The organism is Pseudonocardia sp. 2-7 (assembly GCF_056341085.1).
This window is the reverse complement of the sequence record NZ_CP094508.1, coordinates 114,625-211,804: the sequence shown is the minus strand read 5'-3', so window position 1 is coordinate 211,804 and position 97,180 is coordinate 114,625. Positions and strand designations below refer to the sequence as shown.

Below are 97,180 nucleotides of genomic sequence, written 5' to 3'. Positions count from 1 at the left end.
CCGTGCCGAAGGACTGCCGTTCTCCGTGTCGTCTGTGGAACCTGGACGGATCAGATCGACTGACGACACCATCAGCGATCCACGCCTTGCCCAACGCCGGGCGCAAGCACCTCGTCGAGCTCCGCGAGTAGATGTGCGCCTCGAGGGCGGTCACCGATCGTGGTTGGTCCAGTACTGCTCCAGCTCCGGTCCGAGTTGCTCTGCCTGCTGCACGGGCAGTGAATGGGTGGTCTGTGGCCAGGTGGTGACCGCTTCAGTCCCTAGAGAACGGGCCCGGGCGGCGGCCGCGGTGCCGCCCGCCAGGGACTTGTCGCTGGCGAGATCCACACGTACCGGAACCGACAGTGATCGCCATTCCTGGTCGGTGAAGATCCGCGGAGCCAGGGTGGCCGCAGCGTAGTGTTTGGATCCCTCGTCGACCATCCCTGAGAGTGGCGTACGTTGTTGCACCTCCTCGACCGAGACACCGCCGATCTCGGCCAGCGCTCGATCCTTCCACTGCTGCGGCACGGGCAGGATCAGCAGCGCCGACCACAGGTACATCGATGTCGGTAGCTGGTGCAGCACCATCACCGGTTCGAGCAGGGTCACCGACGCGACCCGGCCGGGATGGGCACGTGTGTAGGTGGCCGCGATGGCCCCGCCGAAGGAGTGGCCGACCAGGTGGACGCGGTCGAGGTCGAGACCGGTGAGCGTCTGCTCCACCCAGGTGGCCTGGTCGTCGAACGAGGTGACGGGCACCGACTGGGTCGATAGACCGGCGTCCCCGATCGCGTCCATCGCGTAGAGGGTGCGGCGGCCGATCCAGTGGATGAGGTTGTTGGCCCACATCGGCGTCCCGGAGCGGATCCCGGGCAGTAGTACGACCGGCAGGGCGACTCCAGGCGCGTCACGGGTGGCCATCCACTCGTACACGCGCACAGAGCCGTACCCCGTGGCGACGTCGTGGATGTGGGTCGGCACCGGCAGGGTCGCCATCACCTCGTCGTAGGCGGCCCGGTAGGACTCGAATCCTTCCCGGCTGCGCCAATGCCCCACTCCCCGGCCCGGCGCCACGACCGCGACAGCCCTGTCGACCAACAGGCATGCCACCACCAGGGCCAGCAGGGCCTTCAGCGCACCGCAACGGCTGGTGCCGCGAGTCGAAGCGTCGCTCGTGATCACTCCTGTGGTTCCCGTCCGTCCATGGCGGTCACTGTGCCGCGTCGAGTCGAGCGTTCACACCATCGCCACGAGCTGATCGCGGCCTGCGACGCCGAGCGCCCCGCCGAGCGCCGCGGCGAGGCAGTCGAACGGATCGTCGGCATCGAGCGTGCCGAGGGCGGCGGCGAGCTCCGGCACCGTCCACGGTCCGTCCCGGTCGACCCCCGGTGCCGGTGACCACCGCGACGCGACCCGCAATGTCCTGCATCTCTGCTCCTCACTGCCCGTTGGTGGAGTCGCCGCTCGCTCAACTTCATCAGATGCTGTTGTACACTTACTGTACATACAGGTCGAGTGCAATACTTCACGCCATGACCGATGAGATGGGCCGGCGGGAACGCAAGAAGCTCGCCACGCGGCAGGCACTGATCGACGCGGCGGTGGAGCTGTTCACCGAGCAGGGCTTCGAGAAAACCACCGTCGCGCAGATCGCCGAGCGCGCGGACGTCAGTACCCGCACGTACTTCTTGCACTTCGAGACCAAGGAGGACGTGCTATCCGGTGAGGGCGACGCCCGGGTGGAGCTCGGCCTGAAGGTCATCGCCGAACGAGTCCCCGACGAAGGCCCCGACGAGGCGTTCGCGCGGGCGATGCGGGCAATGATCGACCAAGGCGAGCCAGGGGAGACCGAGCTCGGGCGCCTGCGGTACCGGATGGCGCTGGAGGCACCGAGCGTCCGGGCGAACCTGCTGCACCGCCGCCACGAGGCGGAGCGCCAGTTCGCGGTAGCACTGCTCGAGCGGTTCCCCGACGAGCTCGACGAGATCGGCGCGAACGCCACCGTCGCCGCCGTCATGGCCGCCACCTATGCCGCGGCGATCACCTCTCTCCTCCGTGGCCGGCCAATGGAGGGCATCCAAGATGCGATGCGCCGGGCGGTCGAGATCGGCATGTGGGGTCGCCGCCGGAACGGCTAGCTAAATGCACTTGCTGTAGAATTGCACTCATTATACCTTGGTCTGGTGCCGCGATGGCGACCGGCTACGGCTGAGGAGCGAGATCGCGGCCGGCCAGACCCAGCTCACAGACGCATCCCGAGGAGGAACAGGTGGCACTGACGCACTGGGCGTTCATCTACACCGCAGCGGGCAGCCCACCCGAGGGGCGGTTCACCACGGAGGACACCGGCGCCTGCCGGACCGTGCTCGTCGGCATCCCGAGCCCCGACCACGTCCTCGAGGTCGTCAGACAGCTGGTGGGTGACGGCGTGCAGCTCATCGAGCTGTGTGGCGGGTTCGGCCCGGTCTGGACGGGCAAGGTGATCGAAGCGATCGACGGCGCCGTACCGGTGGGCATGGTCGGATACGGCCAAGAGGCTGTCGACCAGGTCCACGCCATCTTCGCCTGACCCGCGCCTCGGCTGCCCGTTCAGATCGACGCGCTGCGGCGGCAGGCCACGACGCGGTGGCCCCTATGCCCAGAGTCCCGCCGGAGAGATCCGCAAGATGCGCCGGGCGCCCGGCCCAGCAAGGATCTCTGGCGGCAGCTCCGAGGCCCCTGTTTCCCACCACAAGCGGCAGCCCTGTCAGTCGCTGCCGGAACAACGAGAACGGTGACCACACATGTCGATCGAGGCGAACAAGGCCGTCGTCCGCCGTTGGCTCAACCGGGAGACCCGGATGGAGGTCGTCGACCCTGGCCACTACCGGGTCGTCGACACCCCGGGCATCCCCGACACCGACGACTTCGACACCATCATGCGATACGACGAGCAGGATGACTCCCGGAAGTATCTCCAGGACGTCACTGTCGATATCGGGGACATGATCGCCGAGGGCGACAAGGTGGTCCTGCGGATGAGCGCGACCGGCACCACGACGGCGCCGTTCACACACATCACCACGGGCGTCACGATCCCGGCAGGCAAAACGATCACGCGCCGGATCATCACCATTCTCACGGTGGATGACGGCAAGGTCGTCGAGGAACGGACCCACGAGGACCGGCTGGGCGTGCTCGAGCAACTCGGCCTGCCCCCGTCCATCCAGTAGCGCAGGACCTCCCGGACGACACGCGCAGGTCTGAGATCTGAGGAATGCGAGCGGACAGCTGACAGACTCCGCCGCGGGTGTGGGGACGCGACTTCGCGGGCGCTCGCGGAGAGATCAAGCGTCGGCACCTCGAACCTGGACGGGACCGCGTTGGTGCAAGGAGAAGCGGGCGTACTCAACCGACGCTCCGTCCCAGCTCGGTGGTGAGATCGCTCCAGGTCGGCCAGGCGACCCCTGTCTCCTGTTGCAGCAGCGCGCCGGGCAGCGTGAACGGCGGCGCCTTCTCAGGCCGTCGCTTCGCCTGCCCGACAATGGCGTCGTACAGCGCGGTCGTGACATCGAGGCGCGGGAACTGCTGACCCGTCAGCTCGGCGAACGATTCAGGCAGCGCAGCCGGTCCGCCACCCAGATCGGCTCCGGCCCCCACGCTGACCAAAGCGATCTCCGGTCGCTTGCGGGCCGCGAGGTCCGGGCTGGTGTGCAGCGCGATCGCATCCCACACGACCTCCACACGATCCTCGCTCAGGCCCTGCTCGCGGAGATGGTTCGCGGCGAGGTCGGCGCCGTCGAGCTCGAACCGCTGCTCGCCGTCCCCGCGATCGGTAAGCCCGATGTCATGCAGGACCGCGCCGAGGTAGAACAGCTCGTCGTCGTAATCGCCATCCATCCCGACCTGCTGGCCGAGGAACCGGCCGTAGAGATAGGTCCGGACGCTGTGGTGGAAGATCGCCGGACTCGCGAGCTCACGAACGAACGCAGTCGCGGCGTCGGCCAATGGGGTCCGGGGCAGGCGCAGGCTGGAAGTCAACGGTTCACCGCCAGGTCGGCCGCAGCCAGGATCGGCAGTACGCCGGGGACGGCAACGGCTGTGTAGGCGCGCCACAGGTACGGTGCACCCGGGATATCCGAGATGGCGCTTGCGGTGTTCAGCTCAATGACAGTGCGTGTCGTAGACATCTCGCTCCTCTGATGTGCCATCGAACCCTGGCCTGCGACCTCCGACCGTCGCCACAGTTCGACGTCTCCTCCTGGTGTGTTGCCCGATCGACATCAGCCAGTCTCAAATCCTGTGGTCGCGGCGACGTGCGACGGCAGCGGACCGGCGAAGTCGCCGGTCGACAACGTCGCCGCGGGCTCGACCAGCATCAGCACCGCACCAGCGGCCGAGCTGGGGCGATGCTCAACTCCTCGTGGCACGACATGCACGTCGCGGGGTCCGAGGCGGACGAGCTGCACCTCGTGCGACGCGTTCCGCCAGTGGATGTCGAGGTGCCCGGACAGGACGATGAACACCTCGTCGGTCTCGGGGTGGGCGTGCCAGACGTGCTCGCCCACCACTTTCGCGAGCTTGACCGCCCAGTCGTTGACCGTCGCCAGTACCCGCGGCGCCCACAGCTCGTCGAACGAGGCGAGCACGCGGTCGATGTTGATGACGTCGCTACTCATGAGACCCATCCTGTGTCGTGTGTTTCCGGTGCGGCGGCCGCCGGGGACGGCTACAGCAGGTGTCGTAGGTGGTCCAGCTTGGTGGAATTGCTGGTGATGGCGATCTCACGAATGCGTGGCTCGCCGACGGTGTCTTGGCCGACGATGATGACGATGGCGTGCCGTAGTTCGCCGTCGACGGACACCAGGAGGCCTGGTCGACAGTTCAGGGACACCGGGTGCAGAGCGACGCGGCCTGTGAATCTCTGCGCGGTGCCGACGAGGAACCGGCCGACGAGTTCTCGACCGATGATGGGTTTGCGCGCTGTGGTGACCTTTCCCCCGCCGTCGGCCACGATCCGGACGTCATCGGCGAGCAGATCGATCAACGGTTGGACGTTCCCTGTTTCGGCTGCGACACGAAAGGCGTGGACCAGACGCTTCTCGGTGCTCGTCGGGACGGGCGCGGTCGATGGTTCGTCGCTCTGGAGTACGGCCCCCGCCGCGCGGAGGCGACGGCGTGCGCGGCTGGTGAGCTGTCGTGTGGCGGGCGATGTCCGGTCGAGCATGCGTGCGATGTCGTCGTGGGGGACGGCGAAGACGTCATGCAAGAGGAAGGCCGCTCGCTCCAGCGGTGAGAGCTCCCTGCAGGGCGGTCAGGAAGACGTACTCGATCTGGGCTGCGCGCTGGACGCTGTCTGCGGGGCTGGTAGTGGAGGCGCCCGTCAGTACTGGTTCGATGAGTCGGGGGCCGGGGTAGATCTCCCGCTCACGGCGCCGGAGGACGTCGATTCCCAGCGTCGTGGCCGTGCGCGCCAGGTAGCTTCTGGGATCGCGGACGGTGGCACGGTCGACGCGTTGCCATTTCAGGTAGGCCTCCTGGGCCACGTCCTCGGCGTCGTGCACCGAGCCCGTGAGCTGGTAGGCGAGTTGGCGCACGAGCGGGGCATGGGCCAGGAACACCTCGTCGTCCTCCGGGCACGGAGCGTCGTGGCCGCTCATGCGAACTCCAGGGTGCGAGGCGCCCGATACTGGTGGGCGAACCGGAAGGGCACCACTCCCACGAGCCGGTTGACGATCTCGTTGCCCACGGCGCCGGATCGCCCGGACCAGTAGACACCGCGGGGCGAGTCATCGGCGTGCACGAACTGGACGAGGCCGTGCCCCCGACCGAGCGAGAGACACTGCGCCGCGAACCCGAAGCGGAACGGTAGGGGGTCCCGGCCTGTCAGGGACCGGAGGACCTGGGCGACGGTGTGCGCGGCCATCGGGACCGACAGGGCGCAGCTTCGCCGCAGTCCCGGCCTGGTCTCGAACGCCGCGCAGTCGCCGGCCGCCCACAGGCCAAGAGCGTCCCGGACGGCGGTGGTGGCATCGACGACGACCCGTCCGTCCTCGGTCACCGGTAGCCCCGAGTCGCGAGCGAGCGGCTGCGCGACCAGGCCCGTCGTATCGATCACTAGATCGGCCCGGAGTGAGGCCAGACCCGCGAGATCGACCCGCCCGTCCAGCACGCGCACCCCGAGCGAAGCGAGCCGGGCCCGCACCGCCTCGCCGGCGTGCGGGTCGAGCCGGGAGGTGACGTCCTCGGCCGCGTGCAGGGCGATGTCCAGGTCCGGCCGAGCGGACCCGATCTCCGTCACGGTCTCCAATCCGGTGTGTCCGCCACCGACCACGGCCACCCGGCTCCTCGGGCGTAGAGCTTCGATCTCCCGGCGGGCGACCCGTGCGGACTCGGCCGTATCGATGCGCACCGTGCCGGGCCGGGGAGTAGCCCCGCCCGAGCCGGTCGCCAGCACGATGGCATCTCCGCAGAGCTCGGCGCCGTCGCCGAGCTCGACCCGGCCGGGTTCGACTCGGCGGGCCGACCCGTCGACGACCTCGATCCGCCGGTCGACGATGTCCCGTAGCGCGCGGTCGGCATGCCGACGCGTGCCCGCAGCCACCTCGTGCAGGCGTATGCGATGTACGAACACTCCGCCGGGGCTCACCAGGGTGATCCGGTGCCCCGATCGCCGCAGCCAGGTCGCGGCCAGGAGCCCCGCGTAACCGCTACCAAGGACGATGACGTGCTTCATACGCCTACGACGCAGAACGACAGCAGGATGTGACACGAAGGGTCGTGAGTAACACCCGCCACCCACTTGTTGCGGCCCGGATCCGCGAGTGGCGTCGTCAGCGATTGGTGGTCGCTCAGCGATCCCGGCCCACAGCACGCGGATCCGGCGTCGCTGCAGAGAACATCGACCCAGCGGCAGCGGCTCGGAGGCGTCCAGCGCCGTAGCGGTCACCGCGCCTCGGCGGCGCGCCGGAGCCCGTCGGCCTCAAGTTCCACATAGCGCCGGGAAAGACGCCCGAGGAAGGGCTGCACCAGCGGCGCGAGCGCGCCTCGCTGCTCGAGTCCGAGCCGCAGGCAGGTGGTCCCGCCCTGCCCGGGCCGCAGCGAATGAGTGCCGGTCGTGAACACGCCGGTCGCCGAGGCAGTCCAGGTGAGCTCGCGCTCCGGGACGAGTTCGGTCACCGTCCAGATCATCGGGGGGAGCCTCGGCTGGACGATCCGCACCCGACTCCCGGGTGTCAGGCCGCCGTCGAGTAGCCGGACCTCGCGCATCGACTCGGTCCATCGCGGCCAGTCCGGGGGGTCGGTGAGCACCGCCCACAGCCGGTCGATCCCGGCGTGCACGTCGCGTTCGACGGACAGCTCCATCGCTCCTCCTCGACTATTTGTGCCAGATGGTACAGATCGCGTACCGTCTGGTACATGTCCGACCCGGCCAGATCGCCCAAGAACGAGCTGCTGCAGGCGGCCGTCGAGCACTTCGCCGAGCACGGAGTGGCGGATCGCAGCCTCCGGGCGATCGCGGCGGCGCTCGGGACCAGCCACCGCATGCTGATCTATCACTTCGGCTCCCGGGAGGGCCTGCTCGCCGAGGTCGTGGCCGCGGTGGAGGCGGGCCAGCGGAAGACCCTCGCCGGTCTTGCCGCGGAACCGGGGACCGCCCCGTCGGAGATCGTCACCCGGTTCTGGGCGACGGTCGCAGCGGCCGCACAGCGCTACGGCCCGCTGTTCTTCGAGCTCTCGGCGCACGCCATGCAGGGGCAACCGCACGCCGACCGGCTGCGGGAGACTCTGGTCGACCCGTGGCTCGACCCGATCGCCGACATCTTCGAGCGCGCCGGCGTGGGCCGCACGGAGGCTCTGACCAGCGCCCGGCTCAGCCTCGGCGTCGCCCGCGGACTGCTGCACGACGCCCTGGTCACCGGCGACACGGCCGGCGCCCACGCGGCGATGGCGGCCTTCGCCGAGATGGCGCTCCCCACAGAAAATGCACTCGCTACATAGCTATAGCTACTATATAACTACACTCACTGGCGCGTGAACCGGCGCGCCCCTGCATCTCGGGAGTCCTCGTGTCCCCTACCCACACCCGCCGCCCGGCGGTGGAACCGGTCGGAACGTCGCGATGAGCGGGGTCGTCGTGGTCGGGGCCGGCCCGACCGCGCTGCTGCTCGCCGGTGACCTCGCCATCGCCGGCGTCGATGTCACCGTGTTGGAGCGGCGGCGCGAGGAGTCGCCGCTGACCCGGGCGTTCGCCGTGCACGCCCGCACCCTGGAACAGCTCGACGCCCGTGGGCTCGCCGACGACCTGGTCGCCACCGGCACCACCGTCGACGAGTTCCGCCTGTTCGGCTCGGTCTCGGTGGAGCTCACCGAGCTGCCCAGCCGGTATCCGTTCCTCCTGGTCACGCCGCAATATCAGGTGGAACGAGCGCTGCGGGCCCGGGCGGGGGCCGCCGGGGTGTCGACCCGCCGAGGGGTGCGGGTCGACACCGTCCGGGACCGCGGCGACGCCGTCATCGTGGGCTGGACCGCCGACGACGGCAGCACCGGCGAGACCGACGCCGCCTACGTCGTCGGCGCCGACGGCCACCACAGCACCGTCCGCACGCAGCTCGGCCTCGACTTCCCCGGCGAGTCGGTGGTGCGCTCGCTCATGCTGGCCGACGTCCGGATGACCGATCCGCCACCGGACGTGCTCACCGTCGACGGCAACGAGTACGGCTTCTGCTTCGTCGTGCCCTACGGCGACGGCTGGTACCGGGTCATCGCCCGCCGGTCCGGTTCCGAGCTCGCCGACGACGCCCCGGTCGCGCTCGCCGAGATCGCCGAGGTCGCCCGCCGGGTGTTCGGCACCGACTTCGGGATGCACGAGTGCCGCTGGATCTCGCGGTTCCACAGCGACGAACGCCAGGTCACCGCCTACCGGACGGGGCGGGTGCTGCTCGCCGGCGACGCCGCGCACGTGCACTCCCCCGCCGGCGGGCAGGGCATGAACACCGGCCTGCAGGACGCCGCCAACCTGGGCTGGAAGCTGGCTGCCGTCCTCGACGGGCGCGCTCCCGACGGGCTGCTGGACACCTACGACGCCGAACGCCGCCCGGTCGGCGCCGCGGTCCTGCGATTGTCCGGCGGGTTGATCCGGGCCGCGCTGCTGCGCGCCGCACCGGCCCGCGCCGTGCGCAACCGCCTCGCCCGCACAGTCCTCGGCCTTCCACCGGCCGGGCGCCGGGTACGCGGGATGCTCACCGGCATCGGGTTCTCCTATGCCCGCGCGCCCGGCGACCACCGCCTGGTCGGCACCCGGATGCCGGACGTCACCGGCCCCGGCGGTGTCCGGCTCTACGAGGCGCTGCGCGGTGGCCGGTTCGTCCTCATCGGTCCCGGTGGACCGCAGCGGCCGAGCAGCGCGGCGGCGTTCCTCGAGACCACGGCAGGGCCGTACCGCCTGGTCCGCCCGGACGGCTACGTCGGCTGGGCCGGCGACGACCCGGCCGGGCTCGGGACCGCACTGGCCCGCTGGGGTGCCGGCCCCGCGCCGCTGTCGCCGGAGGTGCGCTCGTGAGCATCGACCGCATCCAGCTGCCCAGCGGTGAGACGGTGACCGTGCTGCGCAACGGCGCGAACACCGGCGGCGCCGCGTTCGAGATCGAGGCGCTGCTGCCGCCGGGGCTTTCCGGCCCGCCCGCGCACCGGCACCGCCGGGGAACCGAGGCGTTCACCGTGCTCGACGGCGAGCTGCGGGTCCGCCTCGGCCGGGACCGTCGTGTGCTCGGCCCGGGAGAGACGGTGACCGTGCCACCGGGCACGGTGCACGCCTTCTCCAACCCCACCGACCGGCCGACCCGGATCCGCATGGTCGAGACCCCGGCCGGTCCGCTCGAACCGCAGTTCCGCGCGCTCGCCGCCGCGGGCCGGTTCCCGCCGCTGCGCCGGCTGGCCCGGATCAACATCGAGTACGACTACGACTACGTCCAACACGGACTCCCGGAGGTCCTGCAGCGGCCACTGTGGCGCCTGCTTGCGGGAAGGACGCCCCGATGACCAGCGCGTTCGTCTCCGACACAGCCCGGGACCGCTTCCACCGCGCCTACCACGCCGCGCTGAGCCACCTGCCCGAGCCGGACGCGGAGCACGACGTCGCGACCCGCTACGGAACGGTCCGGGTCTACCGGTTCGGCGACGGAGCCGAGCCTCCGCTGGTCCTGCTCCCCGGCAACGGCGCGACGACGGCGCTGTGGCTGCCCAACATCCCGGTGTGGTCGCAGCACCGCACCGTGCTCGCCGTCGAGCCCCTCGGCGACGCCGGGCCGAGCGTCCAGGACCGTCCGATCCGGACCGCCGAGGACCAGGCCGCCTGGCTCGCCGACACCCTCGACGGCCTCGAGGCCGGGCCCGCGCACCTGGTCGGGGTCTCCTACGGGGCGTGGCTGGCCGCGAACCTCGCCGTGCACTCACCGGACCGGCTCGCGTCGCTGACTCTCATCGAACCCGCCCAGGTGGTGTCCCGGTTCCCGGTGACGTTCCTGCCGGTCGCGCTCGGCGCCTCGCGCGCCGCACCGGAGTGGCTGCGCCGCCGGGCGCTGCGCTGGATCATCGGCGGCGGTTCGCTGGACACCCCGACCGGGCACGTCAGCACCGCCGTCGCCGCCGGGCACCGCACCGCGCTCCCGCCGCCCGGGCTGCTGTCCGACGAGCAGCTGCGCGGGCTCACCATGCCGACGCTGCTGCTGCTCGGTGCCGAGAGCCGTACCCACGACGCGCGCCGCACTGCCGAGCGGGCCCGGGCTCTGCTGCCCGACGTCCGGGTCGAGGTCGTCCCCGGTGCCGGGCACTCCCTGTCCGGACAGCGCGCCGATCTCGTCAACGCCCGCGTCCTCGACTTCACCGTGTCCTGCCAGGAGTAGCCCATGCCCACCCTGACCCACGACGGACCCGACGGCGCCGTCGCCGTGCTCGATCTCGGCGACACCGAGAACCGATTCCATCCCGACCTGCTCGCGTCGGTGAACGACCTGCTCGACCAGGTGAGCGCCTGCGACGGCCCACGGGCGCTGGTCACCACCGCGACCGGGAAGTTCTTCTCCAACGGCCTCGACCTCGACTGGATGTCGGCCGCCGGACAGCGCGCCGCGGACAATCTCGCCGACGTACACGCCCTGCTTGCCCGGCTGCTGGCCCTGCCGATGGTCACCGTCGCCGCGATCGGCGGACACGCCTTCGCCGCCGGCGCCATGCTGACCCTCGCCCACGACCTGCGGGTCATGCGCGCCGATCGCGGCTTCTGGTGCCTGCCCGAAGCCGACCTCGGGCTCCCGTTCAGCCCCGGAATGTCCGCACTGATCACCGCCCGGCTCGGGCCGGCCCGGGCACACGAGGCGATGGTGACCGCGTACCGTTACGGCGGACGGGACGCCCGCACCGCCGGCATCGTCGACGACACTGCTGACGCCCATCAGGCCGTGCGCGACCGCGCCGTCGCTCTCGCCGCCCGGCACGCCGCGAAGGCCGGACCGGCCCTGGGCACGATCAAGACCACCCTGCACGCAGCGGTGCTGGCCGCACTGCGCGACGTCGAGGCGGTGCCGGCGTGACCCCCTCGTTCCGCGACACCGCGGCCGACGTGATCGTCGCCGGTGTCGGACCCACTGGGCTCGCGCTCGCCTGCGGGCTCGCCGCGGACGGGGTCCGGGTGCAGGTGCTCGACCGCGCCGACGCCCCGGCCACCACGTCGCGGGCGAACATCCTGCACGCCCGCGGCGCCGAGGTCCTCGCCCGCCTCGACGCCCTCGGCGACCTCCCCCAGCGGGCCGTCGCCCCGATCGGGATCCGCATGCACGTCCGCGGACGCCACCTCACCACGATGACCTTTGCCCCCGACGAGCGCGAGACCGTCCAGGCGCTGTTCGTCTCCCAAGCCGCGGTCGAGCAGCAACTCCGCGACCGGCTCACCGAGCTGGGGGTCGAGATCAAGTGGGGCCACGGTGTCGAGAGCCTCGCCCAGGACGCCGACGGCGTCACCGTCCGCACCACCGGCGGCGCGCAGGTACGGGCGTCCTGGCTGGTCGGCTGTGACGGCGCGCACAGCCGGGTGCGGGAGCTGGCCGGGATCGGCTTCCCCGGCGTCCCCGTCGTGGAGCGCTTCCTGCTCGCCGACGTGCACGCCGACGGTCTCGCCGGCCGGGAGCACTCCGCGGGCTGGTACCACCGCGACGGGATCCTGATGGCGATGCCGATGCCGGACCCGTCCGGGAACCTGTGGCGGCTCATGGCCAACGTCGACGACGACGGCCGGCACCTGTCCGGCGACGAGGTCGTCCGGGCGTTCACCGAGCTGCTCCCGGTCCGGGCGGAGATCACCGGGGTGCGCATCCACGACGCCGTGTGGACCTCGGTGTTCCGCATCCACCGCCGGCTGGCCGACGACTACCGCCGCGGCCGTGTCCTGCTGGCCGGCGACGCCGCGCACATCCACTCCCCGTTCGGCGGGCAGGGGATGAACACCGGTATCGGCGATGCCGAGAACCTCGCCTGGAAGCTCGCGCTCGTCGTGCGCGGCGAGGCCGGGGTGGAGCTGCTCGACACCTACACCGCCGAACGGCGCCCGGTCGCCACCGAGGTGCTGCAGCGCACCACGACGAACACCCGAGCGCTGGTGGCCGAGGGCCGGCTGGCCCGGTTGCTGCGCGACCACGTCCTGGTCCGGATCCTCAACCTCCCCGCGGTGCAGCGCCAGGCCACCCGGGCCGCCTCCCAGCTGGGGGTGAGCTACCGGCGAGGACCGCTGGGCGGCCGTGGCCGAGCGCCGCGCCCTGGCGACCGGGTCCCCGACCGGGCGGTACGGCTCTCCGACGGCACGCCCAGTACCCTGACCCGCGAACTCGGTCCGGACTGGGTGCTGCTGACCGGCCGCACCGACGCACGGCTCACCGCCGCGGTCCGCGACGCGCTGCCCGGGCAGGTCCGTACAGTGACCGACCCGCAGCACACCGGCGGTGACGCGCTGCTCGTCCGCCCGGACGGCCACCTGCTGTGGCGCGGCACCGACCCGGACCGGCTCACTCGCCGGCTCGCCGACCTGTGGCCGAACCGGAGCAAAACACGCCGGTCCGGTGCTTCCTCGGCACCCGGCGGTGGACACCGATGACCGCCCGGAAAGCGATCGACACCGCGGCCGCACGGAAGCGCCGTTGGGTCAACAGGTTCCACCGCTACGTCGCGAATCCGACGATGCGACGGACGGCCGGCTTCATTCCCGGCCACGCAGTCCTGGAGACGACCGGCCGCAGCTCGGGCCTGGCGCGGCGCACGCCGGTCGGCGGACGGCTGATCGATGGCAGTTTCTGGCTCGTCAGCAACCACGGCCGGCACTCCCACTACGTGCGCAACATCGACAGCGACCCTCGGGTGCGCATCCAGCTCAACGGCCGCTGGCATACCGGTACCGCACACCTGCTCGACGCCGACGACGCCGAAGCCCGACTGCGGAAACTCCCAGCCCACAACAGCGCCCTCGTCCGCGCACTGGGAACAGATCTGCTGACGGTCCGCATCGATGTGGACGGGATCGCAGCGGGCCGGGACCGGACAGCCACGTGAGCCACTATCTGTTCGCCCTGACCGACGGCGGTGGCACCGTGCCGCCGGAGGTCGGTGTCGCTCGACGACTCGTCGATCGGGGACATCGGGTCCGCGTGCTCGCCGAGGCGTCGATGGAGAACGAGATCCGGGCCATCGGCGCCGAGTTCGTCCCCTGGGAGCCGGCGGGCCCAGCCTCCGGGAGCGCCCCCGCGGCCGCGGCCTACCGCGACTGGGAGACCCGCAATCCCTGGACGCTGGCCCGCGGAATGTCCAACCACATGATCGCCGGACCCGCCCGCGAACAGGCCCGGCGGCTCCTCGCCGCGGTCGACACGGAGCGTCCCGATCTCGTCGTCTGCTCGTTCGTGGCCTTCGGGGCGATGGCCGGGGCCGAAGCAGCCGGCGTCCCGTTCGACGTGCTGGTTCCCAACATCTACCCACTTCCCGCTGCGGGGCTGCCACCGACGGGCACCGGATGGCCCCCTGCCCGCACCGAACTCGGACGATTCCGAGATCGCGCGGTCAACGCGGCGACGACCCGAATGCTCAGCCACTTCACCGTTCCCCGTCTGAACGAGCTGCGGACGGACCTCGGGAGCGCGCCCCTGCAGGTGATCTGGGACCAGGTGCACCACGCCCGCCGTCAACACGTGCTCACGAGCAGGAGCTTCGACTTCCCCGCGGAGCTGCCGCCCACCGCGTCCTACGCGGGGCCGATGCTCGACGACCCGGTATGGGCCCACGCCGACGACTGGCCGATTCCGGCCGGCACCGGGCCGCTGATCCTCGTGGCCCTCTCCTCGACGTACCAGGCGCAGCAGCGGTGTGTGCAGAACGTCATCGACGCGCTGGCCCGCCTGCCGGTACGCGGGCTCGTCACCACCGGCCCGGGCCTCGATCCCCGCGACCTGCGCGGACGCGCTCGCATCGAGATCGTCCGCTCGGCGCCGCACACACAAGTGATCGACCGTGCCGACCTTGTTGTCACCCACGGCGGGCACGGCACCGTGATGAAGGCGCTCGTGGCAGGTCGCCCGATAGTCGTGCTCCCGCACGGCCGCGACCAACCGGACAACGCCGCCCGGGTCATTGCCCGGGGCGCCGGACTGACCGTCCGACGGACGGCATCGCCGGCGAGGATCGCCGGCGCCGTCCAGAAGGTGCTCGCCTCCCGCTCCTACACCGACGCCGCCCGCCGACTCGGTGACCGCATCCGCGCGGAGGTCACCCGGAGTCCACTCGTCGACGAACTCGAGCGCCTGTGCCCTGGCGGCCCGCCGTACCGGTGGACGCCCCACCCGGAGGGACCGAGATGACCACGAAGTACCCGAACCTCACGGCGGCACAGGAGAGCCTGTTCCTGACGCTGGCCGGCAGGGCCCTCGACAGTCGCCTCCCACGGCCGTTCCTCGGCGATGTCACGTCCGACAGGACCATCAGCGAGCTCGAGTACGACCCCTCGGTCTTCCACATCCTGAGCACCGACCTCCGCGACCCGAGGAACAAGGTCTTCGAACTGGCCGTTCGAGCGAAGAGGCTTGACGAGATCGTGCGCCGCTTCGTCGCCCGCCAACCGGAGGCGGTCGTGCTCGATCTCGGCGCCGGCCTCGACAACCGGATGCACCGGATCGGGACACCATCGGACGTCGACTGGTACGACGTCGACTTCCCGGAGGTCGTCGCGCTCCGGCAACAGGTCCTCCCGCAACCGGCGAACGCGCATCCGGTCGGAGTCGATCTCCGCACCGACCACCGCTGGCTCGACGAGATTTCCGCCGACCGGCCCGCCGTGATCGTCGCCGACGGGCTGATCCCGTTCCTCTCCCAGACCGATCTGGTGACGCTGCTGAGCCGGCTCACGCGGCACTTCCCGTGCGGCGAGCTGGCCTTCAACGGCTACACCCCGCTCGCAGTGTGGGCGATCAAACATCTGCGCATCGCCGGCCCGCTCGACGTCGAGGCGGCGGTCAATCCGGGCTTCTTCAACCCGCACGAGCCCGAACGGTGGGGCGTCGGCCTGCAGCTGGTCGAGGAGATCGCCATCGCGCGGGCACCCGAGGTCGCCGACCTGCCCCCAGTCACTCGGTTGGTACACCGCGTCGCGGGCCGGATCCGCCCGGTGTCCCGCCTGGTCGCGACCGTGGTGCTCCGGTACCGCTTCCGGCGCGGGAACGGCGGCGGAGAGAGGTGATCAGGCATGCTCACTCACCGACCCGGTCCCGGCCGCGGCGGAGCCGGAACGCCGGGACCGACTGCATCGCAAGCAGCCCGCCCGCCAGCCGCCAGGATGAGTGGCACCTGGCCCCGGCGACGACACCCCGGACAGTGCGTCTCCTCCGGCACCCGAGCGCGATGAGCACGTCGACCGTGCCCTGCACACGGTTCTCCGCGAAGGGCTCGCCCACCAGCAGCGCCGCGCCCGGAGATGAGCCCGACGTTCCGTTGGCTGCTGCCGACACCGCACCAGCGATCGTCGCTGCCCCGCACGCTGGACTCACACACCGTTGGGTCGCCGATCTCGAAGGTGGTCTTCGTGAGCACGGGATAAGCAGACCGCGACCCGCTGCGGCCTCACGCTGATACAACGGCCACCAGCGGGTCCGGGTCCGGGCGGCGGGTACCTGCGGCGTCCTCGACCGGCAGGCCCTCCCGTGCCCACCACTCGAAGCCGCCGATCATCTCCTTGACGCCGATGCCCAGGCTGGCGAACGCGGCCCCAGCGCGGTTCGCCCCGTTGCATCCAGGCCCCCAGCAGTAGACAACGACGGTCGCCCCGGCTGGTATCAGAACGCGTGCTCGGGTCGGTATGTCGACATGCGGGCAATGCACGGCGCCCGGAACGTGGCCCTGCGCGTACGCCGCACCGGACCGGACATCAACGATGACCAGGCCCGGAATGCCCGCCATCAGGTCGGCGTGGACATCGGACGGGTCGGTTTCCAGCGCCAGCCGGGCGCGGAAATGGCGTTCGGCAACGTGGGAATCGGAGGCCGGTACCGCAAGCACCCGACTCGCTTGGGCGATGGTCGTCATGAGGCCACTGAGCCTTTGCCAACCTGATCACGCGCTGGCGATCATGAGGGTCTGAACTGCGGCGATGAGCCTGTCGGCGGTGTTCGGGCTGGACCGGATCTTGCGCAGGACTCGCCAGTTCTTCAGCTCGGCGTTGACCGCTCGCCCGGTCCGCGACGGTGGGCGTGGGCGGTGTTCACGTCCTTCTGGTGTCGCGACAGCTTCCGGAATCGGCCGGTGTCGGGGTCCTTACGTCGACGCCGCTGCGGCACGGCGACCGTAGGACCGGCGCCTTGGTAGGCGGTGTCGGCCGCGGCGGGGATCTCATGCTCGGCCAGGGCGTCGATGATCCCGTGCTCGCGGGCTGCGCCCATGTCGTGCCGCGCGCCCGGCATCGGCGGGGAGATCCACACCAGGCGGCCGACCGGGTCCGCGATGACCTGCACGTTCAGTCCGTGGGCTTTGTGCTTTCCAGAGTAGAACGCCCGGTCGTAGCCCGATGCCATCCCGACCCGGTCGATGCGCAACAGGGTGCCGTCGAGGATCACGAACGCCTTCCGTTTCGCGACCTCGATGGCTTGTTCCAGGGTGGGGGCCTTCGCGGCGAGCAGCTCGATCCCCTCCTGGATGTAGCGGTAGACCGTGGAGGTGCCGACCCCGAACCCGCAGGCCAACTCGGCGTAGGTGTCGTTCTTGCGCAGGTGCGCGACCACCAGCAGCGCCTGGCGGCCGGCGGCGAGCTTGCGCCACCGGGTTCCACGGGCGGCGCGGTGTCCGCGCAGGAGATCGGCGAGCAGGTTGAGCGCGCGGCTGGACACGGTCATCCCAGACGGGTAGGACAACACCTTGAAGCTCCTGGTGGGACGTGTTGATCTAGTCAATCGCCCGTCTACCAGGAGCTTCACCCATTCGAGGCCACGACACGCCGCAGTCCGCTGACCAGCACGTCCACCGAGGTTGGCAAAGGCTCACTACGTGAGCGACTTGGGGTGCTCGCGGAGGAAGTCGCTGCCGCCGGTCTCACGGTTACCCTCGACGGAGGTCACCGGTTCGACACCCTCCCGGCCGTCACCGCGACCACTGCCTTCCACGTCGTCCGGGAGGCCCTGACCAACGTGCTGCGCCACTCCGGTGCATCGCGAGTGGACGTCGTCCTACAAGAAGAACCCGAGCAGGTCAGGGTCCGGGTGTCCGACAACGGCGAGGGCGAGCACGCCGCACACTCGCAGGCGCCAGGGTGGGGGATCATCGGTATGCGGGAACGGGTCGAGCTGACCGGCGGCAAGCTGACCGCAGCGCCCGGCTCCCGCGGCTTCGTCGTCGACGCGATCCTGCCGGTACCGACCGGCGGAGGTGAACCGTGACCAGCGTCCTCCTGGTCGACGACCAGGAACTCGTGCGGGCGGGGATGCGCGCGCTCCTGGAACGAGCCGACGACATCGAGGTCGTCGGCGAGTCGGCCAGCGGATCCGGCGGCGTCGCGCTTGCCCGAGCCGTCCACCCGGACGTGGTTCTCATGGACATCCGCATGCCTGGCATCGACGGGATCACCGCCACCCGCACGATCGTCGAGGACCACTCGCTCGCGAGCAGCTCGGTCATCGTGCTCACCACCTTCGACACCGGTCAGAACGTCCTGGACGCGATCCGTGCCGGCGCCGCCGGTTTCCTGCTCAAGGACACCGGGCCGGAAGCGCTGCGCGAGGCGGTGCGCATCGTCGCCGCCGGCGAAGCGCTCTTGTCCCCGGCAGTGACCCGGCGAGTGATGCAGGCTGCGGCGGCGTCCGCCCAGCCGTCGCCCGAACGCCTCGACGTGCTGACCGAGCGGGAACGGGAAGTCCTGGTCGAGGTCGGAGCGGCCCGCTCGAACACGGAGATCGCCGCACGTCTGCTCATCAGCCCGGCGACCGTGCGGACCCACGTCGGGCGGCTGCTCGGCAAACTCGACGCACGGGACCGGGCACAGCTCGTGATGATCGCGTACGAGACCGGCGTGATCCGACCAGGGGCTGAGCCGGATCCTCGACGCTAGATATCTGTGGCGGGTGCGATTTCGTCATCCAGGTTTCCTCCTCGGGCTCTCGCTCCCTGGAGGAAAGCCTCGTTGCCATGTCCTTCGAAATCCGGACATCGTGCAGTGGAGATCCTGGCTCGCACATCAACGCGACATCCGGCTGAGCGCCTACTCAACACTGAGATGGGGGGCGCCGCTCTACGGCGCTCCTGAACAGCCGGTCCAGATGTGCGTCGATCGCGGTGAGAGCGTCCTGGGGTTCGATCACGTCGAGCTCGATGAGGGGGGTGAAACCGGTGAAGGCGAGGAGCAGGTTGGTCTCGGTTGCCGGGTCGCGGTCGGTGTCGATGTGCCCGTCGGCGATGGCCTGGCGGACCAGCTGCTCGACGAGGGTTCGCCCTTGGGCGAGGCCGTGGCGTGCCTGCTCGTGTACGGCGTCGTCGTGCAGTGCCTCCAGGACGTAGGCGGCGCTCATGCGGCTGGTCGCACGGGCGTCGGCATGCAGGGGCAGCATCTCCGCGAGTGTCACCTGCAGCACGTCGCGGGGGTGCGGCCGTTCACCGAGCTTCTCCAGTCCGCGGCGTATGCGTGCGGAGGTCTGCTCGGATGCGAAGTCCATGGCGAAGGAGAGCATGGCGGTCCGGGAGGCGAAGTAGTGCTGCAGCTGCCCGAGCGACATGCCCGCCTCCTGTGCCACCACGCGCATCGTCAGCTGTGTGACGCCGCGTTGCTCCACCACCCGCCACAGCGCGCGGGCGATCGTCTCGCGGCGCCTGCGGTGGTCCACCTGCTTGGGCATGCCGGTTCCTCCCTCGTGCCCGGGGGCTCGCCAATACGGTTGACATAATACACTTGACCTATAATCCTGGTTCTACCCGCAGGAAGCGGACCTTGTGTCCGAGTGGGCACAGGAACGGATCGCGGAGGGACGTGCAGGAGCGCCGGGGGAGGGACATGTGGTGGCCAGCGGCATTCATGACGACCGGCCTCCGCTCAGGACCCTCGGCTTCGTCGTGCCCGCCCCTTCGACCAGGTGGTCTGGGACGCGGTGATGCCGGGACCAGGCGTGAGGTGACCGTCGCGACAGGAGGATTGCAGTGGACGGGGTGGTGAGGATGAGGTCCGGCGCGGTGAGGGGTGTGCCGGATGTCGATGTGGTGGCGTTTCTGGGGATCCCTTATGCCGCTCCGCTGCACGGGGCGTTGCGGTTCCGGGCGCCGCGACCGGCACCGGGGTGGGCTGGTGTGCGGGAGGCACGCGAGTTCGGGGCGTGGGTTCCGCAGCAGGCGATCCCGTCCGCTGTCTCCGGGGCCACCACCGGTGAGCTCGCCGATCTGCGTGGTGCGTCCGGCGCGGAGTGTCTGACGCTCAACGTCTGGACACCGCGAGCACGAGGCGGCGCCGGCGGTGACGGGTTGCCGGTACTGGTGTGGGTGCACGGCGGAGGTTTCGTCGGCGGCTCGGCGAACACTCCGGGCTTCGACGGCACACAGCTGGCCCGGGACGGGGTGGTCCTGGTGTCGGTGAACTACCGGGTCGGCTACGAAGGATTCGGCTGGGTGCGCGACGCCCCCTGGAACCGCGGGGTACTCGACCAGCTCGCCGCGCTGCAGTGGGTGCAGGACAACATCGCTGCGTTCGGCGGTGACCCGGGTCGGGTGACAGTGTTCGGACAGTCTGCAGGTGCGACCTCGATCGCCGCGGTCCTCGCAGGGGGCCGCGCGGACGGGGTGTTCCACCGCGGGATCGTCCAGAGTCCCGGCCACGTGTTCGTCCCGCCGGAGGAAGCGCGCGCCGTCTCCACGATGATCACCGAGGAACTCGGTGTCGCCCCGACTGCCGAGGCCCTCGCCGCCGTCCCCGCTCAAGAGATCCACGACGTGCAGTGGAACCCGGTGGCGCTGATGTCCGCCGATCCCGATGCCTGGAGTCATCCGAACAGTCCCTACGGCGTGGTCCTGGACGGTGAGTTGCTCGGCGAGTTGCCGTGGGCGGCGATGCGGCGGGGCGTCGGCCGCTGCATCGACCTGATCTGCGGATGCACCGCGGCTGAGGCTCGCATGTTCACGGCGAACCTGGACCCGGCCGCTGCCGATCCGGCCGGTGTGGCCCGTGGTGTCGGCCTGGATCCGGCCGCTGTGGACGCCTATCGCCACGCCCGACCCGGTATCGGCGACAGTGACCTGTCCACGTTGGTGCTCTCCGATGCGTTCTTCCGGCTGACCGCGCACCAGGTTGCCCGTGCCCACGCCGAGGCCGGCGGTCGCACGTTCTTCTATGAGTTCGGCTGGGTCGGGGATCCGGTGTTGGGCGCCTACCACGGTCTCGACCAGTCGTTCGTGTTCGGTCTCCCGACCGGCCCGCTCGGCTGGGATCTCGGTGCCCAACCCGGCGAGTTCGACACGCTGTCCACGGCGATGCGGTCGGCCTGGACGCAGTTCGCCGCCAGCGGGAATCCGGGCTGGCCGCGGTACCGGCCCGACGAGTGGCTGACCCGGATCTGGGACCTCCCGCCGACCGTCGGCGCGGACCCGACCGCGGTCTCGGCCGAGATCTGGCAGCGACACCACCGCACCACGACATCGCAGTGAGGAGGTACAGGTTCCACATGGCCGCAGTGAACGCGACCGTTCTGGCCGCGCCAGGGGCCGCCGAGCCGCCCGCGGTGTTCGTGCACGGTGTGCTGTCCTGGGGCACCGACGACCGCTACGGGTTCGGCCACCAACGCCCACTGGCCGCACACCGCCGGCTGATCCTGATGGACCGCCGCGGTCACGGCGACAGCCCCGACCTCGAGGGCCCGTACCGGACCGACTACGCGGTCGACGCCGAGGACGTCATCGCGCTCCTCGGCGACGGCGCCCACCTCGTCGGACACTCCTACGGCGGGGTCGCCGCGATGCTCGCCGCCTCCGCCCGGCCCGATCTCGTCCGGTCGCTGTGCCTGATCCAACCCGGGGCGCTGCGTGTCGCCGAGGACGAACCGGTGGTGCGGGACATGCTCACCCGGGCCCGCTCCTCCACCGCGTCACTCCCTGCCGACCTCACCGCCGCGGACTACCTGCGCCTGTCCACCGAGCCGCTCGGGATGCCCACACCGCCCGCGACTCCGCAGCGGCTGCGTGTGGCCTGGACGTCCATGGGGGAGCGGCCCTGCTGGGACGCCGAGATCGACCTGGACCCGCTCGCTGCCGCATCGTGGCCGGCCTCGGTGATCGTCGGCGACTGGGCCGGGGCACCCGCAGAGTATCGACGCCTGGCCGGCGAACCGTTGACGGCGGCGGCCCGCGTCCTCGCCGAGCGCATCGGCGCCGAGCTGCTCACCGTGCCGGGCTTCTACCCGCAGACACAACAACCGGATGCGATCAACGACGCGCTGGCCACCCTGTGGGCCGTGGCGTCGTGACCGCACTGCACCGTGGCACCTGTCGGGAGACGGCTGAGATGCGCCACGTCGTCACCGATGTCTCGGCCGATCCAGCGCTGCGTCGAGGCTCCGCGCAGCCGGCAGGTGTTCGAAACTCCCACCATACGGCACCCCGAACGGGCGCAGCCGGGCCGACAGGCCCCGCCCGCCGAGCTCGGCCGCGCCACAGCGGCGCTCGCCGCGAGTCCGGCCACCACTACCCGTCAGATGTTCGTCCACCACTGGAGATGGAGCAGATTCCATGACGCAGTACTTCCTGACCCTCCCGCACGACACCGCCGACGAGCCGACGATGGAGTCGATGCAGGACATGGACCCGGCCGAGCTGGAAGCGCTCATGGCCGCCGTGGAGAAGTTCAACACCGACCTGAACGAGGCCGGCGCGTTCGTCACTGCGGGCGGTCTGGAACCGCCGTCGACCGCGGTCACGGTCGAGACGACGAGCACCGGAACGATCCGAACCCCGGGGCCCTTCGTGAAGGCCGACCAGTACGTGGGCGGCTTCTGGATCATCGAGGCGGCCGATCAGGAGGCGGCACTGGTCTGGGCCGAGCAGGCCTCGGCCGCTCTGCAGTCCCGGGTCGAGGTTCGCGCTCTACAGTCGGCACCGGAGTAGACCCCGCCCCGACACGAGGACGCGCCCGCCGGACCGTAGGACGGTCCGGCGGGCGCGTGTCGTGTGCAGGACCGCGCCTCGCTCGCCGACCCGGTGCGTGCCCCCCGACCTCGTTACCCGGCTCTCGGTCGTACGCGCCGAGTCGTCGCCCCGAACCGGTCTCCGGGCTACTGAGACGGGTGGAGGAGCCGCCGGGAACGTCCGGGAGGTCGATCCGTGGAGGCTCCGTGCCCTGGCGTGTCGCCGAACCTAGCGACCGATGCGACGGTGAGGACGGTCTAACGTCTCATGGTCCCTCTCGGTCCCGCGCGGTGGAGGCCGACGTGGCGGTGGTGGCCGACGTGACCGAGCGGTGCGCTCGCACGGGATCGTCCCCGTAGCCCCGGCAGAGCCGCTCGGCCATGTCCTGCAGCACGAACCGGATATGAGCGGGCTCCACAGTGTCGGCAAGCACCAGCGTGGCCATCCCGTGCTGCATGGACCACAGCTGTGCACTCCACACCCCGACGAGGGTCGAGTCGCCACGGAAGCGGCCCGCGTCGAGGCAGCGACGGACGTGTCCGGTCAGCCGGGTGAAGACGACCTCCCCGGGGTCGGGATCGGTGTCGTGCTCTTTCGGCGGTGGCCGGTCGATGGTCATCGTGCGGTAGAGGTGAGGCTCGGCGACGGCGAAGTCGAGGTAGGTCAGCGCCGCGGCGACGAGGTCGGCCACCGGGTCGTCGGTGGCCGGTAGAGCCTCCAGCACGGCCCCGAGTCGGGCGAATCCGTCCGCCCGGACGGCGCGATGCACGTCGAGCAGGCTGCCGAAGCGGGTGTAGACGGCCATGGTGGAAGTCCCCGCCGCCGCCGCAAGGCGCCGCGTGGTCAGGGCGGACGGGCCCTCAGCTGCCAGCAGTCTGGCTGCTCCCGCCAGCATTGCTGCGCGCGCGTCGGGATCGGTGGACCGCGGACTCATCCGGTCGCCTCCTCGCGTTGTGTAACATCATTATATAACAGCGGTATCCTCAGCTCCGGGAGGTCGGCATGGGGCGACGAGAGACGGGCGGGGAGCGCTACTTCGCACTGCGGACGTTCGGTGTCGGCGGTCGTGGTCGTGTGACTCCGGTCTGGCTCGCCGCGGGCAGCGACGGCCGGCATTACCTGCTCACGCCGGAGCGCTCCCACAAGATGAGACGGCTCCGGCGGGATCCTCGGGTGCAGGTCGCCCCGTCGGACTTCGACGGCACGGCCCGGGGAGAGTGGCGCCGTGGCCGCGCTAAGGAAGTGGACGGGGCGGAGCGCGCGGAGGGCCTGTCGCTGCTCGCTGCGCGTTACGGACTGTCCTTCCGGTGGTTCCGGCTGCTGCTCGCGCTCGGGCGGCCGCGCCGCGCAGGAGGGCGCGCCGTCGTGGTACGCCTGGATCTGGACGCTGCCCCATGAGGCGCGGCCGGGTCGAGGAGCTCGCGGCCTCGGCGGTGCCCTCCGCAGTGTTCGTCGCGGTCACGACCTGGTCCTGCCTGGTCGTCGGACTCTTGGCCGGAGTCTCCGCAACACTGCTGCTCACCCTTCTCGCCAGCTTTACCGGTCGGTCGGTCGTGCGCGTGGCCTCAGGACTGGTCGGGATCGGCGTCACCGCCGCGATCGCCTGGTCGACCGGGTCGGACGCGGGGATCTTCCTTCCCGACATCTGGTGGAGCCTCGCCGCGGGCGCGGTCCTGCTTGGATCCGTGATCATCGGGTTCCCGCTGGTCGGCGTGTTCTGGAGCGTCACTCGCCGCGAGCCGATGGTGTGGCGCGGCGACCGGCCGTCTCGCCGTGCACTGACGACGGCGACCCTGGCCTGCGCCGCGGTGTTCGGCGCGCGCTTCACGGCCCAGCGCGGACTCCTCGAAGCCCACGAGATCGGCAAGCTCGCCGCAGTGAAGATCGCGATGGGGCTGCCGTTGACTCTCGCTGCGCTCGGTGTGGTGGCGTGGGCGATCCGCACGGCGGAGCGCCGCCGCAGGTCGGCGTGGCGGTCGTGATCGTGCTGGCGATCGGCGCCGGGATCGGCGGTCTCGCACTGGCACAGTGCCGTCGCTGGCCCGTTGCTGTGACTGCCCAACGGGAGGACGGCGTTGTCGGTACCAGCGGGGCCGGGGCGCCTCAACGAGATCGTCATCCTGCTCGGATCCGACACGAGTCCACACCCGCGAGCGGGTCGCCTGAGATCCGGTGTGCGTCTACTCCGTGGCGTGGTCGATCAGGGCGGTCTGGAGCTCGGGTAGGGGAGCCCGGGTGGTGGTGTGCTGCCGTCGCGGAGCGCCGCGGCGACGTCGAGGGCGGCGTGGAGGGCCGCTCGGTAGGGCAGTGACCCGGTGCTGACGCGCCTCACACCGAGGTCGGCGAGCTGGGCGAGGGTGAGGCTGGGGACGATGAGGGTGTTGACCGGTACGGGTAGGGATCGGGTTGCCCCGCGGAGGACGGTGGGGTCGGTGAGTCCGGGCAGGAACACGCCGTCGGCGCCGGCACGGACGTAGGCCTCGCCGCGGGTCAGTGTGTGCTCGGGTGTGGCGTCCTGGCCGAGCCAGTAGGTGTCCACTCTCGCGTTGAGGAACAGCTCGGGGCAGTGCTGCTTGATCGCGGTGATTTTCGCGCTGTGGCGCGCGGGGTCGATGAGGACGTCGGCGGTGCTGTCCTCGATGTTGATACCGGCGACTCCGGTGTGGGACAGGGTGCGACGTAGTCCGCGACGGCGTCCGGGTTGTCGTGGTAGCCGTCCTCGATGTCCACGCTCAGCGGGATCGGGAGACGGCGCAGAGTTGTCGCGAGGGCCAGGTTGGCCTCGCGGGTGGTGCGGCCGCCGTCGGGCCGGCCGGCGCTCGCGGCGACGCCGAAGCTGGTGGTGGCGATGGCCGGGTAGCCGGCGCGCACGAACGCGAGAGCCGAGGTGAGGTCCCAGGCGTTGGGCAGCAGCAGTGGGGCCGGCCCGTCATGGAGGCGGGCGAACCTCGCCGTCATGGGCTCGCAGGTCGACGGGGTGTTCGCGGTCATGGCGGGCCTTTCGTCGAGAGATGAGGTCGTGGGCCTCGTCGCGGCGGCGCTCGTCGCACCGCTGCCCTGACACGCTCCCGCGTTGCCCTCCTACGCCGGCGCGGTCAGGATTCCCGTGGGCGACCTTGCCTGCCTTCGGACTGGCCCTCAACGACTCGGCGTCGCGTACTCGACTGTGTACGCGTTCGGGTACGCTGGGCGGTGTGTGGGTGCCTGAGGTGTTGTCGTTTCGTGAGTTCCGTACGGCGTTGGCAGCGACGTTGAAGCGGGTGCAGGAGCCCGAGGCCGAGCCGGTGTTCGTCGGTGCTCATCGCAAGCCCGAGGCGGTGGTGATGTCGGTGGCCCGCTACGAACAGCTCATCGGGGCCGCGCAGCGCCGCGCCGATGTCGACGAGGCCCTCGCCTCGGTCCGCGCCGAGGGCCTGGAGCCGAGCGCGGAGGGCCTGGCGCTGCTCGACGGTGTCGCCGCCGGCTCGTTGACCACCGGCGAGGCTCGTGAGCGTGTCCTGGCCCGCTACCGCCGTTGACCGGCCCGGACCCCTACCTCGACCTCGCCACCGGAGTTCTGCGGAACCGGCTGGGGATCACCGATCCGGACGAACTCGGCCAGGCCGAGGCCGAACTCACCGCGCTACGCCTGATCGAGCTGCGCCAGGCGCCGCTGCCCGGACGCTACGACCTGGACCACCTGCAGGACTTCCACCACCACATCTTCAGCGACCTCTACGACTGGGCCGGGCAGCTGCGCACCGTGTCCATCGGCAAGGGACAGCTGTTCTGCCCACCCCAGCACCTCGAGACCTTCGCCGCCGACATCTTCGGTCGCCTCCACTCCGAGCAGGTGCTGCGCGGGCGTGACCTGGACGGCTTCGTCACCGGCCTGGCCGAGCTGTTGGGCGACGTCAACGCCCTGCACCCGTTCCGGGAGGGCAACGGGCGGACCCAGCGGGCGTTCCTGGCCCAGCTCGCCGCCGACGCCGGCTACGAGCTGCGCTGGACCGCGATGGACCCCGCCGAGAACAACCGAGCGTCCGCGCTCTCGCTGGCCGGTGACACCGCCGCCCTGCACACCATGCTCGTCCGCCTCATCCGGCCACTCCGTCAGCCACCCCGGTCGCGGCCGGCCTCCGGCGACAGCTGAGCGGCGCCTCCGCCTCGACCTCGGTCCGACTCTCGAGGGGCCGTGCCACTTATGCCGAGTTGACAACGCGTTCCTGTCAGTTTGTCCACCGCGCCTGACTTGGTGCGCTACAGAATTGTCGGCCCTCTGCCGCACACTGAGCCTTATCCCCGGTGCTGTGCGAGAGGACCGTGATGTCAGACCCCGTCATCGTGGCAGGAACCGCCCTGTCCCGTGAGCTTCAGTCAGCGTTCCGCAACGCATGCGGCGCCCGCCGGAGCGAGTGGGTGGAGCGGGAGAACGAGGCACTGACCGCTCTGCGGATCCTGGCCACCTACCTCGCCTATCACCCGGGAAGCGCCACCGCCCGGGCCATCACGACAACGCTGGATCGCAGTATCGCTAATCCGGGGGAGGGCATGTCTCCCGCAGAGCATCTACTAACCTCGGCACCGAGCATCAATACAGTAGAGGGTGACACAGTGGCGCGAATCGAAACGGTACAGCTGATCGACGACCTCGACGGCGCGGCAGCTGATGAGACCGTCGCTTTCGCCCTCGACGGGAAGCAGTTCGAGATCGACCTCAATGCGGCCAACGCAGCGACGCTCCGGGACAAGCTCGCCCCGTTCGTTTCCGCCGCGCGAACCGCAGGAGGTGGCCGGCGCGTACCCCGTCGCGAGGCTGCCGCGGGGGCAGGCTCGACCGAGGCTCGGCGCCACAACCAGGCGGTGCGTATGTGGGCTCGGGAGAACGGATACTCCGTCTCCGAGCGGGGTCGTATTCCTGCCGAGGTCGTCGAGGCCTACAGCGACCGCGACTCGAGCAACTCGCTGTCGGCGCCGGAGAAGGCCGCGTCGACGACGCGGCCACAGCCCGCCCAGTTCAGCGGATAGTTCCGCACAGGTCTACGTCGAGGGCACTTGGCCGATGAGACGCAACACCGTGGAGCGGTCTGCTTCTGCGTGGCTCTCGCTCATCCAGCACGCTGCACCGCTACGGCTCCGCGGGCCCGTGCTCGCGAGCATCTCAGGCTTGTCCGAGGGCTCCCAGGGCGTCAGCTCCGCACACCTACGAACAGGCCGCGCCCGGTCGGCCCGCCTGGTACGTAGCGCACCGAGCATCCGGCGTCGGCCAACGCGTCGCGATAGGCCTGCTCCGGCCACAGGCTGAGGATCTCGATCTCGGTGAAGTCGGAGATGCCGTTCTCGTCGGCGACGACGAACCGCAGCTCCATCCGGGTCTTCCCGTCGACCAGGGTGGAATGCGAGACCCGGGTGATGGTTCTGTCCGGGCCGCGGCTCAGATCACCGGCCACGTAACCGTCGATGAATCGCTCGGGGAACCACCAGGGCTCGATCACGAGCACACCGCCGGGCACCAGGTGCGCGGCCATCGTCGCGACGGCAGCACGCATGTCGGCGACCGTGTCGAGGTAACCGATCGAGCAGAACATGCAAGTCACGGCGTCGAAGCGGCGATCAAGGCGGAAGGAGCGCATATCCCCGCGGTGCAGCGGGACGCCCGGGACTCGCTCGGCAGCCAGCGCGAGCATCGGTTCCGCGATCTCGACGCCCTCGCAGTGCTCGACGAGCCGGCGAAACTGCTCGAGGTGGATCCCGGTCCCGCAGGCGACGTCGAGCAGGCTGGTGATCTCGGGGCGCTCGGCGGTGATCTCCGCGACGACATCGAGGGCCTCCTGCTCCCAATCCTTGCCGCGGCTGCGGTAGATCGTCTCGTAGACGTCGGCGTGGTTGTCGGTGAACATCGGTACCTCCGGTCTCGGTGACGGCGGGGCGAGTGGGTCAGTCGGTCACGGACACCGGCTCGCCGATCAGGAGCAGGATCGGTGGCGCCGCGCCGCCCGGCGGGATCCGCTCGATGCGCCAGCGGTAATCGGGCGCGGACAGTCCTGCGGTCAGTGAGGCCAGGTCGACGCCGTCATAGGTGCGCAGGGCTGAGACCAGCCCGTCCCACGTCACGACGAGCGGTAGCACCCCGAGAACGGTGCAGAGCAGCCGCAGAGGGCTCGGGTTTCGCAGGACGTGGCCGACGACCAGCACCGGCGCGAGCAGCGTCGCCAGCAGGGAGGGCCACCGGCGTTCGGAGGACTCGGCGACGCACAGCGGTGCACGCCGGGTGAACGCGTCGGCGAGCACGGCCCGGGCCACGGACGGCGGGAAGTGATGGAAGGCCGTGAAGACGGTGCGGATGCCGTCCTGCCCCTCGGGGACCGCGGTGGCGTCGACCGGGTCGGGGTGCACGTGGGTGCGGCCATCACCGATGCGATCGCAGGCGCCCTGTAGCGCGCGACGGTTCGGGAAGCGGTCGGTGAACACCAGCTCGATCGGACCTGCGTCCTGTTGCAGCTCGGGCTTGAGGTGCTCCCACGGGCCCGACGCGCCGGAGCACAGGTCAATGACCCGCCGCTGGCCGGTCCGCCGCACCAGACCCGCCAGCACCGGCGTGACCGGCGCGTAGAAGCGGTGCCGCAGGATGAGCGCCTCCTGCAGGAAGTCGGTGGTCATGTCCCGTAGCCGACTCGGAAACCACGACTGGTCCTCGAACTCGAACAGGTGTAGTCGGGGTACGACGGAGCGCATGGGCATCCCTTTCTCCGGCCGGCCTCGTCGCCGACGCTCGCAGCGCGCGCTCGAGTCGCTGTCCAGGGCGAATAGACTTCCCTGGGGAAGTATCTTCTTGTGGTAGCTTAAATTGTATGAGCTCCGAACCGATCCTGGTCACCGGCGCGACCGGGGACGTCGGCAGGCGTGTAGTGACCCGCCTGCTACGTCTCGGGCATCCGGTCCGCGCTCTGGTCCGGGGCTCGGACGATTCCGGGCTACCGGCGGACGTCGAGATCCGGCGCGGGGACCTGAACGACCGCGACGCCGTCCGGACCGCGGCGGAGGGCGCCACCGCGGTCTATCTGTTCCCGGTCCCCGAAGCGGTGGACCGGGCCGCTGACGGGCTCGCCGACGCCGGCGCGCGACGGGTCGTCGTGCTCTCCTCGCTGCTCGCCGGCGCGGACGGCGACGTCGCTACCGGGCCGCTGCACCGGCGTTGCGAGGACGCGCTGCACGCCCGCTCATTGTCGGTCACTGCGATCCGCCCCGGCGCGTTCATGGACAACGACCTGGCCTGGGCCGGGCTGCTCGCCCGGTTCGGGGAGCTGCCGCTGGCCTGGCCGGACGTTGCCGTCGCCCCGGTCCACACTGACGACGTCGCCGCCACCGTGGCCGACGCCCTTGTCGCGGTCGAACCCCCACCGGTGGTCGAGTTGACCGGACCGGATCTGCTCAGCCCGATCGATCGTGCCGCGATCCTGGCGCGGGCCGCAGGCCGGCCGATCCCGGTCGCAGCGACCGGACCCGACCGGGCCCGCGAGGCACTGGCCGAGGTGCTCCCCGCAGACGTCGCGCAGGTCGTGGTCGAGGCCACCGGCTGGACCGCGGAGCACGGCCAGGTCCTGCACCCCCGCAACCGGCCGACCGGCTACCGGCAGTGGGCCGTCGAACAGGCTCCGGCATTCGTCTGACATCCGACCGAACGCGACTCGGGAGAGCTGTCCCATGACCGAGCTCCGATCCGCCGGCCCGGCGACGCCCGACCCGCGTCGCCGGACTGCGGCGGCCTTCGTCCTGATCGCCGTGGCGATGGACATCCTGGATACGACCATCGTGATCGTCGCCCTCCCGGACATGGAACGTGACCTGGGCGCCGGCAGCACCGTCCTGCAATGGATCACCGCCGCGTACACGCTGACCTTCGCACTCACCCTGATCACGGCCGGGCGTATCGGTGACCGCATCGGTCGCCGGCTGGCCGTCCAGATCGGCATTCTCGGCTTCGTCGTTACCTCGGCGGTCTGCGCACTCGCCCCGAACGCCGAGATCCTGGTCGCGGGCCGGGTCGCTCAGGCGCTGGCCGGGTCGCTGATCCTCACCCAGGCACTCGCGATCTTCCAGGTCGAATTCCCGGAGGCCGAGCGCCCCGGCGTGCTCGGCGTCTTCGGAGCGGTACTGGGCTCGGCCGCGGTGCTGGGCCCGATCCTCGGCGGTGTGCTGGTCGCCGCCGACATCGGCGGTCTGGGCTGGCGCACCATCTTCTGGATCAACCTACCGATCGGTCTCGTGGCGTTCCTCGGCGTTCGGCGCTACCTGCGCGAGTCGCGCGCGGCTCGGCCACCCGCCCTCGACCCGGGCGGACTCGCACTGCTCACGCTCGCGTTGTTCGCCCTGCTCCTGCCGTTGGTGCAGGGCCGCGAGTTCGGGTGGCCGTGGTGGGGCTTCGCCATGGTCGCCGCCGGGTTCGTCCTGCTGGTCGTGTTCGCACGTTCGCAGGTCCGCCGGGAGCGAGCCGGTGCGGTGCCCTTGGTGCTGCCCCGGCTGTGGCGGGAACGCTCGTTCGTCGGAGGCCTTGGGATCGTGCTGACGTTCCTCGCCGCGTTCATGAGCATGTTCTTCGTCCTGAACTACTACCTGCAGGTCGGGCTGGGGTTCGGCCCGCTTGGCGCCGGGCTGACACTCGTACCGAGCGCCGTGTCGACCGTCGTGTTCTCGCTGCTGTCGACGCCGTTGCTACGCCGGTTCGGGACCCGGGTCCTCACCGTCGGCGCACTGGTTGGAGCGGTCGGTCTGCTGCTGCTCACCGCGACCGTCCAGCTCGCCGACGACGCATTGCGGGCGTGGTGGCTCGCCCCTGCGTTGCTGCTCGTCGGGTCCGGGATGGGCCTGGTAACAGCGCCGGTCATCGACGTCGTCCTCACCCGCGTCCCGGCCGACGACGCCGGCGCCGCGTCCGGGGTGCTCAACACCGCCGAGCAGCTTGGCGCGGCGCTCGGTGTCGCCGCAGTCGGCACCGTGTTCTTCGGCTCCGTCGGAGCGGCCGGGCCGGGTGGGCAGACCGAGCTGGCCGACGCGCTCGGCGCGGCGCTCTGGGTCAACATCGGGCTCATGCTGCTCAGCGCGGCGCTCTCGCTGCTGCTGCCGCGCCGGATCCGGCGCCGTTCGGCCGAGGAGGCCCCCGTATGACCGACCTGAATCCGCGGCCGGAGATGCCCGGCCGAGAGGCCGACCACAGGCACGGCACCGAGATCGCGCAGGCCCAGTCAATCCTGGACGTCATGAGGGACGGGGACGAGGCTACGTTCGCCGGCATCGTGCACCCCCGCGGGACGAACCTGGAAGCGGCGCTGGAGCCACTTGCCTGCCGGGTCCCCGGACCGGCCGGGTTCCACGCGACCGCGATGCTGCTGCGGCACGCGTTCTCCGGCCTGGACTGGACCACGCACGCCGCAGTGGCCAGGGACGACACGCTCGTCGCCCACGCCACCATGTCCGGGCGGCACACCGGGGTGCTCTACGACTACGACCGCGCGGGCCAGGTGGTCGGCGCATTCCCGCCGACCGGCCGGACCTTCTCCACCACCCAGACCCACTGGTTCCGGTTCCTCGACGATCTGATCATCGAGCACTGGGCCAACCGCGACGACCTCCGGACCGCGACCCAGCTCGGCTGGTTGCCGCCCCGGCCGCTCTACCTGGCGCGAATGCTGCTGGTCACCCGCCGCGCGCAGCGGGCACAGCGGCGCGGCCAAGAACCCGTGCTGCACAGCACGCCCGCCCGATAACCCGACCCGACACCCGACCTCTCCCAGAAGGTGGGCACGATGACTGCACGTACGCACCTGCGCGGACTCCCGCGCTGGCTCAAGCCGCTGAACAAGCTGTTCGTCCAGCTCCAGCGCCGAGGGCTCGGCGTCAGCGGGCTCGCCGTCCTCACGATCCCCGGTCGCCGCAGCGGTAACCCGGTGTCCACGCCGGTGACGCCGATGAGCGTCGACGGCGCGACGTACCTGGTGGGCTTCCCCGGTACGAACTGGGTGGCCAACGCCCGGGCCAACCCCGGCAGCGCCCGGCTGGCACGCGGGCGGCGCGACGAAGCCGTCACGATGGTCGAGATCCCGGTCGGGGAGCGGGCACCCATCCTGCGCGAGTTCCCTCGCCAGGTCCCGGTCGGCACGCGGATGATGATCCGGGCCGGCCACGTCGCGAACGGGACGCCGGAGGAGTTCGTCGCCATCGCCGACCGCTGTGCGGTGTTCCGGGTCGACCCCCGCTGACCGGTACGGAACGGCCCCGCCCGATCGGGCGGGGCCGTTCCGGCGCGCTTCGAGGGTGCTCAGCGCACCGCGATGCGAGCCGCGACCTCGTGCTCCACCGTGGCGCGCAGACCCTCATCGAGTCCGACTCTGGGGGCCCATCCGGTGGCCAGGCGAAACGCCTCCGAGTCGACCTCGATGCTCCGCAGGTCCTCGGCGGTCGCGAACTCCGGCGCCGGGACCCGCTGGATCGGGACCGGCCGGGACCGCGTCACCGTCGCGACCACCGCGGCGATCTGGGCGAACAGCTTCCCCAGCTCGACCGGGCAGTCTCCACCGACCGGCCAGGCCCGGCTCGATGCGACCGCGTTCAGACCGCGGACGACGGCGGTCCCCGCGTCCCGGACGTGCAGCAGGTCCCGCGTGACGCGGCCGTCGTTCCACAGGGTCAACGGTTGCCCGTCCAGCGCCAGCCGCACCATCGCCGCCACCACACCGCCGCCTGCCGGGCAGCCGTCCGCGGCAGGCGGGCCGTAGAGCGTGGGGAGCCGCAGAGCGACCGCACGGATGCGGCCCGCCCGGCCTGCGTCGTGCAGCAGCCGCTCGGCCCGGCACTTCCTGCGGTCGTAACCGGTCTCGGGCCGGTCTATCTCGGAACCGTCCACCCTGGCGGTGGATCGTGTGCCCACCTGGGTCACCGACCCGCTCCACACCACCGGCACTGGACAACGTCGCTCGGCCAGCGCCGCCAGCGCCGCGACGAGCGTCGGGTCGGCGGGGACATCCCGTGCGGCGGGGCCCTCTGCGGTACGCCAGCCGCGTCCCCCGGTGTGGTCGATGTCGGCGACCAGGTGGATCACCGCTGACGCGCCGGTGAGGGCCCTGGCCGCCGCACCCGGCTCGGTCAGGTCGGCCGTCACGACCTCGATCCCGGACCCCGGCGGCACCAGTGCCGGGCGGCGGGCGACGGCGCGGACCTCCCGGTGCCCCGCCGCGAGCAGTGCGCGCAGCACGTGTGAGCCGAGGTACCCGGATGCCCCGAGTACGACGACCGGGCCGCTGGCGCTCACCGCGTACCGGCCGGGACCGACCGTGAGTCCAGCGTCGCGGTGGTGTGCCGGGCGGCCCGGAAGTCGGGGTCGTCCAGGATCCCGCGCAGGAAGCCGACGGTCGTACACAAACCCGGCCCGGTCACCACCGTCTCGTCGACCGCGCGGAGCATTCTGCGGCGAGCCGACTCGCGGTCGGGACCCCAGGTCACGATCTTGGCCAGGAGCGAGTCGTAGTGCGGCCCGATCTCGTCACCCGCTCCGACGTGCGAGTCGACCCGGGTGAAGGGGCCACCGGGCAGCACGAGCCGATCGATCCGGCCCGGGGTCGGTGCGAAGGCCCGATCCGGGTCCTCGGCGTTGATCCGGCACTCGATGGCCACCCCGGACGGGGCGGTGACCGGTCCGGGGCCCCGCTCGCCCGCGGCTATCAGCAGTTGCTGCTGGACGAGGTCCAGCGAGGTGGTCATCTCGGTGACCGGGTGCTCCACCTGGATCCTGCTGTTCACCTCGAGGAACGAGAACTCCCCACCGTCGGCGAGCAGGAACTCCACGGTTCCGGCCCCGCGGAATCCCACCGCGCGCATTCCCGCGGTCGCCGCCGCCGCGATCCGCTCGCCCAGCTCGGCCGGGAGCCCCGGCACCGGCGCCTCCTCGATCAGCTTCTGGTGGCGCCGCTGGATGGAGCAGTCCCGGCCGCCGACGGCGGTCACCTCGCCGTGGTCGTCCGCGAGCACCTGGATCTCCACGTGCCGGGCGCCGGTCACGTAGCGCTCCAGATAGACGGCGGGGTCGCCGAAGACGGCGCGCGCCTGCGCTGAGGTCCGCCGGACGGCGGGCGCGAGATCCTCGACCCGGTGCACCACAGTCATCCCCCGGCCGCCGCCACCGGCGACCGCCTTCACGATCAGCGGCAGGCCGACCCGGTTCAGCACCGCGCCGGCCTCCTCCGGCCCGGTCACCGCGCCCTCGCTGCCGGCCAGGACGGGCACCCCGGCCGCGGCCATCAGCGCCTTGGCCCTGGCCTTGTCACCGAGCGCGGCCATGACCTCCGGCGGCGGTCCGACGAACGTGAGGCCGTTGCGGGCGCAGATCTCGGCGAAGTCGGGATCCTCGGAGAGGAACCCGTACCCGGGATGCACGGCGTCGGCTCCGGTGTTGCGGGCCGCCTCGACCAGCGCGGGAGCGAGCATGTAGCTGTGCCGGGCAGGAGCGGGCCCGATGCACACCACGTCGTCGGCGAGCCGGGCGGCGGCCGGGTCCGGATCGCCGGTCGAGTGCACCACGACGCATCCGAGTCCCAGTTCACGACAGGCCCTCGCCACCCGCAGCGCGATCTCGCCGCGGTTGGCGACCAGCACCTTCCGGATCACTCCGGCCTCCCCGGCTCGATCCGGAACAGCACCTGGCCGAACTCGACTCCCGCCCCGTCCGGCGCCTCGACCGCGGCCACCCGGCCGGCGACTGGGCACTCGACCGGGTTCATGAGCTTCATCGCCTCGACGATGCCGACCTGCTGGCCGGGCCGGACCTCGTCTCCCTCGACGACGAACGGCGCGGCCCCCGGCTCCGGACGGTGATAGAAGGTGCCGACGAGCGCTGCCGTCACCGCCACCGACGTCTCGGACTCCGTCTCCGGGGTGGGAGCGGCGGCCCACTCGACCTCCAGACTGCTCTCGCCGTCGCGCAGGAACAGCCGGGCGGGTGTGCTCTGTTGCGCGAAATCCAGGGCATGCCGGCAGAGCCGCTCCATGGCGCCGGTCTGCCGGCCGCGTCCGTCGGTGTCGGATAGGCCGGTACGCAGGCCCGTGGTGCCGTTCGTCGTCATGAGTCCCCTCCTCGGTTACGGTGGTTGCCGAACGCCGAGTAGCGCAAAGCACGCGTGCGGCGGAGCTCCTCGGCGGGCAGCCCAACGAGTTCGGCGAGTGCCGTGGTCACGGTGCGGCGCACCGCGTCTCCGACCAGGGCACCGTCGGTGGACGGGCCCGGGATGACGCCTTCCACCAGGCCGTTCCGCAACAGCGCTGCGGCGCCGATCTGCAACGCCTCGGCGGCCTCCGGTGCGCGGGCGGCGTCCCGCCAGAGGATCGCCGCGCAGCCCTCCGGGGAGATCACCGAGAACACGCTGTCTTCCAATGCGTAGACCCGGTCGGCGACGGCCACGCCGAGCGCCCCGCCGCTGCCGCCCTCACCGAGCACCACCGATACCACTGGCACGGCGAGCCGGGCCATGAGCCTCAGGTTCTCGGCGATCGCGTGGGCCTGGCCGCGGCGCTCTGCGTCGACCCCGGGGTGCGCCCCGGGGGTGTCGACGAGTGTCACCACCGGGATTCCGAGCTTCTCTGCCAGCCGCATGACCCGTCCCGCCTTGCGGTACCCCTCCGGCCGCGGCATCCCGAAGTTGCGGTGCACCCGCTCGGCGACGGTGTCCCCGCGCTGCTGACCGACGATCGCCACCGGCACGCCGTCCCACCGCCCGAGCCCGGTGACGATGGCCGGGCAGTCGCCACCGCTGCGGTCCCCGCGCAGCTCCACGAAGTCGTCGACGGCGCGTTCGATCATCGAGGTGGTGGTGATCCGTCCGGCGGTGCGCACCGCACGCACCGACTCCCACGCCGAGCGGTCCGGCAGCGCCCCGGGGTCCCGGACCAGCTCGACCGGCTCCACCCGGGTCGGCGGCGACGGCCGGGCCGCGGACAGCAGTGCGGCGAGCGTCGCGCGCTGGGCCGCCCGCGGGACGACTGCGTCGACCAGCCCGTGTTCCAGCAGGAACTCCGCGGTCTGGAACCCTTCCGGCAACTCCTGCCCGAGCGTCTGGGCAATCACCCGCGGCCCGGCGAAGCCCAGCCGCGCACCGGGCTCGGCGAGCACGATGTCGGCGAGCGGGACGAACGACGCCGCCACACCGCCGTAGGTGGGGTCGGTGACCAGCGAGATCGTCAGGATCCCCGCGGCGTCGAGATCCGCGAGTGCCCGGCTGGTCCGTGCCATCTGCATGAGCGCGATCGCGCCCTCCTGCATCCGGGCCCCGCCCGAGGCGCTCACCACGAGCAGCGGGTGCCCGCGTTCGACGGCGGCCCGCGCGGCCTGCTCGACGAGAGCGCCCAGTGCCGCTCCGAGGCTGCCGCCGAGGAAGTCGAAGTCCATCGCGGCGACCACCACCGGGTGGCCGCGCAAGGTGCCGGTGGCGCAGGCGGCCGCGTCGGTGAGTCCGCTGCGGGCTCGTGCCTCGGCGAGCCGGTCCCGGTAAGAACGCAGGTCGGTGAACCCGAGCGGGTCGTCCGGCACCCCGCTCAGGTCACCGAACTCGGTGGCCGAGCCGGCGTCGAGCAGGAACGCGATGCGGTCCCGCGCTCCCATCCGGGCGTGATGACCGCAGGACGGGCAGACGCCGAGCTCGCGCCGGAAGCGGGGACGGTAGAGCATGCCGCGGCATCCGGGGCAATGCAGCCAGTCGGCGTCCGGCGTGCCGGACGGTGGGGTCTCGCGGGCGGGGGAGAGGGTCACGACGGCTCCCGGGTCAGACCGCCGCGAGGGCCTGCAGGACCGCATCGATCACGCGGTCCTGCAGGTCTCGGGGCAGGCTCGGGTACATCGGCAGGGAGAAGATCTCGGTCGCCAGACGCTCGGTCACCGGCAGCGCGCCGGCCGGCACCCCGAGGCGGGTGAATCCGCGCATCGTGTGCACCGGCCACGGGTAGCTGATGTTGAGGTGGATGTCGTCGGCGCGCAGCTTCTGGAGGATCGCGTCCCGGCGCGGGTGCCGGACGACGTAGACGTAGTAGACGTGCTCGTTGCCGTCGGCGACCGCCGGGAGCACCAGACCGGTGCCGGACAGCGCATCGGCGTACCGGTCCGCGACCGCCCGGCGGGCGGTCAGGTAGGAGTCCAGCCGGGTCAGCTTGCGGCGCAGGATCTCCGCTTGGACCGCGTCCAGCCTGCTGTTGTGCGCGGGGGTCGACTCCGTGTGGTAGACGTCGTCCATCCCGTAGTAGCGCAACCGTCGCAACGCGCGGTCCACCTCGGCCGCGTTGGTCAGCACCGCGCCGCCGTCGCCGTAGGCGCCGAGGACCTTCGTCGGGTAGAAGGAGAACGCGGCGGCGGCTCCGAAGGTGCCGGCGAGCGCGCCGTGGTGGCGGGCGCCGTGGGCCTGCGCGCAGTCCTCGAGGATCGCGATGCCGTGCCGTTCCGCGATCCGGCGCAGCGGCGCCATGTCTACGCACTGCCCGTACAGGTGCACCGGGACGATGCACCGGGTGCGCGAGGTGACCGCGGCCTCGACCGCGTCGACGTCCATCAGGAAGTCCTCCTCCCGGACGTCGACGAACCTCGGCACGGCGCCCATCGCGTCGATCGCGACGACGGTCGGGGCGGCGGTGTTCGACACGGTGATCACCTCGTCGCCGGGTCGGATGCCGATCGCTTCGAGACCGAGTTCGATCGCGTTTGTCCCGTTATCGACGCCGACGCAGTGCGCGACACCGTGGTAGGCCGCGAACTCGCCCTCAAACCCGGCGACGCTGGGCCCGAAGACGAGCTGCCCGGACCCGAAGACGGTCTGCACCGCGTCCAGCAGGTCGGCCCGCTCGGTCTCGTACTCGGGCAGGTAGTCCCAGACTCTGGTGGGCATACGGGTTCCCTTCTTGGAGACTCAGGAGAGGAGAGCGGCTGCGGTGTTGGCGACGGCAGCGGCGAGCGCTCCACCGACCCGCGTCAGGTGCCATCCCCGCCACCGGTGGCGCAGCACCCGGAGTTCCGCAGGCCCGGGCGCGGCTGCGATGGAGGCGTTCACCCGGCGCAGCACGACCGCGGAGACCGTCAGCAGCACCAGCAGCCCGAGCACGGCTAGTGCGTGGAGGACGGCCGCGGAGACGGTCGGGGCAGCCGGCACCGCACCTGCGCTGAGGCCGATTCCCAGCAGGGTCAGCAGGGGCATGACGGTGTCCATCCGCCGCAGCACGAACGTGTTCGTCTCGGGATAGCGGTCGTCGGGTTGCGCCATCAGCAGCGGCAGCAGAACAAGTAGGGCGACGGTCATCGCGCCCGCCACCGCCGCCGACACCACGGCGGCGAGCAGCGGGAGCATGCCGGTCACACTGCTTCCAGGACGGTCGGTCCCTTGTCGAGGAAGGACCGGGCGACCCCGACGACGTAGCCCCCGTACTCGGAGCCGGTGAGCCGCAGGCCTAGCTCGAGGCATTCCTCGGCACCGATGAGCCCCTGCCGGAGCGCGATCTCCTCCAGGCAGGCGATCCGGACGCCCTGCCGTCGTTCAAGGGTCTGGACGAACTGGGACGCCTCCAAGAGGGATTCATGGGTGCCGGTGTCGAGCCAGGCGTAGCCCCGGCCGAGCGCGACCAGTGAAGCGCGTCCGGCCTCCAGGTACGTCCGGTTCACGTCGGTGATTTCCAGCTCGCCGCGGGCCGACGGCCGGAGGCTGCGGGCGATCTCTACGACCAGGGGGTCGTAGAAGTAGAGCCCGGTGACTGCCAGCCGGGACCGCGGGTGCCGCGGCTTCTCCTCCAGGGAGAGCAGCCGCCCCCGGTCGTCGATCTCGGCGACGCCGTAGCCTCGGGGATCGTCCACCTCGTAGCCGACCAGGACGGCCCCGTCCAGGTCGCGGACGCACCGGGCGAGCACGTCGGAGAAGCCGCTCCCGTGGAACAGGTTGTCGCCGAGGACGAGCGCCACGTTCTCGTCCGCGACGAAGTCGGCGCCGATCCGGAAGGCGTCGGCGAGACCGCGCGGGGCGTCCTGGACCGCGTACTCCAGCCGGAGCCCGAGGTGGGCACCGTCCCCGAGCAGCCGCCGGAACGACGGCAGGTCCTCGGGGGTCGAGATGAGCAGGATCTCCCGGATCCCGGCCAGCATCAGTACCGAGATCGGGTAGTAGACCATCGGCTTGTCATAGACCGGGAGCAGCTGCTTGCATGCCGCCGAGGTGGCAGGCCGTAGACGGCTGCCCGTCCCCCCAGCCAGCACGATCCCGCGCACGGCTCACATCACCCGGACGTCGGGTACATAGGAGATCCACCGGCCACCCGCTTCCCGGAACGCGGTCTCGCGCCGCATGATCTCGTCCGCGTGGTTCCAGGCGAACAGCAGCGCGTAGTCCGGGTAGGGGGCGGTGAACTCCGCGGCCGGCGAGACCGGGATGTGCGCGCCTGGGGTGAGCCTGCCCTGCTTCTCCGGCGTGCTGTCGTACACGGTGGCGACCAGGTCGGGGCCGATCCCGGTCCGGTTGGTGACCGTCGCGCTCTTGGCCGTCGCGCCATAGGCCACGACCCGCCGGCCCTCGTCGCGCAGCCGCTCCAGCAGGCCGACCAGGTCATTGCAGATCCGGTCCACCCGCTTGGCGAAGTCCTCCAGCGTTCCGGGGGCGTGCAGCGCGCGACCGGCCTCCTCGGTCAGCAGGTCGGCGACGGCGGCCGACGGGACGCGCGCCCCCGCCCGCGCCAGGGTGTAGCGGACCTCGCCGCCGTGCACGCCGAGGCGCACGACGTCGACGAGCTCGAAGCCGAAGCGGTTGGCCATCGAGGCCACTGACGTCGCCGAGAACAGGTAGAAGTGTTCGTCGTAGATCTGGTCGAACGACCCCCGCTCCACGATGTCGCCGAGGTAGGGGTCCTCGAAGACGAGCACGCCGTCCGGGGTGAGCAGCACGTCCAGACCGGCGAACACCGAGTCCAAGTAGGGGATATGGCAGAAGGTGTTGGCCGCGTAGACGACGTCCGCCCGGCCGTGCTCGTCGAGGACCCGGCGCGCCATCGTCTCCTCGAAGAACGCGGTGAGAACTGACAGCCCACGTCCTCTGGCGACCTCTGCGACCCCGCCGGACGGCTCCACCCCCAGGTGGCGTACACCCGCTTCTGCGACGGTCCCGAGCAGCACCCCGTCGTTGCAGCCCAGCTCGATCAGGAACGCGTCCGGCCCGCTCAGCTCGGTCGCCAGCAGGCTCCGCGCGGTCGCTGCGAAGTGCTCCCGCATGACCGATGACAGCGAGGACCGGTACGGGTACTCCTCGTGGAACATCCGCTCACGGGGCACCTCGTCGCGCAGCTGAATCATGTGGCAGGAGCGGCAGGAACCGACCCGGAGATGGTAGAAGAACTCGCTTTCGACCTGTTCAGGGCCCGCAAGAAAGGCATCGGACAGCGGCTGCTGTCCCAGATCGAGGAATGTTGTGACATCGCCACCACAGACCCGACACCCGGACATGGCACTCCTTCCGTTTCGGTGTCGGTAGTCTGTGCGAGAGTTCTCGAGAACCGGTCCACAGCGGCTCGACGGCGGCGGTGGTGACGCCTCGACGCAGACAGGGGGGTACGTGGAGCAGCAGGACGGGGCCGGCCCGACGGTCAACCGGTGGGAGCTCAGCGCCTACGAGAACCGGGTCTTCCGGGAGTACGTCAGCGCGATGGTCTTCCACGGGCAGGTCACCGCGGACGCGGCCGGCCTCAATGCCACCGACCTCTACGCTCTGAACCTCCTTGACCTGATCGGCGAGGTCACGGCCGGTGAGCTGGCCCGACGCACCGGACTGACCACAGGCGCCGTCACCAAGCTCGTCGACCGCCTCGCCTCGGCGGGCCTGGTCTCACGCCGGCCGGATCCTCAGGACAGGCGGCGAGTACGGATCGGCATCGTGGACACCGAGGCCGATGAGCGCCTCGGCAGCAGCGGGGAGCTCTTCGCCCCGATCGCCAGCCGTCTGGATCGGCTGATATCGGCCTATCCGGAGCCCGAACGCACCATTCTGATGCGTTTTTTCGAACGGGCCACCGAAGAACTGAGTTCGGCCACCCGGGAAATCCAGTCGACGAGCCGTCCGCCGCGCCCGAGACACTGACCGAGCTCCACCAGGCGTCGACCGTATCGAGATCCACCCGTGTCATTCTCGGAAATGGCCGCACAGCTCCGAGGAGAGGACACGACGGTGCATCGACCCACTATCGACGGCGTACTGCGACTGGAGGGGGTCCGCTACTCCGACCACCGCGGGGAGGTCGAGGTCCCGTTCGCCGACCCGGCGTTCCGGGAGGCCGCCGGTCGTGGCATGTTCGCGGTACAGCAGACGATCCTCACCCGCTCCCGCCTCGGTGCGGTCCGCGGAGTCCACTACACGGCTACCCCACCGGGCACCGGCAAGCTGGTGCATTGCGTGGCCGGCCAGGTCCTCGACATCGCGGTCGACCTGCGGACCGACTCACCGACGTTCGGTCAGTGGGACGCCTTCGAGGTCTCCGGGGACGACACCGCCGCGCTCTACCTCCCGGTCGGCGTCGGGCACCTGTGGATCGCCCTGAGCGATGACGCGACGCTGCACTACCTGCTCTCCGCCCCCTACCGGGCCGAGCTCGAGCGGACAGTGCACCCGGCCGACCCGGAGCTCGGTCTCCCCCTCCCGCCGGAAGCGGAGCGCCTGCTGTCCGAGCGGGACGCGAACGCCCCCACCCTCCAGGAGGCCGCCGCGGCAGGGCTGCTGCCGGACCGGGCGGCCTCCGCCCGGGCGGAACGGGCCACAGAGCCGGCGTCGCGCTAGACCCGCCGCCCCGGGCCGACCCTCGTCCGTCCCGACGAGCAGGCCCGGGGTGTTCAGCTCAGCTTCGCCAGCAGCTCGCGGCCGGCCTCCACCACGCCGGGCCGGGCACTTTCGCCCTCGGCCCGATCCGTCGCAGCGCGCCGCATGACGTCGTCGCCGAGTACCCGCTCGACGGTCTCCCGGATCGCACCGGGCCCCTCGGCGAGCTCAAGACGGGTGCCGGCACCGGAGCGGGCGATCCGGTCGGCGCTGTGGTTGCTGGCGAACCCGGTGAACCCGCTGGGCGCGATGATCTGCGGAACCCCGGCCACCAGCGCGGTGGACACCGTCCCGTCGCCGCCGTGGTGCAGGATCGCGTCGCACCCGTCGAGCAGCAGGGCGAGCGGCACGTCGACCTCCACCGTGACCCGATCCGATGGCGCCGGCGCCAGCGCCTGTGAGTGCGCGGGCACTGCCACCACGAGGTCGACGTCGACCTCAGCGAGCGCGGACACCACGGCGTCCATCGGTGCAAGATCGCCGGTCACCCAGGAGTAGGTCCCGCCGAGGGTCACCAGCACCCGTGGGCGTCCGGTGGCCTCCCCGGCGCGCCGCACCGAGCCGGCACCGTTGTACGGGACATAGCGGGCCGGGACGCTCGGGCGGGCCGCATCGAACTGCAACAACGGAGGGCAGACGTCGATACCGATGTCGCCGTCGAGCGCCGACGGCGGCAGACCCGCGTCGCTGAGGATGTCGCCGAGGAACCGACACTCGGCGTCCCGCCAGCCGGACACCCCGCCGGCGAAGTCGGGCCCGAACAGGAAGCGCGCCGTCGGGATGTCGAGCGCGCGGCCGAGCGTCGCCGCGGCGTAACACTGCCAGTCGTAGACGACGACGTCCGGACGCCAGTCGGTGAGCACCGCGGCCAGGTCCTCGAGCATCAGGCCGGCCACGCCACGGAAGAACCCGAGGTTCTGGGCGATGTTGTGGCTCTCGTCCCCGCTCGGCGGGGTGTCGCCGCGCCCCGGGAGCCGGGAGCGCATCTCGTCGGTGATCACCGGGTTCCCGCCCACCGGCACCGAGGTCAGCCCGGACTCGACGACCTGGCTGCTGAGCGCGGGCGGGTGCGCCACCCGCACGTCGTGCCCGTCGGCTCGCATCGACCAGGCGAGCGGCACCATCGGAAAGAAGTGGGAGTTCTGCATCGAGACCGCGAAGAGGACGCGCACGGATCACGCTCCGTTCGAGAGGGTCGGCGGGCCGCGGGCGCGGCCCTTGGGTCACTCTCACGGGCTCTCCTCGGCTCTCCCTGGTGTTCGGGTGGCCGGGCTCAGAGCTGCCGCAGGATCTGCAGGTAGGCGTGATCGACGGCGGTCGGACCGGTGGGCCCGACGTGCTCGCGCAGCCTGCGGTGGAAGTGGCGGGCGTGCCGGATCGCGTCATGTCGACGACCGCGGGCCGCCAATGAACGGATCAGGCAGACGTGCACGTCGGTGTTCAGCGGGTCGTCGACGAGCACCGCACGCGCCTCGGTGATGACATCGGTGAACCGCCCGGTGTCGTGCAACGCTGCGAGGTGGGCGGCCTGCGCCGCCCGCCGTGCTGTGTCCAGCCGTCCGGCGACGGCGAGCAGGCGCGGTCCGCGGTCGACGTCGGAGAGCACCGGTCCCCGGCGAGCGGACCCAGCACCCCCGGCCGGAGGGACCCAGCCTTCACCGGGTGTCCGCGAACGGCAGGGTGAGATCGCCGTCGGACAACACCTGGTGGTGCAACCGCACCAATGGCTCACAGGGGTCGAGTCCGAGTTCCTCGATCATTCCGTCGCGCAGCACGGAGTACACACCGAGCGCGTCCTGACGGCGGCCCGCGGCGGCGAGGGAGAACATGAGGTAACCGTTCAGGAGTTCGTTCAGCGGGTTTTCCCGGACCAGCGGCCGGAGCTGTTCGACAGCCTCTCGGTGCCGGCCCGTCGTGATTCCCGACAGGATGAGCAGTTCGTTCGCGCACATCCGCATTTCGGCCAGCCGCTCGCGCTGGGCCCGGATGCGGGGGCCTGGCCGGACGTCGGCGAACGGCTCACCCTGGTAGAGATCGAGCGCACTCCGCGCGGACGCGGCTACAGCCTCCGGTGCGACGTCCCGGCGGGCCAGAGTGACGTGTTCGACGAAGCGGTACATGTCCACGTCGGAGCGCTCGCCGACGAGCTCGTAGCCGAGCGGCCGGGTCAGCAGCTCCGGACCGCCTCGTCGCCCGAACATTCGACGGAGGCGGTACACGTAGGTCTGCAGAGTGGTCACTGCCGTGGCCGGTGGCCGATCACCCCACACCTCGTCGGCCAGCTCGTCGACGAGAACAACCCGACCGATGTTGATGATCAATAGTGCCAGCACGACTCGGGGTTTCGGCGGAAGATCATCCACCGAAGTGTGCGTTCCGGACACCGCTGTTCGACCGAGTACCCGATACCGCACGAATCCCCCAAATAGATATCTTCCCGACAGAAGAGAAGTTACCCCTGCCTTTCCGGCATTTCGACCCGATCGAGTGTGAGGCACGTCACACAGCTGTTTAGTCGGCTACGTTCATCTGATCTTTCGATTCACGTCATCTCGGTGTCGACGTGTCCCCACTCCGGTCTGGGAGCGAGTGGCGACATCGTCAGGACGGCCCGGACCGGGCTGTCCCCGAGGCACGTCATCCGGTGCCGCATGCCGCGCGGGATCACGAACGAGCTGTCGGGACCGATCTCGTGGCGATGCTCCCCGACGGTGAGTTCCATCGCCCCGGCCAGCACGGTGACCCGTTCCTCCGAGTACGGGTGGTAGTGCTCGGTCACGCTCTCACCGGGCCGGATCGTGGCGATCACGAGCAACCCCTCCTGCGCTCCACCGGAGCGCGGGCTCAGGACGATCCGCAGGTCGGCCCCGCGGCCCGGGAGTGGGCTGACGTCGTCGGTCCGGACGACCGTGACCGGCTCGGCCGGTCGCTCCGCGGGAAGGGCCGGAACGGCCGCGGTGGAGTCGGTGCTCACGCCGTCACCTGCCGCTCGATGTTGTCCCGGATGACGCCCATCTGCGCCGCCGTATTGCGATTGAGCCGCTCGGTGATCGCCTCCTCGGTGAAGGGCGCGTCTGCGCGGACCGCGAAGTCCTGCCGCCACCGCATGCGGGTGCCGCCGGGGATCTCCTCGTAGGTCCAGTGCAGCTGCATGTACTCGAACGGCCCCTTCTCCACCCGCTCTGCCCGTACCGAACGGGTCACCGGGTCGGGTGTGCGGTCTGACACCCAGCTCCAGACCCGCCCGTCCGGGTCCGGATGCAGTGTCAACCGGATCCGAAGAGTCGGGCCCCGCCGTTCGACGATCTCTGCGGCGGCATACTCCGAGAACAGAGTCGGCCAGGACTCGACGTCGTTGGTCATGTCCCACACGAGGTCCATCGGCGCCGCGATGTCGACGCTGTTGTCGGTCCGACCTGCCATGTCAGGATCCCTCCTCCGGTGCCTGTGGATCGACGCTCAACGGCTGGCGATCGCGTCGTTGACGAGCGCGATCAGCTCGCGCGGTGTGCGGGCCTCGACCACGACCGCGTCCGGGAGCGCGATGCTCCATCGGGCCTGGATCAGGCTGGCCGTCTCGAGCAGCGCCAGCGAGTCGTAGCCGAGGTCCTCGAACGGTGCGTCGAGGAAGTCCCCCGGGACGGACTCCGGGGCGCCCGCCGCGCGGGTCATCAGCTCGGCGAGCAACGGAGCGTCCAGCTTTTCCTGCTCCGGGGTGGTGATGCGGTCCATGACGGATCCTCTCCTCGGTGGGTCCGGCGGCCGGGTCGGCCGTCGGTGGGTCAACGGGTCACGACGACGGCGGAGTGGAACCCGCCACGGCCCCGCGCGAGCACCAGGGCGGTGGACAGTGCCGCCGGGCGCGGCGTGTCCAGCACCAGATCCAGGTCGTCGGGCGGCTGACGCAGCCCGATCGCCGGCGGCACGACGCCGTCGCGCAGCGCGAGCAGCGCGTGCACAACGTCGAGGGGCCCGGTCCCGGCGGAGACCCGGCCGGTCGCGGTCTTCGGTACGGCGACCGGCACGCCGCGCCTGCCGAACAGCCCGACGAGCGCGTCCCGTTCCGCCCGGTCGAGCGCGGGCACCCCGGCCGCGTCGGGAAGAACCAGGTCGACGTCCGACGGGCCCAGCCCGGCGTCCTTCAGTGCCGCCTCGGCGGCCCGGCCCAGCGCTGAGCCCGGCGCCTCGGACGCCCCCTCGAAGGTCGCGGCGTGGCCAGCGATGCAGCCGTACACCTGTGTGCCGTCGACATCCCCATCCGGCTCGATCACCAGGATCGCACCGCCCTCGGCGGGGATGCTGCCGTCGGCGTCCGGGTCGAACGGCCGGTAGCGCTCGGCGCTGACCCGCCCGCCGGCCAGGTGCGCGACCCAGCCCCACGGGCAGACGTTCGAGTCGACCGCGCCAGTGACGACGAGCGTGCTGCCACGCCGCAGATGCCGCCGGGCCTGCGCCAGCACGTCGAGCCCTCCCGCGTCGTCGGCGACGACGACGCCGGACGGGCCGCGCATGCCGTGCCGGATCGAGATCTGACCGGTGTTCACCGCGTAGAACCAGGCGAACGACTGGTACGCGCTCACGTGCCCAGGCCCCTGCGACCACAGCTTGCCCAGCTCCCGCTGCCCGAACTCGTATCCGCCCGCCGATGCCGCCGTCGCCACGCTCATCGCGTACTCCGGGCGGGTGCCGATCCGGCCGGCGTCCTGCAGCGCCTCGTCGACCGCGGCCAGTGCCATCCGGGTCATGTGATCGGTCTGCGGGATCAGACGGGGCGAGACGTGTTCGGCCGGGTCGAACCCGGACACCAGTCCGGCCCGTCCCGCCGGGTAACCCGAGGCGTCCCAGCGGTCCAGCTCGGTGATCCCGCAGCGGCCCTCCAGAACACTCGCCCAGTGCTCCTCGACACCGATCCCCACCGGGGAGAGCACGCCGATCCCGGTCACCAATGCCCTCACCTGTCCTGCACCCCGTCCCTGGCGAGGAGTACCGCGCTCTGGAAGCCGCCGAACCCGGAGCCGATGCTCAGCACCCGGTCCAGCTCCTGGTCACGGGCGATGCGCGGCACGTAGTCGAGGTCGCACTCCGGATCGGGGGTGGACAGGTTCGCAGTGGGCGGTACGACCTGGTCGTCGATGGCCAGTGCGCAGGCGGCCAGCTCGATGGCACCGATGGCACCGAGCGAGTGCCCGACCATCGACTTGATCGAGCTCATCGGCACTCGATACGCATGTGGGCCTAGTGCCTTCTTCACTGCGGCCGTCTCGTGCCGGTCGTTCTGCCGGGTCCCCGAGCCGTGCGCGTTCACGTAGTCGACGTCGTCCGGTGCGCAGCGGGCCTCGTCCAGCGCGGCGGTGATCGCCTCCGCCAGCTCGCGGCCGTCGGCCCGCAGCCCGGTCATGTGGTAGGCGTTGCATCGAGAGGCAGTCCCGACGATCTCCGCGTACACCCTCGCCCCGCGCCGACGGGCCGCCTCCAGGTCCTCCAGGACGAACATCGCCGCGCCCTCACCCAGGACGAACCCGTCGCGGGTCCCGTCGAACGGCCGGGATGCCGTCGCCGGGTCGTCGTTGCGCGAGCTGGTCGCCTTGATCGCGTCGAAGCAGGCCACTGTGATCGGCGAGATCGGTGCGTCGCTCGCACCAGCCAGCACCGTATCGGCGCTGCCCTCACGCACCAGCTCGGCGCCGTGGGCAACCGCGTCCAGACCGGAGGTGCAGCCGGCGGAGATCATCGTGACCGGGCCTAGTACTCCGTACCGGCGGGCGATCTCGGCAGGCATCGAGCTGGGGACGAAGTAGTCGTAGAGGTGCGGCACCGCGCGGGTGTGGTCGACGACCCAGCGGGAGCCGCCGTGGCTGACCCGCTCGTACTCGCGGTCGAGCCCGATCGTGGCCCCGACCGCGCTCCCGAGGACGACCCCCCAGCGCTCCGGCTCCGACGACGGCCGCACACCGCTGTCCGACAACGCCTCGGCCGTTGCCGCCAGCGCGAACTGCACGGCCCGGTCCAGCCTGGTCGTCTCCGGGGTTCCGCAGCTGTCGGCCGGGTGAAAGTGCCCGAATGTGGGGTCTGAGCTGGGCAAACAGGTGTCGGCCTGGTGACATGTCGTGTCACTAGGCGTAGGTGTTGTGCCTGGTCAGCGCGTTGCGGGCTGCTCGGGGTCGAGGTGCAGGATCCGCGGTGGCAGCGCGAGGTCGAGGGCGGTGTATAGCCGGCGGGCCTCGGTGCTGGGCTGGCTGGTCTGGCGGAACATCCCGGCCGGGCCGGTGAAGGTGCCGACGTGCAGGCGCTGCAGCTCGGTGCGGGCGCGGGGCCAGCTTGTGTGCGCGCGGGTCTCGACGATGCGGGCCAGCAGCAGCGCGAGCCAGCAGAGCAGGACGTGGGCGCGGATGCGGTCCTCGAGCCGGTGATAGACCGGGCGCAGGTCGAGGACCTGTTTCATGTCGCGCCAGCCGCGCTCGACCTCCAACAGCTGCTTGTAGCCCAGCGCGATGTCCTCCGTCGTGAGGTGCGGGTCGCTGGTGCGCAGCAGGTACTTGCCATCCAGCTTCGCGTCGGCGGCGATCTTGGCGGCATCTATGCGTAGTAGCCCGCCCGGTGTGACGCGCAGGAACCGGTTCAGCCCGGGCTTGGTGGAGATCACCCCGCGCAGCTCGGCACGCTTCGACGGTGAGAGCCGGTCCGAGCCGGCGATCATCGCTTCCAGGCGGTCGACGAGCCGGGCACGGACCGCGGCGTCCCGGTCGGCGGCGTCGGGGTTGCGGCAGATCACGAACCGCTCGGTCTCGGAGATCTTGACTTCCTTGACCCGCAGGTTCGCGTTCACCTCCTGGTAGCGGCCTTGCCGGGCCATCGCGGCGGTCGCCTCCGCCGAGCCGGAGCGTAACTTCTCACCGAGGATGTAGCCCCCACCGCCGGCGGACAGGTGACGCCGGTTCTCCTTGGAGGTGAACCCGCGGTCGGCCACCCAGATGACCTTCCCCAGCGTCCAGTCCCGCATGTCGTCCTTGACCTGGCGGATCAGCGGCGAGTCGGACGTGTTGCCCGGCCAGCACCACACCCGCACCGGGATCCCGTCCCGGGTGACGGCCATGCCGACCACGACCTGGGGCAGGTCGTCACGGGAGTCCTTCGACTTGCCGTGGGTGCGGAACCCGGCCTGTCCCGCCGCTCCCGGCGGCGGCTCAGCGCGCTCACCGCCATCTGCCCGTTCGGCGTCCTGCCCGGCGTCCTGCTCGACGGGGCGGCCATGCTGGTCGCGCCAGACTGGGGCGTCGGCGTCCTCGGTCTCGAAGTAGGTGCTGGTGGTGTCGAAGAAGATCAGGTCCACTTCCAGGTTGAGCAGGTCGGCGACCGCGTCGAACACTCCTCGCGCGAGCCGGTCCTCCACCGCGATCAGCCAGTCCATGGCCCGGTAGCAGGCATCGTCGGACACCGTGTCCAGACCGGGAACGTGCACGTCATGGGCGACCCAGCCGGTAGCGGCCAGCTTCGAGGACGGCGCCAACGCCCGGTTCGCGACCAGCGCGAACAGCACCCGCTCCACGACCGGATCCCGCCGTGATCTCCCCCCTGATCTGCCGGAGGTCCCGGCGGCGAGGCGGCGCAGCAGCGTGTCGATCCCCAGCCGATGCCACAGCCCGTCGAGCAGCCACACCCCGCCCAGCGGGCGGGACTCGATGAACTCCAGCCCCGGCACCCCGACCGCCCGCGCCCGATCCGGGCCGACCGCGGCGGGTTCGACGCCCACGACCCGGGTCAGCGCGGCGATCAAGCGTTCGATCGCAGGCCGGTCGAGCTGATCGGCCCGGCCGAACGAGTACAGCACCTTCGTCCGCGCGGTCTTCGCTGTCGGGTCCCACTCGTTGTGCGCCAACTGCAGGTAGGACACCTTCGACCCGTCCCGGTTCCGCCGGGTCGACGTACGCACGAACACGCCACCAGACCTTATACGGTCCGTAGCAGCTCAACGGCCCTATCTCGGGTTAAGTCGTGTTACTAGGGCTTTCGAACGACCGGACCAGGTCTCACCCCGCTGACCTGCACCAACGCCCGTGATCATGCACCAGATCACACGTTAGCTGCGGAACCCCGGCGTCTCCTCGTCGTTGAAACCGAACTCGGCCGGGCGGAAGTCGCACTCGGCCGCGATCCGTGACCGGAACGGGGCCGGATCGAAGTGGGTGATGGCGCCGGTCGCGGTCCGGCCGTCCGTCAGCAGGTCCCAGAAGGCTGCTGTCCCGATGCCGCCGGGTGCGACCACGCCGATCCCGGTGACGGCAACGCGTCGGCTCACAGTGTCCTCCTCGGAGCGGGGGTCGACAGGCTGTGCAGGCAAGTGACCAGGCTGCGGGCCTGTACGTTGAGGTAGTGGCTGTGCCGCAGCAGCTCCTGTAGCTGGCCGACGGTCACCCAGAGGTACCCGGGCGGCTCGGCCGGGTCCGTGGTCTCGACGACCGTGTAGCGGGTCTCGGTGTCAAGGAAGCGGCCGCCCTCCTCGGCCATCACACAGTCGAACCGGACGTCCGCCGCCGAGGCCCGTTCCACCAGGTCGAGCAGCGGCGGCGCAGGCAGCTCCGGCACGGACTGCAGCGTCGCGGGGGTGCACTGCACGGTCGGGGCCAGCTCGACGACGTCGATCAGGCCGGGCTCAGCGCGCAGCTGCACGAGCACGTGCAACACCCCCGACGTCTCGGTGACGACGAACGCGGCAAGGCCCCGGCCGCGGGCCGCGAACATCGGCTGCGACCAGCCGTCGACCTCTCGACCCGATGCGCGCACGTCGACCCCGACCACCTCAAAGAACGCTCCACTCTCGTGCCGGATGCGTCCGTCGCGGCGGATCCAGCCGGTGGTCTCACGCAGGGGGACCGGACGGGTCGTGGTCTCGGTGCTGGTCCGGGCCTCGGTGACGGCACTGAGCACCGTCATCATGTCGTGCCGGCCGTCGGTGCGAGCCACCGACGCCTGCAGCGCCGCGGTGAATCTGTCACGGGCGGGCACCGCGTCCGCGCCGACGGGTAGGCAGGACAGCACCGTGCGGCTGTCCATGTTGACGATGTTCTCGACGGCGAGCAGGTGGTGGATCTCGGCCAGGGTGAACCACCGGAACCCGGGTTCGGCTCCGACCTCGGCTCCGACCTCGACAATCATGTTGCGGTTGCGCTTCTGCAGGAACCACGCACCCTGCTCGGACTGGCGCACGTCGGCGATGACCCGGTGTCCACTGCGCTGGAGAAAGTGCTGCAGGTAGCGGACCGGGCGTCCGTTGTGGACGCCGGTGTAGTTGGAGCGGGTCGCCTGAACCCTGATCCACCGGTGATGATTCGTCATCGGTGATTCCGGTGGATCGCGACGAGGCTCGCAGTGTGGGCGTGGGTGAGCTGCCGGCCGGTGCCGGCTCTTCCACTTCGAGGTCCTCGGGTTGTGCCGTGTGCGGCAGGGTGGTCAGGTCGTGACAGCGGTGGGCGGGCCGGTCGCGGCCGACCACAGTGACTCCCAGCCGGGTGCCCAGGGCCAGTGCGTGGGCAGGTGCAGCACGAGCCGTCGGCCGGTGGTCGCGATCCGGGCGGGGATGTTCAGGATGCGCGTGCGCACAGTGGCCCACCGGGCGGTGCGCATCGCTGCGGCGACAGCGGTGGCACGGGCGATGTTGAACGCGAGCACGCTGCACGCCACCCAGGCCGCGTTCGCCGCGTACTTGCCCGATGGCAGGTGGGCCAGGGGGCCGTCCTTGAGTTCGGCGATGACCTGCTCGACCAGGGCGTGGTCGCGGTGACGCTGATCGGCCTCGATCGTGGACAGGGTGCTGTTGGTGATGAAGGCGTGGTGGCGGTAGGTGGCGAACAGCTCGCCCTGTTCGCTGCCGTCAGATGCCAGTGGCTGGACTCGCTTGACGCGGCGCACGACCAGACGACACGACACGTGCTCGGCCTTGCGTCGGCCGGTGAACGCAGTGAACGGCACTTCAGCGACCTCGGCGTCGCTGACCCAGCGTTGCTCGACCTCGTCGAAGACCGCGTTCGGGTAGGCGATCGCGGTCCACTCGCCCGGGTCGATGCTGGCGATCGCCGCGGTCACCGACGGGGTCATCCGGGCGGTGACCGAGAACCAGGCTTGGTGGCGCAGCGCGGTCCCGACGAACGCCCAGCCGTAGTAGGCCGAGTCCGCGCGAGCCAAGATCCGCCCGGTCACGCCAGCAGCCCGGGCGGTGGTGATCGCCTGTGCCAGCAACCGGCCGCAACCCGTGGCGGAGGCAGTGTTGCCCTTACGGAGCCGGGCACGCGCGATCACCGGCGCAGCGGTCGGAGTCGAGATCGTGGCGAGCTGGACGTTCAGCCCCCTGGCGCCGGTGTAGCCGAACGCGGCCCCCTGCTTGGCATAGCCGTGGACCTCACGCACGGTGTCATCGACATCGAGGAACGCGATCCCCTCCGCGCCGCCACCGGCCAGCAGTCCAGGCACCCGCGCGGCAAGCCCGGACAGCAGTCCGCCGCCGATCTTGTCGAGCTGCTGGACATGGCCGTGGGTGAAGGAACGCAGGAACGTGCCCAGCGTCGAGGGCGCCCGAACCCCGGCGAACAACCGATCCATCCCGCCGTGGCGCAGCAGGTCGAGGTCATCGATGGAGTCCGCACCGGCGAGCATCCCGCCGACGACCGCGGCGGTCTTCGCCGAGGCGTTGGGCGAGTAGTACCCGGAGAAGCTGGTCCCGCTGTTCGTCACCCGGCTGCTCGACGGATTGGACGTCCCGCTCTACGGGGACGGTCGCCACGTCCGGGACTGGCTGCACGTGCGGGACCACTGCCGGGCCCTGCTGCTGCTGGCGGAGCGAGGCACGCCGGGCGCGATCTACAACATCGGTGGCGGGACAGAGCTCACGAACCGCGAGCTGACCGGGATGCTCCTTGAGCTGACCGGCGCCGGATCGGAACGGATCCGGCCGGTCCCTGACCGCCCGGGGCACGACCTGCGCTACGCGGTGGACGACTCCAGAGCCCGCGCACTCGGGTACCGGCCGACGTTCGATCTTCGGTCGGGACTGGCCGCGACCGTCGCGTGGTATCGGGACAACCGCGGCTGGTGGGAGTCGCGACGGCCGGCATCCATCCCGCTCGACCGGGCGCGCGCACTGAGCTACCCGGAGGCGGTGAGGGGGACGTAATGATGATGGGTGCCCGCCAGCTGAAGGTCGGACTGCGCGTCAGCGACCTACAGCGCTCCGCGGACCTCTACTGCGCAGCCGGATGTCGCGAGATCCCGAACCAGGATCAGCCCAACCTCCGGTACCTCACCTTCGGTCACACCTGGCTGATACTGACCGATCTTCACGCCCACGGCTTCCACTCCGAGGAACGCGCACAAGCCGCACGAGGCGGGCCGCTCGGGTCGGGGGTCGTTCTTGCGATCCCGACCTCGGATCTGGAAGCGATGCACCGCCTCTGGCGCGCCGAGAGACTCCCGATCACGCTGGCGCCCGAGGACGTCGGCTGGGCGCGGATCTTCTACGGGCTCGACCCCGACGGCTACGAGGTGATGTTCGAGCAGTTCACGCACTAGCGCCATCACCGTCCGCGGGGCACCGATGCTGATGCCCGACCTCCCGCGTCGAGATGAGTCTGCGCGGCTCGCGAGGTAGTCGATCCAGCCCCGTCGGTCGGCCGGCAACACTAGTAGGACGGGGGTCTATGGCGAGGATGCACACGGACGAGGTGAACGTCGGTGGTGACCACCTCGTCCGGAAGCTAGTCGGGGCGCAGCTCCCGGAGTGGGCGGACCTACCGGACGCTGCCGCCACGGCCGCCACTTGTCATAATTTGCATTATCGGCTTAATACGCTGGCGACTAGAGTCTGGACTGCCGAGACGTTCGACGTCGCCTCATAGCGCGCAGCGTCGGCCATCTAGCCTTCGCGAGCTGCACTATGTTCCGCGTCAGCGCACCTGGAACCGCCTCCTTCTTTGCACCAGCTTGACTACGCCCGTCGCGTCAAGCCTGTTGAAGACAGTCGCAGCGGAGTTCCCCTCAGGCACATCAGCTTCTGCGCCAGCTGTCTGTAGCAAACTGTATGGCTCGCCGAGCTTTACTAGAATCTCGACCATTTTACCGCCGTCAAGCCCCTGGTGGGCAGCGAGCAGCGGAACGACGGTGTCCTGGTCGGGAGCGTGGTTGGCGATCCGAGCAATCCTGTCGATACTCAGTTTCACCTCCTGCTTGACAGCCCGGCGTGCTACAGCCCGGTACAGGTCAGGCTCAGCTGAAGTGGGCGAAAGGAAGTTGTCGAAATCATCGAAGACTCGATTATAGAGTTCTTCCGGTGCCATGTCGTCGTCCAGCATCTGCTGAATGAGTGCACCGCCCATACCCGGCGTTACGAACTGCCGGAGAGTTTCGTGGCGGACCATTGCTCCGGCGACCGCTCGCCAGCCGACGATCGCGAATCTATTGAACGTCTCCTCACTGACCGTAAGCAGGCCACGGTCCAGTGCCTCCGCGAGGAGATCGTCGGGTGCCGGCTCGATCTCGGCCAACGGCAGGCCAGATGGACTAACGCCTAACCGGGCAGCCAACATTGCTCGATCGACCGCGTGGAGCTGCTGGTGGGCGTTGAGAAGCTCTAGGGCCAGCTTTCCCCTCTGTGCCTCAGCCGACGCGTCGCCGTCGCCAGCGTCGTCCGACGCAGACCAGTCGAGCCCCTCATGAACGGCTCCGTCGCTGGTCAGGTACTCCGCTAGTTCGCGATCGACGCCGTGTTGCTTGATGTACGCAGTCAGGTTAGAGACATTCAGGGCAAACCGGCGCCAGTTGGCCAGCACCTTCCAGCTAGCCGCTGGGACCTGAAGCAGGTCTTCGACACAGCTCTCCGGGCTACTACGTTCCAAAATCGAACTCAGATGACTCGCGACCCAGGCCTCGTCCTCGTCGAGCAGCACGAGCAACGTCTCGGGAGTTTCGACAGCCCACGGGGTAAACGAATCTACGTCAACAACTTGAAGATAGTCATCGACGTCGGCGAGGCAGCGGGTAGCGACGGTCTCGTTCTTCCAGACGACGTCCAGCGATACTGGACCCACCAAGCCAAGGGCCGCCCGAAGGTTGTCGGCGGTCAAGACGTACGTCTGCGAAACGACAAATAGTGATCGAAGGGGCTGGGCGACGCCAGCCAAATTCTGAACCTGAACCCCACAGATGATGGCAAACTCTCTGACGACCTCAGCCCGCTCTAGGTGCACCCCCTCCGTAATGAACGCGTTCATCTCAGTGTAGTGCTCTGCAATAAACGCGCAGATTGTCTCGTTCAGAGTAAAGTCTTCGACGGCAGGGGCGGCCAGTAGAGCAGCATCGACCAGCTCAAGACGAAGACTCTCGGGGACGGCGGCGCTGGCAAGGTGATCAAATAGACCCCGCCAAGGGTGTTCGGCAAGCAGGCCAATTAGCTCGGCGCACGGAGCGGAATCTTCAGCCAAGTACGCGGAAAGAAACTCTTGCGCGCTATCGTCGAAGTGCGTTGCAATGAATCCGGCGACGTCGCGGGCGCGTTGCTGGTGGTGCTGGATAAGATAGGTGACAATTTGCGGATTTAGAACGCTCACCGAGCGATAGAAATCGGGCTGGTCCTGATCGAGCTGCTCAAGCAGATTACCCAATGAAGCATCGCTGACGAATCGATGGTCGAGGAGCATCTCATTGGGTTGGACGGCTCGGTAATAGAACGTCTCGGCGTCGATCCCTGCGAAGCTTCCGTAGAACGCAGCTGAGTAGGTCGCGAAGTTCTGATTTATGTAGCCTCCACTTACAAGTTCCCGTGCGATGTCGGATGCAAGGTGAATCTCAAGAAGGTTGGCGAAGGTGCAGCTATGTGAATCTTGAAACTCGGGCCGTTCGAGCAGGGCCGCGTACCCAGCACCGGATAAGAAGTCGAGTTCCTTGGTAAGCGCGTCCTGTCTGCGCTGGACCTCGGCAATCAACTCAGTCGACCACACCCCCTCCTTCAGCGCCTCAGGGAACAAGACTCCCAGTATCACCTTGTCTAGCTTCACGGCAGCACTGGGATACGCATCGCCACCATGGAGGCGCGGAATTATCGAGACCTCCTCGTGTCGCACTACCGCTTGCCAAAAATCGATTGTACTCCCAGACTCAGGCGTGTAGCTATTGTCAACAATTCGATAGTTGGCAAGTCTATTAAATTGCTGCGGCTGATTAGGGTGAAGTAGGATCGCCCGCGCTGCGATCTCCAGTTTCGAGCCTAAGCGATCGGCGAGCGCACTCTGGCGAGCCTTAAAGAGAACCGAGTCACGGGCCTGCTGTCGATCCTTCTGCCGGGTTACAACGGCGTGCCGGACCAGAAGACGGTGGGCGCGGTCTAGTTCATCCAGGGCGCTCTTACGTACAGGAATTGCCTCAAAATCGGCTAGGTGAAAGTTCTTATACACGACTAGCGCGAAAAGATGATCTCCCGTCAGGTCAGGCGCCGGATTCGCCGACCATAGCAGTCGCTGCGCGTACACGGTGAACTCGTTAACAATGTTGATGAGAAGTCGCATGTCTGTGACGTGACGAGCCACCAAAGATCTCAATGCCCGCGATACCGTATCAGTTGAGAAATCGCGCTGCGCCAGCTCGCGGTCGAGAATGTCACGAGCATTACGGTGCGTCAGAAACGGCACCATAGGGATTACTACATCAAAGAACTTTGTCCGGTTCGCGCGTTCGGCGAGAGCCTCAACTTGAGACCGCGTCCGATTCCCCGAAATGCTGGGGGTAGCATGCTCTGTCGCTACCCTGCCGGTGTCCTGTTCGTCATCGAGGTTCTGCTGGCCTTCTGGCTCCCCCAGGTGTTCGAACAGACTGTCCTTAATGGCGTAGATGAAGCACAGGTGCCGAACAAGCTCTGGCTTGTCCGATCGCTGTGACAGTAGTTGTTTTAAACGCTGCCGCAGTCGCGGTCTCCGTCGCGGGGAAGAGTGGAGGATGGTGTTTAACTCACGCAGGGAGTCAAAGATTGCCGGGTCATCGAATCGGTCGAGGTCCTCGAAAATAACGTAATCCTCATCGCCTCGATCAAAATACGATACTAGTTCTTCTAGGTAAGTGTCGAAGTAAGTGTCGTCGCGCTCGCCAAGAGTGATGGAAGTCCCGGCCGTCGACAGGCTGGTGACAATCCGGCTTGCAACCGCCATTCGCAGCCACGCCGCGATTACGGTAGCGACCACAAATAACAGTCCCCACCTTAGAAGAGGCGCCGACACGGGACCGAGCCCACTTGCTTCAGGCGCCAACGTCAAGTCTGGGACAGGGCTGAAGGGTGGGAGCCAACCGCCAAGGCCGAGGAACAGTCCAAGGACGGCTACGGCGAGCGCGCCCTGCCACAACGCTCGTTTGGGCGTAATTGGGTCAGTGCGGGTAAAGCGCGAGGATCGGAGCTGGCTTGGCTTAGTTCGATAGATAATCTGTTTGACCAGCTCCTTCTGGATCCGGTTGGTGAGTCCCTCGCCGTCACGGTCCGGCCCGAGCGTGGTGATGCTGATGCGAAGCACCTTGCCCTTGTGCTTCTCTTCGAACTTATCGATGACGCTGGATTTGCCGGTGCCGTATCGGCCTGTCAGGGCGACGTTTCTGTTCTTGGCGTGTTGGACGACTGCGTCAAGATGTGCCACGTAGGTTTCGTGGTGATCGGCTCTATACGACGGAGCCAGCGATTTCAGCTCGGCGGATGCGGGCGACACAGAGCTTGGAGGCTTGGCGAGCCTTGAGGTCACTTTGGGAGATTCTCCCTTGCCAGGAATCCGGCCGGTTGTCACTTGCTAGACTCCTGCTTCTCGCGTGGACACGCGGCAGACCGTAGCGGGGCTTACCGACACCGGAACCAGCTCGTATCCGTGACACTTCGCAGCTTCCTGAGTTCATCGGCCGAGGTGGAGCACGGCGTTGTCGGTGAAGACGTCGTCGACGCGGATGTAGGTGGTGATGGTGTCCATGGAGCGGTGTCGGGTCTGGTGGGCGATGGCGCGGTCGGTGGCGCCACGGAGGTGGGCATAGGTGACGAACCCTGCTCGGAGACTGTGGGCGCTGTAGGGGCCGCCGGGGAGGCCGGCGCGGGTAGTGGCGGACTGGACGAGGTTGTTGATCGACTCGGGGTGTAGGGGTTGGTCGAGGACGCGGTTGCCGGTGGAGACCTTGCGCAGGATCGGGCCGGTGGTGATGGTGGCCAGATCGAGCCACTTCTCCAGGGCGGTCAGCGGGCAGTGGTCGGGGTGCTCAGCACGGGGCAGGCCGATGAGTTCTGCCCGGTCGCCGGTCTGGTTGGTCTTGGAGCGGTGCAGGGTCAGGACGCGGCCGCGGCGTCCGCTGCGAAGTTCGCGTTCAGGGCCCAGCTGTTCGACGGTGAGCGCGGCGAGCTCGGCGCGGCGCAGGGCGCCCCAGAACCCGATGAGCAAGAGGGCGCGGTCGCGAGCGCCGGCCAGCGACTGCTCGTCGGTCCGGTTCTTCCAAGTGCGAGTGGTCGGGCATGCGGCCACGGCCTGGTCGAGCAGGGGCGGCATGAGTGGGGCGGCCTGGTCGGGTGGGGCGCCGTGGCTGCGGCGGATGCCCTCCCAGACGGCGGTGACCCGGGCGGTGACGGCGGGGTCGGGCAGGTCCGCGGCACGGTGGGCGGCGCGGACCCCGGACAGGTGCTTGGCGATGGTGCGGACCTTCGCCCCGGCCTGGGCGAGCGCGACCAGGTAGGCCGACACCGTCGCCGGCGCTGCCGGTAGCGGCGTGAGGTCGTGGCTGGTGCAGAACGCGGTGAAGCTCGTCCAGACCGAGCGGTAGCCGCGGCGGGTGTTGTGCGCGCGGGCCGCGGCGACGTAGGCGGCCTCGTCCGGCGACAGCGGAGTGTCGACCGCGGCCGAGGTGTCCGGGACGGCGTCGAGCTCGGCGTGCGGCACCGGCGGAGCCTATCTGCTGCTTGGCGGGATCTTGTCGATGATCCCGTCAAGCGCTGCGGCGTTTCGTATCGTTTTGTCGCAACGTAACGTATTGCAGAACGATTGACGTAACGATACGTTTCCTATAGCTTGGTGTCGTGAGCGAGCAGCCCTCTCCGGGCATCCCGGCCGATGACGGCGCGGCGGCGGACGTCCGAGCTGACGCTGAGGCCCCGAACGCGGCCGGCGCTCCCGCGGCCGAGGGGCCGTCGGGCGGGACGGCGTGGCGGGCGCAGCTGCGCCCGCCGGATCTGGAGCCGTGCCAGTTCCCGGGCGGATGCGCGAACACCATGGAGTACGCGGGGTCCGGGCGGCGGCCGAAGTACTGCTATCAGGTCGTGGGCGGGGTCATGCACGACCGCGTCAACGCCAAGCGAATCCTCGACGGCGGCACGCCCGCCCGGCGCCGTGGTGAGGTCGACGACGCGCTGGCCCGCCCGATCGCCCGCGCCGGGCAGAGTGTGACCGACCAGGTCGCGGCGCTCATCGCGCGCCTGGACCACAGCAGCAGCGAGCTGCGCGACGCACTGGACACGCTGGCCGATCCCGAGGCGGTCGCGGCGGAGATCGCCGCGATCCAGCGGGCCGCGCGCGCCGAGGTCGACGCCGCGCAGGCCGTAGCCGACGAGGCCCGCGCCCAGGCCCGCGCCGCCCGCGCCGACGCCGAGGCCGCGCGACGCTCCGCGGCCGCGTCCGATGCCGAAGCCATCGAGGCCGCCGAGGCCCGCGCCGACGCCGAGCTCGCCCGGGATACCGCGATCGCCGCGCGGGAGGTCCTCGAGGGCGAGGTCGCGCAGGTCCGCGCCGAGCTCGAGCAGCGCGACACCGAGCTGGCCGCAGCCCTCGCCGAGCGGGACACGCTCACCGCCGCGCGTGACTCCGCGATCGCCGCCCGCGACACCGTGACCGCGGAGTCCGCCCGGGTCACCAGCGAGCTGGAGGCCCTGACCCGCGAGCACGCCCGCGTCGAGACCGAGCTCGTCGACGCCCGTCGGCAGGTGGAGCTACTGGTCGGCGAACGCGACACCACGGCCGCAGATCTGGGCGCGGCCCGCCGTGACCTCGACCGGGCGGAGACCGACCGCGCCCGGTTGGCCGACGAGCTGCACGAGGTCCGCGAACAGGCCGTCGAGCACCGGGCCGCACGCGCCGCGGCGGAGAGCAGCCTGGCCGCGCTGCGCGAGCAGCTCGCCCACGATGTCGACCGCGAGCGGGCCTACGGCGAACAGCGTCTCGCCGACGCCGAGGCCCGCCACGGCGCCCAGCTTGCCGAGCTGCGCACCGACCTCGCGCGGCTGCGCGGACAGATGGGCGGTCGGACTCCGGAAGCCGACGCCGGCCTCGTGAACGACTCCGGGTCCGGTCGAGGCACGAGCGGACGTAAGGCCCGACCCCGGGCGGCGCAGCGCCGACCCGGCCCCACCGCCACCACGACCGACACCGCACCTGCCGACGAAACCCGACCCGTCGCCCCCGATGCTCAGGAGTGAGGCCCCGTGAACTCCGCCTTCCCCACCGGACCCGCATCCCCCACCCCCGCTCATCAGGCGGGACCTCCCCCACGCCTGGGGCCCACCGCCGCCCCGCGGCCAGTGATGGCCAGCACGACCGTGCCGCTCGCCCCGGGGGCCGGGCCGTCGCTGTGCTGCGACCGGTGCGGGCAGGCCGCGGCCGACCCGCTGCAGCAGATCCTGATGAGCGCGGTGTGGCTGATCCCCGGCCCCGACGGCCCGACCACCGCCCGCTACTGCCGAGCGTGCCCGCCGGTCGGGCCGATCACCGACCTCGCTTGTCTGCGCTGCGGTGATGGACCTCTGCTTGTCGGCGAGCTCGCTGCCGATCCTTCCGGGCCCGATGACGTGCTGCCCGCGGCCGCGCGGGACTGGCTCGCTGCGGCGGGCTGGCGCCTGGACGGGCCGGTGTGCCCCGATTGCCGACCGCGCCGCTGACCGATCTCGTCGGATGGTCGCTGTCGGGGGCGTCCGGTATGACGTGGCTTGGAACGAGCTGAGGAGGACGTCATGCCTGCGCCTGACCCTGCTTCTGCGCACGCCGCACCCCTGGTGGAGCGCCTCGCGCAGATCCTTGATCCGGTCGCGTTCGACGACCGCGCCGAGCCCCGCACGCTTGGAGCGTTGTGGGATCAGACCTGCCGGCGCATGACCGCCCAGCAACACGCCGCCCGCGCGATCGCCGCCGGATGGGTGCCCACCTCGGAAACGGCGCCATGACGCGCCAGGACCGCAACGCCCGCACCGTGCTCGTCAACTTCCAGCCCGTCCGGATGCTGGCGGGGTCCACGTTGATCGATGAACTCGGCTCCGGGGACTGGTTCGTCGGGCCCTCCGGCGAGCTATCCGAGGTGACCTGCTCAGTATCGAGCATCCGAAACTCTGGACCGAGGTCATGAACCTGTCGATGTCGAAGCAGGAGCGCCTGTGAAGCGCCACGCCAGCCGCTGGCGCGGCATCGGCCCCGCCCGCCCGGACCGGGTCGCGTTTGTCCCCCAGAACGACCGCGGCCGTCCCGCCGGCGCCACCCCACCGGTGCCCCGCGCTGTGGCACCGCTCCCTGCCCGCCAGGGCCAGTGCTCGACGTGCGGGCAGATCGCACAGGTGAAGGGCGGGAACCTCCTGCCCCACCACAGCCCAGACCGCATCGCGTGCCGCGGCCGTCGACCGGCCTGGGCTGAGCTCGTCCGGCACCGCTGCCAGGACTGCGGCACCTCCGCCGGGCTGGGCGCCCGCGTCCCTGCCGACCACCACACTCCCACCGGGGAGCCGTGCAACGGCACTGCGCAGCTGGTGCCCACCGGGCGCCGGACCACCTATCGCCAGCCCCCACCCACCCCACGGGTCCCGATGCGGCGCGGGAAGCCCCACCCCGACGCCGCCGAGCGGGCCCGCCGAGACGAGAAGCGCGCCACTCTCCAGGCCGAGAAGCGACTCGCGCGCGATGCAGCCCGCGCCGCCAGGCAGGGGAACACCTCCCGGAAGCGCGTCCAGCAGCTGACCGAGGAACAGCAGGGGCCACGCATCCGGGCGGCCGCGGAGCTGGACGGTCGCTACCAGCACCCGGAGGACCTGCCCGGCGGCCCGCCGCACGCGTACCGACTCCCACAGCAACCAACCATCCCGCCTTCGCCGTTCACGGCCTCGGCAGCGCCGGTGCAGGAGGTCCGAGCCTCCACTCCCGAACCGTCCCCGCTTACCAAGCTCGTGCCCGTGCAGGAGGTGCCCATCAAGGCCTGGAAGGCAGCGGCCGCGCCACCGCACTACCTGTCTGACCCCTTCCGCCCGTGACCGAGCCAGTACGGTCGCTTTCGGCAGTACGTCGTCGGAGGGCCTTGCGGGATCGGCAGCTAGGTCCCCCGAGCAAGTGTGCTCCGGCTGCCGTCCGGCGCGTTCGCTGAGGGCACCAATGCTGGCGGTCTGCGCTAGTCCTGACAGGTGACGATCGCGTAGGCGCCCTCGGAGGAGTTCTCCGAGATCACGTTGCCGGACGGCCCGATAATCTGGCAGGAGATCGTGCCGCCGCCGGAGTTCTGCGCGGAGACGTAGGCGAAGCTCATTCCGCTGTAACCGGGGGACTCCACCGATTTCGACCAGGGCAGCTCGGCCGAGGAGACCTGCGAGGTATTCCCGCCGGTGCTGCTGTAGGTGATCATCGCGCTGTTCTTGCCGGTGATCTTGTAGGTGTAGGTCGAGCTCGGCTCGACATACGCCGTGGTCGGGGCGGTGGGGGCCGGGGTGGAGGCCATGGTCGCCGAGGACGCGGTCGATCGTGCCGACGTGGGATCGAGGGTCACCCGAACCGAAGAGGTCTTGCTCCACCACGTGCCCGCGGCCGGCGACTGCCATTCGACGAACGAGTCCATCGACGCGTAGTTCGTCGTGAAGGAGATGTCGCGGAAATCCGCGGTGTCTAACGCCGCGCTGGCCTCGTCGCCGGTCATGCCAGTCAGGTCAGGGACGGTCGCGTAGCCGAACGAGGCCGGGTCGTTCGGCTCCTGCGAAGTGGTGGTCGAGGTGGCCGCAACGGCCGTCTGATCGGAGCCCGCAGCAGACGAGCCCGACTCACCGGCTCCGAGTACGAGCCCGGCGATGAGCCCGACCACACACATGACCGCTCCGACGCCGAGCAGGCCCAGCCGCGGGCCGCGAGAGCCGGCCGGGGACGGTGCGTCTTCGATAGGTCCGGGAGGGGTGCTGTCCGGCGGCTGGATCATGGCGGGCCTTTCGACAGTTGCGCGCTGCTGACGCCCATTCAGCGCACTTTTCCGATCCACCGTTAGCACCAGTCCTCAGGATTGATGAGACGCTCGGAAGCCGCCAGCTCGGTGAGCTCACCGCCACGGCCACTCCGGCCGGGCTGGGTCCCCGTCACCGACCTCGACGACAGCCCGCTCTCGGCCGCGCCAGCGAGCACCACGGCCCGGCACCGGCCCAACCGGCCGCGGTGAGCGGCTACCTGATGAGGCGTCCGCGCCGCGGATGCAGGGGAGCGCGCATCACCGGTGTGCGTGAAACGCTGGAACCGGATTCCTCATACATTCGACGACCGTCATCGGTGGCCGCGAGCAGCTCCGCGCGGCCCGCATCGACGGTGTGACTCCAGGCGAGCACTGCGTCGAAGGCTGCGCGGCCGTGACCCCGAGCCCGAGCCCGAGCCCGAGCCCGAGCCCGAGCCCGAGGATCGGTGCATACGTTGCTGATCAGCACGTCGCCCTTCGGTCGAGTGCGGTGACGGGGGCGCGTCTCGGAGTGTGCCCAAGGCGGTCGCGAGGACCGCGCCACCCACCTCGACGACCACGATGCAGGAGCGTGGGTCCTCCAGCCGCGGCGTGAATCACTCCGTCGCCTCGGCCTGGCTGCTGTTCCCTGCGCTGGCGCTCTCGATCCCGGCGCCCCTCTCCTGCCGTCGCTGCTCGGCCAGGGGGTCGCGACGACGCCCCGCGACAGCACGGACCCAGCCGCCGGCACCGGGCTGACCGGGCTTGCGGAGCGGGTCACCTCGACGGTGGACGGCTGCGGCTGCCGAGCCCGCCCGGCGGCACCACCCTCCTGCACACCGAGCTGCCTCTCACCTGAGGCTGGCTCCCAACAAGGCGGATCGGGACCGGCTCAGCTGGACATCCGCTCTCTCATGCCGGGGAGTCCGACGGATTCCCCACCGAGGTGAGGTGCAGAAGTTGATGGAGCTCGGCAGTGATCGCCTCGCGCAGGGGATCGTGACGAGTTGACAGTGCGTAGCGGGGCGACTTGCGGTCGGGGTATGTCCAGACCGGGCTGTGGCGATGCTCGGCAGGTTCCCATTCGTAACGTGGATGTACGTGTGCGTGAAGATGCTCGAATGAATTTCCGAGGATCTCGTAGTTGATTCTTCGGAATCCACTGTCAAGCTGCTGGCACGCGTTCGCTACGGCCTCACCGAGGATGGACATGTCCATCAGGAAATCGGCGCGTTCGGCCCTGTTGAGATCACTGAGATGATTGGCCGTGCCTGCATAGAGAAGGAGGCTGTAGCCGGGAAGGTGTTGTGTGTCTCCGATGACCGCCCAGCTCGTCGACATGCGCATCATGACCGTCGGGTTCTCGCCACGCTCGGCGGCCGCGATTCTCTCGTACATCCGTCCCCCTTTGCGAGGGTTCACCGTTCCGCGGTTCAGCTTCCACTCCGCACTCGACTCTACTACGATTCTGATTGTGAACGACCCTGAGGCGCGTCTGTCGGACTTGTTCTCGCTCGCTGAGGGACAGCACGGGTACGCCGGTCTGGCGCAGCTCGGTCTGCACCTGGGCTCCCCCTCGGTGCAGCGCTGGCTGCAGCTCGGCCTTGTCGAGCTCGCCCGGCCCGATGTGCGCGACGTTGGTCCTGCGGGAGGAGTGCTCCGGGTCAGGGCGGGCGCCCGGCACGATTTTCCCGGTCTGTATGCGACCTGGGTCGGGCTCGAATCGACGCCGGCGTGGCGGCGTTCGCCCACGGCCACCGCGGTGGTGTCGCATCGTTCCGCTGGCCTGGTCTACCGAGTCCTGACCGCCCCGGTGGCGGCCTACGAGTTCACCGCCCCGACTGCGCAGGCCGCTACTCGTTCCTCGTCATGGCCGGGCGCAGCCGCGCCTGCATCGACCGAACATCCTCAGCCAGCGCAGGGTGGCGACGCGGTGGGTTCGCCGTCGGGAGAGGTGGTCGTGCGGAACGCGCTGTTGCTCGAGTGTGAGGTCGTCCTCGTTGAGGGGATGTGGGTCACCAGCCCAGCTCGGACGGTGGCCGATCTGTACGTCGACTGCGGCGTCGGGGTCGAGGTGCTCGGCCGGATATGCCAGAACCTGCTGTCCGCCGGGTGGGTCGCCGGCCGGGATCTGCCGGGCGAGTTGAGCGCTGCCTTCGCTCGACGCGGCCTTCACGATGATGGGAGCGGGTGGCTGGCCGAAGCGCTCGAGGCGGCGGCCTGAGCCGGAACGGCAACAGCGGTGACTCACCCCGACCCGTGGCGGCCCCACCTTCTTCCCGAGTTTCGTGACCGGTTTCCCACCTGGTCTGATCTGACATCCGCGGTCGCACAGCGGGCCAGCGGCCCTGAGCTCGACTCCAGCCGGGCGATGCAGCAGCTGATCATGACCGACCTGCTCGCCGGGCTCAACCAGCGATCCCACGAGTGGCATCTCCTCGGATCGCTGGCCCTTCCCGTGCGCCCACATCCCGATGACCCGTGGCCCGAGACGATGCGGCCGTCCCAGACCGGGCCCCATCCGGCTTACTGCATGCCGCGGACCGCCTTCGATCTGGACCTTTTCGCGCACTCCCTGCGTCACCGCGACGCCCATGACTACGGGCGGGAGGTCCTGGCCGCGATCCACGACATCGCTCCACCCATCTCCCAGCCGGGCAGGACCTCGACGGTCGGGCTGGGCGGGCTGCTGCGCTACAGCGCGAACGCCCTGACCGTCCACGACAGCGGACAGGTCATGGGCACCCTCAACGCGCAACCGGTCGACGATCGCTACGGCCCCCGTAGAACTGTCGCCGTCGCCGACCCCATTGTCGTGGAAATCGATATCAAGCCGCCGAGCAAGATGGTCTATGTCGGCCCGCCCGACGTTTCACATCGCTCGGTAACTGCCCTCGACCTTCCCGGTCTCATGCCGGTCCGGCCGACCCTGTTTCCCATCTCGAACCAGATCGCGGACAAGCTCGTCCTGCTTACCGGTCCGCCGACCAGCCTTCGCGGCAACAACACCACGGCCTGGCACCGCTATAAGGATCTCATCGATCTGCACTATCTGATCTCGACATGCCGTGTCGACGGTGATCTGCTCCGCCAGGCCGTGGCCACAAACTGGAACTGGAACAGGATGGACGCAGAGCGGCTCCCCGTCCCCTACCGGGTTTACGGGCAGTCGCCGCTGGCCACACCTGATGAACGTCAGATCCCATGGGAAGCCGAGATCGACGCGCTCCGTCACCAGTGGCCGCAGCTACGTGCCTACCCGCACTTCTCCGCGATGGTTGACACCATCAGTCACTTCACCGCCGAACTGAGCGCCAGCGAGAGCAGCCGCTGGCGCCCGGGGCAGGGCTGGGAATCAGATCCCACCGCCGCTGCCCGGGGCGCGCAGCGGGCGCTCTACGCCCGCGAGGACCGAGAACGGGCCGCTCGAACCCAGCACACATCGACGACCCCACCACCTGCAGCGGGACCCCAGCAGCTCGGCGGCCCGGACCGGACCAGGGGGCGAGGGCTCCGTCCGTAGGGAGCGGTGGCTCAACCCGTGACCGGCACCGCGAGCGCGGCCACGGTCGACTGTGCAGCTTCCGAGGGGCTACCCGACGCCGTCGCTATCGGCCGACGGAGCCGTCAATCTGTTCGCGCAGGATGTCGGCGTGGCCCGGCCTATCCGCCACGGCGATTGCCCGTGCGCTGGGCATGCCCACTGAGGCGGTGCGCCAACGGCACAACGCCGCCGACGGCAGCCGCTCGACAGGTTCGTGTCTCGGGTGCGGTGCGCTCGCCATGGCTTCGACCAAAGCCGCCGAATCAAGCATGTCCCGAGACCCGACACACTCAGAGGGAGCTGTGCTGGCAAGCCCGCTCACCGCACACACAGCAGTAGATAATTTTCTAGCATGATCGTATGTTCAGGAGCGTGGACTCCTCCCCCGCCGACCGGCTCCTCTCCCTGTCGATCACTCTGGCCATCGACCCGCCGATCCCGGCCGATACCGATGTCCACGAGATCGGCCAGGCCGTGGCCGCAAGGATCGGCAGCGACGGGGTCGCGATGACGACGGCCCCCGTTCGCGGTGAGCCGATCGGCCGCCTCGGCTGGGTCATCCCCACCACCACGAATCGCGCCATGGGCAGCGGCCTCGCCGACTTCGCACGCGTTTTGGAGGCCGCCGCTCGTGAGGGTCTCGAAGGCGTCGCCCCCCTGACGACCCCGGAAAATCGCGGCCGCGTCCGCACCGTCGCCTTGGAAGTCCTCACTCTCGACGAGGTCGATCGTCGCCTGGCCATCGACCGCTTCCCCGACGTTGTCGGCATCGACGAGGTCTGCCACATCCTTGGCGTGAAACGAGCCATGGCCTACCGCCACACCTCCCGCGACAGCTTTCCCCCGCGTGTCCGTGAGGGGGTCGCGATCTGGTTCCGCGCTGGCGTCGAGCGCTACGCCGCCGAGCTACGGGGGGAACCAGACCCCATGATCGAGAAGATGCGCAGCCTCGGATACTCCACAGCGCCCGTCGAGGTCGGAACCTCACCGACGGCCGCAGCCGGTAGGGAGGACATCAAGACCACCGGCCCCAGCTGATCCGCAGCCGAGGACGCCCGACACGGCCTCGACGGCCACGCGCGCGTCAGAGATTCTGCGCTGGCAGGCGGCACCGCCCCGGCCTGACCCACCCCGCTCACACCGGTCTCCCCGGAGACGCTGGCTACCGTGCGCGGTCGGCGCGGCAGTGATTGTCGGCCCCCTGTGCCACTCTGCGAGGCGAGCTCGGTCTGCGGGTGGAAGGAGATGAGCGGTGACCCTTGAGCCGCTCTGGGTCTGATGGAGACTCGCGCTATGGGATTCCGACCGGCTGTTGGTCGTCCCAGTGGGCAGCGTAGAACGTGCGCTCGTACTCGGCCGGTGGGCGGTCGCCGAGGTAGCCGTGCAGGCGCTGCTGGTTGTGCCAGTGCACCCAGCCCAGCGTCGCGAGCTCGACGTCCTCCACGGTCTTCCACGGACCGTCTCGGGTGGGACCGCGGATCAGCTCGGCCTTGTAGTAGCCGTTCACGGTCTCGGCCAGGGCATTGTCGAACGAGTCCCCGACACTGCCGATCGACGGAACCGCACCGATCTCGGCGAGCCGCTCGCCGTACCGAACTGATGTGAATTGAGCTCCGGCATCGCTGTGACACCGCAGATCCGGCAGCCGCGTGCCGCGCGACCAGCGGGCCATCTCCAGCGCGTCGAGCACCATCGACGTGCGCATGTGCCCTGCGACTCGCCAGCCCACGATCATCCGCGAGAAGGCGTCGACGATGAAACACACGTAAGCGACCCCGGCCCAGGTCGGCACGTAGGTCAGGTCGGTGACCCACAGCTGGTTCGGCGCGTCAGCCCGGAACCGGCGCTTCACCAGGTCCGGATGGCGGGCCGTGACTGGATCCGCCCGGGTGGTGCGAACCCGTTTCGTCCGTTGCGCGCCCTCGATCCCCGCCGCCCGCATCAAGCGGGCGACCTGATCGCGGCCGACGTCCAGGCCGGCACGGCGGGCGGCCTTCCAAAGCTTGCGGACTCCGTAGACGCGGTAGTTGTCCACCCACAACCCGACCAGCGCAGGAACGAGATCACCGTCGCGCCGGGCCCGCGCCGAGGGCAGACGAGTCTTGGCGGCGTAGTAGCTGCTCGGGGCCACCTGCATCACGCGGCAGATGAGCTCGACCCCGAGCCGGCGCCCCTCCACCACGTCCTCGCGGTGGGCGTCGATGAACTGCACTATCTGCGGTACTGGCGGTCGAGCTCCGCCCCGAAGAAACTCGCAGCCCGCTTGAGTACCTCGTTCGCCCGGCGCAGCTCCCGGACCTCCTGCTCGAGCTCACGCACCCGGGACGCCTCGTCGGTGGACACGCCGGGCTGGTGGCCGTCGTCGATATCGGCCTGGCGAACCCACAACCGCACCGACTCTGCGCCGTAGCCGAGCTGATCGGCCACCCGCTTCACCACGCCATGGTCGTGGCCCAGCTCGGTGCGCAGGGTGCGGACCATCCGCACCGCCGCGGCCTTCTCCTCCTGCGAGTACCGCCGCGTCGTGGGCTTGCCCGCAGTTCGTTCTGACGGCATGACTCCATCCTCGTTTCCAAGACCAGGAGTCTCCACCGGACCCAGAGCGGCTCACCTCGCCCTGGAGCTGTTCCCTCGCCGCGTGGATCCGGAGGACTTCGCCCGCGCCCAAGTCGGACGGTTCGCTGGTCACCAGCTCCGCATCGGCCGCTCCCGAGTCGTGCACGCTGTCGCCTTCCGTTCCTGGCTCGGCGACCTCACGCTGCCGGTCCCGGCCTGTCACCAGGGCTGGTCCGGATTCGCCGCAGCCGGCGACCTGCTCGCCACCAGCGATCCCGTGACGTGCCGGAAGTGCGCGTTGCGCGCCGGGCCGGTAGCCGTGGTGGCGGAGCAAACCGCGTTGTTCCCGGTCGAGCTGCCCTAAAGCAGCCCGGCCGGCGCTGGCCACGGCCCCAGCCGACGAGGCGGCCGGGCGGCGCCCCGAGGATGCGGACCCGCCGCATCGCCGACTTCGAGCCCAGCCTCGACGGACGGCCCTACCTGCGGCCCGTCCCTCGGATCTCGAGGGCAGGCCGTCGTCGTCTCACCCGTTCGCGCGGGGTTTGAAGGCTCTTCCGGAAATGGAGTGCAGGTGAGGGCGTGATCGACCGCGCGGGTGGGGTCGTGTCGCTGCGGTGAGGCGGGCCCCGAGAAGTTGATGATGAAGGTTCCTACGCCGAACACCGTCAACAAGCCCGGGGACCCGATGTCGCAGCCTACGTGCCCGCCTGCCCAGATCGTGGCCGACACGATCATCCGTACCGTCGAGCTCGGGGTGCGGATCACCGACGCCGCCCTGGCCGGGGAGACCACGGTGCTGTGGTGCGACCTGCTCACCGACGGGCCCGGCGCCTGCCCGGGGTGCGGACTGACCGGGATCTACCGCGACAGCACCGAGCGCCGCGTCAGCGACGTCCCGGTGGTCGGCCATCCGCTGCAACTGCGGGTCCGGGTGCCGCGCTACCGGTGTGTCCACGATGACTGCGCCCGCGAGATCTTCGCCCACGACTCGACCCGCCTGGCCCGTCCCGGTGCGTCCACGACCCGGCGCTGCGCGGAGTACGTGTTGCGCCGCTTGGCGATCGACCAGGCGACGGTCGCCGCGGTCGCCCGTGAGCTGGGCCGCAGCTGGGACACCGTGAACAGCGTCGCGGTCGCCGCGACCGAGCAGCTGCTGCGCTCCGCCGGGCCGGCCCGCCTGGACGGGGTGCGGGTGATCGGGGTCGACGAGCACAAGTGGGCGCACGTGTTCGGCGCCGACGGAGACGGGTTCGTCACCGTGATCACCGACCTCACCGATGTCGTCGCAGGCCGGGGGCCTGCGCGGCTGCTCGACCTGGTCCCGGGCCGCTCGGCGGCGGCCCTGAAGACCTGGCTCGACGCCCGCGACCCGGCCTTCCGCGACGGGGTCCGGGTCGTGGCGATGGACGGTTTCGGCGGCTACAAGAACGCCGCCACCGACGCGTTGCCCGATGCGGTCACGGTGATGGACCCGTTCCACGTCGTCGCCCTGGCCGGGCACAAGCTCGACCTGTGTCGCCAACGTGTCCAGCACGACACCCTCGGCCACCGAGGCCGCACCGGTGACCCGCTCTACCGGGCACGGCGGACCCTGCGGACCCGCCTCGGACTGCTCACCGACCGCCAACGCACCCGGCTTGAGGCGGTCTTCGCCGCCGACGAGCACGTCGCGGTCGAGGTCACCTGGTGGGCCTACCAGCAGATCATCGCCGCCTACGCCGACCAGGACCGCCGACGCGGCAAAGCATTACTCAGCGGCGTGATCTACCGGCTACGCACCGGGCTACCGCCCGGGCTCGACGAGCTCACCACACTCGGCCGAACCTTGCACCGGCGCCGCGTCGACATCCTGGCCTACTTCTCCCATCGCGCCTCGAACGGCCCCACCGAGGCCATCAACGGCCGACTCGAAGCCCTCCGCCGCAACGCCATGGGCTTCCGCAACCTGATCAATTATCGGATCCGGTCGCTACTGCACTGCGGAGCGCTCGCACTCTAAATCCGGAAGAGCCAAATAACTTCAACAGCAGCGCGAGACCTATAAGGCTCCTGCCCCTGACAGCGCTCATTCGTTCAGCGCTAGCAGATCTGCAGGGGTCTCACAATGATGAGGGCCGGGCATTCCGGTTAGCGTGTCCGCCTCGGTGAGGAGTTTCCGATCTCAACATCATAGCGGCGGGCCCAGGCTGTCATTAGGCCGTGGTTCCCGAGCCAAGCGTCTACATTGATGGCGCCGGTAGGGCTGAGCTGGACTATCTCAGGAAGCCCGAAGTGCTGAACCAGGCCGGATCCGACTTCAATGCCACTGCGAGGCGGTCCTGGACTGTGTCACTCGCTGAAAGGTCCGCGACGGTCTGAGCTGTGGCGGCGCGAACAGGACGGGTATTGGGAAGGCGCCTATTGCGGCCGTACAAATCTCCCCAGAGTTCAAGTCGGTCGTAGACTCCGTCTGAGCGGGCAATGCCTCCGAAGACCGCGGCAGTTCCCCAGTGGCCCACTCGCTCCACGGCCCACCGCAGCCCCATTCCGACCAGTAGTACTAAATCATCAACAACTGCTAGTCGGCTCACTCCGCGCTGCTCCTCAAGTGAGCTGGCTTGAGCTCCGAAGAACGCTCCATCGGCGTGCAGCTCAAGGTAGCGCTCACGGGGGGCCGCTGCATCTTGGTCGTCTCGATATGGATGTTCGGTGAAGGTCAACCGTCGTGGGCCGGGGATCGGGCTGCCGGATGGCGCAGGTGAAGAGTTAAGTGGCGATTGGAAGTCGACTTGGTGGAGCCACTGTGAGAACTCGTGGGCTACCGCCCGGTTCATCGTGGCGTCCGCGGTCACTGCTGGTACGACGGCGATGTAGCACCACCTGCCCGGATTCGGCGAGTGCCGCCTGGCCCTCAGACACGACTCGCCTCTCACGGGCCTGACGCCGTGCGTCACCTAGGAAGCGGCGTTGATAGCGGTCAGCGAGCTCGGCCTCACCAAGGTAGCGAGTGTGGCTGCCGTCGCGCACCGGGAAGCACCGAGGTCTACGTTCACTACGGGGCGCGAAGTCGACCCCATGACCTGAGTTGCACAGGTTTAGTGCCCCGGGGCGGGGATGGCGGGTAGCTGGTCGAGGATCGCTCGGGCGTCGGTGGTGATCTCGGGTGCTGCGGTGAGTTCCTGTCCGCCGATGCCGATCCGGACGGTGCGCAGCGGCCGTAGTGTCCGGACGAGCCTCTTGATCGAGGCGCCGGTCAGGTCCTGCAGGTGCCGGCTGACCGCCAGCGCGGCGAACACGACGGTCAGGTGTGCCTCGATCGCATCGCGCCGGCGGTGGAAGATCGGTCGGGCCCGCAGGTCGGACTTCGCCATCCGAAACGAGCGTTCGACCTGGTAGAGGTCGTGGTATGCATCGATCACCGCCTGGCCGGCCATGGTCGCCGCGGGCAGGTTGGTGACGTAGCCCTTCAAGCCGGCGAGCTCGCGGGCCCGTTCGACCAGCGCCCAGTCCACGCCGCGTTCGGCGCCGTCGAGGCGCACGAACCGGTTCCTTCTTGAGAGGCCGGCTGCCGTCGGCGACCTTCTCCGCCCGGTCGACCATGGCGTTGATGGCCCGGTCGTCGCGTTTGTGGCGGGCGAAGCGGTACTGGTAGACCACCCGCCGCGACCGGGCGGCCTTGCTGCCGGTACGGCCGGTGCCCATAACGCGGGTGGATTCGAGGATCTGCCCGTCGGTGAAGGCGTTGCCGCGCCGCTCGATGTGCTCGGCCAGGTCGTAGGGCGCCTTGGTGATCCGCGACCCCACGATGAACGAGAACCCGGCGTCCTCGATCGCGTTCAGGTTCGCCGCTGAGAGCATCCCGGCGTCGGCGACCACCACCATGTCGGCCACGCGGTGACGCTGGGCGAACGAGGTGAGCACCGGCAGCAGGGTCTTGGTCTCGGCCTTGTTGCCCTCGAAGCAGTGCACCTCGAGCGGGAACCCGGTCGGGTCGACGAGCAGGCCGAGCTGGATCTGCGGGTCGACCCGGCGTTCCTTGCTCATCCCCACTTTGCGCAGGTCGTCCTCGTCCTGGGCCTCGAAGTGCAGCGACGTGACGTCATAGAGCACCAGCGACACCGCACCCGCCTGGCGCGCAGCGGCCATGCACGCGGCGGCGAGCACGGCGCGGTAGTCGCGGGAGATGCACCGCTGCAGGGCGGCGGTGAGGGTGTTGCGGTGCGGCGCCGGCACCCCGATCTCGTCCAGCACACCGGCTACGGCGAGCTTCGAGGTGGGCTCGATGATCCGGGCCAGCACCAGCGCCCGGAACGCCTCGTCGGCGACCGTGTCGAACCCGAGCCTGCGGTAGGCATCAACCAGGACATTCCACAGGACCTCGCACCCGGAGCCGGTCACCACGGCGCGACCCTCCGACGGGGCCAGCGGAAGGTCGAGAGCCTGCTGACCGGCCCGGATCCGGTCGCGCGCCGTGCTCATCAACGTCGCCAGCTCGACCTCGTCGTGGGCCGAGCCCACGTGCTCGACGATCCGCCGCACACCTCGACGCTTCTCGACGATCTGAACCGCCGTCGCGCCGGAAGCGGTCCTCACCTTCCGGACGAACACCGCGACAGGCTACCGATTAGTGCCCCAGATCCAGCGGCCGCACCGCACTGACCAGCGGCGACACGAACCGAGCACCACTCACCTGTGCAACTCAGGCATGAGGAGCGTCGTTACTGGGCGGCACGACGACAGCACTTGCATAACCAACGCCGTCGACAGGGATCGCGATGTAGGCGACGCGGGGTGCAGGCGCGGCATGTGTTTGGAGAGCCTGATGAAGTCGATGGTGCTCGACTTCCGCAGGGGGCCGCTTGCCGACGGTTACCTGGCTCTTCCGGAAATGGAGTGCAGGTGAGGGCGTGATCGACCGCGCGGGTGGGGTCGTGTCGCTGCGGTGAGGCGGGCCCCGAGAAGTTGATGATGAAGGTTCCTACGCCGAACACCGTCAACAAGCCCGGGGACCCGATGTCGCAGCCTACGTGCCCGCCTGCCCAGATCGTGGCCGACACGATCATCCGTACCGTCGAGCTCGGGGTGCGGATCACCGACGCCGCCCTGGCCGGGGAGACCACGGTGCTGTGGTGCGACCTGCTCACCGACGGGCCCGGCGCCTGCCCGGGGTGCGGACTGACCGGGATCTACCGCGACAGCACCGAGCGCCGCGTCAGCGACGTCCCGGTGGTCGGCCATCCGCTGCAACTGCGGGTCCGGGTGCCGCGCTACCGGTGTGTCCACGATGACTGCGCCCGCGAGATCTTCGCCCACGACTCGACCCGCCTGGCCCGTCCCGGTGCGTCCACGACCCGGCGCTGCGCGGAGTACGTGTTGCGCCGCTTGGCGATCGACAAGGCGACGGTCGCCGCGGTCGCCCGTGAGCTGGGCCGCAGCTGGGACACCGTGAACAGCGTCGCGGTCGCCGCGACCGAGCAGCTGCTGCGCTCCGCCGGGCCGGCCCGCCTGGACGGGGTGCGGGTGATCGGGGTCGACGAGCACAAGTGGGCGCACGTGTTCGGCGCCGACGGAGACGGGTTCGTCACCGTGATCACCGACCTCACCGATGTCGTCGCAGGCCACGGCCGTGCGCGGCTGCTCGACCTGGTCCCGGGCCGCTCGGCGGCGGCCCTGAAGACCTGGCTCGACGCCCGCGACCCGGCCTTCCGCGACGGGGTCCGGGTCGTGGCGATGGACGGTTTCGGCGGCTACAAGAACGCCGCCACCGACGCGTTGCCCGATGCGGTCACGGTGATGGACCCGTTCCACGTCGTCGCCCTGGCCGGGCACAAGCTCGACCTGTGTCGCCAACGTGTCCAGCACGACACCCTCGGCCACCGAGGCCGCACCGGTGACCCGCTCTACCGGGCACGGCGGACCCTGCGGACCCGCCTCGGACTGCTCACCGACCGCCAACGCACCCGGCTTGAGGCGGTCTTCGCCGCCGACGAGCACGTCGCGGTCGAGGTCACCTGGTGGGCCTACCAGCAGATCATCGCCGCCTACGCCGACCAGGACCGCCGACGCGGCAAAGCATTGCTCAGCGGCGTGATCTACCGGCTACGCACCGGGCTACCGCCCGGGCTCGACGAGCTCACCACACTCGGCCGAACCTTGCACCGGCGCCGCGTCGACATCCTGGCCTACTTCTCCCATCGCGCCTCGAACGGCCCCACCGAGGCCATCAACGGCCGACTCGAAGCCCTCCGCCGCAACGCCATGGGCTTCCGCAACCTGATCAATTATCGGATCCGGTCGCTACTGCACTGCGGAGCGCTCGCACTCTAAATCCGGAAGAGCCGGTTACCTGGACTGCGACTCCCGACGCCTACTCCACTCCGATTAGAATGATTCCGCCCTGCTGGTTAGCCAGCGCGCAGAAATCTTTAGTGAACTCCTGCTCGTGACGCCAAGAGATCTCACGGTTCTTCGGCTGCACTTCATAAGCGGATTCGGCTTTAAACTCGACGGCGGAGTGGATCCCGTCGACCTCACCCCGGTTCAGCATCCGGGCGAGGTCGTGCACCCGCGTCCACACCGAATCCTCGTCCGGGCCGCGGACGGCGATACGCACCGCGGCGTCACCGCACGAGGACAGTGCGATCGTGCAGGGTGGAGGAGCCTCGACGGTCTCGACGGCGTCGATCGGACACCGGGGCGCGGCGGTCACCGGCTCTCGGACCGCCCCCCGGCCGCGGACTTCGCCGCGAGCACGGCCGGCAGGCTGGCGAACTCGACCCCGGCGGCGCCGAGCTCCGTCCGGATGCGCGCCGCCAGCTCCAGCGCCGCGGGACCGTCCCCGTGCAGGACGAGTGCTGTCGGCGACGATCGGGAGATCCTTGCCGCTCCGAGAGGCGATCACACCCTCGGTGACCATCCGCACCGTCCGGGCGGTCACCTCATCCGGGTCGTGCAGCACGGCGCCCGCCTCGGAACGGGGCACAAGGGTCCCCCCGTCGGTGTACGCGCGATCGGCGATGCCGACCATGGCGATGCGCAGACCACGTTCGCGGGCGATCTCGGCCAGCTCACCCTCCTGCATTAGGACGATCAGCTCGGGGTCGAACGCCTCGACGGCGTCGGCCACGGCCCGCGCGTAGTCGGCCCGGGTGACCACGAGGTTGCCCAGGCGGCCGTGGGGCGAGAGGTGGGTGACGGTCGTCCCGTGCGCACGGGCGAACGCCGAGAGCGCCCCGAGCTGGTAAAGCACGTCGGTTCGGACCTCGTCCTCGGTCAGGTCCATCGCGCGGCGGCCGAACCCGACCAGGTCCGGGAAGCTGGGATGCGCACCGATACCGACACCGCGTGCGACGCACTCCGCCACCGTCCGGTCCATCACGCGGGGGTCCCCCCCGTGGAAGCCGCACGCGACGTTCGCCGAAGTGAGCATCGTCAACAACTCGGCGTCGTTGCCCATCGTCCACGGACCGAAGCTCTCGCCCAGGTCGGCGACAAGATCCACCACCGGCACGGCGTACCCACCTTCTCCGAGAGTCCAGCGACCGTCGAACGGCACTGTCGACTGCAGTCCGCTCGGTGGCCGCCTCCTGGTGACAAGGTGTCCGACGTTAGGTGGCGGGCCGTCGTCGAGCGACGTTCATGCACGATCGCCATGGCGCGATAGAAGCCGCTGATGGTCGCTCCGTGATGGATGTGCGCGCGAACCGGGAGTCGTCGCTCCGTCCGGTGCTTTCGGGTTCCGGTCCATGTCTGGTGCGGCCGCAGGATCGACAACGTAGGCCGCCAGGGTGAACATGCCGTCGGCGAAGGTCTCAAGGAGCTGAGCAGGCAGAACAGCTGTTCCTTGCCGATGGACACGGTGCGCAGCTGACCGGCCCAGTCGATGAGGTCGCTGACGATGTGGTGGTGGAAGTCCTGCAGGTCGTCCAGGTCGTCGCGACCGGGCAACGGTTGCTGGCGCAGCTGGATCAGGCGCAGCGCGGTGAGCTCGACCTGCTAAAGCTCGGCCGAGTCGGTGATGCCCCGGCCGGTTGCTTAGGACACCGGAGTCGAGATCCAGGTAGGGGCCGGTCAACGGCGGTAGCGGGCCTGGACACGCTTACGAGCCTCGCCGGTGCTCAGCGAGCCCGCGGCGACTGCGTCGGGCAACGCCAGGCCCCAGACTGCGACCACCTCATCGAGATCGAACGGCTCGTCGGTGCGGGCCAGCTCCTCGACCGCGGAGCGAGTTTGCACGTCCTGCTTAGCCAGTGTCCCGCTGCGGTGCGCCAGTCACGTCGACCTTGCCCAGCGCGATGACTAACGCGGCGAGATCCCGGGCAATGCCGTCCGCGTCCACAACCCGCCCCTCGACCAGGGCCTCGCCGTCGATCCACCGGTGGACAGCCGAAGGGGTGGTGGTCCCCGGGCTGGCCGATCGCGACGACCTCCGGCACCTGGACAGGCGATACCGAGGCGAGCGCCGGCAGCGCCCGAACCTCGCGGTGCAGACCCCCGAGGCCCCCCGCGGTCAGCGGCAGCCGCGCCGACAGGGTCGTCCCGACCCGAAGATCGCATTCGTCGACCCGCCGTAAGCCAGCCGGCGCACCGGGAGGTCGGCCCACTCTGGGAACTGCACTCGGACCAGCTCGCGGACGAGGTCGTCGTCGATATCAACCTCGTCCGTGTGCATCCTGGCCATCGAGCCCCCATCCCAACGTTGCCGATCATCATCGGATAGGTGTAACCACCGATCGCCCGGGCACCGTCGATGTAGGCCGGCGCGCGGAACTATCCGCTGAACTGGGCGGGCTGTGGCCGCTTCGTCGGCGCGGCTTTCTCCGGGGCGGACGTCGAGATGCTCGAGTCGCGGTCACGGTAGGCCTCGACGACCTCGGCAGGAATGCGGCCCCGCTTGGAGACGGGGTATCCGTTCTCCCGCGCCCACACGCGCACCGCCTGGTTGTGGCGCCGAGCCTCTGTCGAGCCCGCCGCTGCGGCAGCCTCGCGATGGCGTGCGCGCCGGCCGCCTCCTGCGGTTCGCGCGGCGGAAACGAACGGGGCGAGCTTGCCCCGGAGCGTTGCGGCGTTGTCCGCATTGAGGTCGATTTCGAACTGCTTCCCGTCGAGGGCGAAAGCGACGGTCTCATCAGCTGCCGCGCCGTCGAGGTCATCGATAAGCTGTACCGTTTCGATTCGCGCCACTGTGTCATCCTCTGCTGTATTGATGCTTGGTGCCGAGGGTAGTGGATGCTCTACGGGAGACATGCCTTCCCCCGGATTAGCGATACTGCGGGCCAGCGATGTCGTGATGGCCCGGGCGGTGGCGCTTCCCGGGTGATAGGCGAGGTAGGTCGCCAGGATCCGCAGGGCGGTCAGCGCCTCGTTCTTCCGCTCGACCCACTCGCTCTGGCGGGCGCCGCATGCGTTGCGGAACGCTGATCGAAGCTCACGGGACAGGGCGATTCCTGCCACGATGACGGGATCTGGCATCACGGTCCTCTCGCACAGCACCGGGGATAAGGCTCAGTGTGCGACAGGGGGTCGACAATTCTCTTGGCCCACCAAGCCAAGCGCAGTGGACAGACCGACAGAAATGTGAACCGTCCCGGGTTCGGTGCCGCTTCCTTCCTTGTGGAGGATGTGGATCATGTCCAAGCGCTACCCGCCCGAGCAGCGTTCCCGGGCCGTGAAGATGGTGCTCGACCACCTCGACGAGTACCGGTCGGTCTACGCGGCGTGCCAAGCGATCGGCCCGAAGGTGGGCGTGGGTGTCGAGTCGCTGCGCCAGTGGACGGTCCAGGCACAAGTCGATGCCCAGCAGACTCCCGGGCCGAGCACTCTCGAGCGGCAGCGGATCAAGGACCTGGAACGTGAGGTCCGGGATCTGAAAGAGGCCAACGAGATCCTCAAAGCTGCTTCGATTTTCTTCGCGAGGGAACTCGACCCTCGCCACCGCTGATCTGTGAGTTCATCGATCAGATGCGTGCATGTCGATATCGGGTCGAGTCGATCTGTCGCGTGCTCACCGAGCAAGGCGTCCAGGTCGCCCCACGCACGTATCGCAACTGGAAAACGGCCAAACCATCGGCTCGGACAATCACCGACGCCTATCTGACCGATGCGCTGCGCGCCACGATCGGCACCCCAGAAGGCATGTACGGACGACGAAAGATGACCGCACACCTACGCCGTCAGGGCTACCGTGCGGCGGCCTGCACGATCGATCGGTTGATGCGCGACGAGGGTCTGACCGGACTGGTCCGAGGGGGCCATCACCGCACCACGATCCCTGCCGACCACGGTGGCCGGCGCGCGCCTGACCTGCTCGATCGAGACTTCACCGCGGCGGCGCCGAATCGGAAGTGGGTCACCGACTTCACCTACTGCCGAACGTGGTCCGGGTTCGTCTACGTCGCGTTCGTCATCGACTGCTTCTCCCGGGCGATCGTCGGCTGGCACGCCACACAGGTGAAGAACACCGCCATGGTCACCACGGCACTGAAGATGGCCTTGTGGCGACGCGACCACGAAGGAAGGCGAATCGGCGATGGTCTCATTCACCATAGCGATGCCGGGTCTCAATATACGTCGATTGCATTCTCCGAGACTCTCGGTATCGAGGGTCTCGCGGCGTCGATTGGCAGTGTCGGCGACGCCTACGATAATGCGCTCGCCGAATCCACTATTGGCCTGTTCAAGACCGAGGTGATCGGTCGGAACAGTCCGTTTCGGGCGCACCCGGCGAAGACGGTCGACGACATCGAGTACGCCACGATGGAATGGGTCGACTGGTACAACCACAGGCGGCTGCACAGCCTCTTGGGCTACGTCCCACCCGACGAGTTCGAAGGCGCCTACTACGCTCAACCAGCGGCGCTCCAAACGGAGCCGCCACCAGCATGAAGCCGGCAACGAACCCGAGACGGTTCAATGCGTCGCCGACCCTGGCACAAGCGGTACGGCCCTTGAGAGTTGGGCCGAGGCCGAGGCGGAGGCGCTGCTCAGCTGTCGGTGGATGCCGGTCGCGACTGGGGTAGCTGACGGAGTGGCCGGATGAGGCGAACGAGCATGGTGTGCAGGGCGGAGCTGTCACCGGCCAGCGAGAGTGCGGACGCTCGGTTGTTCTCGGCGGGGTCCATCGCGGTCCAGCGCAGCTCCTAGCCGGCGTCGTGGGCGAGCTGGGCCAGGAACGCGCGCTGGGTGCGCCCGGTTGCCCTCCCGGAACGGGTGCAGGGCGTTGATGTCGCCCAGCGGCTCGGCCAGGCCGGTGACGAAGCCGTCGAGGTCACGTCCGCGCAGGACTTGCTCGGTGTGGAGGCGACTGAAGATGTCGGCGGCGAAGGTCTTGAGGTGTGGGGTAGGCAGAACAGCTGTCCCTTGCCGATGGACACGGTGCGCAGCTGCCCGGCCTAGTCGTAGAGATCGCTGGAGATGTGGTGGTGGAAGTCCTGCAGGTGGTCCAGGTCGTAGCGACCGGGCAACGGTTGCTGGCGCAGCTCGATCAGGCGTAGCGCGGTGAGCTCGGCCTCGGCCTGGGCGAGCTCGGCCGGATCGGTGATCCCCAGCCGGTTCCGCAGAACGCCGATGTCGATGTCGAGGTCGGGATCCGGGCCGGTCAACGGCGGTAGCGACCACCGGCAGCATCCCGAGCAGCGCGACCAAGGCCGCGCTGCCGGTGACCCAGCTGGGCCAGGACACGCTCACGGGCCTCGCCGGTGCTGACCGAGCCGGCGGCGACACCGTCGAGCAGAGCCAGACCCTCCGCGCTCGGCTCCAGGCCCTCGGCGCGGACCGAGGCGGGGGCACCTACGGCGCCCGGCGGGGTGGTCCTTGCGGCCGAGCTACGGACGCTCGAGTCTGCAGGCTCTCGCCGGCCATCACCGCGATCGCGCGAGGGAATTGGTGGACCGGGACTTCGCCCGCCAGGGCCCGAACCAGCTGTGGGGCACCGACATCACCGAGCACCCGGCCCGGGGGGCAAGGTGTACTGGGCGGTGGTACTCGAGGTGTGCTCGCGCCGGGTGGTCGGCTGGTCGATCGATATCTCGCCGACCGCGGCGCTGGTCACCAACGCGCTCGGAATGGCGATCGAGTCTCGGACCCCGCCGGCCGGGGCGGTGACCCATTCCGCCCGCGGGCCCCAGTTCGGGTCCTGGGCGTTCACTGACCGGGGCAAGGCCTTCGGGCTAGTGCCGTCGATGGGCAGCATCGCGGACTGCTCCGCCAACGCCATGATCGAGTCGTTCTGGTCACGCTCGTCGGTCGAGCTGCTTGACCGGCGACGGCGGAAGAACCGCATCGAGCTGGCTAACGCGATCTCGACTACCCGAGATCTGAGCGTTCAGGACTCTTACAGAGTCCATTTGCGAAGTTCTCGACCGGCTACTAATAAGCACCGGAGGCATGTCCGTGATGGTCCGGGCGAGTAGGACTGCTCCTACCCGCCCGGAGGTCATTGATCCACCTGCCTGAAGTTTCCCGGAAGAAGCGTCTTCAGGCCCCGCACCCGCGGTCTTGGAGGCCGGACAGCCTTCTGAGAAGCATTGACCTCGTCGCGCAGATGCCCCCAGATCTCGTAGACCATGTCGCCGTACTCCGGTCGGTGACGCAGCCCGACCACGTCGCGAGGGCGTTCGAAGGGAACGTCCACCAGCGCCTTCGCCTGGCCCGGCCGAGCTGTCATGACCAGGATCCGGTCCCCCAGCGTGACGGCCTCGTCCACGCTGTGGGTGATGTAGACGACAGTCTTGCGGTTCTCCTCCCACACTCGCAGCAGCTCTTCCTGGAGCAGAGTCTTGTTCTGCTCGTCGAGCGCAGAGAACTGCTCGTCCATGAGGAGCACCTCCGGGTCGTTCGCAAACGCCCGTGCGATCGACACCCGTTGACGCATGCCCCCCGAGAGCTGGTGCGGGTAGGCCTCGGCGAACTGGGTCAGTCCCGTCTTGTGCAGAAAGTGTCCGACCGTCTCGCGCACCTCGGCCGGCCGGACACCGCGCGAGGTGAGTCCGTAGGCGGCGTTGTCCCACACCGTCATCCACGGGAGGATCGAGTCCCCCTGGAAGATCATGGAGTTGAGGGGGCGCCCGTCCGAGGCCGCCTCGATGCTCAGCTCACCCGAGGTCTGACGCTCCAGACCCGCGATGATCCGCAGAAGGGTGGTCTTTCCGCAGCCGCTCGGGCCGACGATGACGAAGAACTGTCCCGCCGGGATGTCCAGGGTGACGTCGTCGAGGGCCACGACGTCCTGGTTGCGGGATTGGAATCGCTTGCTTAGGCCATCGATCCGGATCTTCGGCTCGCTCGCCGCCAGTTCATGGGCGCTGGTGTCGGTGTTCGGTGTGGTCATCTTCGTTTCTCCGGTACTCAGCGATCCGACCAGGGCATGAGCACCCGGGACAGTTCCCGGATGAGCATCGCGACCACGAAACCGATCACCGCGATCACCAGGATGCCGACGTACATCGACTCGACCATGAACAGTTCCCAGGAGTTCCAGATCATGAAGCCGAGTCCGGAGTCGGCACCGATCATCTCCGCGAGGGCGATGAGGATCAGCCCGAGGCCGGCGCCCAGCTCGACACCGGTCATGATGCTCGGCATCGCGCCCGGGAGTGCCACCGTCCGGAACATCCGCCACCGGGAGGCCCGGTAGTTCTTCGCCACGTCGTAGTGGATCGGCTGGATCTGCAGCACGCCCGAGATCGTGTTGAGGACGACCGGGTAGAATACGCCGATCGCCACCATCACGACCTTCGACGACTCACCGAGCTCGAAGATCAGCAGGATGAGCGGCAGCAGCGCGCTCTTGGGGATCGGATAGGTCCCTGAGACCAGGGGGGTCAGGGCGGCGCGAACCGACCGGTTCAGCCCCATGACGATGCCGATCGCCAGTGCCGGCACGACGCCGAGGACGAACCCGATCGCGAACCGCTGCATGCTGGCGGCGGTGTGCAGCCACAGCTCCCCGCTGGCCGCCCGCACCGGTGAGTACATGGACCGACCGACGTCAGTGGTCTGGTGCACCGGCCTCCGGCCCGACCTGGACAGGCTCGCGGACGACCTATCTGCCCCTGTCGGTGTCGTCGCGCCCTCCGAGATCCTCTGGATCAGATGGCCGTACCAGCGGACGCGACCAGGCCCGCCAGGGCGATCACGTGGACGAGATGCCCCCGGCCATCAGAACGAGAGCGAGCGCTCCCATCGTGGTGCGGGCGGCAGCACTCATCGGGCCGTGAGAAAACCGCCGGAGGCTGAAACGCGGAAGCGACACGACGTCCACTCTTCGCGCCGCTCCTGTGACTGTGCTGATATCCGCCAGCGACACCCGTGACTCCTGCGGGCGAGAGCCCGACGGGGCCGGTGTTCCTGGCCCGTGGACTGGGCATGGCCGCGTCCACGGTCGGTCGAATCCTGCGCCGTCGCCGGGTGATGCCGCTTCGTGCACTCGACCCGATCACCGGAGGACCGGTCCGCCGACAGCAGTCCGCACGACGCTACGAGCACCCCCGGCCCGGCGATCTGGTCCACATCGATGTCAAGAAACTCGGCCGGGTCCCCGACGGCGGTGGCTGGCGCCTGCACAGTCGCAGCGAAGAAGTCCGCGGCCGCATGGTCCACGGCCAGGCGCTGGGCTACGATTTCCTCCACGTCGCCGTCGACGACCACTCCCGACTGGCCTACGTCGAGGCCCTGCCCGACGAGCGTGACCCGACCAGTGCCGGGTTCCTGCGCCGCGCCACCGCCTGGTTCGCCGATCACGGCGTGCCCCGCGCGCGGGGTCCTGACCAACAACGCCCGTGTCTACCGGGCCGGCCGCGGCTGGACCCAGGCCTGCGCCGAGCTCGGGATCAGCCGTCGGTTCACCCGCCCGCACTACCCCTGGACGAACGGGAAAGTAGAACGGTTCAACCGGACCCTGCTCGATGAGTTCGCCTAAGCCCGCCCCTGGTTGTCCGACACCGATCGGCTCGCCGCACTCGACGACTGGGTCCATGCCTACAACACTCGACGAGCCCACTCCGCCATCGGCGGTTATCCACCCATCGCCCGACTAGCCGGCTAAACCCGGTCAACAACGTGGTGGGTCACCACACCTAGGGGCGACGCGGGCGCGGACACACCCGAGGACGACGAGGGCGGCGGCCCCGGTGATGGCTCCCTCGACCGCCGGCCCAACACGGGCCGCCGGAGTGATGTCGCTGCGCAGCGGGATCGATTCCACCAAAGCAGCCGGATCGAACAGCCCCGACTGGGCGAGGACCGTGCCGTCCGGGAGGATGACCGCACCGACCCCGCTCGTCGTCGGCACGACGGTTGCTCGCCCGAACTCGACCGCACGTACGCGGTCGACGGCGAGCTGCTGATAGGTCATCTCCGTCCGCCCGAAGGTGGCGTTGTTGCTGGGAACCGCCAGCATCTGGGCTCCGGCCAGAACGCTGTCCCGGACGAGATCGTCGAAGATCACCCCATAACAGGTGGCCGCGCCGATCACCGTGCCCGCGGTGGCGACCACGCCGCTGCCGTCACCCGCGGCGAAGTCGCTCGACCGGCCGAACAGAGGGCTGAAGGTGCGGAAGAACTCCTTGAAAGGCACGTACTCACCGAACGGTTGCAGCCTTCGCTTGTCGTGCACAGCCCCCGGACCGCTGTCCGGTTCCCACACGATCATCGTGTTCGTCGGCTCAGCCTCCGGCGGGGTGAGGACGGCACCGACGAGTATCGGAGCCTGGATCGCCCGGGCTGCGCGATCGACTGCGGCCCGGGCATCGGGATTGCGCAGCGGATCGATGTCCGCCGAGTTCTCTGGCCACAGGACGACCTCCGGCCGTTCCTCCCTGCCGACGGTGACATCTGCAGCAAGCTGCTCTGTGCGACGGACGTAGTTGTCGAGCACGGCTCGGCGCTGGGAGTTGAAGTCGAGCCCTGATCGGGGCACGTTGCCCTGCACCGCAGCGACCACTATCTGGCTGTCGGGACGGGCGTGCGCGGTGGCGAGTGGAGATGCGATCACGACGATGATCGGCACGAACACCACGCAGAGGGCGACGGGCATCGGGCCGGCGTAGTGAACCGTCGACCGAATCAGCTCGAGCAGCGCGAATCCGGACAGGACGACGACGAATCCCAGCCCCGGTACACCGGCGAGCGTGGCTACCGGGGTGAAGATCCCCTCGGCCTGACCGAATCCGACGCGACCCCACGGAAATCCGCCGAACGGGATCCTGCTGCGAGCAGCCTCACCTGCTGTCCAGACCGCAGCTCCGGCGAGCGGCCACCACCAGCGATCCGGCAACGCTCCGACCGCACCGCCGGTCGCTGCAAGGAACAACGCTTGGAATGTAGCCAGAACGAGCCACGGCATCGGACCGACGAACTCGCCGATCCAGGACAATAGCGGCACGAAGAACGCGAGCCCGGCCAGCATCCCCGATACAGCGCCGCATCGCGCTCCCCCGCCACGCCAGGCGAAGCCGATCGCCAGGAACGCGACGGGCGCCAGCCACCACCAGTCGCGGGGAGCGAACGTCGAGTACAGGACCAGCCCACCGCCGACCGCAGCGAGGGCCGAGCCCAACGAACCCGCCGACGCCTGCCGACGACGGCGTGCCACGGACCGGTCGGGCGTGGCGGCCGTCATGGCTCCCTGGCCTTTGCGGTCATGTTCTGCTGATCGACGTGATCGACCGGTTCCACCTGCACGGCGGACCGGGTGACTCCCGCTTCGGTCAGTACCTCGCGCGCCTGGTCCAGCACTGGATGGATCCGGTCGTCCGAGCGGACGAGGACGTGCACGCTTGCAGCCTCCACGCCCGAGGTGATCGTCCAGATGTGGAGGTCGTGCACCTCGGTTACGCCGCAGATCGCACGTAGCCGCCGCTCGACCTCGGCGACGTCGATCTCGGGAGGTGCGACCTCCATCAGGATCCTGAGGGCGTGGCGCATCAGGACGTAGGTGCGGGGCAGGATGAACAGTCCGATCGCCGCCGCAACGATGGTGTCCGCGTACATCCACCCTGTCGACCAGACGATCGCCGCCGCCACGATGACCCCGATCGACCCGATCATGTCCGCCATGACCTCGAGGTAGGCCCCCTTCACGTTGAGGCTCTCCCGTGCACCCGCGGCGAGCAGGCGCAGGCTGATCACGTTGACCACGAGCCCGAACACCGCGGTCACGAGCACCGGTAGGCCCGCGACCTCAGCAGGATTGGCGAGCCGGCGCACTGCCTCCACGAACACGTAGGCGGCCGCCGCGAAGAGCAGCAACCCGTTGATGACGGCTGCGAGCACTTCCAGTCGATAGTTGCCGAAGGTGCGCTGCGTGGCACCGGGGCGGTTCGCCAGGACGACGGCTACCAGCGCGAGACCCAGACCGAGCACATCCGTACCCATGTGCGCGGCATCGGAGAGGAGCGCAAGTGACCCCGAGCCCAGGCCGACGACGATCTGGACGACCATGTAGCCGCCTGTCAGCAGGAGCGCCGCGGTCAGGCGCCTGGTGTAGGCACTGCCAGCAGTCGCCGATCCGCCAACCCCGTGCCCATGGCCGTGTCCCATCGATCTCCCATCAATGTATGCGAATGTTTGCATGCTAGCGGATCACGCACGCATAGTGCACGCCACGACACCGGCCCGCCGCCGCTCCCCCAGCATGATCCGCTCACAGCTTCGACGCGACCGATCGTCGCGGCCGAGCGCCCGATACGTCGGAAGAGTGCAGTCCGACCGGTACCGTCGATCTCGGAACGGTAACGACCTACCCGAGGTCGTGGTGTCCTGCTCCCCTGCTTTCGGATGCCGCCGATTCCGCTCGACGAAGGGCGATCCACTGTGCCGAGGCACCATCGCGCCAGCGTGGGACCCGGTCGGCATTCCCCGAGCCGACCCGTTCCGGCCCGCTCGCGTGTAACACGAGACGCTCCTGCATCGCAAGGACTGGGCCCGGTCCGACACCGTGGCAGCAGCGCGGTCGGGATCCTGACCTCGGCGGTGGCTGGCGGTGGACTCGTGGCGGGTCACGTATCGCTGGGGGACGGCACGGTCCACATCGAGGACCTCGCCCTGCAGGCCTTCACCGCCCCGGTCACCGAGACGGCGTCTCCACCAGTGCCGACGCTGCCCGTCGCACCGGCTCCGTCGGACGGGGTGACGCGGGCGCTCGCCGACCTGCCCACCCCTCTGGACATCGACGCGATCACTCGCGCGGCGACCACCGCGGTCGACGAGGCGGAGCAGATCCGCCGGGATGCGGAGCGGGAGAGCCCACCGGATAGCGGCTCCGGCGACGCGGGTGGCGGACCGGGCATCTGTGCTGCGGGCACCGAGGGGTTCGGCGCCGTGGCGACTGGCACGGCCACGGCGGGCGAGAGGCTCCGCTGCATGTTCGGCGTCGACACCGTCTACGGGGTCGCGGGCCGCGCTAATGCCTCCGACCACCCCAAGGGCAAGGCACTCGACTTCATGGCCGATCGTGCGACCGGTGAGAAGCTCGCCGAGTACGCCCGTCAGAACATGGACGAACTTGGCATCAGTTACGTGATCTACCGCCAGCGCATCGACACAGGCAGCGGCTGGGAGATGCAGGAGGACCGGGGCGGCGTCACCGCGAACCACATGGACCACGTTCACATCTCGTTCGACTGACCGCCTCACGTGCCGTCTCGCTGCGGGCCGAGAACGTCTGGGGTGTCCTCCTCCCTGGACAGCCACCACGGCTGGATGGTCGGACCGTCGCCGTAAAGGCGGTCGAGCTGACGATCCGTCCGACGCGCTGCGCGTTCGTCCGAGGCGAACCACTGGCGGACGAATGCTCCGATGAGCCCGATCGCCGCGATGTCCCCGAAGCCCCAGAGGATCGCGCCGCCCAGGTGCTGGTCGTCGAGCAACGACAGTCCCCAGTCTCGGCCCAGTGCTTCGTAGTAGTCCGCGGCGAACAACGTGCTGGTCATCATGATCGGGACGCCGAGAAGGATGTGCAGGGGCCCCATCCCGACGACCAGGATCATTTTCAGGCTGAAGCGGACGCGATGCGGTGTCGGATCGATCCCGAGCAGGGCCCAGTAGAAGAGGAAACCGACAGCTACGAAGTGCAGGTGCATCACGTCGTGCACCCACATGTTCGTCAAAGAGAGCTCGTAGAGCGGCGTGTAGTAGAAGGCAAACTGTGTGACGGCGAAGATCCCGAAAGCCGCTGCGGGGTGGGAGACCAGCCGGCTCCAGTGGCTGTGCAGGGTTGCCAGGACGACTCGGCGCCCCGTAGCAGGCAACGCCCGCAGCGCTAGGCTGATCGGAGCGCCGAGCACCAGCCCCACCGGTGCGATCATCTGCAGCACCATGTGCTGGATCGCGGGTACGGAGAACAGCGCGCGGTCGTAGACACCGAGGAACGACGCCGTGCCGACCACCGTAAGCCCGACGCCGAGCAGGAAGAACGCGGTACGTCGAGGCGCCCATGCATCACCGCGGCGGAGAAGATGCCGCACTCCCCAGAGGTAGAGTACCCCGGTCAGTGCCAGAGGCACGAGGACGACGCTGTCGAACGTCCAGCTGAACAGCATCGTCTCGACTGTCAATGGTGGCGGATCCTGAGGTGGTAATCCTGCGGGAACGGTGTGGATCATGGGGTGGTCACTCCCGTCGGGTCGATGCCGGGACCCGGTTCCCGGCCCCACGAACGGACGACGACCAATGCCGCGGCTACGACCGCGAGGTCGGATACGAGCCATGCCAGGACGGCGCCGTGGCGTTGTCCTGCGAGCAGGTCCGGGATGAACGGCATCGCCACCGCGGCATAGAACGAACCCGCCACTGGCTCGGCGCGCAGGAGGAGCCAGATCGCGAAGGCCGAGTGCAGCATCATCACCGCGAACAGAAGACCCAGCCGGACGAACACCGGCGGCTCGGGGTCCCTGGCGCCGAGCACTGCGCGAAAGAGCAGGGTGCCGGTCGCGAGAGCGAGGGTATTCATGGCTGGATGTGACCAGTGCTCTAGCACTATCGCGTCGAACAGTCCGGTGGCGTACACACCGAATAGCGACACGGCTGCTGCCGTCCACGCGACCGCAGGATTGTGGAGCGCCCGCATCGGCCCGCTCTCGAGCAGCGCGTCGATGCGGTCGCTCGCTCCTGGGTACGAGCCGCACCGGAGCAGCGTCAGCGGATGCCCCCAGACCAGGAGCACCGGGGCGACTGTGGCGAGCAGCGCGTGGCCGACGAGATGGACTCCGAACACCGCGGTGGAGAAGGCGCCGATTCCCGACGACGTCGCGACGAGGACCGTCAAGCAGCCGGCGGACCAGGCAAGACTTCGGTGACGTGGCCAGCTGCCGCCGCGGCGTCGCAGACGGCTGACCGCGGCCATGTAGACGACGGCCCCGATGACCGCGGCCGGGGCGAAGAGAAGGTCTACCCGCCAGAGACCGGCGATCTCGGCCCACCCCATCCGGTCGGGCAATTCGTAGCCGAGCAGGAAGACGAGCCGGTCTGCGTCCAGTGGCTCGGGGATCTCTGCACCTGGGGGGATCAGTCGCGTCATCGCTGCGCCCGCAGCTGTCGCAGCGGTGAGGGTGATCAGCTCTATTACGAGCCCAAGCCGCCCGGAGCCGCGTCGCCTGCTGCCGCGGGCGACGGCCAGCCCCGCGATCAGGGCCACGGCACTGGCCGCGACAAGCAAGCCGTATTCGCTGGTCAGCCCGTCGACCCCGACGTCGAGTGCGAACGGTACGGCGCCCGTCATCACCAGGACGACTCCGCCGGCAATGGCAAGGCGATCGTGACGTCGCATTGCGTGCTCACCGACCTCGCCCCCACGACCGAGCCACCAGATCGCCAGCGTGCTCCCGATCCAGAGTGTGGCGGCGACCGTGTGCACGGTGACGGCGTCTCCGTACCAGTCGTGCGAACGCTCAGAGTTCGACGTCGCGGTGGCCGGGGGCACGATCAAACCGGCGAGAAGGACTACGAACACTCCCGTCGCACCACGCCAGGTGAGCACCGTCCCGGCGGCCAGGCCGGCCGTTCCGACCATCAGTGCTGCGATCACCCACCCTGCCGCTGCATCGATGGTGAGCAGCGCCTGGACGAGCGCCGGTGGGTTCTGCAGCAGTCGTCCGGGCCCGATCCCGATGGACTCCGCGATCGTGAGCAGGGCGACGGCGATCGCGGAGGCAGCGAAGATCAGACCCGCGGGACGGACCACCTGCAGCGCGGCGTATCCCGTCGGGCTCAAGGCACCTCGGGCAGTGCCCGGTGCGTGGACGACGGCGGCGAGCAGGCCGGCCACCGCCACCGACGCCGCGCCGATCGCCAGTGTGCGGGCCAACGGTTGACCAACTGAGGCCGTCACGCCCAGCGAGCGATAGCCGAATAGGACCGCGATGTCGGGTGCCACTGTGGCCACCGTAAGACCTGTGAGCACGGCGACGGGCACCCACCAGGCGAGCCAGGACCAGCCGGGCCGCATCGCGAGGGCGATCGTTCCGGTCCGAGTCACGGCCTGGTCCCAGGTGATGTCCTGGGCGTGAACCGGCGGAGGCTGAGGCTCTGCGACACGACGAAGACCGAGGACAGGACCATGGCCAGTCCCGCGATCAGCGGGCTGAGCAGGCCGGCGACGGCGAGGGGCAGTGCGGCGACGTTGTATCCGAACGCCCATCGCAGGTTGCGCACGATGGTGCGGTGGGTGCGGCGGGCGAGTTCGATCGCATCCGCCACTGCCGACAGGTCGTCGCGGCCGAGGACGACGTCGGCCGCCTCGATGGCGACGTCGGTGCCGCTTCCGATCGCGATCCCCAGATCGGCCGCGGCAAGCGCCGCGGCGTCGTTGATTCCGTCCCCGACGACCGCGACCGACCGGTCGCCGGCTCGGAGACGGTGGACGTGGCGGACCTTGTCCTCCGGCATCGCCTCGGCGATCACCTGGTCGATCCCGACGCTCTCTGCCACGGCAGCGGCCGTCCGCGGATTGTCGCCGGTCACCATGACCGGTTCGATCCCGAGCGAGCGTAGCGCGGCGACGGCCCCCGCGGCGCTCGGCCGGATCCGGTCGGTGACGACGCAGAGCCCGCGTACCCGACCGGCCCACCCGACGGCGACTACGGTGCCACCGGCCCCCTCCGCTCGGAGGCACTCCGATGCCAGTGCGTCCGTCAGCTCGTGACCGTGCTCGGCCAGCATCCGCGGACTGCCGACCAGCACCTCGACTCCGTCAACAGTCCCCCGGGCGCCAAGCCCGGCGATCGCGACGACGCCGTGGGCCGGCCGGCCGAGCGAGGTGTCTGCCGCGACCACGGCAGCGGCGATCGGGTGTTCCGAACCGCGTTCGACGGCTGCGGCTCGAGCCAGCACGTCCTTCGGATCCTCACCGGCTGCCGGTCGTACGGCCTCGAGGTGGACCTTTCCCTCGGTGAGGGTGCCGGTCTTGTCGATGACGACGGTGTCGATGCGCCTGGTCGATTCCAGCGCCTCGGGCCCCTTCAGGAACACCCCGAGCTGCGCTCCCCGGCCGGTGCCCACGAGTAGAGCGGTCGGGGTGGCCAGTCCGAGCGCGCAGGGGCAGGCGACGACCAGCACGGCGAGCGTGGCCGTCATCGCACTCGCGGTCGACGGGCCGAGCAGCGACCATCCTGCGAACGTCGCCATCGCGAGGACTAGGACCGACGGCACGAACACAGCTGACACCCGGTCGGCGAGGCGCTGGGTGGCGGACTTGCCCTCCTGCGCCTCCTCGACGAGTCGGGTCATCCGTGCCAGCCGCGTCGCGGCGCCGACCCGGGTCGCCACGATCAGCAGGTGCCCGACCGTGTTGATCGTGCCACCGACGACACGGTCACCCGGCCCGACCTCGCGCGGGACCGACTCGCCGGTCACCACACCGGTGTCCACAGCGGACCGGCCCTCCTCGACGAGGCCGTCTGTTGCGATCTTCTCGCCGGGCCGCGCGGTGAACAGCTCGCCGACCCGCAGCTCGCCCACCGGAACCCGGACGGGCTCACCGTCGCGCACGACCTCGACGTCCTTCGCCCCCCAGCTGAGCAGTGCGCTCAACGCCGACCCTGCCGAACGCTTCGCACGTGCTTCGAAGTAGCGTCCCGCGAGCAGGAACGTGATCACAACTGCCGCGACGTCGAGGTAGAGCGCGTCGTCGGTCCGGGTGAAGGCCGCCCACCCGGTGCCGAAGCCCGGCTCCGCCTCGCCCTCTCGAAGCATGATCCACAGCGACCAGCAGGTTGCCGCGAGCGTGCCGACCGATACCAGCGTGTCCATCGTTGCCCCGCCGCGGCGGGCCGCGATCCACGCAGCCCGGTGAAACGGCCACCCGCACCAGAGCACCATCGGCAACGCCAGTCCGAGGAAGACCCACTCCCAACCGGCGAAGCGGAGCTCGGGGAACAGGGAGAGCGCGAGCGACAGGTCGGCCAGTGGCATGGCGAGCACCGCCGCGACGGCGAGCCGGCGGCGGAGATCATGCGTTCGGGTCGCTGCGCTGCCACCAGTGAGGTCCTGGGCGGAAGGCAATGGCCGTGCGGTGTAGCCGGCACGTTCGACGATCTTGGCGAGCGAGCGGGGATCGGTGCCGGACGGAACGGCGACCCGGGCACGCTCGGTGGCGAGATTGACCGTCGCCACCACGCCGTGGACTTTGTTCAGCTTCCGTTCGACACGTCCAGCACACGCCGCACACGTCATCCCTCCGATCGCGAACACGTGGATCTCCACCGGCCGGACCGTGGCGTCGTCCCCGTCGATCGTTCCGAGCTCGCGCCCCGTTCCAGTGGAGTGACGATCTGTCACGCGAGTCAGTTCTCCCTAGGGTCGTCGCTCGGCATGGACTCCTTGGCGACCTCGTGGGCGAGCACTTCCGTCGGGTGCGCCCTCCCGCCGACGTGCGCCTCAGCCCGTGCTCGCTGCACGATGTGGGGGTAGTGCAGGTCGAACGCTGGACGCTCGGACCGGATCCGGGGCAGCTCGGTGAAGTTGTGCCGCGGCGGCGGCGACGACGTCGCCCACTCCAACGAGTTCCCGAAGCCCCACGGGTCGTCAACCTCGCAGATCCGGCCGTATCGGTAGCTTTTGAACACGTTGTAGAAGAACGGCAGCGTCGAGGCACCGAGCACGAACGCGCCGATCGACGAGATCGTGTTCAGTACGGTGAAACCGTCGGAGGGCAGGTAGTCGGCATAGCGCCGGGGCATCCCCTCGTTGCCCAGCCAGTGCTGCACCAGGAACGTCAGGTGGAACCCGACGAAGGTCAGCCAGAAGTGGATCTTGCCGAGCTTCTCGTCGAGGAACCGGCCGGTCATCTTCGGGAACCAGAAGTAGATCCCGCCGAAGGTCGCGAACACGATCGTGCCGTAGAGCACGTAGTGGAAGTGCGCGACGACGAAGTAGGTGTCCGACACGTTGAAGTCCACCGGCGGCATCGCGAGCAGGATGCCGGTCAGACCACCGAAGAGGAACGTGACCAGGAAGCCGACCGAGAACAGCATCGGCGTCTCGTAGGTGATCTTGCCCTTCCACAGGGTGCCGATCCAGTTGACGAACTTGACGCCCGTCGGGATGGCGATGAGGAACGTGGTGAAGGCGAAGAACGACAGCATGATCGCGCCGGTGGCGTACATGTGGTGCGCCCAGACCGCGACCGACAGCGCCGCGATGGCGATGGTCGCGAAGACCAGGCCCTTGTAGCCGAAGATCGGCTTGCGGGCGAACACCGGGAAGATCTCCGAGACGATGCCGAAGAACGGCAACGCGACGATGTAGACCTCCGGATGGCCGAAGAACCAGAACAGGTGCTGCCAGAGCACCACACCACCGTTGGCCGGGTTGAAGATCTGGGCGCCGAGGTGGCGGTCCGCGGCCAGCGCGAGCAGCGCGGCGGTCAGGATCGGGAACGCGATCAGGATCAGCAGCGCGGTGATGAAGATGTTCCAGGTGAAGATGGGCATCCGGAACATCGTCATACCGGGCGCGCGCATGCAGACGATGGTCGTCACGAAGTTGACGCCACCGAGAATGGTGCCGAGGCCGGAAACGACGAGGCCCATGATCCACAAGTCCGCACCGGGACCTGGTGAGCGGATCGCGTTGGACAGCGGGGTGTAGGCGAACCAGCCGAAGTCCGCGGCGCCGCCCGGGGTCAGGAACCCGGAGACGACGATGATCCCGCCGAACAGGTAGAGCCAGTAGGAGAACGAGTTGAGTCGCGGGAACGCGACGTCGGGCGCACCGATCTGCAGCGGCACGATGTAGTTGGCGAAACCGAACACGATCGGCGTCGCGAACAGCAGCAGCATGATTGTGCCGTGCATGGTGAACAGCTGGTTGTACTGCTCGGTCGACAGGAACTGCAGCTCCGGTCGCGCGAGCTCGGCGCGGATCAGCAGCGCCATGACGCCGCCGACCGCGAAGAACGCGAACGACGTGCAGAGGTACAGGATCGCGATGTCCTTTGGATCCGTCGTTCTCAGCATCTTGAGGAACGTGGACCCTTTCGCGGTGGAGCGCGTCGGGTTCGGGCGAACCGTCACCGGCTGTGGACCGACCTGGGTCATGGAGTGTCCTTTCGGCTCCGTGCGGCGATCCGGGTCGTCGACGTCGTGCCGGATCCGGGCGCGGAACAGAGCAGGGGCGGCGGTCGTCGGGGCGATCGACGCCGAGGGGCATCCGCGCGGAGGGCCGCGCGGGACGGTGGCTGGCGACCAGGGTTGCGGGCGCATCTACGTTCGGGAGACGCAGATCCCGATCAGGAGACGTGACCCCGCGAGCGCAGGCGGTTCTGCCGTGATCGGCGACCGTAGAGCCGATGCCCACTCGGCAGGGGCAGTCGCCGCCACCCTGCCCGCGAGCGTGGGCATCGGCCGATCGTCGTCACGGCTCGGCGACAGCGGCGCGGGATGCCCGTCGGCCGGCGACTCCGGACATCCCACGACATGTCCGGCGCCGGCGTCGGGCGTCGACGACGCAGCCGGGGCGGAGGCGGGCACCGCGGTCACCGCAACCGGGGGCGGGGCCACTCCCGCATACGCCGCCGACAACGGGTGCAGTGCCAGCAGGCCAAGGAGCGCGCCGAGGACGGCCAGCACGACCGCACCTCGACTCGACATCACGTGACCAGCTCCACCGTCGGCTCCCTCGAACTCCGACACAGCGTAGAACATGCGGTCCCTACGCACATCAGCTTGTCGCTCCCGTGCATCACCGGCGTCGGCCGGGGACCGAGGTGCCCCGGTCGTCCGTGGCGGTGAACCGCAGGCAGGCCCAGGCAGCGAGTACCGCAGAGCCGAGCACGGTCAGTCCCGTCAGCACGGCAGGCACCGACGCGGTCGCCCGACGACTGGCCTCAGCTCGCGGCGAGTGCATCGTCGAGGGCCCGGCGAAGGTCGTCGAAGGTCTGGACCGTGACTCGCTCGCCGTTCACGAAGAACGTCGGTGTGCCCTGCACTCCGAGGCTCAGACCGTCGTTCCGGTCGGCGTCGATACGATCCATGGTGGCCGGGTCGTTGTAGGCCACGTCGAAGCGGACCAGGTCCAGGCCCAGGTCACGAGCATAGCCGCGGAACCGATCGTCCATCGGCACCTGCTGTTCCCCCCACTGGGCCTGTGTCTCGAACATCCGCTTGTACATCGGCTCGAGCGCGCCCTGCTGTGCAGCGGCCTCGACGGCACGAGCGGCCCGCTCGGCGTTGGCGTGGCTCTGCACCGGGAAGTACCGGATGACGAAGTTGACACGGTCGCCGTACTCCTGGCGCAGCTGCTCGATCGCGGGGTAGGCGGCGCCACACGCCTCGCATTCGAAGTCGAGGAACTCGACGAAGTCGACCGTGGCGCCCGGTGCAGTCGACAGCCTCAGGCTGTTCTCGCGGACGACGACTGCCGCAGCGTCCGACGTGTCGTCGGCGTTGAAGCGGCTGATGCCGAACAGGGTGCCGACTCCGACGACGAACACCACGACGATGATCAGGGAGAACTTCAGGTTGGACATCCCGCCCTTGACGGGGAGCGAGGGTGTCGAACGCGTGCGGGTCTTGCGGGACATGGGAGACCTCGGGCTCTGCGGCTGTGGGGCCGCGGGTGTCGGGACTGACGTGACGGGCGGGCCGGTCGCGGGACGAACAGGCGCCGGCTCGTGCGGTCGATCAGTTCCGGTCGACGCAGAGGACCGAGACCGGCGTCCGGACGGCGGGGAGGACGATTGGCTCGCCGCGTGGGGCTGCGGCCGTCCCGGACTCCCCGCGGATCCCCTCGACGCCCTGGGCCGACGGACACAGCGGATCGTGCGGGGCCGGACCGGTCAGGCGGGGTGGGGCGTCGTCGGTGGCGTGGTCCTGCCCGGCATCGTGCGGACAGAGAGGCTGCAACGGGCAGACGTCGTGATCCTGCTCTGCGGCGGTGGACTCCACCGCGGTCGCCGAGGCTCCGATGGCTGACGCCGCCGGACCTGCGGTGA

General features: G+C 69.6%; 90 protein-coding genes and 11 pseudogenes. 45 read left to right on the top strand and 56 right to left on the bottom strand.

Features of this window, described 5'->3' with window-relative positions; all coding sequences use genetic code 11:
• Positions 1–150 precede the first annotated feature (150 nt).
• Together MTO91_RS27880 and MTO91_RS27875 are read right to left on the bottom strand one after the other, a co-directional pair.
• Positions 151–1,164: an alpha/beta hydrolase gene (locus MTO91_RS27880; RefSeq protein ID WP_281010924.1), complete on the bottom strand. Its 1,014-nt coding sequence runs from the start codon at positions 1,162–1,164 to the stop codon at positions 151–153.
• Between the two features lie 54 nt (positions 1,165–1,218).
• On the bottom strand, positions 1,219–1,341 hold the full coding sequence (locus tag MTO91_RS27875) for a hypothetical protein (protein ID WP_281010923.1): 123 nt from the start codon (positions 1,339–1,341) through the stop codon (positions 1,219–1,221).
• A 173-nt stretch (positions 1,342–1,514) separates the two neighbouring features.
• Here MTO91_RS27875 and MTO91_RS27870 point away from each other — a divergent pair, with 173 nt between their 5' ends.
• From MTO91_RS27870 to MTO91_RS27860, 3 genes are all read left to right on the top strand, one after another.
• A complete protein-coding gene (locus tag MTO91_RS27870; protein ID WP_281010922.1) occupies positions 1,515–2,120 on the top strand; it encodes a TetR/AcrR family transcriptional regulator in 606 nt (201 codons plus the stop codon).
• A 131-nt stretch (positions 2,121–2,251) separates the two neighbouring features.
• A complete protein-coding gene (locus MTO91_RS27865; RefSeq protein WP_281010921.1) occupies positions 2,252–2,551 on the top strand; it encodes a DUF6506 family protein in 300 nt (99 codons plus the stop codon).
• A gap of 214 nt (positions 2,552–2,765) precedes the next feature.
• Positions 2,766–3,194, top strand: coding sequence for an ester cyclase (locus MTO91_RS27860; protein ID WP_281010920.1), 429 nt, complete (start codon positions 2,766–2,768; stop codon positions 3,192–3,194).
• 175 nt (positions 3,195–3,369) lie between these two features.
• Here MTO91_RS27860 and MTO91_RS27855 read toward each other — a convergent pair whose 3' ends face one another.
• The 6 genes from MTO91_RS27855 to MTO91_RS27830 form a co-directional block, all read right to left on the bottom strand.
• Entirely contained in the window at positions 3,370–4,002 is a 633-nt protein-coding gene (locus MTO91_RS27855; protein WP_281010919.1) for an HD domain-containing protein, read from the bottom strand.
• Positions 4,003–4,244: 242 nt separating this feature from the next.
• A complete protein-coding gene (locus MTO91_RS27850; protein ID WP_281010917.1) occupies positions 4,245–4,640 on the bottom strand; it encodes a cupin domain-containing protein in 396 nt (131 codons plus the stop codon).
• A gap of 50 nt (positions 4,641–4,690) precedes the next feature.
• The gene (locus MTO91_RS27845) at positions 4,691–5,008 is read right to left on the bottom strand and encodes a sigma-70 family RNA polymerase sigma factor family protein (protein WP_405422090.1); all 318 of its coding nucleotides are present in this window, start codon (positions 5,006–5,008) and stop codon (positions 4,691–4,693) included.
• A 214-nt stretch (positions 5,009–5,222) separates the two neighbouring features.
• On the bottom strand, positions 5,223–5,621 hold the full coding sequence (locus MTO91_RS27840) for a sigma factor (protein WP_281010915.1): 399 nt from the start codon (positions 5,619–5,621) through the stop codon (positions 5,223–5,225).
• Positions 5,618–6,697, bottom strand: a complete 1,080-nt coding sequence (locus MTO91_RS27835; protein WP_281010914.1) for an NAD(P)/FAD-dependent oxidoreductase — start codon at positions 6,695–6,697, stop codon at positions 5,618–5,620. Before MTO91_RS27835 ends, MTO91_RS27840 begins: the two co-directional genes overlap by 4 nt.
• Positions 6,698–6,906: 209 nt before the next feature.
• Positions 6,907–7,326 carry an SRPBCC family protein gene (locus tag MTO91_RS27830; RefSeq protein WP_281010913.1) on the bottom strand — a complete coding sequence of 140 codons (420 nt, stop codon included), beginning with the start codon at positions 7,324–7,326 and terminating at the stop codon, positions 6,907–6,909.
• Positions 7,327–7,380: 54 nt separating this feature from the next.
• Between MTO91_RS27830 and MTO91_RS27825 the strand changes: the two genes are divergently transcribed.
• The 9 genes from MTO91_RS27825 (at position 7,381) to MTO91_RS27785 (ending at position 15,730) form a co-directional block, all read left to right on the top strand.
• Positions 7,381–7,962: a TetR/AcrR family transcriptional regulator gene (locus tag MTO91_RS27825; protein WP_281010912.1), complete on the top strand. Its 582-nt coding sequence runs from the start codon at positions 7,381–7,383 to the stop codon at positions 7,960–7,962.
• A 121-nt stretch (positions 7,963–8,083) separates the two neighbouring features.
• Positions 8,084–9,523 carry an FAD-dependent monooxygenase gene (locus MTO91_RS27820; RefSeq protein WP_281010911.1) on the top strand — a complete coding sequence of 480 codons (1,440 nt, stop codon included), beginning with the start codon at positions 8,084–8,086 and terminating at the stop codon, positions 9,521–9,523.
• Entirely contained in the window at positions 9,520–10,002 is a 483-nt protein-coding gene (locus MTO91_RS27815; protein ID WP_281010910.1) for a cupin domain-containing protein, read from the top strand. The genes MTO91_RS27820 and MTO91_RS27815 overlap by 4 nt, the downstream gene beginning before the upstream one ends.
• A complete protein-coding gene (locus tag MTO91_RS27810; protein WP_281010909.1) occupies positions 9,999–10,865 on the top strand; it encodes an alpha/beta fold hydrolase in 867 nt (288 codons plus the stop codon). The genes MTO91_RS27815 and MTO91_RS27810 overlap by 4 nt, the downstream gene beginning before the upstream one ends.
• 3 nt (positions 10,866–10,868) lie before the next feature.
• Positions 10,869–11,552, top strand: coding sequence for an enoyl-CoA hydratase-related protein (locus tag MTO91_RS27805; protein WP_281010908.1), 684 nt, complete (start codon positions 10,869–10,871; stop codon positions 11,550–11,552).
• A complete protein-coding gene (locus MTO91_RS27800) occupies positions 11,549–13,105 on the top strand; it encodes an FAD-dependent monooxygenase (protein ID WP_281010907.1) in 1,557 nt (518 codons plus the stop codon). The genes MTO91_RS27805 and MTO91_RS27800 overlap by 4 nt, the downstream gene beginning before the upstream one ends.
• Positions 13,102–13,557, top strand: a complete 456-nt coding sequence (locus MTO91_RS27795) for a nitroreductase/quinone reductase family protein (RefSeq protein WP_405422060.1) — start codon at positions 13,102–13,104, stop codon at positions 13,555–13,557. Before MTO91_RS27800 ends, MTO91_RS27795 begins: the two co-directional genes overlap by 4 nt.
• Positions 13,554–14,855, top strand: coding sequence for a nucleotide disphospho-sugar-binding domain-containing protein (locus MTO91_RS27790; RefSeq protein ID WP_281010906.1), 1,302 nt, complete (start codon positions 13,554–13,556; stop codon positions 14,853–14,855). The genes MTO91_RS27795 and MTO91_RS27790 overlap by 4 nt, the downstream gene beginning before the upstream one ends.
• On the top strand, positions 14,852–15,730 hold the full coding sequence (locus MTO91_RS27785) for a class I SAM-dependent methyltransferase (protein ID WP_281010905.1): 879 nt from the start codon (positions 14,852–14,854) through the stop codon (positions 15,728–15,730). The genes MTO91_RS27790 and MTO91_RS27785 overlap by 4 nt, the downstream gene beginning before the upstream one ends.
• A gap of 380 nt (positions 15,731–16,110) precedes the next feature.
• Here MTO91_RS27785 and MTO91_RS27780 read toward each other — a convergent pair whose 3' ends face one another.
• Both MTO91_RS27780 and MTO91_RS27775 read right to left on the bottom strand, forming a co-directional pair.
• Positions 16,111–16,572, bottom strand: a complete 462-nt coding sequence (locus MTO91_RS27780; RefSeq protein ID WP_281010904.1) for a rhodanese-like domain-containing protein — start codon at positions 16,570–16,572, stop codon at positions 16,111–16,113.
• 27 nt (positions 16,573–16,599) lie between these two features.
• Positions 16,600–17,396, bottom strand: a pseudogene (locus MTO91_RS27775) (transposase family protein).
• Positions 17,397–17,540: 144 nt separating this feature from the next.
• On the opposite strand from MTO91_RS27775, the gene MTO91_RS27770 reads away from it, so the two are divergent.
• Both MTO91_RS27770 and MTO91_RS27765 read left to right on the top strand, forming a co-directional pair.
• Positions 17,541–17,915 carry a sensor histidine kinase gene (locus tag MTO91_RS27770; protein WP_281010903.1) on the top strand — a complete coding sequence of 125 codons (375 nt, stop codon included), beginning with the start codon at positions 17,541–17,543 and terminating at the stop codon, positions 17,913–17,915.
• Entirely contained in the window at positions 17,912–18,583 is a 672-nt protein-coding gene (locus MTO91_RS27765) for a response regulator (protein WP_281010902.1), read from the top strand. Before MTO91_RS27770 ends, MTO91_RS27765 begins: the two co-directional genes overlap by 4 nt.
• Positions 18,584–18,737: 154 nt before the next feature.
• Here MTO91_RS27765 and MTO91_RS27760 read toward each other — a convergent pair whose 3' ends face one another.
• Positions 18,738–19,364, bottom strand: coding sequence for a TetR/AcrR family transcriptional regulator (locus tag MTO91_RS27760; protein WP_281010901.1), 627 nt, complete (start codon positions 19,362–19,364; stop codon positions 18,738–18,740).
• Between the two features lie 298 nt (positions 19,365–19,662).
• Between MTO91_RS27760 and MTO91_RS27755 the strand changes: the two genes are divergently transcribed.
• The 3 genes from MTO91_RS27755 (at position 19,663) to MTO91_RS27745 (ending at position 22,608) form a co-directional block, all read left to right on the top strand.
• The gene (locus MTO91_RS27755) at positions 19,663–21,156 is read left to right on the top strand and encodes a carboxylesterase/lipase family protein (RefSeq protein WP_476655080.1); all 1,494 of its coding nucleotides are present in this window, start codon (positions 19,663–19,665) and stop codon (positions 21,154–21,156) included.
• 17 nt (positions 21,157–21,173) lie between these two features.
• On the top strand, positions 21,174–21,971 hold the full coding sequence (locus tag MTO91_RS27750) for an alpha/beta fold hydrolase (protein ID WP_281010899.1): 798 nt from the start codon (positions 21,174–21,176) through the stop codon (positions 21,969–21,971).
• A 262-nt stretch (positions 21,972–22,233) separates the two neighbouring features.
• Positions 22,234–22,608, top strand: coding sequence for a YciI family protein (locus tag MTO91_RS27745; RefSeq protein ID WP_281010898.1), 375 nt, complete (start codon positions 22,234–22,236; stop codon positions 22,606–22,608).
• A 286-nt stretch (positions 22,609–22,894) separates the two neighbouring features.
• Here the strand turns inward: MTO91_RS27745 and MTO91_RS27740 are convergent, their stop codons facing one another.
• Positions 22,895–23,524, bottom strand: coding sequence for a TetR/AcrR family transcriptional regulator (locus MTO91_RS27740; protein ID WP_476655089.1), 630 nt, complete (start codon positions 23,522–23,524; stop codon positions 22,895–22,897).
• 107 nt (positions 23,525–23,631) lie between these two features.
• Between MTO91_RS27740 and MTO91_RS27735 the strand changes: the two genes are divergently transcribed.
• Both MTO91_RS27735 and MTO91_RS27730 read left to right on the top strand, forming a co-directional pair.
• Positions 23,632–24,027 carry a PNPOx family protein gene (locus tag MTO91_RS27735; RefSeq protein ID WP_281010896.1) on the top strand — a complete coding sequence of 132 codons (396 nt, stop codon included), beginning with the start codon at positions 23,632–23,634 and terminating at the stop codon, positions 24,025–24,027.
• Complete coding sequence (locus MTO91_RS27730) at positions 24,024–24,611, top strand: DUF3159 domain-containing protein (protein WP_281010895.1); 588 nt, start codon at positions 24,024–24,026, stop codon at positions 24,609–24,611. Before MTO91_RS27735 ends, MTO91_RS27730 begins: the two co-directional genes overlap by 4 nt.
• 198 nt (positions 24,612–24,809) lie before the next feature.
• On the opposite strand, the pseudogene MTO91_RS27725 reads toward MTO91_RS27730, so the two are convergent.
• A pseudogene (locus MTO91_RS27725) lies at positions 24,810–25,587 on the bottom strand (isocitrate lyase/PEP mutase family protein).
• On the opposite strand from MTO91_RS27725, the gene MTO91_RS27720 reads away from it, so the two are divergent.
• The 4 genes and pseudogenes from MTO91_RS27720 to MTO91_RS27705 form a co-directional block, all read left to right on the top strand.
• Positions 25,532–25,690, top strand: a complete 159-nt coding sequence (locus MTO91_RS27720; protein WP_476655090.1) for a hypothetical protein — start codon at positions 25,532–25,534, stop codon at positions 25,688–25,690. The pseudogene MTO91_RS27725 and the gene MTO91_RS27720 sit on opposite strands and share 56 nt — an antisense overlap.
• A gap of 199 nt (positions 25,691–25,889) precedes the next feature.
• The gene (locus MTO91_RS27715; protein ID WP_346864788.1) at positions 25,890–26,147 is read left to right on the top strand and encodes an antitoxin VbhA family protein; all 258 of its coding nucleotides are present in this window, start codon (positions 25,890–25,892) and stop codon (positions 26,145–26,147) included.
• On the top strand, positions 26,144–26,761 hold the full coding sequence (locus tag MTO91_RS27710) for a Fic/DOC family protein (protein ID WP_281010893.1): 618 nt from the start codon (positions 26,144–26,146) through the stop codon (positions 26,759–26,761). The genes MTO91_RS27715 and MTO91_RS27710 overlap by 4 nt, the downstream gene beginning before the upstream one ends.
• A gap of 461 nt (positions 26,762–27,222) precedes the next feature.
• A pseudogene (locus MTO91_RS27705) lies at positions 27,223–27,561 on the top strand (histone-like nucleoid-structuring protein Lsr2); the annotation flags it as partial.
• A gap of 236 nt (positions 27,562–27,797) precedes the next feature.
• Here the strand turns inward: MTO91_RS27705 and MTO91_RS27700 are convergent.
• Both MTO91_RS27700 and MTO91_RS27695 read right to left on the bottom strand, forming a co-directional pair.
• Positions 27,798–28,508: a class I SAM-dependent DNA methyltransferase gene (locus MTO91_RS27700; RefSeq protein WP_281010892.1), complete on the bottom strand. Its 711-nt coding sequence runs from the start codon at positions 28,506–28,508 to the stop codon at positions 27,798–27,800.
• 37 nt (positions 28,509–28,545) lie between these two features.
• The gene (locus MTO91_RS27695; protein ID WP_281010890.1) at positions 28,546–29,268 is read right to left on the bottom strand and encodes a hypothetical protein; all 723 of its coding nucleotides are present in this window, start codon (positions 29,266–29,268) and stop codon (positions 28,546–28,548) included.
• 191 nt (positions 29,269–29,459) lie between these two features.
• Here MTO91_RS27695 and MTO91_RS27690 point away from each other — a divergent pair, with 191 nt between their 5' ends.
• The 4 genes from MTO91_RS27690 to MTO91_RS27675 are packed head-to-tail and all read left to right on the top strand — an operon-like array spanning position 29,460 to position 32,864.
• Entirely contained in the window at positions 29,460–30,278 is an 819-nt protein-coding gene (locus tag MTO91_RS27690; protein ID WP_281010889.1) for an SDR family oxidoreductase, read from the top strand.
• Positions 30,279–30,312: 34 nt separating this feature from the next.
• Positions 30,313–31,773: an MFS transporter gene (locus tag MTO91_RS27685; protein WP_476655077.1), complete on the top strand. Its 1,461-nt coding sequence runs from the start codon at positions 30,313–30,315 to the stop codon at positions 31,771–31,773.
• Complete coding sequence (locus MTO91_RS27680; protein ID WP_281010887.1) at positions 31,770–32,372, top strand: ester cyclase; 603 nt, start codon at positions 31,770–31,772, stop codon at positions 32,370–32,372. The genes MTO91_RS27685 and MTO91_RS27680 overlap by 4 nt, the downstream gene beginning before the upstream one ends.
• A gap of 39 nt (positions 32,373–32,411) precedes the next feature.
• Positions 32,412–32,864: a nitroreductase/quinone reductase family protein gene (locus tag MTO91_RS27675; RefSeq protein WP_281010886.1), complete on the top strand. Its 453-nt coding sequence runs from the start codon at positions 32,412–32,414 to the stop codon at positions 32,862–32,864.
• Between the two features lie 59 nt (positions 32,865–32,923).
• Here the strand turns inward: MTO91_RS27675 and MTO91_RS27670 are convergent, their stop codons facing one another.
• Genes MTO91_RS27670 through MTO91_RS27635 form a run of 8 tightly spaced genes read right to left on the bottom strand, consistent with a single transcriptional unit; the run spans position 32,924 to position 41,110 of the window.
• Complete coding sequence (locus MTO91_RS27670; protein ID WP_281010885.1) at positions 32,924–33,913, bottom strand: NAD-dependent epimerase/dehydratase family protein; 990 nt, start codon at positions 33,911–33,913, stop codon at positions 32,924–32,926.
• Complete coding sequence (locus MTO91_RS27665; RefSeq protein ID WP_281010884.1) at positions 33,910–35,265, bottom strand: acetyl-CoA carboxylase biotin carboxylase subunit; 1,356 nt, start codon at positions 35,263–35,265, stop codon at positions 33,910–33,912. Before MTO91_RS27665 ends, MTO91_RS27670 begins: the two co-directional genes overlap by 4 nt.
• On the bottom strand, positions 35,262–35,720 hold the full coding sequence (locus tag MTO91_RS27660) for an acetyl-CoA carboxylase biotin carboxyl carrier protein (protein ID WP_476655075.1): 459 nt from the start codon (positions 35,718–35,720) through the stop codon (positions 35,262–35,264). The genes MTO91_RS27665 and MTO91_RS27660 overlap by 4 nt, the downstream gene beginning before the upstream one ends.
• Entirely contained in the window at positions 35,717–37,399 is a 1,683-nt protein-coding gene (gene accD / locus MTO91_RS27655) for an acetyl-CoA carboxylase, carboxyltransferase subunit beta (RefSeq protein ID WP_281010882.1), read from the bottom strand. Before accD ends, MTO91_RS27660 begins: the two co-directional genes overlap by 4 nt.
• Before the next feature lie 13 nt (positions 37,400–37,412).
• Positions 37,413–38,522, bottom strand: a complete 1,110-nt coding sequence (locus tag MTO91_RS27650; RefSeq protein WP_281010881.1) for a DegT/DnrJ/EryC1/StrS family aminotransferase — start codon at positions 38,520–38,522, stop codon at positions 37,413–37,415.
• Between the two features lie 21 nt (positions 38,523–38,543).
• Entirely contained in the window at positions 38,544–38,978 is a 435-nt protein-coding gene (locus MTO91_RS27645; RefSeq protein ID WP_281010938.1) for a DUF1772 domain-containing protein, read from the bottom strand.
• A gap of 5 nt (positions 38,979–38,983) precedes the next feature.
• Positions 38,984–39,886, bottom strand: coding sequence for a glucose-1-phosphate thymidylyltransferase RfbA (rfbA, locus tag MTO91_RS27640; protein ID WP_281010880.1), 903 nt, complete (start codon positions 39,884–39,886; stop codon positions 38,984–38,986).
• Positions 39,887–39,889: 3 nt separating this feature from the next.
• On the bottom strand, positions 39,890–41,110 hold the full coding sequence (locus MTO91_RS27635; RefSeq protein ID WP_281010879.1) for a class I SAM-dependent methyltransferase: 1,221 nt from the start codon (positions 41,108–41,110) through the stop codon (positions 39,890–39,892).
• A gap of 109 nt (positions 41,111–41,219) precedes the next feature.
• Here MTO91_RS27635 and MTO91_RS27630 point away from each other — a divergent pair, with 109 nt between their 5' ends.
• Both MTO91_RS27630 and MTO91_RS27625 read left to right on the top strand, forming a co-directional pair.
• On the top strand, positions 41,220–41,741 hold the full coding sequence (locus MTO91_RS27630) for a MarR family winged helix-turn-helix transcriptional regulator (RefSeq protein WP_281010878.1): 522 nt from the start codon (positions 41,220–41,222) through the stop codon (positions 41,739–41,741).
• Positions 41,742–41,828: 87 nt separating this feature from the next.
• Positions 41,829–42,434: a dTDP-4-dehydrorhamnose 3,5-epimerase family protein gene (locus tag MTO91_RS27625; protein WP_281010877.1), complete on the top strand. Its 606-nt coding sequence runs from the start codon at positions 41,829–41,831 to the stop codon at positions 42,432–42,434.
• Between the two features lie 53 nt (positions 42,435–42,487).
• Here the strand turns inward: MTO91_RS27625 and MTO91_RS27620 are convergent, their stop codons facing one another.
• From MTO91_RS27620 to MTO91_RS27565, 12 genes and pseudogenes are all read right to left on the bottom strand, one after another.
• Positions 42,488–43,645, bottom strand: coding sequence for a nucleotide disphospho-sugar-binding domain-containing protein (locus tag MTO91_RS27620; protein WP_281010876.1), 1,158 nt, complete (start codon positions 43,643–43,645; stop codon positions 42,488–42,490).
• Between the two features lie 101 nt (positions 43,646–43,746).
• Positions 43,747–44,079 carry an AfsR/SARP family transcriptional regulator gene (locus tag MTO91_RS27615; RefSeq protein ID WP_281010875.1) on the bottom strand — a complete coding sequence of 111 codons (333 nt, stop codon included), beginning with the start codon at positions 44,077–44,079 and terminating at the stop codon, positions 43,747–43,749.
• 49 nt (positions 44,080–44,128) lie between these two features.
• A complete protein-coding gene (locus tag MTO91_RS27610; protein ID WP_281010874.1) occupies positions 44,129–44,836 on the bottom strand; it encodes an AfsR/SARP family transcriptional regulator in 708 nt (235 codons plus the stop codon).
• Positions 44,837–45,015: 179 nt separating this feature from the next.
• The gene (locus MTO91_RS27605; RefSeq protein WP_281010873.1) at positions 45,016–45,447 is read right to left on the bottom strand and encodes a cupin domain-containing protein; all 432 of its coding nucleotides are present in this window, start codon (positions 45,445–45,447) and stop codon (positions 45,016–45,018) included.
• A complete protein-coding gene (locus tag MTO91_RS27600; RefSeq protein WP_281010872.1) occupies positions 45,444–45,896 on the bottom strand; it encodes an SRPBCC family protein in 453 nt (150 codons plus the stop codon). Before MTO91_RS27600 ends, MTO91_RS27605 begins: the two co-directional genes overlap by 4 nt.
• A 36-nt stretch (positions 45,897–45,932) precedes the next feature.
• Positions 45,933–46,205, bottom strand: a complete 273-nt coding sequence (locus tag MTO91_RS27595) for an acyl carrier protein (protein ID WP_281010871.1) — start codon at positions 46,203–46,205, stop codon at positions 45,933–45,935.
• Positions 46,206–46,255: 50 nt separating this feature from the next.
• Positions 46,256–47,428, bottom strand: a complete 1,173-nt coding sequence (locus MTO91_RS27590; RefSeq protein ID WP_281010870.1) for a ketosynthase chain-length factor — start codon at positions 47,426–47,428, stop codon at positions 46,256–46,258.
• Positions 47,425–48,495 (bottom strand): annotated as a pseudogene (locus MTO91_RS27585) (beta-ketoacyl-[acyl-carrier-protein] synthase family protein); the annotation flags it as partial. The gene MTO91_RS27590 and the pseudogene MTO91_RS27585, both read right to left, overlap by 4 nt.
• Positions 48,496–48,609: 114 nt before the next feature.
• Positions 48,610–50,409: an IS1634 family transposase gene (locus tag MTO91_RS27580; protein ID WP_379674665.1), complete on the bottom strand. Its 1,800-nt coding sequence runs from the start codon at positions 50,407–50,409 to the stop codon at positions 48,610–48,612.
• Between the two features lie 162 nt (positions 50,410–50,571).
• A pseudogene (locus MTO91_RS27575) lies at positions 50,572–50,769 on the bottom strand (beta-ketoacyl synthase N-terminal-like domain-containing protein); the annotation flags it as partial.
• Entirely contained in the window at positions 50,766–51,806 is a 1,041-nt protein-coding gene (locus tag MTO91_RS27570) for an NDP-hexose 2,3-dehydratase family protein (RefSeq protein WP_281010867.1), read from the bottom strand. The pseudogene MTO91_RS27575 and the gene MTO91_RS27570, both read right to left, overlap by 4 nt.
• Positions 51,807–51,920: 114 nt before the next feature.
• Positions 51,921–53,162, bottom strand: a pseudogene (locus MTO91_RS27565) (IS1380 family transposase); the annotation flags it as partial.
• A gap of 4 nt (positions 53,163–53,166) precedes the next feature.
• Between MTO91_RS27565 and MTO91_RS27560 the strand changes: the two are divergent.
• Together MTO91_RS27560 and MTO91_RS27555 are read left to right on the top strand one after the other, a co-directional pair.
• Positions 53,167–53,637: pseudogene (locus MTO91_RS27560) on the top strand (GDP-mannose 4,6-dehydratase); the annotation flags it as partial.
• Positions 53,638–53,642: 5 nt separating this feature from the next.
• Complete coding sequence (locus tag MTO91_RS27555) at positions 53,643–54,032, top strand: VOC family protein (RefSeq protein WP_281010937.1); 390 nt, start codon at positions 53,643–53,645, stop codon at positions 54,030–54,032.
• A 374-nt stretch (positions 54,033–54,406) separates the two neighbouring features.
• On the opposite strand, the gene MTO91_RS27550 is transcribed toward MTO91_RS27555, so the two are convergent.
• The gene (locus MTO91_RS27550) at positions 54,407–58,276 is read right to left on the bottom strand and encodes a YobI family P-loop NTPase (protein ID WP_476655070.1); all 3,870 of its coding nucleotides are present in this window, start codon (positions 58,274–58,276) and stop codon (positions 54,407–54,409) included.
• A gap of 102 nt (positions 58,277–58,378) precedes the next feature.
• Positions 58,379–59,404, bottom strand: coding sequence for a site-specific integrase (locus MTO91_RS27545; RefSeq protein WP_281010863.1), 1,026 nt, complete (start codon positions 59,402–59,404; stop codon positions 58,379–58,381).
• A gap of 137 nt (positions 59,405–59,541) precedes the next feature.
• Between MTO91_RS27545 and MTO91_RS27540 the strand changes: the two genes are divergently transcribed.
• The 3 genes from MTO91_RS27540 to MTO91_RS27530 all read left to right on the top strand — a co-directional run bounded on the left by MTO91_RS27540 (position 59,542) and on the right by MTO91_RS27530 (position 61,674).
• Complete coding sequence (locus tag MTO91_RS27540; protein WP_281010862.1) at positions 59,542–60,933, top strand: coiled-coil domain-containing protein; 1,392 nt, start codon at positions 59,542–59,544, stop codon at positions 60,931–60,933.
• Between the two features lie 105 nt (positions 60,934–61,038).
• The gene (locus MTO91_RS27535) at positions 61,039–61,392 is read left to right on the top strand and encodes a hypothetical protein (RefSeq protein WP_157818165.1); all 354 of its coding nucleotides are present in this window, start codon (positions 61,039–61,041) and stop codon (positions 61,390–61,392) included.
• Between the two features lie 72 nt (positions 61,393–61,464).
• Positions 61,465–61,674 (top strand): hypothetical protein, encoded by a 210-nt coding sequence (locus MTO91_RS27530; protein ID WP_157818166.1) that lies wholly within the window; start codon positions 61,465–61,467, stop codon positions 61,672–61,674.
• Positions 61,675–62,879: 1,205 nt separating this feature from the next.
• On the opposite strand, the gene MTO91_RS27525 is transcribed toward MTO91_RS27530, so the two are convergent.
• Entirely contained in the window at positions 62,880–63,560 is a 681-nt protein-coding gene (locus MTO91_RS27525; protein ID WP_350589240.1) for a PASTA domain-containing protein, read from the bottom strand.
• A 1,026-nt stretch (positions 63,561–64,586) separates the two neighbouring features.
• Positions 64,587–65,072 (bottom strand): HIT family protein, encoded by a 486-nt coding sequence (locus MTO91_RS27520; protein ID WP_100877310.1) that lies wholly within the window; start codon positions 65,070–65,072, stop codon positions 64,587–64,589.
• 76 nt (positions 65,073–65,148) lie between these two features.
• On the opposite strand from MTO91_RS27520, the gene MTO91_RS27515 reads away from it, so the two are divergent.
• From MTO91_RS27515 to MTO91_RS27505, 3 genes are all read left to right on the top strand, one after another.
• A complete protein-coding gene (locus MTO91_RS27515; protein WP_157818167.1) occupies positions 65,149–65,898 on the top strand; it encodes a hypothetical protein in 750 nt (249 codons plus the stop codon).
• A gap of 162 nt (positions 65,899–66,060) precedes the next feature.
• A complete protein-coding gene (locus MTO91_RS27510) occupies positions 66,061–67,197 on the top strand; it encodes a nucleotidyl transferase AbiEii/AbiGii toxin family protein (RefSeq protein ID WP_157818168.1) in 1,137 nt (378 codons plus the stop codon).
• 393 nt (positions 67,198–67,590) lie between these two features.
• Entirely contained in the window at positions 67,591–68,256 is a 666-nt protein-coding gene (locus MTO91_RS27505; protein WP_157818169.1) for a helix-turn-helix transcriptional regulator, read from the top strand.
• A gap of 253 nt (positions 68,257–68,509) precedes the next feature.
• Here the strand turns inward: MTO91_RS27505 and MTO91_RS27500 are convergent.
• A protein-coding gene (locus MTO91_RS27500) for an IS3 family transposase (protein WP_476655067.1) occupies positions 68,510–69,774 on the bottom strand; the annotation gives its coding sequence in 2 pieces (ribosomal slippage) (positions 68,510–69,471 and positions 69,471–69,774; 1,266 coding nt in all).
• Positions 69,775–69,856: 82 nt separating this feature from the next.
• Between MTO91_RS27500 and MTO91_RS27495 the strand changes: the two genes are divergently transcribed.
• Both MTO91_RS27495 and MTO91_RS27490 read left to right on the top strand, forming a co-directional pair.
• On the top strand, positions 69,857–70,138 hold the full coding sequence (locus tag MTO91_RS27495) for a hypothetical protein (RefSeq protein ID WP_100877383.1): 282 nt from the start codon (positions 69,857–69,859) through the stop codon (positions 70,136–70,138).
• Positions 70,139–70,459: 321 nt separating this feature from the next.
• On the top strand, positions 70,460–71,773 hold the full coding sequence (locus tag MTO91_RS27490) for an ISL3 family transposase (RefSeq protein ID WP_476655087.1): 1,314 nt from the start codon (positions 70,460–70,462) through the stop codon (positions 71,771–71,773).
• Between the two features lie 1,075 nt (positions 71,774–72,848).
• Here the strand turns inward: MTO91_RS27490 and MTO91_RS27485 are convergent.
• A pseudogene (locus tag MTO91_RS27485) lies at positions 72,849–74,361 on the bottom strand (IS1634 family transposase).
• A 405-nt stretch (positions 74,362–74,766) separates the two neighbouring features.
• Here MTO91_RS27485 and MTO91_RS27480 point away from each other — a divergent pair.
• Positions 74,767–76,080 carry an ISL3 family transposase gene (locus MTO91_RS27480; RefSeq protein ID WP_476654971.1) on the top strand — a complete coding sequence of 438 codons (1,314 nt, stop codon included), beginning with the start codon at positions 74,767–74,769 and terminating at the stop codon, positions 76,078–76,080.
• Between the two features lie 40 nt (positions 76,081–76,120).
• On the opposite strand, the gene MTO91_RS27475 is transcribed toward MTO91_RS27480, so the two are convergent.
• From MTO91_RS27475 to MTO91_RS27460, 4 genes and pseudogenes are all read right to left on the bottom strand, one after another.
• A complete protein-coding gene (locus MTO91_RS27475) occupies positions 76,121–76,300 on the bottom strand; it encodes an AlbA family DNA-binding domain-containing protein (protein WP_281010936.1) in 180 nt (59 codons plus the stop codon).
• Positions 76,301–76,458: 158 nt separating this feature from the next.
• Positions 76,459–77,209: pseudogene (locus MTO91_RS27470) on the bottom strand (LamB/YcsF family protein).
• 614 nt (positions 77,210–77,823) lie between these two features.
• The gene (locus tag MTO91_RS27465; protein WP_281010859.1) at positions 77,824–77,988 is read right to left on the bottom strand and encodes a hypothetical protein; all 165 of its coding nucleotides are present in this window, start codon (positions 77,986–77,988) and stop codon (positions 77,824–77,826) included.
• A gap of 534 nt (positions 77,989–78,522) precedes the next feature.
• The gene (locus MTO91_RS27460; protein WP_281010935.1) at positions 78,523–78,936 is read right to left on the bottom strand and encodes a histone-like nucleoid-structuring protein Lsr2; all 414 of its coding nucleotides are present in this window, start codon (positions 78,934–78,936) and stop codon (positions 78,523–78,525) included.
• Positions 78,937–79,381: 445 nt separating this feature from the next.
• Here MTO91_RS27460 and MTO91_RS27455 point away from each other — a divergent pair.
• Positions 79,382–80,637, top strand: a protein-coding gene (locus tag MTO91_RS27455; RefSeq protein ID WP_281010858.1) for an IS3 family transposase whose coding sequence is annotated in 2 segments (ribosomal slippage) — positions 79,382–79,655 and positions 79,655–80,637 — 1,257 coding nt in all. Because the reading frame shifts where the segments join, the coding sequence is not laid out codon by codon here.
• A gap of 506 nt (positions 80,638–81,143) precedes the next feature.
• On the opposite strand, the gene MTO91_RS27450 is transcribed toward MTO91_RS27455, so the two are convergent.
• Together MTO91_RS27450 and MTO91_RS27445 are read right to left on the bottom strand one after the other, a co-directional pair.
• Complete coding sequence (locus tag MTO91_RS27450) at positions 81,144–81,353, bottom strand: hypothetical protein (protein WP_281010857.1); 210 nt, start codon at positions 81,351–81,353, stop codon at positions 81,144–81,146.
• Positions 81,350–81,634, bottom strand: a complete 285-nt coding sequence (locus MTO91_RS27445; protein ID WP_476655085.1) for an antitoxin VbhA family protein — start codon at positions 81,632–81,634, stop codon at positions 81,350–81,352. The genes MTO91_RS27450 and MTO91_RS27445 overlap by 4 nt, the downstream gene beginning before the upstream one ends.
• Between MTO91_RS27445 and MTO91_RS27440 the strand changes: the two genes are divergently transcribed.
• Positions 81,558–82,163, top strand: coding sequence for a transposase (locus MTO91_RS27440; RefSeq protein ID WP_476655065.1), 606 nt, complete (start codon positions 81,558–81,560; stop codon positions 82,161–82,163). The two genes, MTO91_RS27445 and MTO91_RS27440, sit on opposite strands and share 77 nt — an antisense overlap.
• Before the next feature lie 23 nt (positions 82,164–82,186).
• On the opposite strand, the gene MTO91_RS27435 is transcribed toward MTO91_RS27440, so the two are convergent.
• A complete protein-coding gene (locus MTO91_RS27435; RefSeq protein WP_281010855.1) occupies positions 82,187–83,080 on the bottom strand; it encodes an ABC transporter ATP-binding protein in 894 nt (297 codons plus the stop codon).
• 17 nt (positions 83,081–83,097) lie between these two features.
• Positions 83,098–83,727, bottom strand: coding sequence for an ABC transporter permease (locus MTO91_RS27430; protein ID WP_405422034.1), 630 nt, complete (start codon positions 83,725–83,727; stop codon positions 83,098–83,100).
• A gap of 360 nt (positions 83,728–84,087) precedes the next feature.
• Between MTO91_RS27430 and MTO91_RS27425 the strand changes: the two are divergent.
• Both MTO91_RS27425 and MTO91_RS27420 read left to right on the top strand, forming a co-directional pair.
• Positions 84,088–84,408 (top strand): annotated as a pseudogene (locus MTO91_RS27425) (IS481 family transposase); the annotation flags it as partial.
• Positions 84,299–84,796 (top strand): annotated as a pseudogene (locus MTO91_RS27420) (integrase core domain-containing protein). The pseudogenes MTO91_RS27425 and MTO91_RS27420, both read left to right, overlap by 110 nt.
• A 6-nt stretch (positions 84,797–84,802) precedes the next feature.
• On the opposite strand, the gene lnt reads toward MTO91_RS27420, so the two are convergent.
• Positions 84,803–86,371 carry an apolipoprotein N-acyltransferase gene (lnt, locus tag MTO91_RS27415; protein WP_100877253.1) on the bottom strand — a complete coding sequence of 523 codons (1,569 nt, stop codon included), beginning with the start codon at positions 86,369–86,371 and terminating at the stop codon, positions 84,803–84,805.
• Positions 86,368–87,291, bottom strand: a complete 924-nt coding sequence (locus tag MTO91_RS27410) for a cation diffusion facilitator family transporter (RefSeq protein WP_100877252.1) — start codon at positions 87,289–87,291, stop codon at positions 86,368–86,370. The genes lnt and MTO91_RS27410 overlap by 4 nt, the downstream gene beginning before the upstream one ends.
• A gap of 432 nt (positions 87,292–87,723) precedes the next feature.
• Here MTO91_RS27410 and MTO91_RS27405 point away from each other — a divergent pair, with 432 nt between their 5' ends.
• On the top strand, positions 87,724–88,377 hold the full coding sequence (locus MTO91_RS27405; protein WP_392702616.1) for a VldE C-terminal domain-containing protein: 654 nt from the start codon (positions 87,724–87,726) through the stop codon (positions 88,375–88,377).
• A gap of 5 nt (positions 88,378–88,382) precedes the next feature.
• Here MTO91_RS27405 and MTO91_RS27400 read toward each other — a convergent pair whose 3' ends face one another.
• From MTO91_RS27400 to MTO91_RS27380, 5 genes are all read right to left on the bottom strand, one after another.
• A complete protein-coding gene (locus MTO91_RS27400; RefSeq protein ID WP_157818149.1) occupies positions 88,383–89,291 on the bottom strand; it encodes a cytochrome c oxidase assembly protein in 909 nt (302 codons plus the stop codon).
• Between the two features lie 59 nt (positions 89,292–89,350).
• Complete coding sequence (locus MTO91_RS27395) at positions 89,351–91,123, bottom strand: cytochrome c oxidase assembly protein (protein WP_157818148.1); 1,773 nt, start codon at positions 91,121–91,123, stop codon at positions 89,351–89,353.
• Between the two features lie 98 nt (positions 91,124–91,221).
• Entirely contained in the window at positions 91,222–93,525 is a 2,304-nt protein-coding gene (locus tag MTO91_RS27390) for a heavy metal translocating P-type ATPase (protein ID WP_100877249.1), read from the bottom strand.
• A 5-nt stretch (positions 93,526–93,530) separates the two neighbouring features.
• The gene (gene ctaD, locus MTO91_RS27385) at positions 93,531–95,285 is read right to left on the bottom strand and encodes an aa3-type cytochrome oxidase subunit I (RefSeq protein ID WP_100877248.1); all 1,755 of its coding nucleotides are present in this window, start codon (positions 95,283–95,285) and stop codon (positions 93,531–93,533) included.
• Between the two features lie 788 nt (positions 95,286–96,073).
• Entirely contained in the window at positions 96,074–96,769 is a 696-nt protein-coding gene (locus MTO91_RS27380) for a DsbA family protein (protein WP_226369778.1), read from the bottom strand.
• Positions 96,770–97,180 lie beyond the last annotated feature (411 nt).

Bases quoted from the DNA above. Each gene is read 5' to 3' on its own strand.
- MTO91_RS27510 (WP_157818168.1), top strand. From the start codon at position 66,061: ATGACCGACCTGCTCGCCGGGCTCAACCAGCGATCCCACGAGTGGCAT.
- MTO91_RS27645 (WP_281010938.1), bottom strand. From the start codon at position 38,978: ATGCTCCCGCTGCTCGCCGCCGTGGTGTCGGCGGCGGTGGCGGGCGCG.
- MTO91_RS27825 (WP_281010912.1), top strand. From the start codon at position 7,381: ATGTCCGACCCGGCCAGATCGCCCAAGAACGAGCTGCTGCAGGCGGCC.
- MTO91_RS27530 (WP_157818166.1), top strand. From the start codon at position 61,465: ATGCCTGCGCCTGACCCTGCTTCTGCGCACGCCGCACCCCTGGTGGAG.
- MTO91_RS27690 (WP_281010889.1), top strand. From the start codon at position 29,460: ATGAGCTCCGAACCGATCCTGGTCACCGGCGCGACCGGGGACGTCGGC.
- MTO91_RS27475 (WP_281010936.1), bottom strand. From the start codon at position 76,300: ATGCTGAACCGGGGTGAGGTCGACGGGATCCACTCCGCCGTCGAGTTT.
- MTO91_RS27400 (WP_157818149.1), bottom strand. From the start codon at position 89,291: ATGCTGTTCAGCTGGACGTTCGACAGCGTCGTCCTCGTGCCTCTGGCA.
- MTO91_RS27490 (WP_476655087.1), top strand. From the start codon at position 70,460: ATGTCGCAGCCTACGTGCCCGCCTGCCCAGATCGTGGCCGACACGATC.
- MTO91_RS27870 (WP_281010922.1), top strand. From the start codon at position 1,515: ATGACCGATGAGATGGGCCGGCGGGAACGCAAGAAGCTCGCCACGCGG.
- MTO91_RS27805 (WP_281010908.1), top strand. From the start codon at position 10,869: ATGCCCACCCTGACCCACGACGGACCCGACGGCGCCGTCGCCGTGCTC.
- MTO91_RS27600 (WP_281010872.1), bottom strand. From the start codon at position 45,896: ATGGCAGGTCGGACCGACAACAGCGTCGACATCGCGGCGCCGATGGAC.
- MTO91_RS27660 (WP_476655075.1), bottom strand. From the start codon at position 35,720: ATGACGACGAACGGCACCACGGGCCTGCGTACCGGCCTATCCGACACC.
- MTO91_RS27850 (WP_281010917.1), bottom strand. From the start codon at position 4,640: ATGAGTAGCGACGTCATCAACATCGACCGCGTGCTCGCCTCGTTCGAC.
- MTO91_RS27745 (WP_281010898.1), top strand. From the start codon at position 22,234: ATGACGCAGTACTTCCTGACCCTCCCGCACGACACCGCCGACGAGCCG.
- MTO91_RS27410 (WP_100877252.1), bottom strand. From the start codon at position 87,291: ATGGGACACGGCCATGGGCACGGGGTTGGCGGATCGGCGACTGCTGGC.
- MTO91_RS27430 (WP_405422034.1), bottom strand. From the start codon at position 83,727: ATGTACTCACCGGTGCGGGCGGCCAGCGGGGAGCTGTGGCTGCACACC.
- MTO91_RS27760 (WP_281010901.1), bottom strand. From the start codon at position 19,364: ATGCCCAAGCAGGTGGACCACCGCAGGCGCCGCGAGACGATCGCCCGC.
- MTO91_RS27685 (WP_476655077.1), top strand. From the start codon at position 30,313: ATGACCGAGCTCCGATCCGCCGGCCCGGCGACGCCCGACCCGCGTCGC.
- MTO91_RS27740 (WP_476655089.1), bottom strand. From the start codon at position 23,524: ATGCTGGCGGGAGCAGCCAGACTGCTGGCAGCTGAGGGCCCGTCCGCC.
- MTO91_RS27860 (WP_281010920.1), top strand. From the start codon at position 2,766: ATGTCGATCGAGGCGAACAAGGCCGTCGTCCGCCGTTGGCTCAACCGG.
- MTO91_RS27435 (WP_281010855.1), bottom strand. From the start codon at position 83,080: ATGACCACACCGAACACCGACACCAGCGCCCATGAACTGGCGGCGAGC.
- MTO91_RS27810 (WP_281010909.1), top strand. From the start codon at position 9,999: ATGACCAGCGCGTTCGTCTCCGACACAGCCCGGGACCGCTTCCACCGC.
- MTO91_RS27785 (WP_281010905.1), top strand. From the start codon at position 14,852: ATGACCACGAAGTACCCGAACCTCACGGCGGCACAGGAGAGCCTGTTC.
- MTO91_RS27555 (WP_281010937.1), top strand. From the start codon at position 53,643: ATGGGTGCCCGCCAGCTGAAGGTCGGACTGCGCGTCAGCGACCTACAG.
- MTO91_RS27480 (WP_476654971.1), top strand. From the start codon at position 74,767: ATGTCGCAGCCTACGTGCCCGCCTGCCCAGATCGTGGCCGACACGATC.
- MTO91_RS27520 (WP_100877310.1), bottom strand. From the start codon at position 65,072: ATGTACGAGAGAATCGCGGCCGCCGAGCGTGGCGAGAACCCGACGGTC.
- MTO91_RS27595 (WP_281010871.1), bottom strand. From the start codon at position 46,205: ATGGACCGCATCACCACCCCGGAGCAGGAAAAGCTGGACGCTCCGTTG.
- MTO91_RS27650 (WP_281010881.1), bottom strand. From the start codon at position 38,522: ATGCCCACCAGAGTCTGGGACTACCTGCCCGAGTACGAGACCGAGCGG.
- MTO91_RS27535 (WP_157818165.1), top strand. From the start codon at position 61,039: ATGGCCAGCACGACCGTGCCGCTCGCCCCGGGGGCCGGGCCGTCGCTG.
- MTO91_RS27635 (WP_281010879.1), bottom strand. From the start codon at position 41,110: ATGTCCGGGTGTCGGGTCTGTGGTGGCGATGTCACAACATTCCTCGAT.
- lnt (WP_100877253.1), bottom strand. From the start codon at position 86,371: ATGACGGCCGCCACGCCCGACCGGTCCGTGGCACGCCGTCGTCGGCAG.
- MTO91_RS27835 (WP_281010914.1), bottom strand. From the start codon at position 6,697: ATGAAGCACGTCATCGTCCTTGGTAGCGGTTACGCGGGGCTCCTGGCC.
- ctaD (WP_100877248.1), bottom strand. From the start codon at position 95,285: ATGACCCAGGTCGGTCCACAGCCGGTGACGGTTCGCCCGAACCCGACG.
- MTO91_RS27840 (WP_281010915.1), bottom strand. From the start codon at position 5,621: ATGAGCGGCCACGACGCTCCGTGCCCGGAGGACGACGAGGTGTTCCTG.
- MTO91_RS27820 (WP_281010911.1), top strand. From the start codon at position 8,084: ATGAGCGGGGTCGTCGTGGTCGGGGCCGGCCCGACCGCGCTGCTGCTC.
- MTO91_RS27675 (WP_281010886.1), top strand. From the start codon at position 32,412: ATGACTGCACGTACGCACCTGCGCGGACTCCCGCGCTGGCTCAAGCCG.
- MTO91_RS27750 (WP_281010899.1), top strand. From the start codon at position 21,174: ATGGCCGCAGTGAACGCGACCGTTCTGGCCGCGCCAGGGGCCGCCGAG.
- MTO91_RS27380 (WP_226369778.1), bottom strand. From the start codon at position 96,769: ATGTCCCGCAAGACCCGCACGCGTTCGACACCCTCGCTCCCCGTCAAG.
- MTO91_RS27695 (WP_281010890.1), bottom strand. From the start codon at position 29,268: ATGACCACCGACTTCCTGCAGGAGGCGCTCATCCTGCGGCACCGCTTC.
- MTO91_RS27735 (WP_281010896.1), top strand. From the start codon at position 23,632: ATGGGGCGACGAGAGACGGGCGGGGAGCGCTACTTCGCACTGCGGACG.
- MTO91_RS27830 (WP_281010913.1), bottom strand. From the start codon at position 7,326: ATGGAGCTGTCCGTCGAACGCGACGTGCACGCCGGGATCGACCGGCTG.
- MTO91_RS27700 (WP_281010892.1), bottom strand. From the start codon at position 28,508: ATGTTCACCGACAACCACGCCGACGTCTACGAGACGATCTACCGCAGC.
- MTO91_RS27795 (WP_405422060.1), top strand. From the start codon at position 13,102: ATGACCGCCCGGAAAGCGATCGACACCGCGGCCGCACGGAAGCGCCGT.
- MTO91_RS27730 (WP_281010895.1), top strand. From the start codon at position 24,024: ATGAGGCGCGGCCGGGTCGAGGAGCTCGCGGCCTCGGCGGTGCCCTCC.
- MTO91_RS27680 (WP_281010887.1), top strand. From the start codon at position 31,770: ATGACCGACCTGAATCCGCGGCCGGAGATGCCCGGCCGAGAGGCCGAC.
- MTO91_RS27780 (WP_281010904.1), bottom strand. From the start codon at position 16,572: ATGACGACCATCGCCCAAGCGAGTCGGGTGCTTGCGGTACCGGCCTCC.
- MTO91_RS27570 (WP_281010867.1), bottom strand. From the start codon at position 51,806: ATGACGAATCATCACCGGTGGATCAGGGTTCAGGCGACCCGCTCCAAC.